The sequence below is a fragment of the Pedobacter nutrimenti genome (assembly GCF_032678445.1).
GTDB classification, from domain to species: domain Bacteria; phylum Bacteroidota; class Bacteroidia; order Sphingobacteriales; family Sphingobacteriaceae; genus Pedobacter; species Pedobacter nutrimenti_A.
In genome coordinates, this window is the sequence record NZ_JAVTSQ010000001.1 from 1 (window position 1) to 115343 (window position 115343).

At 42.7% G+C, this 115343-nt stretch carries 101 protein-coding genes and 1 riboswitch (1 of these 102 running past the window's edge); of the genes, 71 read left to right on the forward strand and 30 right to left on the reverse strand.

Features of this window, described 5'->3' with window-relative positions; all coding sequences use genetic code 11:
• Window positions 1-1123: TlpA disulfide reductase family protein (locus tag R2S08_RS00005; RefSeq protein WP_316833288.1), on the forward strand; the 1123-nt coding region annotated here is incomplete at its 5' end.
• Window positions 1124-1542: 419 nt separating this feature from the next.
• Here the strand turns inward: R2S08_RS00005 and dapB are convergent.
• On the reverse strand, window positions 1543-2352 hold the full coding sequence (gene dapB, locus R2S08_RS00010; RefSeq protein WP_316833289.1) for a 4-hydroxy-tetrahydrodipicolinate reductase: 810 nt from the start codon (window positions 2350-2352) through the stop codon (window positions 1543-1545).
• Between the two features lie 221 nt (window positions 2353-2573).
• Between dapB and R2S08_RS00015 the strand changes: the two genes are divergently transcribed.
• The 8 genes from R2S08_RS00015 (at window position 2574) to R2S08_RS00050 (ending at window position 11702) form a co-directional block, all read left to right on the forward strand.
• Window positions 2574-4553 (forward strand): sensor histidine kinase, encoded by a 1980-nt coding sequence (locus tag R2S08_RS00015; protein WP_316833290.1) that lies wholly within the window; start codon window positions 2574-2576, stop codon window positions 4551-4553.
• A gap of 313 nt (window positions 4554-4866) precedes the next feature.
• Window positions 4867-5520, forward strand: coding sequence for an alpha-ketoglutarate-dependent dioxygenase AlkB (locus R2S08_RS00020; RefSeq protein ID WP_316833291.1), 654 nt, complete (start codon window positions 4867-4869; stop codon window positions 5518-5520).
• A gap of 105 nt (window positions 5521-5625) precedes the next feature.
• The gene (locus R2S08_RS00025) at window positions 5626-6225 is read left to right on the forward strand and encodes a TetR/AcrR family transcriptional regulator (RefSeq protein ID WP_316833292.1); all 600 of its coding nucleotides are present in this window, start codon (window positions 5626-5628) and stop codon (window positions 6223-6225) included.
• A gap of 50 nt (window positions 6226-6275) precedes the next feature.
• Window positions 6276-6704 carry a DoxX family protein gene (locus R2S08_RS00030; RefSeq protein WP_316833293.1) on the forward strand — a complete coding sequence of 143 codons (429 nt, stop codon included), beginning with the start codon at window positions 6276-6278 and terminating at the stop codon, window positions 6702-6704.
• Between the two features lie 44 nt (window positions 6705-6748).
• Window positions 6749-7354, forward strand: coding sequence for a hypothetical protein (locus R2S08_RS00035; protein WP_316833294.1), 606 nt, complete (start codon window positions 6749-6751; stop codon window positions 7352-7354).
• 63 nt (window positions 7355-7417) lie between these two features.
• Complete coding sequence (locus tag R2S08_RS00040) at window positions 7418-9868, forward strand: PIG-L family deacetylase (RefSeq protein ID WP_316833295.1); 2451 nt, start codon at window positions 7418-7420, stop codon at window positions 9866-9868.
• Window positions 9868-9999, forward strand: a complete 132-nt coding sequence (locus R2S08_RS00045; RefSeq protein ID WP_316833296.1) for a hypothetical protein — start codon at window positions 9868-9870, stop codon at window positions 9997-9999. Before R2S08_RS00040 ends, R2S08_RS00045 begins: the two co-directional genes overlap by 1 nt.
• The gene (locus R2S08_RS00050) at window positions 9996-11702 is read left to right on the forward strand and encodes a sodium:solute symporter (RefSeq protein ID WP_316833297.1); all 1707 of its coding nucleotides are present in this window, start codon (window positions 9996-9998) and stop codon (window positions 11700-11702) included. Before R2S08_RS00045 ends, R2S08_RS00050 begins: the two co-directional genes overlap by 4 nt.
• Before the next feature lie 30 nt (window positions 11703-11732).
• Here the strand turns inward: R2S08_RS00050 and R2S08_RS00055 are convergent, their stop codons facing one another.
• A complete protein-coding gene (locus tag R2S08_RS00055; protein WP_316833298.1) occupies window positions 11733-12581 on the reverse strand; it encodes a DUF2911 domain-containing protein in 849 nt (282 codons plus the stop codon).
• Window positions 12582-13109: 528 nt separating this feature from the next.
• On the reverse strand, window positions 13110-13487 hold the full coding sequence (locus R2S08_RS00060; RefSeq protein ID WP_316833299.1) for a group III truncated hemoglobin: 378 nt from the start codon (window positions 13485-13487) through the stop codon (window positions 13110-13112).
• 175 nt (window positions 13488-13662) lie between these two features.
• On the opposite strand from R2S08_RS00060, the gene R2S08_RS00065 reads away from it, so the two are divergent.
• From R2S08_RS00065 to R2S08_RS00135, 15 genes are all read left to right on the forward strand, one after another.
• Window positions 13663-15057, forward strand: coding sequence for a TolC family protein (locus R2S08_RS00065; RefSeq protein ID WP_316833300.1), 1395 nt, complete (start codon window positions 13663-13665; stop codon window positions 15055-15057).
• 11 nt (window positions 15058-15068) lie between these two features.
• Window positions 15069-18347, forward strand: coding sequence for an efflux RND transporter permease subunit (locus R2S08_RS00070; protein ID WP_316833301.1), 3279 nt, complete (start codon window positions 15069-15071; stop codon window positions 18345-18347).
• A 26-nt stretch (window positions 18348-18373) separates the two neighbouring features.
• Window positions 18374-19474, forward strand: coding sequence for an efflux RND transporter periplasmic adaptor subunit (locus R2S08_RS00075; RefSeq protein WP_316833302.1), 1101 nt, complete (start codon window positions 18374-18376; stop codon window positions 19472-19474).
• A 29-nt stretch (window positions 19475-19503) separates the two neighbouring features.
• Complete coding sequence (locus R2S08_RS00080) at window positions 19504-20454, forward strand: helix-turn-helix transcriptional regulator (protein ID WP_316833303.1); 951 nt, start codon at window positions 19504-19506, stop codon at window positions 20452-20454.
• Window positions 20455-20578: 124 nt separating this feature from the next.
• On the forward strand, window positions 20579-21178 hold the full coding sequence (locus tag R2S08_RS00085; protein ID WP_316833304.1) for a TetR/AcrR family transcriptional regulator: 600 nt from the start codon (window positions 20579-20581) through the stop codon (window positions 21176-21178).
• A 135-nt stretch (window positions 21179-21313) separates the two neighbouring features.
• Complete coding sequence (locus R2S08_RS00090; protein WP_316833305.1) at window positions 21314-22450, forward strand: efflux RND transporter periplasmic adaptor subunit; 1137 nt, start codon at window positions 21314-21316, stop codon at window positions 22448-22450.
• A 24-nt stretch (window positions 22451-22474) separates the two neighbouring features.
• Window positions 22475-25687, forward strand: coding sequence for an efflux RND transporter permease subunit (locus R2S08_RS00095; RefSeq protein WP_316833306.1), 3213 nt, complete (start codon window positions 22475-22477; stop codon window positions 25685-25687).
• Window positions 25688-25698: 11 nt separating this feature from the next.
• Complete coding sequence (locus R2S08_RS00100) at window positions 25699-27114, forward strand: efflux transporter outer membrane subunit (protein ID WP_316833307.1); 1416 nt, start codon at window positions 25699-25701, stop codon at window positions 27112-27114.
• 266 nt (window positions 27115-27380) lie between these two features.
• Window positions 27381-28373 (forward strand): DUF6268 family outer membrane beta-barrel protein, encoded by a 993-nt coding sequence (locus tag R2S08_RS00105; RefSeq protein WP_316833308.1) that lies wholly within the window; start codon window positions 27381-27383, stop codon window positions 28371-28373.
• Between the two features lie 166 nt (window positions 28374-28539).
• Window positions 28540-29085, forward strand: coding sequence for an RNA polymerase sigma factor (locus R2S08_RS00110; RefSeq protein WP_316833309.1), 546 nt, complete (start codon window positions 28540-28542; stop codon window positions 29083-29085).
• A 109-nt stretch (window positions 29086-29194) separates the two neighbouring features.
• Complete coding sequence (locus R2S08_RS00115) at window positions 29195-30301, forward strand: FecR family protein (RefSeq protein ID WP_316833310.1); 1107 nt, start codon at window positions 29195-29197, stop codon at window positions 30299-30301.
• Window positions 30302-30483: 182 nt separating this feature from the next.
• Complete coding sequence (locus R2S08_RS00120) at window positions 30484-33669, forward strand: TonB-dependent receptor (protein ID WP_316833311.1); 3186 nt, start codon at window positions 30484-30486, stop codon at window positions 33667-33669.
• Window positions 33670-33684: 15 nt separating this feature from the next.
• On the forward strand, window positions 33685-35187 hold the full coding sequence (locus tag R2S08_RS00125) for a RagB/SusD family nutrient uptake outer membrane protein (protein WP_316833312.1): 1503 nt from the start codon (window positions 33685-33687) through the stop codon (window positions 35185-35187).
• Window positions 35188-35209: 22 nt separating this feature from the next.
• Complete coding sequence (locus R2S08_RS00130) at window positions 35210-36523, forward strand: DUF3472 domain-containing protein (protein ID WP_316833313.1); 1314 nt, start codon at window positions 35210-35212, stop codon at window positions 36521-36523.
• Window positions 36524-36533: 10 nt separating this feature from the next.
• Window positions 36534-37559 (forward strand): discoidin domain-containing protein, encoded by a 1026-nt coding sequence (locus tag R2S08_RS00135; RefSeq protein ID WP_316833314.1) that lies wholly within the window; start codon window positions 36534-36536, stop codon window positions 37557-37559.
• Window positions 37560-37625: 66 nt separating this feature from the next.
• Here R2S08_RS00135 and R2S08_RS00140 read toward each other — a convergent pair whose 3' ends face one another.
• Window positions 37626-38309 (reverse strand): lipid-binding SYLF domain-containing protein, encoded by a 684-nt coding sequence (locus R2S08_RS00140; RefSeq protein WP_108551099.1) that lies wholly within the window; start codon window positions 38307-38309, stop codon window positions 37626-37628.
• A gap of 285 nt (window positions 38310-38594) precedes the next feature.
• Window positions 38595-38659, forward strand: a riboswitch (Fluoride riboswitch).
• Here R2S08_RS00140 and R2S08_RS00145 point away from each other — a divergent pair.
• The 6 genes from R2S08_RS00145 (at window position 38643) to R2S08_RS00170 (ending at window position 43969) form a co-directional block, all read left to right on the forward strand.
• Window positions 38643-40103: a voltage-gated chloride channel family protein gene (locus R2S08_RS00145; protein WP_316833315.1), complete on the forward strand. Its 1461-nt coding sequence runs from the start codon at window positions 38643-38645 to the stop codon at window positions 40101-40103. It overlaps the preceding riboswitch by 17 nt.
• Before the next feature lie 115 nt (window positions 40104-40218).
• On the forward strand, window positions 40219-40782 hold the full coding sequence (locus R2S08_RS00150) for a sigma-70 family RNA polymerase sigma factor (RefSeq protein WP_316833317.1): 564 nt from the start codon (window positions 40219-40221) through the stop codon (window positions 40780-40782).
• A complete protein-coding gene (locus R2S08_RS00155; protein WP_316833318.1) occupies window positions 40763-41032 on the forward strand; it encodes a hypothetical protein in 270 nt (89 codons plus the stop codon). The genes R2S08_RS00150 and R2S08_RS00155 overlap by 20 nt, the downstream gene beginning before the upstream one ends.
• Window positions 41033-41112: 80 nt before the next feature.
• Window positions 41113-41799 (forward strand): ATP-dependent Clp protease proteolytic subunit, encoded by a 687-nt coding sequence (locus R2S08_RS00160; RefSeq protein ID WP_133777790.1) that lies wholly within the window; start codon window positions 41113-41115, stop codon window positions 41797-41799.
• Between the two features lie 101 nt (window positions 41800-41900).
• Entirely contained in the window at window positions 41901-42764 is an 864-nt protein-coding gene (locus R2S08_RS00165; RefSeq protein ID WP_316833319.1) for an ROK family protein, read from the forward strand.
• Entirely contained in the window at window positions 42764-43969 is a 1206-nt protein-coding gene (locus R2S08_RS00170; RefSeq protein WP_133777788.1) for an MFS transporter, read from the forward strand. The genes R2S08_RS00165 and R2S08_RS00170 overlap by 1 nt, the downstream gene beginning before the upstream one ends.
• A 125-nt stretch (window positions 43970-44094) precedes the next feature.
• Here the strand turns inward: R2S08_RS00170 and R2S08_RS00175 are convergent, their stop codons facing one another.
• Window positions 44095-44568 carry a hypothetical protein gene (locus R2S08_RS00175; RefSeq protein WP_133777787.1) on the reverse strand — a complete coding sequence of 158 codons (474 nt, stop codon included), beginning with the start codon at window positions 44566-44568 and terminating at the stop codon, window positions 44095-44097.
• A 43-nt stretch (window positions 44569-44611) separates the two neighbouring features.
• The gene (locus R2S08_RS00180; RefSeq protein WP_316833320.1) at window positions 44612-45010 is read right to left on the reverse strand and encodes a hypothetical protein; all 399 of its coding nucleotides are present in this window, start codon (window positions 45008-45010) and stop codon (window positions 44612-44614) included.
• A gap of 180 nt (window positions 45011-45190) precedes the next feature.
• On the opposite strand from R2S08_RS00180, the gene R2S08_RS00185 reads away from it, so the two are divergent.
• The 6 genes from R2S08_RS00185 to R2S08_RS00210 all read left to right on the forward strand — a co-directional run bounded on the left by R2S08_RS00185 (window position 45191) and on the right by R2S08_RS00210 (window position 50993).
• Window positions 45191-46519 (forward strand): cytochrome ubiquinol oxidase subunit I, encoded by a 1329-nt coding sequence (locus R2S08_RS00185; RefSeq protein WP_316833321.1) that lies wholly within the window; start codon window positions 45191-45193, stop codon window positions 46517-46519.
• A 3-nt stretch (window positions 46520-46522) separates the two neighbouring features.
• Window positions 46523-47542 (forward strand): cytochrome d ubiquinol oxidase subunit II, encoded by a 1020-nt coding sequence (locus R2S08_RS00190; protein WP_133777784.1) that lies wholly within the window; start codon window positions 46523-46525, stop codon window positions 47540-47542.
• 14 nt (window positions 47543-47556) lie between these two features.
• Window positions 47557-48171, forward strand: coding sequence for an HAD family hydrolase (locus R2S08_RS00195; protein WP_133777783.1), 615 nt, complete (start codon window positions 47557-47559; stop codon window positions 48169-48171).
• Window positions 48172-48205: 34 nt separating this feature from the next.
• Window positions 48206-49408, forward strand: coding sequence for a DUF763 domain-containing protein (locus R2S08_RS00200; protein ID WP_316833322.1), 1203 nt, complete (start codon window positions 48206-48208; stop codon window positions 49406-49408).
• 120 nt (window positions 49409-49528) lie between these two features.
• Window positions 49529-50293, forward strand: coding sequence for an AcvB/VirJ family lysyl-phosphatidylglycerol hydrolase (locus R2S08_RS00205; protein ID WP_166643921.1), 765 nt, complete (start codon window positions 49529-49531; stop codon window positions 50291-50293).
• Between the two features lie 13 nt (window positions 50294-50306).
• Complete coding sequence (locus tag R2S08_RS00210) at window positions 50307-50993, forward strand: alpha/beta fold hydrolase (protein WP_133777780.1); 687 nt, start codon at window positions 50307-50309, stop codon at window positions 50991-50993.
• Between the two features lie 11 nt (window positions 50994-51004).
• On the opposite strand, the gene R2S08_RS00215 is transcribed toward R2S08_RS00210, so the two are convergent.
• Window positions 51005-53596, reverse strand: a complete 2592-nt coding sequence (locus R2S08_RS00215; RefSeq protein WP_133777779.1) for a phosphatidylglycerol lysyltransferase domain-containing protein — start codon at window positions 53594-53596, stop codon at window positions 51005-51007.
• A 132-nt stretch (window positions 53597-53728) separates the two neighbouring features.
• On the opposite strand from R2S08_RS00215, the gene R2S08_RS00220 reads away from it, so the two are divergent.
• Both R2S08_RS00220 and R2S08_RS00225 read left to right on the forward strand, forming a co-directional pair.
• Complete coding sequence (locus R2S08_RS00220; protein ID WP_316833323.1) at window positions 53729-54682, forward strand: glycosyltransferase family 2 protein; 954 nt, start codon at window positions 53729-53731, stop codon at window positions 54680-54682.
• On the forward strand, window positions 54663-55436 hold the full coding sequence (locus tag R2S08_RS00225; protein ID WP_316833324.1) for a polysaccharide deacetylase family protein: 774 nt from the start codon (window positions 54663-54665) through the stop codon (window positions 55434-55436). The genes R2S08_RS00220 and R2S08_RS00225 overlap by 20 nt, the downstream gene beginning before the upstream one ends.
• Here R2S08_RS00225 and R2S08_RS00230 read toward each other — a convergent pair.
• A complete protein-coding gene (locus R2S08_RS00230; protein WP_133777776.1) occupies window positions 55411-55893 on the reverse strand; it encodes a GtrA family protein in 483 nt (160 codons plus the stop codon). The two genes, R2S08_RS00225 and R2S08_RS00230, sit on opposite strands and share 26 nt — an antisense overlap.
• A 27-nt stretch (window positions 55894-55920) precedes the next feature.
• Complete coding sequence (locus R2S08_RS00235) at window positions 55921-56979, reverse strand: ferredoxin--NADP reductase (protein ID WP_316833325.1); 1059 nt, start codon at window positions 56977-56979, stop codon at window positions 55921-55923.
• A gap of 139 nt (window positions 56980-57118) precedes the next feature.
• Between R2S08_RS00235 and R2S08_RS00240 the strand changes: the two genes are divergently transcribed.
• The 3 genes from R2S08_RS00240 to R2S08_RS00250 all read left to right on the forward strand — a co-directional run bounded on the left by R2S08_RS00240 (window position 57119) and on the right by R2S08_RS00250 (window position 61944).
• Complete coding sequence (locus R2S08_RS00240) at window positions 57119-59911, forward strand: outer membrane beta-barrel family protein (protein WP_316833326.1); 2793 nt, start codon at window positions 57119-57121, stop codon at window positions 59909-59911.
• A gap of 3 nt (window positions 59912-59914) precedes the next feature.
• Window positions 59915-60706: a GLPGLI family protein gene (locus tag R2S08_RS00245; protein ID WP_316833327.1), complete on the forward strand. Its 792-nt coding sequence runs from the start codon at window positions 59915-59917 to the stop codon at window positions 60704-60706.
• Between the two features lie 89 nt (window positions 60707-60795).
• Window positions 60796-61944 (forward strand): metallophosphoesterase family protein, encoded by a 1149-nt coding sequence (locus R2S08_RS00250; protein WP_316833328.1) that lies wholly within the window; start codon window positions 60796-60798, stop codon window positions 61942-61944.
• Here the strand turns inward: R2S08_RS00250 and R2S08_RS00255 are convergent.
• Window positions 61913-62197 carry a hypothetical protein gene (locus tag R2S08_RS00255; protein WP_133777771.1) on the reverse strand — a complete coding sequence of 95 codons (285 nt, stop codon included), beginning with the start codon at window positions 62195-62197 and terminating at the stop codon, window positions 61913-61915. The two genes, R2S08_RS00250 and R2S08_RS00255, sit on opposite strands and share 32 nt — an antisense overlap.
• A 79-nt stretch (window positions 62198-62276) precedes the next feature.
• Between R2S08_RS00255 and R2S08_RS00260 the strand changes: the two genes are divergently transcribed.
• Window positions 62277-62954 (forward strand): pseudouridine synthase, encoded by a 678-nt coding sequence (locus R2S08_RS00260; protein WP_316833329.1) that lies wholly within the window; start codon window positions 62277-62279, stop codon window positions 62952-62954.
• Window positions 62955-63136: 182 nt separating this feature from the next.
• Here R2S08_RS00260 and R2S08_RS00265 read toward each other — a convergent pair whose 3' ends face one another.
• A complete protein-coding gene (locus R2S08_RS00265) occupies window positions 63137-63517 on the reverse strand; it encodes a winged helix-turn-helix transcriptional regulator (RefSeq protein WP_133777769.1) in 381 nt (126 codons plus the stop codon).
• Between the two features lie 164 nt (window positions 63518-63681).
• Here R2S08_RS00265 and R2S08_RS00270 point away from each other — a divergent pair, with 164 nt between their 5' ends.
• Entirely contained in the window at window positions 63682-64677 is a 996-nt protein-coding gene (locus R2S08_RS00270) for an NADP-dependent oxidoreductase (protein WP_316833330.1), read from the forward strand.
• A gap of 156 nt (window positions 64678-64833) precedes the next feature.
• Here the strand turns inward: R2S08_RS00270 and R2S08_RS00275 are convergent, their stop codons facing one another.
• Window positions 64834-65385, reverse strand: a complete 552-nt coding sequence (locus R2S08_RS00275; RefSeq protein WP_316833331.1) for a hypothetical protein — start codon at window positions 65383-65385, stop codon at window positions 64834-64836.
• Between the two features lie 123 nt (window positions 65386-65508).
• Here R2S08_RS00275 and R2S08_RS00280 point away from each other — a divergent pair, with 123 nt between their 5' ends.
• A complete protein-coding gene (locus R2S08_RS00280; protein ID WP_316833332.1) occupies window positions 65509-65976 on the forward strand; it encodes a hypothetical protein in 468 nt (155 codons plus the stop codon).
• A gap of 6 nt (window positions 65977-65982) precedes the next feature.
• Here R2S08_RS00280 and R2S08_RS00285 read toward each other — a convergent pair whose 3' ends face one another.
• Window positions 65983-66852 (reverse strand): PAS domain-containing protein, encoded by an 870-nt coding sequence (locus R2S08_RS00285; protein WP_316833333.1) that lies wholly within the window; start codon window positions 66850-66852, stop codon window positions 65983-65985.
• 92 nt (window positions 66853-66944) lie between these two features.
• Window positions 66945-68726 carry a hypothetical protein gene (locus R2S08_RS00290; RefSeq protein ID WP_316833334.1) on the reverse strand — a complete coding sequence of 594 codons (1782 nt, stop codon included), beginning with the start codon at window positions 68724-68726 and terminating at the stop codon, window positions 66945-66947.
• A 132-nt stretch (window positions 68727-68858) separates the two neighbouring features.
• Between R2S08_RS00290 and R2S08_RS00295 the strand changes: the two genes are divergently transcribed.
• The 4 genes from R2S08_RS00295 to hemN all read left to right on the forward strand — a co-directional run bounded on the left by R2S08_RS00295 (window position 68859) and on the right by hemN (window position 73008).
• On the forward strand, window positions 68859-70043 hold the full coding sequence (locus R2S08_RS00295; protein WP_199075968.1) for a PAS domain-containing sensor histidine kinase: 1185 nt from the start codon (window positions 68859-68861) through the stop codon (window positions 70041-70043).
• Window positions 70044-71102, forward strand: coding sequence for a response regulator (locus R2S08_RS00300; protein WP_133777760.1), 1059 nt, complete (start codon window positions 70044-70046; stop codon window positions 71100-71102).
• Between the two features lie 81 nt (window positions 71103-71183).
• Window positions 71184-71654, forward strand: coding sequence for a lactate dehydrogenase (locus tag R2S08_RS00305; RefSeq protein ID WP_316833335.1), 471 nt, complete (start codon window positions 71184-71186; stop codon window positions 71652-71654).
• Complete coding sequence (gene hemN / locus R2S08_RS00310) at window positions 71644-73008, forward strand: oxygen-independent coproporphyrinogen III oxidase (protein ID WP_316833336.1); 1365 nt, start codon at window positions 71644-71646, stop codon at window positions 73006-73008. Before R2S08_RS00305 ends, hemN begins: the two co-directional genes overlap by 11 nt.
• A gap of 9 nt (window positions 73009-73017) precedes the next feature.
• On the opposite strand, the gene R2S08_RS00315 is transcribed toward hemN, so the two are convergent.
• The 8 genes from R2S08_RS00315 to R2S08_RS00350 form a co-directional block, all read right to left on the reverse strand.
• A complete protein-coding gene (locus R2S08_RS00315; RefSeq protein ID WP_316833337.1) occupies window positions 73018-73704 on the reverse strand; it encodes a sulfite exporter TauE/SafE family protein in 687 nt (228 codons plus the stop codon).
• A complete protein-coding gene (locus tag R2S08_RS00320) occupies window positions 73704-74132 on the reverse strand; it encodes a FixH family protein (RefSeq protein ID WP_316833338.1) in 429 nt (142 codons plus the stop codon). The genes R2S08_RS00315 and R2S08_RS00320 overlap by 1 nt, the downstream gene beginning before the upstream one ends.
• Window positions 74133-74135: 3 nt before the next feature.
• On the reverse strand, window positions 74136-75533 hold the full coding sequence (gene ccoG / locus R2S08_RS00325; RefSeq protein ID WP_316833339.1) for a cytochrome c oxidase accessory protein CcoG: 1398 nt from the start codon (window positions 75531-75533) through the stop codon (window positions 74136-74138).
• 2 nt (window positions 75534-75535) lie between these two features.
• On the reverse strand, window positions 75536-76339 hold the full coding sequence (locus R2S08_RS00330) for a cbb3-type cytochrome c oxidase N-terminal domain-containing protein (RefSeq protein WP_316833340.1): 804 nt from the start codon (window positions 76337-76339) through the stop codon (window positions 75536-75538).
• 1 nt (window position 76340) lies between these two features.
• A complete protein-coding gene (locus tag R2S08_RS00335) occupies window positions 76341-76508 on the reverse strand; it encodes a hypothetical protein (protein WP_166643920.1) in 168 nt (55 codons plus the stop codon).
• Window positions 76509-76519: 11 nt separating this feature from the next.
• On the reverse strand, window positions 76520-78631 hold the full coding sequence (gene ccoN / locus R2S08_RS00340) for a cytochrome-c oxidase, cbb3-type subunit I (RefSeq protein WP_410479507.1): 2112 nt from the start codon (window positions 78629-78631) through the stop codon (window positions 76520-76522).
• A 75-nt stretch (window positions 78632-78706) separates the two neighbouring features.
• The gene (gene ccoS / locus R2S08_RS00345; RefSeq protein ID WP_133777752.1) at window positions 78707-78889 is read right to left on the reverse strand and encodes a cbb3-type cytochrome oxidase assembly protein CcoS; all 183 of its coding nucleotides are present in this window, start codon (window positions 78887-78889) and stop codon (window positions 78707-78709) included.
• Complete coding sequence (locus R2S08_RS00350; protein WP_316833341.1) at window positions 78886-81285, reverse strand: heavy metal translocating P-type ATPase; 2400 nt, start codon at window positions 81283-81285, stop codon at window positions 78886-78888. Before R2S08_RS00350 ends, ccoS begins: the two co-directional genes overlap by 4 nt.
• 146 nt (window positions 81286-81431) lie before the next feature.
• On the opposite strand from R2S08_RS00350, the gene R2S08_RS00355 reads away from it, so the two are divergent.
• Window positions 81432-82070, forward strand: coding sequence for a phosphatase PAP2 family protein (locus tag R2S08_RS00355; RefSeq protein ID WP_316833342.1), 639 nt, complete (start codon window positions 81432-81434; stop codon window positions 82068-82070).
• Window positions 82071-82114: 44 nt separating this feature from the next.
• On the opposite strand, the gene R2S08_RS00360 is transcribed toward R2S08_RS00355, so the two are convergent.
• Window positions 82115-83161 carry an NAD(P)-dependent alcohol dehydrogenase gene (locus R2S08_RS00360; protein WP_316833343.1) on the reverse strand — a complete coding sequence of 349 codons (1047 nt, stop codon included), beginning with the start codon at window positions 83159-83161 and terminating at the stop codon, window positions 82115-82117.
• 167 nt (window positions 83162-83328) lie between these two features.
• On the opposite strand from R2S08_RS00360, the gene R2S08_RS00365 reads away from it, so the two are divergent.
• From R2S08_RS00365 to R2S08_RS00375, 3 genes are read left to right on the forward strand one after another with little or no spacing between them, the layout of a single operon-like run.
• Window positions 83329-83835 carry a GNAT family N-acetyltransferase gene (locus tag R2S08_RS00365; RefSeq protein WP_316833344.1) on the forward strand — a complete coding sequence of 169 codons (507 nt, stop codon included), beginning with the start codon at window positions 83329-83331 and terminating at the stop codon, window positions 83833-83835.
• Between the two features lie 5 nt (window positions 83836-83840).
• Window positions 83841-84320, forward strand: a complete 480-nt coding sequence (locus R2S08_RS00370) for a MarR family winged helix-turn-helix transcriptional regulator (protein WP_316833345.1) — start codon at window positions 83841-83843, stop codon at window positions 84318-84320.
• A gap of 31 nt (window positions 84321-84351) precedes the next feature.
• The gene (locus R2S08_RS00375; RefSeq protein ID WP_316833346.1) at window positions 84352-86787 is read left to right on the forward strand and encodes a mechanosensitive ion channel family protein; all 2436 of its coding nucleotides are present in this window, start codon (window positions 84352-84354) and stop codon (window positions 86785-86787) included.
• On the opposite strand, the gene R2S08_RS00380 is transcribed toward R2S08_RS00375, so the two are convergent.
• Complete coding sequence (locus R2S08_RS00380; RefSeq protein WP_316833347.1) at window positions 86788-87441, reverse strand: YceH family protein; 654 nt, start codon at window positions 87439-87441, stop codon at window positions 86788-86790.
• Between the two features lie 116 nt (window positions 87442-87557).
• Between R2S08_RS00380 and R2S08_RS00385 the strand changes: the two genes are divergently transcribed.
• The 8 genes from R2S08_RS00385 (at window position 87558) to R2S08_RS00420 (ending at window position 102646) form a co-directional block, all read left to right on the forward strand.
• Entirely contained in the window at window positions 87558-88898 is a 1341-nt protein-coding gene (locus tag R2S08_RS00385; protein WP_316833348.1) for a polysaccharide lyase 6 family protein, read from the forward strand.
• Between the two features lie 40 nt (window positions 88899-88938).
• Complete coding sequence (locus R2S08_RS00390) at window positions 88939-90543, forward strand: histidine kinase (RefSeq protein WP_316833349.1); 1605 nt, start codon at window positions 88939-88941, stop codon at window positions 90541-90543.
• 149 nt (window positions 90544-90692) lie between these two features.
• Window positions 90693-93332: a zinc-dependent metalloprotease gene (locus R2S08_RS00395; RefSeq protein ID WP_316833350.1), complete on the forward strand. Its 2640-nt coding sequence runs from the start codon at window positions 90693-90695 to the stop codon at window positions 93330-93332.
• Window positions 93333-93370: 38 nt separating this feature from the next.
• Window positions 93371-96733, forward strand: coding sequence for a SusC/RagA family TonB-linked outer membrane protein (locus tag R2S08_RS00400; RefSeq protein WP_316833351.1), 3363 nt, complete (start codon window positions 93371-93373; stop codon window positions 96731-96733).
• A 10-nt stretch (window positions 96734-96743) separates the two neighbouring features.
• Window positions 96744-98069, forward strand: coding sequence for a RagB/SusD family nutrient uptake outer membrane protein (locus R2S08_RS00405; protein ID WP_316833352.1), 1326 nt, complete (start codon window positions 96744-96746; stop codon window positions 98067-98069).
• A 92-nt stretch (window positions 98070-98161) separates the two neighbouring features.
• Entirely contained in the window at window positions 98162-98887 is a 726-nt protein-coding gene (locus R2S08_RS00410; RefSeq protein WP_316833353.1) for a LytTR family DNA-binding domain-containing protein, read from the forward strand.
• An 87-nt stretch (window positions 98888-98974) separates the two neighbouring features.
• The gene (locus R2S08_RS00415) at window positions 98975-101962 is read left to right on the forward strand and encodes a DUF2723 domain-containing protein (protein WP_316833354.1); all 2988 of its coding nucleotides are present in this window, start codon (window positions 98975-98977) and stop codon (window positions 101960-101962) included.
• A 66-nt stretch (window positions 101963-102028) separates the two neighbouring features.
• On the forward strand, window positions 102029-102646 hold the full coding sequence (locus tag R2S08_RS00420) for a hypothetical protein (RefSeq protein ID WP_316833355.1): 618 nt from the start codon (window positions 102029-102031) through the stop codon (window positions 102644-102646).
• A gap of 46 nt (window positions 102647-102692) precedes the next feature.
• Here the strand turns inward: R2S08_RS00420 and R2S08_RS00425 are convergent, their stop codons facing one another.
• Together R2S08_RS00425 and R2S08_RS00430 are read right to left on the reverse strand one after the other, a co-directional pair.
• Complete coding sequence (locus tag R2S08_RS00425) at window positions 102693-103019, reverse strand: DUF3276 family protein (protein ID WP_133777736.1); 327 nt, start codon at window positions 103017-103019, stop codon at window positions 102693-102695.
• Window positions 103020-103088: 69 nt separating this feature from the next.
• Window positions 103089-104879 carry an ABC transporter ATP-binding protein gene (locus R2S08_RS00430; RefSeq protein ID WP_316833356.1) on the reverse strand — a complete coding sequence of 597 codons (1791 nt, stop codon included), beginning with the start codon at window positions 104877-104879 and terminating at the stop codon, window positions 103089-103091.
• A 113-nt stretch (window positions 104880-104992) separates the two neighbouring features.
• Between R2S08_RS00430 and R2S08_RS00435 the strand changes: the two genes are divergently transcribed.
• The 4 genes from R2S08_RS00435 to yajC all read left to right on the forward strand — a co-directional run bounded on the left by R2S08_RS00435 (window position 104993) and on the right by yajC (window position 107872).
• Window positions 104993-106081, forward strand: coding sequence for a Glu/Leu/Phe/Val family dehydrogenase (locus R2S08_RS00435; protein ID WP_108553053.1), 1089 nt, complete (start codon window positions 104993-104995; stop codon window positions 106079-106081).
• Between the two features lie 99 nt (window positions 106082-106180).
• Window positions 106181-107074 carry a transcription antitermination factor NusB gene (gene nusB / locus R2S08_RS00440; protein WP_316833357.1) on the forward strand — a complete coding sequence of 298 codons (894 nt, stop codon included), beginning with the start codon at window positions 106181-106183 and terminating at the stop codon, window positions 107072-107074.
• A 4-nt stretch (window positions 107075-107078) separates the two neighbouring features.
• Window positions 107079-107528: a DUF1573 domain-containing protein gene (locus R2S08_RS00445; protein ID WP_316833358.1), complete on the forward strand. Its 450-nt coding sequence runs from the start codon at window positions 107079-107081 to the stop codon at window positions 107526-107528.
• A gap of 29 nt (window positions 107529-107557) precedes the next feature.
• Window positions 107558-107872: a preprotein translocase subunit YajC gene (gene yajC, locus R2S08_RS00450; protein WP_316833359.1), complete on the forward strand. Its 315-nt coding sequence runs from the start codon at window positions 107558-107560 to the stop codon at window positions 107870-107872.
• A 352-nt stretch (window positions 107873-108224) separates the two neighbouring features.
• On the opposite strand, the gene R2S08_RS00455 is transcribed toward yajC, so the two are convergent.
• On the reverse strand, window positions 108225-108494 hold the full coding sequence (locus tag R2S08_RS00455) for a GIY-YIG nuclease family protein (protein ID WP_316833360.1): 270 nt from the start codon (window positions 108492-108494) through the stop codon (window positions 108225-108227).
• 183 nt (window positions 108495-108677) lie between these two features.
• Here R2S08_RS00455 and R2S08_RS00460 point away from each other — a divergent pair, with 183 nt between their 5' ends.
• The 5 genes from R2S08_RS00460 to R2S08_RS00480 are packed head-to-tail and all read left to right on the forward strand — an operon-like array spanning window position 108678 to window position 111780.
• A complete protein-coding gene (locus tag R2S08_RS00460) occupies window positions 108678-109625 on the forward strand; it encodes a YbbR-like domain-containing protein (RefSeq protein ID WP_316833361.1) in 948 nt (315 codons plus the stop codon).
• The gene (gene coaE, locus R2S08_RS00465) at window positions 109625-110221 is read left to right on the forward strand and encodes a dephospho-CoA kinase (RefSeq protein ID WP_316833362.1); all 597 of its coding nucleotides are present in this window, start codon (window positions 109625-109627) and stop codon (window positions 110219-110221) included. Before R2S08_RS00460 ends, coaE begins: the two co-directional genes overlap by 1 nt.
• Window positions 110222-111163, forward strand: a complete 942-nt coding sequence (locus tag R2S08_RS00470; protein WP_316833363.1) for an exonuclease — start codon at window positions 110222-110224, stop codon at window positions 111161-111163.
• Entirely contained in the window at window positions 111164-111325 is a 162-nt protein-coding gene (locus R2S08_RS00475) for a DUF5522 domain-containing protein (protein WP_166643919.1), read from the forward strand. It begins immediately after the preceding gene.
• Between the two features lie 5 nt (window positions 111326-111330).
• Window positions 111331-111780 (forward strand): MarR family transcriptional regulator, encoded by a 450-nt coding sequence (locus tag R2S08_RS00480; protein WP_316833364.1) that lies wholly within the window; start codon window positions 111331-111333, stop codon window positions 111778-111780.
• Here R2S08_RS00480 and R2S08_RS00485 read toward each other — a convergent pair.
• Genes R2S08_RS00485 through R2S08_RS00495 form a run of 3 tightly spaced genes read right to left on the reverse strand, consistent with a single transcriptional unit; the run spans window position 111777 to window position 113788 of the window.
• The gene (locus R2S08_RS00485; protein ID WP_316833365.1) at window positions 111777-112496 is read right to left on the reverse strand and encodes a ZIP family metal transporter; all 720 of its coding nucleotides are present in this window, start codon (window positions 112494-112496) and stop codon (window positions 111777-111779) included. The two genes, R2S08_RS00480 and R2S08_RS00485, sit on opposite strands and share 4 nt — an antisense overlap.
• On the reverse strand, window positions 112497-113060 hold the full coding sequence (locus tag R2S08_RS00490) for a phosphatase PAP2 family protein (protein ID WP_316833366.1): 564 nt from the start codon (window positions 113058-113060) through the stop codon (window positions 112497-112499). It abuts the gene before it with no gap.
• Window positions 113057-113788 carry a class I SAM-dependent methyltransferase gene (locus R2S08_RS00495; RefSeq protein ID WP_316833367.1) on the reverse strand — a complete coding sequence of 244 codons (732 nt, stop codon included), beginning with the start codon at window positions 113786-113788 and terminating at the stop codon, window positions 113057-113059. Before R2S08_RS00495 ends, R2S08_RS00490 begins: the two co-directional genes overlap by 4 nt.
• 108 nt (window positions 113789-113896) lie before the next feature.
• On the opposite strand from R2S08_RS00495, the gene glmM reads away from it, so the two are divergent.
• Entirely contained in the window at window positions 113897-115285 is a 1389-nt protein-coding gene (gene glmM, locus R2S08_RS00500; RefSeq protein WP_316833368.1) for a phosphoglucosamine mutase, read from the forward strand.
• Between the two features lie 6 nt (window positions 115286-115291).
• On the forward strand, window positions 115292-115343 hold the start of the coding sequence (locus R2S08_RS00505) for a cysteine desulfurase family protein (protein WP_316833369.1). The gene runs 1097 nt beyond the window's last position; 52 of the gene's 1149 nt are visible here — the first part of the coding sequence; the start codon lies at window positions 115292-115294; its stop codon lies beyond the right edge, outside the window.

Consider the following 115343-nt stretch of genomic DNA (forward strand, 5'->3'; position numbering starts at 1 on the left):
AAATTTTAATATTTATACGATTATGAAACAAAAAATTATCCTTTTAAGCCTCATGGGGCTTGGTTTATGTGCAGGTGCACAACAAAAAAAGAAAGCTGTAGTGCCGAAAGTGGGTTATACAGTTGATGGGTATATTGAAGGTTTAAAGACGCCCTATATTTATCTGTCTGTAGGAGGAAAAAGAGACTCTGTACCGGTAAAAGACGGAAAATTCACCTACAAAGGGCGTGTCGATGAGCCTTCTGGAGCCTACCTTACCGACCAGGCTAGTTTTGGGGAGATGTTCTATGTAGAAAATGCACCTGTCACAATCCGTGGAAAGGTGACAGAACTGAATGATTTTAAAGTGACCGGAGGCAAGACTCAGCAGGAAGAAAATGCCTTGAAAGCAAGTACAAAGTCTGTGAATACCAAAACCAGTCAATTGTACAAAGATTATGATGTTGCAGAGAAGGCGAAGGATTCTGCTGCGGTTGAACGCATAGAAAAGGAATTGAAACAGCTGGATGCCGAAGAACATCAATTGATTAAGACATTTTTGAGCAGTCACCCAAAAAGTTATGTGAGCCTTAACAAGATCAAAGGAATGGGCTACAGTGTAGATTACTCGGAAATTGAGCAATTGTTTCAATCGCTTGATGCCGGTTTAAGGAACTCTGCAGCTGGTAAAAAAGTAGAGGCCACGATAGCTGTCTTAAAGCGTGGGGGAAATGGACAGAAAATGATCGATTTTACGCAGAATGACCTTTCAGGAAAACCAGTGAATTTCTCTTCATTCAAGGGTAAATATGTATTGGTTGATTTCTGGGCTTCCTGGTGCGGTCCCTGCAGGGCTGAAAATCCGAACGTACTGAAGGCTTATCAGAAATTTTCTCCCAAAGGCTTTACAGTTCTTGGGGTATCTCTAGATGATAGTGCCGAGAAGTGGAAAAAAGCTGTAGAGGATGATAAGATGCCCTGGACACAAGTTTCTGATCTGAAAGGCTGGAAAAATGAAGTGTCTACCTATTACGGCATCCAGGGGATACCTTCTAATTACCTTGTCGATCCAAACGGCGTTATCGTTGCCAGGAATCTCAGAGGAGTTGCATTGGAACGTAAACTTCAGGAAGTGCTTAAGTAAAGTTTGAGGTATTTCTGAATGATGACCTGACCAGTTGTTTAAAATGAAAAAGAATAAGGTTTCCGCTCGAATGCTGCTTAAGCTTAGGCGGGCTGAAAAGGCCCGCAAACCTTAAAAGGCATTCTCTGCGAAAATCTTATTCTTTTTCTGCTGGGTGCTTACCTGTATGATGCCATCTGTATTCTGCACGATTTGTATGCATCATCCCGACATGACATTAAACATACATCGAAAACCTGTAAATAAACACCCTGCAACAAACCATCAACCAAGTATCTGCGCCATGCCCGGATAACCACCCCGGCTATGCACCATACTCAGAAAATTTTGGATACTCCGAGCGGCCTGACGTGTTCGAGCCCTTCAGCGAGAATATGTAGCCGCAGAGGAGCTATCCGAAATTTTCATAAAGTGCGACCTTACATGATACTGTCCAGCCCTCTTTTCAAACCTTTAAACGACCCAACCTCACGGATTGCCAGCAATGCCCCGTCCACATAAGGCGCCGCACTGCTTCCCGCCTCGTGTTTTATCGTAAGTTTCTCATCTGGTTTCCCGAAAATAGCCTCCAGTGAAATCACATAACCCGGCAACCTTACCGCATGAACCTGTGTGCCATTAATCGTTGCTCCCCTGGTTTCTTTAATCCCTTTCGTATCCTCAACAGCAATCGTATGGGCAGGCTTTCCAACCTGCGAAAGCTTATAAGCCAATTCTAATGCACTTCCACTGGGCGAATCCGGTTTTTGATCACTCGCGTAATCAATGATTTCCCATTGAGGCATATACTTAGCCGCCATTTGCGCAAACTTGTTCAGTAAAACCACACTAATAGCAAAATTTCCAACTGCAAGAACAGACTGCTGCGTTTGATTTGCAACCGCCTCGATTTCTTCGTAATCCTGGTCAGACAGTCCGGAGGTTCCAACCACCACGTTCACCTGATGTTTAAGCGCAATCACGATCTGATGCCTGGCAGCATCTGCTTTAGTATAATCCACCAAAACATCATAAGCAACCTTTAACGAGTCTTCAATAGTGCCGAAAACAGGTATAGATTCCCCACCCGGAAAATCCAGTAGGTCACGAAGCTCTTTATTTGCACCGGAACGGGAAATTCCACAAACCAGTTCCAGGTCTTCCGTTAAAACAATACCCCTGCAAAGGGCAGAGCCCGCCCAGCCGGTTGCTCCTGCAACACAAACCCGGATTTTTCTTTTTGTAGCCATATTTTGAAGATATAATTTGAAATCAAATCAGCAAAGTTTAAGCCATCAAACAACGCAGGTTCAAAGAAATCGATAGCCGGAGAGAATATGACACAGCAGTTTCTAGATATTTAATTCCTCTGCAACCGAACTGTGCAGGGGAGTTAAAAAATAATTCTGCATTACATATGATTTAAAGTACAGGGAAAATCCTTAAATTAGGTCAATAAGTTCTGTATTCTATGAGGTACCTGCTGGTGCATATTTTATTTTTCATTGCGCTCCCGCTCCTGGCTTCGCCACAAGTGCTTGATTTGCAAAGTTCCGGATACCATAACATCGGCCGGAAGCTGAGCTATCTTGAGGATAAGCCAGCTAAGATGAGCCTTCAGGAGATTAAAGCAATGGACAATGCCGGCAAATTCCGACGGTCCAAAAATGAGATTCTGGATCTGGGGACCAGTACTTCGGCTTTCTGGATTAAATTCAATTACAAAAACATTCCCGAGCGCAATAGTTTTCTGGTCATTGATGTTCCGAATATCGAAGATATTGATCTTTATACCACTTTACCCGGTGGTAAAACAGAACACCTGCATGGGGGGAGTTTGTATCCTTCAAGCGAAGACGTGATTTCGGGTAAGAATTTTGTGTTCAGTTTGCCCGATCCGGATACTGGTTCTGTTGTACAGACCGTCTATATGCGGGTAAAGTCTAACAATATGATGCTGCTGGCCCTGAAAATAGGTACAGCAGAAACCTTATTGAAGGGCTTCAATTCGAAGACACGCTTTGAACTGTTCTATATCGGGGTATTGCTCACCCTGATGTTGTTTAATCTTTTTCTTTATTTTGGTCTTAAGGATAAAATGTACCTGTATTATGCGCTCTATGTTGCTGGCATATTTGGTTACATGATTTTATATATCCGGGGTTATAGCTATGTTTTTGGAAATTCAACAAGAATATTTCTCAATCTTTATCCGCACTTGTTTGCCAGTCTGGCTTGTATATCGGTGATTTATTTCTCTAAAGAATTTCTAAGTGCGAAATCCAGACTGAAAGGATATTTATGGATATTCAACGCCTTAATTATTGGCTGGCTAGTCATTTTAGCTATTGGCCTATTTGGCGGTAAGCTGATGATCTCCAGGTCTGTAAATGTACTTTTTCTCAGCACTGGTTTACTTTTATGGCTGGTCGGGTTTAAGGCCTTCCTTAATGGGCACAGGCCGGCCATTTATTTCTTGCTGGCCTGGTCTTTTATCTGTATTGCCTTGGTTTACTTGTTTCTGGCCCGACTGGAACTGCTTCCTTATCACGATTGGTCTTTCGAAGTGGGCCCTATGGGCTTTACTTTCGAGCTGCTTTTCCTGGCTTTTGGTCTTGCCGATCATTATAACACGCTGCGCCGTGATAAGATTGCTGCCCAAAAGGAGAATATGGAGCTGATTATCTCAGAACAGGCCAGGCTGGAAGTTGTGGTTAAACAGCGAACAGAGCGGTATCTGGAGGCTGTAAGGACTCTGGAAGCTTCCAACGCGGTTAAGGACAAATTGTTCTCTATCATCGCCCATGACTTGCGCAGTCCTTTTAACAGTTTAAAAAGCATCTTTTTTTTAACGGATATGGACCTGCTGGAACTGAATGAGCTGAAGATGCTCCTCAACAGCAGCAAGGAGAACATAGACCAGATCTATCACACGTTGGATAACCTGCTCTACTGGGCCAAAAGTCAAATGGAATCGGTGAGCAGTGATCCGGTATCTTTCGATCTGAAAGAAATGGCCGAAGGATTGATGCTGGTGTACGGACCACTGGCAAAGAGTAAGAGACTGGAACTGGTCCTGCAGACCGATAGTGCCTGCCCGGTTTTCGCCGATGAAAACCAAGTTCAACTGGTTTTAAGGAACCTGATGGATAATGCGATTAAATTTACTCCGATTGGACAACAGGTCACATTGGTTCTGAGCAACGGTGAAGACGGAGTCTATGTCACAGTAGACAATGTCACGGCGGGTGTTTCGGAACTTCAGCTGGAGAATTTGTTGCGAGAAAACAATCATCTTTCTACCCGCGGAACAGCAAAGGAGAGTGGCGTAGGACTTGGTTTGCTTTTGGCTAGAGAGTACATTTCTGCAAATAAGGGCGTTCTAAAAGTCAGGGTAGAAGGACATCATGTTATTTTTTACTTTAGTTTACCTGCATTGGTTGAAAAGTAGTTTCGGTGTGAAAATTGGCAGGGCTTGTCTGGTGTTTCCAGCAAATTGCAGAACATTGCGGCTAAGCAAAATTGCAATCCAGCCAGATGCAAAATATATTCCGAAAGGCCGGGATGCATGAAATCCGGTTAAACATGAAATCCAGCTAGGCGTGAAATCCAAAAAAAAGGACAGGACTGCAGAGAATGCCTTTTAAGGTTTGCGGGCTTTTTCAGCCCGCCTAAGCTTAAGCAGCATTCGAGCAGCCTGTCCTTTTTTTTCAAACTAAGCACCATGCATATTCTTCAGATCAGGCACCATATCCGGCATCCACATGAAATCCGGAATAAAGCACGTAACTTTGAAGACTCAACAGCTCAATATGGATCCTTTCGTTTACGGCGAACATGTCAACGTACTTACTCATCCTTCAGAAGTGCTTTTCTTCCCGGATTTCTTCCCAAAAGATAACAGCGACAACTATTTAGACACTTTAACAAAGGAAGTTCAATGGAAGCAGGAACCCATTAAAATGTTCGGAAAAACAGTGATGCAACCCCGGCTAACCGCTTTTTATGGAGGACCAGAAATTACCTATACCTACTCCGGCCTAACCATGCAAGCCACGATGTGGACAGCGGCACTAAAAGAGATCAAGCAAAAAGTAGAAGAGAAATGCAATGCCCCTTTTAACGCCTGCCTGCTCAATTACTACCGAGATGAAAAAGACAGCATGGGCTGGCACAGAGACAATGAAAGAGAACTTGGCGAATACCCGGTCATTGCATCAGTCAGTTTTGGAGCCCAGCGTATCTTCCAGTTCCGTAATTACAAAGAAAAGCTCCCCGTCATCTCCGTTGAACTCGAGCACGGCAGCCTCTTGCTGATGCGCGGCGATACCCAAAGGATCTGGGAACACCGCTTACCAAAACTCGCCCGCCCGGCAGCACCGAGGATCAATTTAACCTTTAGATATATCCATATTTAGGCCATGAACCGCTTTTTGTTAAGTTAAAGTCAGATTGCAGCAGATCATTTCTTTTCTCTGATGAATAGATGTATTTTTGCTAACACTGTTAACTAAATGATAAGTATGGGAATCGCAGAACGTAAACTACGTCACAAAGAAAGTATCCGGATAGGAATTCTGGAAGCCGCCTGGCAGCTGGTGATCACGGACGGCTGGCAATCCCTATCTATCCGGAAAATTGCAGATGCCATAGAATACAGCATTCCTGTTATCTATAACCATTTTGAAAACAAAGAAGCCATTCTGCTCGAATTTACCAAAGAAGGCTTTGAAAAGCTGGCCGAAACCCTGAGGGAAGTCAAAGCAATACATACAAGCCCGGCACAACAGCTCGCCGCAATGGGCGATGCCTACTGGGACTTCGCCTTCGAAAATAAAGAATATTACCAGCTCATGTTCGGCCTGGGCATTCCCGCCTGTGATACTGTCAAAAAAGTTCCCGAAGTGCAGGAAATGACCGCGCTGATGATATCTACCATAAAAGAAGCCATTGCTGGCAGCAAAAATCCAGAAGCAGATTACTTTCTGAAATTCCACACCTATTGGTCTATTCTGCATGGATTGGTATCCATACAAATGATTGAAAGTGGAAAACCAGACGTCACCAAAAAGATGATTGTACAAGATGCTATGGCCGGATTTACCAAGGCCCTTGTTGATTAAGCACAAAAAATAATATATTTACAACTCATACCTTTAAAACAAACTGAAGAATGAGAAGAATCTTTAACACCAACTACAACCACCAAAGTCTTGATTTTGCACTTTTACTCCTGAGAATAGGTATTGCCGCCTTTATGCTAACCCATGGCCTGAGTAAAATAAATCCAGTACTTAGCGGTGCTCCAATTCAGTTTGGAGACCCTTTGGGGCTGGGTGAAAAACTCTCTTTCTTCCTCACCGTTTTTGCAGAAGTAGGCTGTTCTGTGTTGTTGCTGTTTGGTCTGGCTACACGCCTGGCTGTAATTCCATTAATTGTTACCATGGTGGTTGCCATTTTCATTATACATGCACCCGATGCATTTGAAAAGAAAGAACTTGCCTGGCACTACCTGATCGTTTATGTATTCCTGTTGTTTTCAGGCGCAGGCAGATACAGCGTAGATGCCCTGATTGGTAAAAAACCAGGCAGAAGACGTTAATTTATCCAAACATATCATTTCTAAAATTTAGCCGTTATAGCATTATGAAGAAACTCGCATTATTTTGCCTGATGGCAATCACTATATCTATATCCGGATGTGGCCTTAACAAACAAGCCCAGCAGATCAAGGCACTTGAAAAATGCACCTACAGGATCGTATCCGCAGACCAGATCTCCATTGCAGGAACAGACATTAAAAGCCTGATCAACGATCAGAACATTAATATTGGCAGTTTACCCGGTCTGGCGCTGGGCCTTTTGAGACGGGACATCCCCTTAAGGGCTAAATTGAACCTTGAGATTACCAACCCAACTTCCAGCGATGCTTCCATCAATGAATTTGAATACAAGATCCTGATCAACCAGGAAGAGATCTCCAACGGGTTTGTAAATCAAAGTGTAGATGTAAACTCCGGACAATCGACTGTAGTTCCGGTAAATATGACCGCCAATATCTATCCTTTTATCTCCAACAGTAAGACTATGGAAAGCATCACCGGCTTTTTAAAAGCCAGGAATGGAGGACCGGAAAAAAAGGGTATTGTTACCTTAAAGATCAGACCAAGCATCAAAGTTGCAGGAGCGATCATCAAGTATCCTGGATTCATTACCATAGACAAAGAAATCAGCAGTAAAATTCTCTTGTAAAATATTTGAGGGGAGCCCTAAGTTTCATTGGTATTGATTAATTTCGGAAATTAACTGATTCATATGAAACTTAGGGCTTCTTTATTGCTGTTCATTTTTGCAACCCCGTTTTTTCTTAAAGCACAAACCTCCACTCAACTCCCTGCGGGCGAGATCAAGCAAGGCCTCGAAGCCCTGAATGTGGTAGGCAGTGTTTTATATATTGCCGCACACCCCGATGATGAAAACACCCGCCTGCTGGCTTACCTGGCCAAAGGCCGCAAATTGAGGACCGGCTATTTATCCCTCACCAGGGGAGACGGAGGGCAGAACCTGATCGGAAATGAACAAGCCGATTTGCTTGGGCTGATCCGTACACAGGAACTGCTGGCTGCAAGACGCACCGACGGCGCAGAACAGTTTTTTACCAGGGCCAATGATTTCGGCTTCTCAAAGAACCCGGAAGAAAGTTTCAAAATATGGGGCAAACAGCAAATCCTTGGCGATGTGGTCTGGGTGATCCGTAAATTCAGACCGGATGTGATCATTACCCGCTTCCCTGAAGATGGAAGAGCCGGACATGGGCACCATTCTGCTTCCGCTATTCTTGCCCGGGAAGCCTTTATTGCTGCTGCCGATCCAAAACAATTTCCAGAACAGCTTAAATATGTAAAAATCTGGCAGGCCAAACGCCTGGTTTGGAACACCTTCAATTTTGGAGGCAACAATACCACTTCTGATGACCAGCTTAAAATAGATGTAGGCAGCTTTAATCCATTGCTGGGCAAAGGCTATGGAGAAATTGCGGCCGAAAGCCGGTCCAACCACAAGAGCCAGGGCTTCGGCTCCGCTAAACAGCGCGGCCCGGCCCTGGAGTATTTTAGCCCGGTAGCTGGTGATGCAGCTAAACAGGACCTGTTTGAGGGCATAGACCAAACCTGGGCACGTGTTAAAGACGGGCAGGAGATCAGCCGCCTGATTCAGGAAACCAATGCGGCTTACCAGCTTACAGATCCTTCCAAATCCGTACCAGCCCTGGTCAGGATCCTTACCGCTGCCGAAAAATTATCAGACGACTATTGGAAAACAGAAAAGATAAAAAAGATCAAAGAACTCCTGGTTGCTGCCTCCGGGCTTTGGTTTGAAAGCTATGCTAAGCAAGCTCAATATGCCTTAAAAGAACCCATTCCAGTATATTCGCAGATCCTCATCCGTCCGGGAAATTCCATCGTACTTTCCGAGGTGTCGGATTTAGTGGCTCCGCCTCCGGCAGCCCAGAGCAACGAGATCATTAATATACAGAGCAAAATTTCTGCAGATCAGCTATCGCAACCCTATTGGCTGGCGGAGAAACACGCCATTGGCACCTATACCATTAACGATCCCTTACTGATTGGCTATCCTGAAAACCCCAACCTGCCAAAGATCACCTTCAGTTTTAATATCGAAGGAAAAATCATCAGCTTCGACCGGCCGGTAGTCTATAAATATACCGACCCGGTAAAAGGAGAAATTTATCAGCCTTTGGTCATTGCCCCTCCGGTTACCGCTACACTGGCAGAAAAAGCCTATGTGTTTAACGGCAACCAGCCCCGGAATTTTTCTGTACAACTCAACAGCTTTAAAGATGGGAGCCAGGGCACCCTGATTCCAGTGGTTCCCGGAGGATGGAAAGTATCGCCAGAAAAGATCGACTTCAACCTGGCTGCAAAAGGAGATCAGGAACTGGTTAATTTCACGGTTACCCCGGCAGGATCGACCGGAAGCGGTACACTCTCTTTAAAAATACAAACTGGCGGGCAAACTTTTAACCGGGGCCTGCATGTCATCAATTACGATCATATTCCCGTACAAACCTTATTCCCTTTAGCCGAGGCCCGGGTAGAACAGGTAGACCTGAAGATCTCCGGTAAAAAGATTGGCTATATTGCTGGCGCTGGCGACCTGATCCCTCAGTCCTTAAAACAGATTGGCTATGAAGTGACCGTCCTCTCTGATCACGAAGTACTCAATACCGATCTTTCCGGCTTTGACGCCATCATTACCGGAGTACGGTTGTACAACATCAATGAACAGGTAAAAGCCATGCAGCCCAAACTGATGAAATATGTAGAGGCAGGAGGGACCCTGATGATCCAGTACAATGTAAACAGCCCTTTGAAGATCAACGAACTGGGGCCATACCCTTTTAAACTGACAAGAGACCGGGTTACCGAAGAAGATGCTAAAGTCACTTTCCTGGCACCGGAACACCAGGTACTCAACTACCCAAATAAAATCACCGCCAAAGATTTTGACGGCTGGGTGCAGGAGCGGGGTATTTATTTTGCTACAGATATCGATCCTAAATATACTGCAGTACTGTCTATGAACGACGCCGGAGAAAAACCCTCTAACGGATCTCTGCTGGTGGCCAGCTATGGTAAAGGCAAATACGTCTATTCCGGTCTGGTCTTTTACCGTGAACTCCCTGCAGGTGTACCAGGAGCATACCGGTTGCTGGTCAATTTAATTTCAAACCAAAACACCAAGTAATGAAGGATCCCCAAAAAGACCCCGAACTGCCGCCTTTTGTAAAAAGCTGGCAGCAGTTTTACCGGTTGCTGATCCTCTGGTTAGGAGTGCTGATCCTTTTGTTTTACCTTTTTACAAAATACTTTGAATGAGTAACCTCGACTGGGCAGTATTGATCTGTACCTTATTGGCCATTGTGGTTTATGGGGTGTACAAGAGCCGGGGTGCTCAAAACATCCAGGGCTATCTGCTGGGCAACCAGAGTATGCCCTGGTACAGTGTTTGCCTTTCGGTGATGGCCACACAGGCCAGTGCCATCACTTTTCTGTCTGCGCCCGGCCTGGCTTACTCTACCGGAATGAGCTTTGTACAATTCTATTTCGGTTTGCCCCTGGCGATGATTGTCTTGTGCATTACCTTTGTGCCTATATTTCATCGCTTAAAGGTCTATACTGCCTACGAGTACCTGGAACAGCGTTTTGATCTAAACACCCGGGCCTTAACCGCCTTTCTCTTTCTCATTCAGCGGGGCTTGTCTACAGGAATTACCATCTATGCCCCCTCCATCATACTCTCCACGATACTGAACATCAATACGACCTATACCACTATATTTATCGGTGGCCTGGTCATCTTTTATACCGTTTACGGAGGAACAAAGGCTGTTTCCTATACGCAAATGCTGCAAATGACCATCATTTTCTGTGGTCTTTTCGCTGCGGGTGTGGTGGTGGTACATCTGTTGCCTTCCAGCGTAGGCCTAGGTAAAGCCATCAGCATTGCCGGTAAAATGGGGCGGACCAATGCCATCGATTTTAAATTTGACTGGAATAACCCCTATACCGTCTGGAGCGGCCTGATTGGTGGTTTTTTTCTGCAGCTCTCTTACTTTGGTACCGATCAAAGCCAGGTGGGCCGGTATCTTACCGGTTCTTCTGTAGGGCAGAGCCGTATGGGCTTGCTGATGAACGGTCTGGTCAAAATCCCGATGCAGTTCCTGATCCTGCTGATCGGGGTACTGGTCTTCGCCTTTTATCAATACAACCGCCCCCCTGTATTCTTTAATAGTTTTGAACTGAATAAGCTGCAAAACAGCAGCTATCAACCAGAACTGAAGCAAATTGAGGCAGAATATACCGATATTTTTAACAAAAAGCAGCAGCAGTTGCAGCAATTGGAAACCGCTCTCGATCAGAAAGATCAGGCCCGGATAGACCAGCAGCGGATCGTTTTGAAGGAAGCCGATGAACAGGCCAAAAATGTTCGCAAAAAGGCCACAGACCTGATGCTGAAAAATGACCCTAAGGCCGATATCAATGACAACAATTATATCTTTCTAAGCTTTGTAACCAAATACCTTCCAAAAGGCTTAATTGGTTTGCTCATCGCGATTATTTTTCTGGCTTCTATGGGGTCTACGGCCAGCGCTTTAAATTCCCTTGCTTCTACAAGTGTGATTGATATCTATAAAAGACTGATCAACAAACAGGCAACCGACCAGCAATACCTCAATGCTTCCAGATGGGCAACTATTTTATGGGGTGGTGTATGTATTCTGATGGCTTTGTATGCCAGTAAAATTGGTAACCTGATCGAAGCGGTGAACATTCTGGGATCTTACATTTATGGAACAATCCTCGGAGTGTTTTTAGTGGCCTTTTATCTGAAAAAGGTGGATGGAAGAGCGGTTTTTATAGCGGCCATCCTGACCGAAATAGCGGTTTGTGTTTGTGGGTACTACAAGGTGGTGGCTTATTTATGGCTCAATGTCATCGGCTGTTTGCTGGTGGTGGTTATCAGTCTTCTTCTTCAGCAGATACTTAAACCTGTACAACATAAAAAAGGGCAGCCCTGACGGCCGCCCTTTTCAAAGAAGATAGAAAAACTATTTCTTAGCTTCAGCCAATAATGCCGAATTCAATCTTACATATTCTTCATTATTGGCCTCTTTTGCCAGTTTAAGGCCCGCTTCTGCACTTGCAGCTGCACCTTTTTTATCACCCATTTTTAACTGTACACGGCCTTTCCATAACCTGATCCACGGACCTTTTTGATCTGCAGCTTCTGCGGCGTTCATCCATTCCAGGGCCTTGTTCAGGTCTTTGCCATTTTCATAGTAATATTGTGCAGCAGCGAAATAAGGTTTTTTCTCCCCTTTCATTGCCTCGTCAATGCTCGCCATTACTTTAGTATCCACATCAGTGGTCAGGTTCACGCTCACCGAAGTATTTTCCCACTGTAATTGTAACTGCGCCTTGGTTGGATATACGTTGGCCAGCTGTATAGTAAAGGTTTCTACTTTATCTTTTAAAACTGCTGGTTTTACCTTAACCCTCAGTAAGTCTTCAGACTCTTTATATTCGTAAGCGCCCCATTGTTTAGACATTTTATTGAGGATTACCGTCCACTCGTCCTTACCTGGAATAGTAAAAAGTTCATAATCGCCGGCAGGAACCGGTTTACCTTCAAAAGTAACATCATCTGTAAATTTTATGACTGTAGCGCTGTTTGCACCGGTGCGCCATACATTACCATACAACTCCAGACCGCCAAAGATCTTTCTGCCTTTCACATTCGGGCGGGAGTAACTGATGGTTATTTTGCCTAAACCAAAATCTTGTGTGATGGTTTGTCCACTGCTGGCCTGTGGAATTTTTACACCTTGTGCCTTAAGTTCAGCATTCAGGGATACTGCAAGAAGCACAAGAAGGGATGCTTTTAAGGTTGTTTTCATTTTGTTTTTTTACTAAAATACGGTTAAGCTTTTGAATTCAATAGGATGTTTTGTAATTATAGCCGAAAATTCTGTACATCTGCTTCAAGACTAACGATATCAGGCGGCTGAAAAAGCCGCAGATCTCTGAGGTCTTTCCGCAGCGTACGAGAATTTTCGGTAGCAAGGTGCAGAGGGCGGGAGACCAGGCTGGGCGGATAAAGAACACTTCGTTTCTTTTTTAATCTTTCTGTTTTTTATGTGTTTGGTTTGTATTTAGTTGAATACTACGAGGTGAATAGTTCCAGGTAAATAAGAATTATCTCTATAACAAATAAGAAAAAAACAGAGACTGAACAGGTATTTTATTCCTGGTTGATCCCTGTTTAGTCCCTGTTTGGTCCCTGTTTAATCCCTGTTTTTAATAAACCAATTAGTAACCTGTTCCAGGCATGAATGTATGCAGATGTATGCTTGTTCTTCCATCTTAATTTGTTGGTTTTGAATCTTAGTTATGGGGGGAGTGATCAACCGGGGGATTTACCGGAGCTATGGCTGTGCGCTCCTGGAAATTTTAATTTGCATCATTTGGGCAATAGAGGATGCCCGTTTTAAAGCCTCATCCGTTCTTTCTCCTTTAAAATGGGTTTTAAGTACATCTTCCCAAAGCACCAGCCAGCGCTGGAAATGTTCTGGTTTTAAAGGGATGAACTGATTCAGTTGGATATGTTTAAGCATGGGGTTTCCACTGTAAGTATGCACATCAAATAAAATGGTTTCCCAAAAGCAGACCATAACCGGAATATGCTCTGTTAAGGAAAAATCGGCGGCTTTGAAAACCGGACCGATCACCTCATCTTCCAGCGCCTTATTGTAAAATGCATTCACCAGTAACTCTAGGTCCTCTTTTTTCTCAATATCCTTCATAGCAGTAAAAGTAAGTATAAGAAATAGGGCATTTAAATACCGTATGGGCATAATTGTAATAGAAAAGTAAAGTATGCGCTCCTGTCCAAATTATTTGATTCAAATAATTATTGATTTGAAGCACATACTTTGAATTTATGCCTTCGGAATAAATTTGCAGTGTAAAATACACACTATGCTTAGCGTAAAATCATTTGTTTTATTTCTATTTTATTTCCTTTTTATTGGCGCGGGGATTTTAAATGCACAAACCCTGAGTTTAAAGGAGGCGGTAAACACCGCACTGACCAATTATGATCTGCTGAAAGCCAAAGGTAATTATGTCCACGCCTCTGAAGAATCTGTAAAGCAAAGTAAAAGAGATTATTTGCCAAACCTAAGTTTGTCTGCACAGAATGACTATGGAACGATCAATGGTCAGAATGGACCATCCTATGGTTTGGGTGGCTTAGCAGTTGCCTCTTCCGGCCCCGCATTAGACAAACAAAACTGGAATGCTGCTTTTGGTTCACTTTACCTGGCCAATGTCAATTGGGATTTTTTTACTTTCGGACGCATTAAAGAAAAGATCAAAGTTGCCCAGACAGTATTGAACCGGGATAAAAAGGATCTGGAGCAGGAGCGGTTTCAGCAGGAAATCAGGGTCTCTGCAGCTTATTTAAATTTGCTGGCGGCCCAGCGCTTAACCTTATCGCAGAAGAGAAACCTGGAACGGGCACTGGTGTTTCAAAATACGGCTGTGTTGCGTGCTAAGAACGGCTTAATTGCTGGTGTAGATTCTTCTCTGGCCAAGGCAGAAGTGTCCAATGCCCGGATCTCTTTAACCAAGGCTAAAGATCTGGAACAGGAGCAGGCCAATAAGCTGGGTGTTCAGATGGGAGTCACTGCAGTTAACTTTACTATAGATACGGCTTCCATTACCCGGATTCCGGTGCAATATGGAGCAGATACACTGATCAAGGGTAATCACCCGATTTTAAACTACTATAAAAACAGAGTAGACGTGAGCAATGAACAAACAAATTATTATAAAAGATCCTATTATCCTACCTTTTCTCTTTTTGGTGTGATGCAGGGCAGGGGTTCTGGCTTCAGTTCTGCTTATGCACAGAACCAGACGGCATTTACCCAAAGTTATGCCGATGGGGTGAATCCCACTCGTGGTAACTACCTTTTTGGTGTTGGGATGGTCTGGAACCTGACCTCTATAGCTCGTACTCAGCCACAGGTTAGAGCACAGGAGTACATTTCCAGAGGTCTTCAGGACGAGTATGAGCTGGTGAACAAACAACTGCAGGCGCAACTGGCCTTGTCAGATACCAAACTGAAAAACGCGATAGACAATTATAAGGAGGCACCCATCCAGGTCAAGGCGGCCTCAGATGCTTATCTGCAAAAAAGTACTTTATATAAAAATGGTCTCACCACAATGGTGGATTTAACCCAGGCCTTATATACCCTGAACCGGGCAGAAACCGACCGCGACATTGCATACAACAATGTATGGCAGGCACTGCTCCTTAAATCTGCCGCACTGGGCAATTATGATCTTTTTATAAACGAATTCTAATCTATACATCAATGAATCTAATACGTTTCGCACTTAGAAAACCAATATCCATCCTGGTATTGGTTGCCGGACTCTTCTTCTTTGGGATTGGTGCCATCAGCGACATCAAGGTGGATATCCTGCCAAAGATGAACTTACCGGTGATCTATATTGCGCACCCTTTTGGGGGCTATACCCCAACGCAAATGGAGGCTTATTTTGGTAAGCAGTATATCAATATTCTGCTTTTTGCCAATGGGATCAAGACCATTGAAACCAAAAACGTACAGGGTTTAATGCTGATGAAGCTCACCTATTACGAAGGGACGAATATGGCACAGGCGGCCTCGGAACTCAGTGCGCTCTCCAACAGGGCACAGGCCATTTTTCCGCCAGGTTCACAGCCGCCCTTTATCATTCGTTTTGATGCCTCCTCCTTACCTGTTGGACAATTGGTGCTGAGCAGTCCGATCCGTTCCAATAACGAGTTGCAGGATATGGCCAATATTTATGTCCGTTCTTCTTTTACGGCCATCCCTGGTTTACTGGCACCAGCACCTTTTGGTGGAAGTCCGCGTACAATAGAGATTAACGTAGACCCGAATTTAATGCGTTCACACAACCTGACCGTGGATCAGGTGGTTGAAGCCATCCGGGTTAACAACCAGACTGCGCCTTCCGGAAACGTGAGGATTGGCAATAAGAATTACATTACACCCACCAATTATACCATTCAGAAAATCAAGGATTTTGAAAATATCCCTTTGTTTAAAGGCGGGGTACAGAACTTATACTTGAAAGATGTGGCGGTGGTTAAAGATGGAGCAGATGCTACCGCGGGCTATGCCTTGATCAACGGTAAACGTTCGGTATACATTAGTATTGCAAAATCGGGTGATGCATCTACCTGGGATGTGGTAAAAAACCTGAAAAAGAACCTTCCTTTAATCCAGAATACACTGCCTGAAGATGTTAAGTTGTCTTATGAATTTGATCAGAGCGTATATGTGATCAATGCGGTAAAAAGTTTGATCAGTGAGGGGGCCATCGGAGCGATTCTGACTGGTTTAATGGTGTTGTTGTTCCTGGGTGATAAACGTGCGGCACTGATCGTTATTTTAACCATTCCAACCTCTATTATAGCGGGGGTATTGTTCCTTAAGCTCTTTGGCCAAACGATCAATATTATGTCGCTGAGTGGTCTGGCACTGGCAATTGGTATTTTGGTGGATGAGTCTACAGTAACGATAGAGAACATACACCAGCACTTTGATATGGGAAAACCCAAAGCATTGGCCATCTGGGATGCCTGTAAAGAGATCGCTTTTCCGAAATTACTCATCTTGTTGTGTATTCTGGCGGTGTTTGCACCGGCTTTTACCATGAGCGGAATTCCGGGCGCTTTATTCTTGCCTCTGGCTATGGCCATCGGTTTTTCTATGGTGGTTTCTTTCTTTTTATCTCAAACTTTTGTACCCATCATGGCCAACTGGCTGATGGTTGCACATCCGCATAAAGTAACCAAACATCCAAAAGGTGTAACGGAAGATGAAGCTGTTTTTCTGTCTACAGGTTTAACGCCTGAATCGGAGAAAGACACGCTAAATCAGAAAAAGCTTTTGGTGGAACGGGAAGACTTTAACAAAGATGGAAAGATCAGTTTGTTTGAGCGGTTCAGGAACCGGTTTATGCGTTTCTTAAACCGTTTGATGCCACACCGTAAACCTGTGGTGATCCTGTATCTGATATTGATTACCGGTCTGGCGGTGCTGTTGCTGAGTACAATAGGTAGGGATGTGCTTCCAAAGGTAAACTCCAGTCAATTCCAGTTGCGGATGAAAGCGCCAGACGGTACCCGTTTGGAGCGGACAGAAGAGAAAGCACAATTGATCCTTGGCGAACTGAAGAAAATGGTAGGGCCGGAACATATTGCCATTACTTCGGTATATGTTGGCCAGCACCCGGCTTTGTTCTCGGTGAACCCGATCTATTTATTTATGGCTGGTCCTCATGAGGCCGTTTTCCAGATTGGTTTGAAAGATTACCATACGGATATGGAGGAATTTAAGGATAAATTACGGGAGCGGATCAAAAAGCTTTCACCTGAACTTAAGCTTTCTTTTGAGCCGATAGAGCTGACGGATAAAGTATTGAGTCAGGGTTCTCCTACGCCGGTAGAGGTCAGGATTGCCGGTAAGAACAAAAAGGTCAATGAAGTTTATGCCAATAAGATCATGGCCGAATTGAAGAAGATCAGCTATCTGAGGGATGTACAGATTGCACAGCCCATCAAATATCCTTCTATGAACATCAATATAGACCGCGTAAGGGCGGCACAACTGGGGGTCGATCTGAATGATATCTCTAAATCTCTGGTGGCTTCTACGTCATCTTCCCGTTATACAGACAAGAACGTTTGGATGGACGAGAAGATCGGACTGACCTATAATGTGCAGGTACAGGTGCCTTTTAACCAGATGAATTCCAAAGATGATATCGGGGAAATTCCTCTGTTGAGAAATGCAACCCGGCCGGTACTTTCGGATGTGGCAACCATCACCCCGGATACGACCTATGGAGAAAATGACAACGTTGGCGCAACGCCTTTTCTTTCGGTAACGGCCAATCTGAACAAAAAAGATCTGGGTTCTGCAACTAAAGATATTGAGAAAGCCATTAAGGCTGTAGGAGAACTTCCACGTGGTTTGATGATTCAGCCGGTAGGTTTAACCCAGGTTCTGAAAGATACCCTAAGCAGTTTGCAGTCTGGTTTACTAGTGGCCATTGTGGTGATCTTTTTAATGTTGTCGGCCAACTTCCAGTCGTTTAAAGTACCACTGGTGATTTTGGCTACTGTACCTGCGGTGGTATTAGGCGCTCTGCTGTTGTTAACGGTAACAGGCTCTACATTGAATTTGCAGTCCTATATGGGGATCATTATGTCGGTCGGGGTGTCCATTGCCAATGCGGTCTTGCTGATCACCAATGCGGAGCATTTAAGGAAGCACAATGGCAATGCGCTGGAATCGGCAAAAGAGGCTGCGGCTTTAAGGCTGCGGCCGATCATCATGACCAGTGTGGCCATGGTGGCGGGTATGCTTCCAATGGCTATAGGACATGGAGAGGGTGGAGATCAGGTGTCTCCGCTGGGAAGAGCGGTAATTGGCGGATTGGTCGCTTCTACTTTTGCTGTACTAGTGATCCTGCCACTGGTATTTGCCTGGGTACAGGGTAAAGTATCTACGCAGTCCATTTCACTGGATCCGGAAGATGAAGAAAGCAAGCATTACATTAAAGGTTTAGTAGATTAATGGTAAGATATTTAAATTTGATACAAATGAAAACAAAGATATTTCAGGGTACACTGGTTGCAGGCGGCCTGGCCCTTGTTACAATATTGCATGGCTGTACGGCTTCAGCGAAGAAAGAAGAGGTAAAAACAGAGAAAGCAGCTCCTGTGGCTACTTTTAAACTGGAAAAGGAGAAATTGTCTACAGCACTTCGTCTGCCAGGCGAACTGACCGCGTATCAACAGGTAGATCTGTATGCCAAAGTGAGCAGTTTTGTAAAGACATTAAAGGCAGATATCGGTTCGCAGGTTACCCAGGGGCAACTGCTCATGACCCTGGAAGCGCCGGAAATGACTTCTCAGATTGCTGCTGCACAATCTAAGCTTAAAGCTCAGGAAGCAGTTTATACAGCCAGCAAGGCGAACTATGACCGTTTGTTTGAAACCAGCAAAACACCGGGTACCATTTCCAAGAATGATCTGGATCAGGCCATGGCCAGAAAGAATTCAGATTATGCGCAGTTTGAAGCGGCGAAAGCAGCTTTAAAAGAAGTAGGTGCAATTCAGAACTATCTGGAGATCCGCGCGCCGTTTAGCGGGATCATTACGGCAAGAAATGTGAATTTAGGTGCTTATGTTGGCCCTTCAGGAAAAGGATCGGAGTTCCCATTGTTTACTTTGCAGGAGCAAAAGAAACTCCGTTTAGCCATTTCTATTCCGGAGGTGTATACAGGTTATCTTAAAGACGGGCACCAGGTTACTTTTACGGTTAAATCACTTCCAAGCCAGACTTTTACGGCTGATGTGAAGCGTTTAGCAGGAGCTCTGGATCTGCGTTTACGTTCTGAAAAGGTAGAAATGGATGTGCTCAACAACGATAAAAAGCTGTTGCCAGGTATGGTGGCCGAGGTCAGTATCCCGCTTCCGGCCAATGCCAGTACTTTTACTGTTCCTAAAAAAGCATTGCTCGACACCAGTGAAGGTCTCTTTGTGATCAAAGTGGTGAATGGCAAGACGGAAAAAATTGCCGTTAAGAAAGGCCGTGAAACCGATAACAAGATAGAGGTTTTTGGAAATCTGAATGCAGGTGATGAATTTGTGACAGAACCGAGCGAAGAAATGCGTGACGGAACTGTAATAAAGTCTTAACTTTATATTAGTTTTTTTATCATCGTCATATGCCGGCCAGAAACCAGGAATTTTATAATGTATTGAAAAGCGAAACGCTGCAGGATTTTTACGACAGGCTTAAAATTAACCGGCCTGAAGTTGTGGTGCCAAGTTTGGGAATGGTGAACGACATTGGCCATTTTAATGTGTTTAAAAGGTCGGTTTATTGTTCTGTCAATCCATCACCTTATAACCGGAGAGATTTTTACAAGATCTCTCTGATCATTGGTTGTGGTATACTTCATTTTCCAAATGAACGTATAGAGGTAAAAGGACGCGCGCTCTTGTTTACAAATCCGAATATACCCTATTCCTGGGAGGGAACCTCTGAAACACAGGGCGGGTATTTTTGTCTTTTTACGGAGAACTTTATGCGTAAAAAAAATGAGAGCCTGAAAGAGTCCCTGTTGTGGAGGATTCATGGCTGTCCGCTGATCCGGATAGATGAACATCAGGAGGGTATATTTATGGAGCTCTTTTTAAAGATCATGGAGGAGATGAATGGGGAATATGTACATAAATATGACCTGATCCGTAACTATGTGAACCTGATTGTTCATGAGGCGATCAAAGTACAGCCTGCATCTACAGATATTAAACACAGTAATGCTTCAGTGCGTCTGGCTTCGCTCTTTATGGAGTTGCTGGAAAGGCAATTCCCGATTGGTTCTACAGATCATATACTGGAACTGAAAACCGCGCATGATTTTGCGGCTAAACTGGCGGTTCATGTAAACCATTTGAACCATGCCGTTAAGGAGGTAACCGGGAAAACAACCTCTGAGCATATTTCTAAAAGAATAGCGAACGAAGCTGTGGCCCTGTTGAAACATACAGAATGGAATGTTTCGCAGATTGCCTATTGTCTGGGATTTGAGTACCCTGCTAATTTTAATATCTTTTTTAGAAGGCAAATGCAGGGAACGCCTAAATCTTTTAGGCAAGTTTTTACAGAATAAGTGTGTTTAAAGGCGTTTAAAGCCATTTTATTTCATTTTGACAAATGAATGATAGATTCTTATTTAAGAAGTATCTACATTTGCTTAACGGTGTTAAATTATTTACACCTCTATATAATTAATCATGGGAAGCAAAGAAAGAATCCAGCGTTTAAAAGAAGAGACCAGGAATAACATCCTGGATGCTGCGCTTCAGATTGCCCAGGAAGAAGGGTGGCAGGCTTTGAGCATGCGCAAAATTGCGGATGCTATTGAGTATACTGCGCCGATCATTTATGAATATTTTGCAAACAAAGAAGGCATTCTTTTAGAGCTGACCAGCAGGGGTTATATTCTGCTGGGTGCAAAAGTAGAAGCAGCCAGAAACGCACATGAACATCCAGCCGATCAAATGGAGGCGATGTGGATTGCTTACTGGGATTTCGCTTTTGAACACAAGGAATTTTACCAGATCATGTATGGAGTGGAAATGATTTGTTGTGAGGTTAAAAAAGCATTGCCGGAGGCAGAGCGGGTAAGCCGTATGTATGATGATGTGATCAGACAACTCATTACGAAGGTGGAACCTGATGAAGACCTGATTTGCAGAAAATATTATACGTTCTGGTCTATTGTGCATGGCCTGATCTCGATCAATCTGGTTCAGAAAGGAACCAATGAAGAGATGAACCAGCATATTTTAAGAGATGCGTTGAAAGGCATCATCCGGTTCATAAACGATTAATCCTTTTTTTTGCCTGGTCATCTAACGCTGTTAAATCACTTATATCCGTTATAAATCTACATAATAATAAATATCATGAAATATCCCCCCATCTCCGCCCTATTATCTAACACTGTTAAATCGTCTAATAACGTTATGAAACCAATACTACTACTCTCTGTTTTATTTTTAATGGCTTGTTCAAGTAAGAATCCTCAGGTAGCTGCACCGCCGCCGCCTGCCTTACCTGTGGCCGCTGTTGTTTCCGGAACGGAAACAACCTTCCAGGAATACCCTGCTTCTATTGAAGGTACGGTAAATGTTGAAGTTCGCCCTCAGGTGAGCGGTACACTGGATAAAGTATTTGTGGATGAAGGTGCATTTGTAAGTGCAGGACAGTCCATCTTTAAAATCAATGAACTGCCTTTCCGCGCAGCTTTAAACAATGCACTTGCAGCCCAGCATTCTGCAGAAGCGGCAGTGATTAATGCCCAGTTGGAGGTAGAGCGTTTAACGCCACTGGTACAGAATAAAGTGATCTCTGAATTTCAGTTAAAATCTGCTAAAGCGACTGCACTAGCTGCCAAAGCGAACGTAGAGCAGGCTAAAGCCAATGTTTCTACCGCCTCTATTAATCTGAGCTATACCTTAATTAAAGCTCCTGTAAGCGGTTATATTGGAAGGCTGCTTAAAAAACGTGGTAGTCTGGTTGGTCCGACAGATGTGGAAGCTTTAACTCAACTGTCTGATGTACATGATGTGCATGTGTATTTTTCTCTGGGTGAAAAGGACTTTGTGAACTTTAAGGAACAATATCCTGGCCAGACACTGAAAGATAAACTGAAACAATTGCCTGCGGTTACTTTGCTGCTTGCCGACAATACCGAATACGCCAAACCTGGTAAGATCGATGTGATTGACGGTCAGTTTGACAAGAATACCGGTGCCATTACCATCAGAGCGAGTTTTCCAAATCCGGAAGGTCTGATCAGATCTGGTAACACCGGAAAGATCCGCTTGAGCCTGCAGCACAACGATGCATTGATTATTCCTCAGTCTGCTACTATTGATATGCAGGATAAAGTATTTGTATTTACTGTGGGTGACAGCAGTAAGGTGAAAAAACAAGCTATTACTATTGTTGGTAAAGCTGGCGAAAATTATTTGGTTAAAGACGGCGTAAAAGCTGGCGACCAGATTGTATTAAGCGGCATTGATAAATTACAGGAAGGCATGGCTATCCAGCCTCAAAAGGCAGCAGATAAAGTAGCTGTTGCAAGAATAAAAAATTAATATAAAACTTAAAGTTTAAAAGTCATGTTTCAAAAATTTATAGAAAGGCCGGTACTTTCAACAGTGATCTCCATATTATTGGTGATCGTTGGTATACTTGCCTTAACAAAGCTGCCCTTAGAGCGCTTTCCTAATATCGCACCTCCGTCGGTATTGGTAACTGCTGTATACCCGGGTGCAAATGCCGAAACGATTTTACGTTCGGTAACTCCGTCATTGGAAGAGGCAATTAATGGTGTGGAGGACATGACATACATGACCTCTACTGCAAGTAATGACGGTACATTGGGTATTACGGTTTACTTTAAACAAGGTACGAACCCCGATCAGGCCGCTGTTAACGTGCAAAATCGTGTTTCACAAGCAACGAGTCAATTGCCTGCAGAGGTTGTACAATATGGTATAACGACTACTAAACAGCAAAATAGCTTTATTGGTGCGATAGGTATTTACTCAGAGGATCCAAAAAAATACGATGCAGTTTTTGTAAATAACTATGCTCAGATCAATATAATCCCCGAAATCAAACGTATCTCGGGTGTAGGTTCTGCCAGTGTATTTGGTGGTATTAAAGACTATTCAATGCGTATTTGGTTAAATCCAAGTCAGTTGGCAACCTACAAAATTACACCTAATGAAGTCATCAGTGCTATTCAGGACAAAAACCTGGAAGCTGCGCCAGGCAGGGTTGGAGAACGAAGTAATGAGGCATACGAATATGTAATTAAATATAAAGGCAAGCTTACGAAACCGGAGGAATATCAGAATATTGCTATCCGTTCAAATTCAGATGGTTCTATATTACGTTTAAAAGATGTTGCACGTGTTGAACTCGGAGCTTATAGTTATAGTAGTGTAAACCGCTTAAACGGACACGATGGAATTACGATTGGTATCATACAATTATCAGGGTCAAATGCCAACGAAATCCAGATTTCCATTGATAAACTAATGGAAAAACTTTCAAAGGATTTTCCTAAGGGAATTAAATATAATCAGTTTTATCGAACTAAAACCGATCTTGATGAATCCATCAACCAGGTGGAGCATACCTTAGTGGAAGCCTTTATACTGGTATTTATTGTAGTATTTATATTCCTTCAGGATTTCAGGTCAACCCTGATCCCGGCTATAGCAGTTCCGGTTGCTATTATTGGTACTTTCTTCTTCATGAATCTCTTCGGATTCTCTGTCAATCTTTTAACGCTGTTCGCCCTTGTATTGGCTATTGGTATTGTGGTGGATGATGCGATTGTGGTGGTGGAGGCGGTGCATGCCAAAATGGAAGATGACCCCACGCTTACTCCCAAAGCGGCAACTACCCAGGCCATGCATGAAATTACCGGGGCAATTATATCTATTACACTGGTCATGTCGGCGGTATTTTTACCGGTTAGTTTTATGACTGGCTCGACAGGTATATTTTACAAACAGTTTGCATTAACAATGGCTATAGCCATCATTATATCAGCTGTTAATGCCTTAACTTTAAGTCCTGCCCTGGCTGCCTTATTTTTAAAGAATAAACATACAGCAGATGGTCACCAGGTGCCTAAGAAAGGTTTTGTTGAGAAGTTTTATGCGGGCTTTAATGGTGGGTTTAATTACATGACCAAGAGATATATTGGCGGCTTAAAAATCCTTATCCGTAATAAATGGATTAGCATGGCTGGGCTTGCATTAATAGTTGCTGTAACAGTTTTCCTGGTCAGCAGAACAAAAACAGGTTTTATTCCTACAGAGGATCAGGGTTTTGTGGCTATTGCTGTTGCCAGTCCATCAGGAACTTCATTAAGCAATACCAACAAAATATTAAAACAAGCTGAAAAAGAGTTGAGCGATATGCCATCAGCAAGATTTGTGATGTCGCTGGCAGGTTATAACTTTTTAACGGCATCTAACAGCCCATCTGCTGGTCAGATCTTTTTATTGTTAAAACCAAATGACCAAAGAGGGGCGGTAAAAAATATCGATGAAATACAAAATATAGTAAGGGCCAAAATGGCGGCCATATCTGCCGGTACCTTCTTTGTATTCAGTTTCCCGACCGTTCCAGGATTTAGTAACGTTGAGGCCATGAATGTGACGTTACAGGATAAAACCAATGGCAGGTTGGATAAATTTAGTGGTGTAGCTAATAACTTTATAGCAAAGTTAATGGCGAAACCGGCAATTGCTTATGCCTTTACTTCTTATAAAGCAGACTATCCTCAGTTACAGTTGGATGTTGATGACCAAAAGGCTGATCAGTTGGGTGTAAATGTTAAAGACATTTTACAAACCATGCAGGCTTATTTTGGTACTGCACAGGCATCAGACTTTAACCGCTTTGGTAAATACTATCGTGTGGTGGTTCAGGCTGATATTGCCGACAGGACCGATCCTACAAGTATTGATCGTGTATTTGTTAAAAACAAAGCGGGAGAAAGCGTGCCCATCAATACGCTTGTTAAATTAACCCGTGTTTATGGTTCAGAAACGGCTTCGCGTTATAATCTGTTTAACTCTATCGAGGTAAACGCTATTCCTAAACCAGGTTACAGCTCCGGTGATGCAATTAAGGCTATACAGGAAACGGCGAAGGAACAATTGCCAACCGGGTTTGCTTATGAATTCTCTGGGCAAACACGTGAGGAAATTTCTTCAGGAGGACAATCAACTGTGATATTTTTACTTTGTCTGGTGTTTGTATATTTCTTGTTATCAGCACAATACGAAAGTTATATCCTGCCGTTGGCGGTAATACTTTCCATCCCTACAGGTGTATTTGGCGTGTTTGTGGTATTGGGTTTAACGGGTATCGAAAATAACATTTATGTACAGGTAGCGCTGATTATGCTTATTGGACTCTTGGCTAAAAACGCCATACTTATTGTTGAGTTTGCCGTCCAAAGGCGTAAGGCCGGACTTGGTTTGGTGGAAGCGGCTATAGAAGCAGCGAGATTAAGGATAAGACCGATCATTATGACATCATTGGCTTTTGTGTTCGGTTTATTCCCAATGAGTATTGCCACTGGTCCTTCAGCACAAGGTAACCACTCCATCAGTATCGGCGCAGCAGGTGGTATGGTGTCGGGTGTTGTGCTTGGATTATTCATTATCCCTGTATTGTTTGTGATCTTCCAGCATTTGCAGGAGCGGTTCACCGGCTTGCCAGTAGCGGTATTGAACCGTAAAGACCAGGATGAAAATGGAACTGTAAGGGAAACAGAAAAGCTGGAATTGCATAATAATTAACAATTAGAAAAATGAAACGATATATAAATCCATATGCTTTTTTATTACTGGTCGTCTTTTTAAGCGCCTGTAAAGTATCAAAGGATATCCAGGTACCTAAATCAGCTACCCCTGAGGCTTTCAGGGGAGTTGCTTTAACAGCAGATACTTCCAGTATTGGTGCTGTTCCTTTGAAGCAGTTTATTGCAGAAGCAGAGCTGCGTAAACTGATTGATACTGCTTTGCTGCGGAACTATGACCTGCAGATTGCTGTGAAGAATATTGAGGCCTCAGAGCTGCTGTTTAAACAGTCGAAACTGGGCAATATCCCTTCGCTTAATTTGCAGATTACAGGAAGTTCCAACCGACCTTCAGACAATAGTCTGAATGGTTTAAGTACCAGCCAGTTTTTGGGAACCAGCCATATTGAAGATTATAATGCCAATCTGGGATTAAGCTGGGAAGCAGATATATGGGGAAAGATCAGGAGCCAAAAGCAAGGTGCTTTTGCGACCTATCTGCAAAGCAGGGAAGCTAAGAAGGCGGTACAAACCCGTTTGGTTGCTAATGTAGCTCAGGGTTACTACAATTTGCTCATGATGGATGCCCAATTGCAGGTGGCTAAAAAGAACCTGGCTTTAAATGACAGTACACTTCGGATCATTCATATGCAGTTTGATGCTGGTCAGGTGACATCTCTGGCCATTCAGCAGGCAGAAGCACAACAGACAGTAGCGGCGCAGCTGGTTCCGCAACTGGAGCAAAGCGTAGGTGTACAGGAAAATGCATTACGTATTTTAACCGGTCAGCTGCCTTCAGCTGTAGAGCGTCAGGCTAATTTGGACCAAATGGTAGTGCCTGAATCTTTATCTGCGGGTATACCTTCGGATATGGTGAGCCGCAGACCTGATGTGAAAACATCGGAACTGGCTTTGGCAATAGCAAATGCAAAAGTTGGCGTAACTAAAGCCAGTATGTACCCTTCTCTGAGCATTACGGCCAGTGGTGGCTTGAATTCTTTTAAAGCGAGTAACTGGTTTAATGTACCGGCTTCTTTATTTGGTTTGGTTACAGGTGGTATTACGCAGCCGATCTTTCAGCGTAAAGAATTGAAAACCCAGTTTGAGGTGGCCAAGGTAGATCGGGAGAAAGCGGTACTGCAGTTCAGACAGTCTGTATTGAATGCAGTTGGTGAGGTATCTGATGAACTGATCAAACAGGAAAAACTGAAACAACAATATACGATTGCCAGCAGCCGGGTGCAGACTTTGCAGAAAGCGGTAAAGAATGCGAACTTGTTGTTTAGAAATGGCATGGCCAATTATCTGGAGGTGATTACTGCGCAGGGAAATTTGTTGCAGAGTGAGTTGGATATGGCTACGCTTAAGGCGGCAAGATTGAATTCTATGATTGAGCTGTACCGTTCACTGGGGGGAGGCTGGAATTAGAGGGGAAAAATGTTTTGAATAAAATGACTGCATATTCTCGCTGAAGGAGCTCGAAGACGCTAGGTCATTTTATTCAAAAACATTTTTTTGGGAGGTCATCCGGTAGGGTGGCTTTTCTTTTTTTGTGTTCGTTTCGCTGGTGGTTTTGTCCGTTTGGGATCTTTTTTGCTTTTCTTCCCATGTGTTGGAACGCATCTTTAGATCCTATATGATATGGAGATATTTATGCGGTTAAAACAAGTTCTAGTTTTTTTGTGAGTGGTTTGATGTCGGTAACGCTGGTTTATGGGCAGGCATCTGTGAAAAAGGGAAGTGAGGCGATTGGTTCATCAAAACTTACAGATTCTTTAAAGATGGTTGCTTTGAGGGAAATTGCTTTGCGATATCCTCTGTTGCGTCAGGGAGGAATTTCTACGGAGTTTGCGGGCAAGCAGGATTTGAAGTCTGATCTGTATGGCAACAGGGTTCTGGAAAGTAAAGTTCAGATTTCAAGGATCAGGACCTACGTTAACATTCCTGTAGCAGAGATTGGAAAAAATCTCATTTCCTCTTCTCTGGGACTGGTGCAGCAAAAAATATCTCTTAGTGATATCAATGGTGAGTCAAGTGTGGTTCAGGGAGCGAAAATGGTGATTAAAGAGAATACCTTTAATTTCAGGCTTGGGGTAACCAGGGCAAGTACTTTGTTTGATAAGCCTGTGGTTTATAGCGTAAGTGCCCTTGCGATTACGAATGAGCATTTTTCTTATATCCGGATGAACTATATGGGGCTTGCTGCACTTACCCTTAAGAGAACCGCTGACCGGTCTTCGTCTGTTGGGGTGGTCGTTGTTGTGGGTCCTTCGGCTCCTTTGCCTGTATTGCCATATTATAATGCCTGGCGTAAATTCAGTAACAGTTTGGAATTGTTTGTAGATCTGCCTTCCAGAATTAGTATCAGGAAACAGTTGTCTGAAAAATCTTTTCTTTCTTTTGGAACGGAAATGACCGGAACGCTCGCTTTTCTGAATCTGAATGTACCAGCACTGCCTCAGCAGAATATCTTCACCACGCTTGATCTTAAAACTCGTCCGTCTTATGAATACAGGTTGTCAAAGTATGTGGTTTTAGGGGCCAGTGGTGGCTTGCTTAGTCCATTACAGTCGAGGGTATTTGAGAAGAGTGCGCCGAGTAAAGATTATTTTATAGAGAATAGGCTTAAGGCTGCGCCTTATGTGAACTTTAGTATTTCTGTTTTGCCATTTTTTAAAGCGTTGTAGTCATTTCTTTTTGAAATTCCGGTAATTTTTTCTTCAAGTAGCTAAGCCCCGTAGCTGCACAGCCTTTTTGGTGAAATTTAACCCTGAATTATGTTTTACTGAAAATTAAAATCTGTATATATGCATAATGGTTACTTAGTGGTGGCATTTCAAGATTTGGCTATAGATGGAAAGCAAAACAGATTGTAAAATGCAGTGGAACGGCATAAAGGAGGGGGATATCAGTTCCCTTTTCCGGCTTTATGAACTGCTTTTTACTCATTTGCTGAATTTTGGAATCAAATACTCAGCTGATGTGGACTTATCGAGGGATTTGGTGAATGAAATGTTTATGGAAATATGGGATAAACATCAAACTCTTCCGGAAGTGGAGAATGTTCAGTCTTATTTGCTGAGTTATATCAAAAGAAAGGTAGCCCGGCATTATTATCATGACGAATTGCGACAAAAAGCAATTCATGCACAACAGGATGAATTACATGAACTTTCCTACGAAGAGTTCATCGTGAATATCCAGTCAGAGCAACATCTGCGTTCCAGACTGAAAACTGCACTTCAAAAATTAACCCCTAAGCAGAAGGAACTCGTTCAGCTCAAATTTTTTGAAGACCTCTCTTATGTTGAAATTGCAGAGCGTGCTTCTCTTACGGTTAAAACGGCTTATAATACGATTTATGATGCTTTGAAGATCTTAAAAAAGGAGATGAAATAAGCTTGTGTTGTTTTAAGATAAAGGCTGTGTTAAATTAATTTTATTTTTTTTGAAATTTTCTTAGGAAAAAATCCGGATTGCTGCACTATTAGATTAAACAGGCAAAACAATGGATTATAACCAATATACATCTGTAGATTTTCTTACTGATGAAAGCTTTCTGAGCTATTGTGCCGGCAATGATGAAGAACATGTCAGATTTTGGCAAAATTATACAATAGAACATCCTGAAAAAGAACAGGAGCTGAGTGAAGCTATGGTTATGTATCAGCAGCTGAGCGGCAATAAACGGCCTGTTGAAACAGAACTTGCCAATTTTAAGCAATTGATACAGACCAGACTTAATGTTTTGGAACAGCCAGTTCCCGAACTCAGTGAAAGTTATGTAAGCGGCAACGGTCAATTTAAAATGTATAAGATGGCCGCTCTTGTGATGCTCGTGGTATTGATCAGTGGCTTTTTTGTATGGAAGAAATCCAATCTCTCTAATTCTTTAAATGCAGAGCAGGGAACGCAGCTAAGTAAAAATATTTTTCAGACAGAGAAGGCCCAGAGAAAGAAGATCACGTTTGAAGATGGAACAACAGTTTCATTAAATGCAGATACGAAGATCAGCTTAAGAAAAGGCTATAATAAAAATACACGCGAGGTTGATCTCATTGGAGAAGCCTTTTTCGAGGTGGAACATAATCCTGCAGTGCCTTTTATTGTACATACAGCTAAATTGGATGTTAAAGTGCTTGGGACGAAATTTAATGTAAGTGCTTACCCGGATGAGCGCCGTACAGAGGCTTCTTTGATTATGGGAAGCATACAGGCCAGCCTGAATGACAAAAGCCACCGTCATTTTATTTTGAAGCCAAGTGAAAAGATTACGGTGGAGGCAAATCAAATGCCTACCGCTAAAGAGGTGCTTGCAAAAGACGTTCCTAAAGTTTTGGTGAGCAATGTGCATTTGACCAACAGGAATGTTGTGGTAGAAACCGCCTGGGTGAATAACGGCCTGGAAATCAATAATGAAACTTTTATAGAGCTTCAGCAGAAACTGGAACGCGAGTATGGGGTTACCCTGGCCTTCAAAGATGACGAAGTGAAAAAATATAAATTTACCGCAACCCTTAAAAATGAACCGATAAACGAAGTATTAAAAGCAATGCAAACCGTAAACTATTTTAATTATAAGATCAAAGGAAATACTGTTCAGCTTTCAAAATAAAAACCGGTTCGGTGCTCCAACACCCAACCGGTAATTATTGATAGTTAACATTTTAGAGGAGGCTACTTTTGAGCGGCAGGTCTCCTCTGTTTTTGGCTGTGAAACCAATTTTCAAATATATGACAAATAAACTATTACTCAAATGGGGACTTAACCGGCCCGTTCTAAAACTAATTTTGTATATGAAGTTAACTTTTACCATTGTTTTACTTCTCTGTATGCAGGTTTCTGCCAAAGTTCTTTCCCAGGAAAAGATCAGCATTACAGTGCAGAACGAAAAGATTGATAAGATCTTGAAAATGATAGAGAAGCAAAGCCGATATCATTTTATATACAGTACAAATTATCTGAATACAGACAGAAAGGTGAATCTGGATGTTGCTGATGCGGATCTCAAGGTTGTGCTGGAGAAATTATTTACAAATGAGGTATTGAAGTATACGGTTACGAGTAAAGGACTGGTGATGCTTTCTACACAAGGGGAAAATGCAAACGATATTATTGTAAAAGGAAAAATTACGGATAAGGCGGGTGCAGTTCCTGGTGCTACGATTAGTTTAAAGTCGGACAGGGGAGTTGGGACTTCCTCAGACGCTTCAGGAAATTTCTCTCTTAAGGTACCTAATGATGGTGTTTTGGTGGTTCGTTCTGTTGGTTATTTAACCAAGGAAGTTCCGGTTTCAGGAAGAACGGTGATTAATGTCCAGCTGGAGGAAGAAAATAGTAATTTGAATGAGGTGGTGGTTGTGGGGTATTCTTCGAAAAAACAGAGCGAATTGTCGAGTTCTGTAACAGTATTGAATGCAGAACAGTTGAAAGGTGTGGCTTCGAATGATGTGATGAGCATGATCCAGGGAAAGGCACCAGGCGTTACAGTATCTTCGGCATCCGGGGATCCAACTGAAGCACCGAAAGTTTTGGTTAGAGGAGTGAGCAGTATTAACGGTGGTACTGCACCTTTGGTTGTTGTAGATGGAAATATTGTAGGTGCATATGGGGCCTCTAACGCAACCTATAGCCCGGCAGATGTGGAATCGGTGACGATTCTAAAAGATGCGGCCGCAACTGGTCTGTATGGTTCCAGAGCAGGAAGTGGGGTGATCATCATTACGACCAAGACAGGTAAAGCAGGTGAGACCAAAATTGACATCAGCTCTACTGTAGGTTTTAATAAGCCTAACATGGGAAATTTTAAGCTGATGAATACTCAGCAGTTGTATGATTATCAGAAGACTTTCACCAATCCCAATCCGGCAGTTCTGAATACGAATACGAATTGGTGGGATTTGGCTACCCAGACCGGTTTGACACAGAATTATGTGCTTTCAGCCTCCGGGGGTACAGAGAAATCTAAATTTTATATCTCCGGTAATTATTATAAAGAAGAGGGTACAGTGGTGAAAAACGACAAGACCGCTTACAGCCTTCGTGCAAACCTTTCTTCTCAACTTACCCAGCGCTTAAAGTTAAGTGTGCTCTTGAATACCATTTATACCAAGGACAATTATCAAACCAGTAGCACTCTGCGTGATGCTTATTTGAATTTACCTTTTGATCCGGCTTACAATGCCGACGGAACACCGACTGACGGAAGAACAACAGCTAATTGGCTGGGAAGGGACAAGGAAAATTTTCTTCAATCCATCCAATATAACTTTGCCAATGGAAGAAGTTTAAATGTAAACGGGGATGTGAACCTGGACTATACCATAACTAAACACCTGAGTTTTGCTTCCTATAACCGGGCCAATTTCTTTAATGATTTTTATGTAACCTATAATGATAAAAGAACTAAACAAGGAGGAGCAAATTCTGGAGAATTATATAATAATACTTCTTATACCAACAGATTACTTTCTTCAAATCGCTTAAAATATGAAAACAGTTTTGGACAACATAATTTAAGCATTTTGGCCGTTGGGGAAGCAGAAAAATCGCATTTTGATGATGCCAGCCTGAGCGGAAAAAACCTGCCTCCGGGCCGTCCGGTGATGTCTACTGCTACCGACATTATTGATAACCCTGGAGGAGGGAACAATGATGTGAATTTTAGTAAATACCTTTCGCAGGCTGAATATAACTATGCCGGAAAATATTTTGGAGTCGCTTCCTTTGTCCATGAAAATTCATCGCGCTTTGGCCGTGATAAAAGTGGGGGCAATTTCTACCAATTAGGTGCTTCCTGGATTTTATCAAATGAAGACTTCCTTAAAAATATGGGGCCGTTGAACTTCTTGAAATTCCGGGCAAGTTATGGTACCACAGGGAATGCTGAAATTGGTGACTATCCTTCATTGGGATTATATGTCATAGATGCATCCGCGAGTTATGGTGGAACGCCGGGTGCAAAACCCTCACAAAGAGCCAATCCAAACCTGACCTGGGAGAAACAGAAAACCACCAATATTGGCGTTGATTTTGGTTTGTTTAAGCGCATTGATATCACGGTGGATGTGTATGATAAACGATCCGATGCTTTATTGTTCCAGATTCCGTTGCCAAGTACGAGCGGATATAGTTACTATTTTGATAACGTAGGTGCCCTAAAGAATAGAGGTATTGAGTTCAGCATTAATTCCAGGAACCTGACCGGCCAGTTTAAGTGGGAGACCAGTTATAATATGGCCTTTAATCAAAACCGGATATTAGACTTAAATGAGGGTAAAGATGCAATAGCACCCGATGCCAGTAAGCCAGGAGCTATTGGCCATGATATTTATGATTGGAAAATGCCGATCTGGGCAGGTGTAGATCCGAATAATGGAGACCCGTTATGGGAAAAGATCATCACTGATGCTGATGGTAAACAATATACGGCCTTGACCAATACCTACAGTCAGGCCACCAGGCAATATACAGGGACTTCCGCTTCCCCTAAATTTACCGGCGGTATTACCAATACCTTTTCTTACAAGGGAGTTTCTTTAAGTGCCTTTTTCAATTTTGTGTATGGTAACGAAGTATATAACGCCAGCCGTGCCCTTTTTGACAGTGACGGTTTGTATGAGAGTTATAATGCGATGGTCCTGAAATCCGGATGGAGCAGATGGGAAAAGGTAGGCGATATCGCTACGCACCCAAAACCTGTTCTGGGTGGTAACCATGATTCTAACCAGAGTTCTTCCAGATACCTGGAAGATGGAAGTTACATCCGTTTGCGGAATGTGACGCTGGGTTATGATATACCAACACAATGGTTGTCAAAGTTAAAAATCAAAAATGCCAAGGTCTTTGTGAGCGGAGATAACTTATGGACAGGTACAAAATTCTCGGGTGTTGATCCGGAGGTAGATTTTAGTGATGCTGCGGGCAACTTCAAATATCCCATCAGCAGGAAAATATTATTTGGTATCAACATCGGTTTATAAAAATTGGAGGACACAATGAAATTAAAATATATAAAACTATTTATGCTTTCGGTAACTGTGGTTGTGGCCATGAGTGCCTGTAAAAAGGAAGTAAAGCCTTCTACGGCTATTGATGATCAGTCTGCACTGACCAATGCAGGAGATATAGAAACTGCAACTATTGGAACTTATGCGGTATTAAGAGATGCTACCTATATCAGGAGTGCACATTTTCTGACGGAATACCAGGGTGATAACGTGGCTCAGGGACAACCTTCCTCAGATGATCTTTCCCGTTGTTATCGTTACACACATATTCCGACCGGAACACATGGTGCAAATTTCTGGAAACAGGCCTATTTTGTAACGGTTGCGGCCAACAAGATCATTGCGGCTATTCCTGATGCGTCTGCTGCAGATTTGCGTCAGCTTAAGGGGGAGAACCTTTTTTTAAGGGCAATGATGGAATTCAACCTGGTAAGAGTATTTGGACGTCCTTACATACAGGGAAATGGGGCAAATCCGGGTGTGCCTGTTTTAAAAGAAGGTGTTACGGATGATACGCCTGCAAGGAAGAGTGTGAAAGAAGTTTATGATGCTGTTTTGGCAGATCTCCTGAAGGCTGCAGATCTGATGACGGTGAGCAAATCGGATATTTTTGCTTCCAAAGAAGTGGCTTATGCCTTGTTGTCCAGGGTTTATCTGAATATGGGAGATAATGCCAATTCCATAAAATATGCTAATCTCGTGATTGCATCAGGAAGGTATAAATTGCTGCAGGGCAGTGATTATCAGAACTATTTTACAGTGACACCGGAGGCTAATGCAGAGACTATTTTTGCGGTTCGTTACATGAAAACGGAAGACCAGGGTTTTGGAGCGATTGGCTCCATGTACTACAGCGGAACACCTGGAAGTTTAAGTACGCCGGGTTCTCAGGGGAGTACAGGCTATGGCGAGATCTATGCTTCTCAACAGTATGTTGCGGAGCTGGATAAAAATCCGGCTGATCTTAGACATAGCTTTATTGCACCTTATAAGATAAATGGTGTATTGCAGTATAATCCTAAATTATCTCCTGCGGCTCCAATGTATTATGTCACCAAATATAGTCTTCAGGAAGGGGTTGTAAATTTAAGTTCTCCTGTATACCTGCGTTTTGCAGAAATGTACCTGAATAGGGCAGAAGCCAATGCGAAATTGGGTAATGCACAGGCGGCTTTGGATGATGTAAACCTGATTCGTACGCGTGCAGGTATCCCCGTCTTGACTTTGGCTGGAATAGCAGGGGCTGGAAAATCGGCTTTGGATGTGGTCTTGGAGGAGCGCCGGCTAGAATTTGCTTTTGAAGGACAGCGGGCTTATGACCTGTTCAGGAACAACAGACCTATGGTGAGGAATTATCCGGGCACACATGCTTTAAACAATACGCCAAATACCATCATTACCCAAACGATCCAGCCAACGGACGCCCGGGTGATCTTTTTTGTTCCTCAATATGAGATTGACAACAATAAGAACCTGACCCAGAATCCTTAAGCACCTATTTAAGAAATCAATTATGAGAAAAATATATTTATTGCTCCTGATGAGCAGCGTTTTTTGCCTGAATGCTTGCAAGAAGGGGCCTCAGCAAACTGCAGAGAATACGTATAAAGAATGGCCGGTTGTCTTGGAAACCGGCACTGCTGTACCACTTGAGGGAAATGCTTTCATTACTCAGCCTGTAAATGGAGGCACAGAGCAGATTGTTGCTGGTGGTTTGAACAAATGGAACAATGTGGGAAGTGTGATCAGTACCTATTTTAAATTGGGTCAGCCGGGTAAGCTAAACCTGGCGATTCAGGCTTCGGTAATAACCGGGTCCTCTACGATTAAAGTATCTGTTGACGGAAAATCTTTTAATGTTACATTGAAGGGAGCAACGGCTACTGTTTATCCGGTGGCTTCTATTGATGTGGCTGCTGCGGGTTATGTAAAAGTAGACCTTCAGGGGCTTAGTAAAGAGGGGAGTACTTTTGCAGAGGTTTCCAATATTATGATTGGTGGATCTGCAACGACCTCAGGATTGAAATATGCCAGTGTGAGTACAGATAATCAGTTTTATTGGTCGCGTCGCGGGCCTTCTGTGCATTTGAATTATACAGCACCTTCAGGGAATATTGAATGGTTATATAATGAAGTTACTGTTCCTCAGGGGCAGGATAATATCGGATCTTATTATATGTCTAACGGTTTCAATGGTGGTTATTTTGGTATGCAGGTTAAATCTGCTACAGAACGCTGGATGTTGTTCTCTGTTTGGGATGCTGATAATGGGGATAAAACGGTGCTGACCAGTAAGGGTGCAGGTGTAACTGATGGTAATTTTGGTGGCGAGGGAACCGGAGGACAGTCTTATATGGTCTATAAATGGATTACCGGAAATACCTATAAATTTTTAACCCAGATTAAGCCAGATGGAAATGGTAATACGTTGTATTCTTCCTGGTTTTTTGCTCCTGAATTGAACGCATGGAAATTTATGGCCACATTTAAGCGCCCTTCTACTTCAACTTATGTAGGAGGAATTAATTCATTCCTGGAGAATTTTGCGGTCGAAAACGGTTATATGGGAAGAAAAGCACTGTATAACAATATGTGGGTACGGAATACTTCGGGTGTTTGGACTGAGATCAGTACCGCTAAATTTACAACGGACCCGACCGGCGCTACCGAACAACGCATGGATTTCAAAGGAGGTGTTGAAAATGGTCAGTTCTTTTTACAGAACGGTGCTTTCTTCAATGACTTTGTAGCTGACAATACCAATTTGAGCAGAACGCCTACAGGTCAGCAGCCTACAGTAAACCTAAGTACTTTACCACTTAACTAATGCAAATCAGATGAAACCTATAAAATTTTATATCGTCCTGTTGTTTGCAGGAATGATAACTATAAGTGCTTGTAAGAAAGATAAAAGTGCAGAGTTGACTTCTAATATGGAAGAAACCCGCCTGGACCGGTCTAAATGGACCATCACCGCTTCGAGTGAACAATTAACTGGAGAAAATACTGGGCTGGCAACAGCGGTACTGGACGGGGATATCAATACCATCTGGCATTCTAATTATACAGGTGGCCAAACGGCTTATCCGCATTGGCTGTTAATTGATATGAAAAAGAACATTGTGATTACCAAGGTTCTTCTAACGGCTAGACAGAACAGTGCGAAAGGCTTTACCAAGTTCAGGCTGGAAGGAAGTACAGACGGTACTACTTTTACGAGTTTTGGCGAGTTTACCTTCGATCCTGCGGTTACAGCTGAGCAAAGTTTTCCTATCGCTCCGGCCAGGAATATCCGTTATGTGAGATTAACGGCACTGGAAAAGGCTGCTACGCAAACGGGCAGTGTAACCTTTCTGGCAGAGTTTAACATGACCGGTTTACAGGAAAGGGTACCCATTACAGATATAGCCCTGGATAAAACAGGTTGGACGGCAACGGCATCAAGCGAAGTGAATTTCCCTGGTGATGAAACCAACCTTGCTGCTTTCCTTGTAGATCCGATTTCTGTAAAAAGCCCTACCGCACCTGATGTGCCTTCTTTCTGGCAGGTAGATTACGATCAGCTTCATCCTTATCCGCACTGGGCTATAATTGATATGAAGAAGGCCTATGCCCTCACTTATATCGGATTAAATGCGCATACAGATCCAAAACAGGGTTTTACGAAATTCTCCATATCCGGCAGTACCGATGGGACCAACTTTACCCAGCTGGGCGATGACAGGGGCTTTAATCCTGGTACAACTGCAGAGCAGAGATACGCGGTTGCTCCAGGTTCTGCCATTCGTTATGTGAAGATAACTTTACTGGAAGGCACGCCTTATCCGTGTCTTGCGAACTTTGAGGCCTATGTGAAATTGTAGGTTTTGTTAAATAAAAAAGGGGCGTCTGGAATTTTTTCCAGACGCCCCTTTTTTATTTAACAAATTTTATTTCATGGCGGATAAAGTCGATTTCAATTCTTTAACCACTTCAGCATCGCTGTTTGCTGCTTTAAAAATGGTATGAGAAGATAGTGCTTTTCCGTAGAAGGCTTTATTTGCTTTTGCGTCGATATCCAATGAGGCACCGTTCAGAGAAATTCCTGCAAAAAGGCCTTTACTGCGGGAATAGGAGTATACTTCTGCATCCAGTTTATAGTCTGTATTTGCTGTGGTATTTCTGCCTACAGGACCTGCTGCAATGGAGAGGTCTCCTCCTAGGGTGAAACTGCTTTTATTGATGTCTGTAAGGCTGTTGCTGTGTTTAAAGATCAAGACCAGATCAACTGCCTGAAAACCGATTTGTGCACCAATGCTTCCACCGGTCAGGGTAATGAAAACCGGGTTGCTCCAGCTACCGTCTGCTTTTTTTACCATTGCAATTCCTTTACCTCGTTTTCCTCCAACTACAAAGCCTGCGTTAATCATTTTGGGTACAATGATAATACCTTGTGTAACGGCGATCAGGTCTGAAGGAATGGATTCTTTCATTTTTGCAAAATCGGAAAGTACAGTAGTTGCCTTTTCTATCTTTTGTTCTTCTTTTTCCTGGGCAGATGCGGCATAAGAGAAGAAAAAGCTAAGGCAAAGTAGGAGCGCTGCTTTGAATTTTAAAGAATGTATCGTTTTCATTTGTGTTTATTTAATACTAGTACGTGGAGAGGTTGCAATTATTGTTCCACCTTTTAAATTAAGTTTTGAGGAGGTGAATTTTTTGGAAAATTCTGTACAGCTGCTTCAAGACTAACGATATCAGGCGGGCTGAAGGGCCCGCAGATCTCTGAGGTCTTTGCGCAGCGTACGAGAATTTTCCTTAGCAAATTGCAGAGGGGAGGGTGTCCGGGCATCCTCTTTCACGAAATCCATCCTGTAAAATCGCCATTTGTTTTTTTAAACTTTATGATTAAGTTTGCATAGTAATGAAATGGAAATGGTGTCTTCCATTTAAAATAACCGCCGCGGCTGATGACTCCTACAAAATTAGATCAAGCAAATGATTTGTTTGAGGAGAAAAATATTGTAGGTAAGATCATGATCAATACGAGCAAAATAGCACTAAAAGAACACACTTCAATTTTAAGATATCTGGTTAGATGGACACTGTTTATAGTGCCCACAGCGATAGCCATTGGCAGCGTTGTCGCATTTTTCCTGTGGTTGCTGACTGAAGCCATTCATTTTCGGTTCCATCATCCCTGGCTTTTATTCTTGCTTCCACTTGCTGGTCTGCTGATCTATTTCATCTATCAGTCTGTTGGGAAATCTTCCGAGAAAGGCAACAACCTGATTATGGAACAAATCCATATAGAAGGAGGAGGGGTGCCTAAACAAATGGCGCCGGTTATCCTTCTGACGACGGTCATCACCCATCTTTTTGGGGGTTCTGCAGGCAGGGAAGGAACGGCTGTACAAATAGGCGGGAGTATTGCGGCTATGTTTGGGGGCTGGTTTAAATTAGAAGGGATTGATATGCGTATGATCCTGACTGCAGGTGTTGCGGCTGGTTTTGGCGCTGTGTTTGGAACACCACTTGCCGGGGCTATTTTCGCAATGGAAGTTTTAACGATAGGACGCATCAAATACGATTCTTTATTGCCTGCATTAATTGCTGCAGTGGTTGGAGATCTGACCGTTTCTGCCTGGCATGTGTCTCATGTTCATTATCATATCGATGCGATACCCCAAACGGTCTATTTTCTCTCAGATTATTTTCATATGGACATTATGCTGCTGGGCAAGGTGATCCTTTCTTCAGCAGCTTTCGGACTGGCCAGTTTCCTGTTTGCAGGTATGGTACAGGAAGTGAAGTCAATTTGTTTGAAGTTGTTTAAAAAGAATTGGATGATCCCTGTGTTTGGTGGTCTGGTGATTATCGGCTTTACCTTTTTGATTGGGAAACCAGATTATTTAAGTTTAGGTGTGGACCCCGAATATGCAGGTGCTGTAACTATTCCTTCGGCTTTCCACGCTGGTGGAGCAGACACCTGGAGCTGGCTATGGAAAACCATTTATACTGCCATAACCCTGGGAACGGGTTTTAAAGGTGGAGAAGTGACTCCGCTCTTTTATATTGGTGCTGCTTTAGGGAATACGCTTGCGGTTTTGCTGGATGCGCCGGTAAGCCTTTTTGCCGCTTTGGGTTTTATTGCCGTGTTTGCGGGTTCTACCAACACCCCCATTGCCTGTACTTTTATGGGCATTGAGTTGTTTGGTGGCCAGTACGCTTTGTTGTTTGCAGTGGCCTGTTTTACGGCTTATTTTTTTAGTGGCCATTCGGGAATTTACAGCGCACAGCGAATCGCTGTCCCTAAGATATTTGGCGAGTATTTTTCTGACGAGAGCTCTCTATCTGAAGCCAGTAAAAGGAGAGGCTATTTGCATCAAAAGTTAAAGAAATATAGTTCCGTGTTCTCAAAAAAGGAGTAATGATGTCGTACTGGTGGTAAGAGTGTCAAAAAAAAACATTTAATTTGGGTGATACTCGTATGGTAATTTGCACTTAGTATAAAAGGCAATTCAGTTTACTGAAAATTAAAGCAAGATGGTAAGTACAGCAATTCAAGAAAATCAGAATAAAGACCAGGGGCAGGACCGCGAAATGCTCTTAATGAAACTGTATCAGCAGGCTTTTCCACTGGCGACCCGTTACATAAGCAGGATGGGTGGTTCTTTCGAAGAAGCTAAAGATATTTTCCAGGATGCATTGGTGATTTATTATGAGCAGGTCGTTGTAGCTGAAGCTGTACCCAGGCAGAATGCCAGAGCTTATTTACTGGGTATTTCTAAACATTTGTGGAATAAGCGTTTTAAAGAGAAATCACGAGACATCTCTTTAGATGCGGCTGACAGGCTGGATATTGAACCCGACCCTGAATATCAGGAGGTATCTGCTTCCAGATTACTGAGGTTATTGCATACCGCCGGCCAGAAATGTATGGAATTGCTGAGTGCTTTTTATTACGAAAAGCTTCCGATGGAGGAGCTGGCGAAAAGATATGGTTTTTCAGGACCACGATCGGCTACAGTTCAGAAGTTTAAATGCCTGGAAAAAGTTAAACATACGGTAAAGGAAAAATCTCTGCGTTATGAAGACATCATGGAATGAATTGAGGCTCACAGAAGATTACCTTTTGTCGAGATTGCCTGGTCAGGAGCGTGTGCTGTTTGAGGCTAGACTTATCCTGGAGCCGGAACTAAAGAATGACGTTTACTGGCAGCAAAAGACCTGTGAACTGGTTAGCACATATGGGAGGCAGCAACTGAGGAAAGAGGTCGAACAGGTGCATCAGCAATTGTTTACAGCTCCCGAACACACTTCCTTTGCAAGGAGGATCCGAAGCTTTTTTAACAGGTAAATTAACTTAAATCTTATCATTTAACCCTCGAGGTCTTGTTTTAAAGGGCCAGGGAATCGCTATAACTAAATTTTTATATCATGAATACGAACGAATTCAGAAAGTATGCGGTGAAACACCGTCGTTTAAATGGTGCTTACGTGGACCATTTTATTTCAAGGACCAATAGCCATATTGCGCAGCATCCGGTGGCAATGACACCCTATATCATGGAGGAAAGGCAGTTGAACGTAGCCCAGATGGATGTGTTTTCCCGTTTGATGATGGACCGGATTATTTTTTTGGGAGAGGCTGTTGACGAAAGGATTGCCAATGTGATCCAGGCCCAGTTGCTTTTCCTGCAATCTGCAGATCCAAAAAGGGATATACAGTTATACATCAATTCGCCGGGGGGATCGGTGTATGCCGGTTTCGGAATTTATGACACCATGCAGTATATTTCGCCTGATGTAGCTACGATTTGTACAGGGATCGCTTTGTCTATGGGGTCTGTATTGCTTTGTGCAGGTGCCGCAGGAAAAAGATCTGCGCTAAAGCATTCCAGGGTGATGATCCACCAAACCTCAGGCGGTGCTCAGGGTACAGCAGAGGATATGGACATCAGCATTAAACAAGTATTGAAGGTACAGACAGATCTTTACCAGATCCTGGCGGCGCATAGCGGGCAAAGCTTTGACCGGATCAATGAGGCTTCGCGCAGGGATTACTGGATGACGGCAGAAGAGGCAAGGGATTTTGGGATGGTTGACGAAGTACTGAAAGCGTAATCGGTTCAAAATATTTCCTGTTTAATAAAAGTTTAGGGATTCAGATTGAGATTTATTTACTTTTTCATGTATAATTGCAATCTGATTTTAAATAGTTGAATATGGAAAGAATTGTAATGGGTATTGATATAGGAGGATCTCATATTACTGCTGCACTTATAGACCTTGACCAGAAACAGATCATAGAAGGCACGTGGGTGAGGGACCGCATCAATGGTCAGGCACCAACGGAAGAAGTTATTGAGGCCTGGTCAAAAAGTATACATAAAGTAGCAGATGCATATTCCGGATCTTATACTAATCTCCATATTGCAATGCCAGGTCCTTTTGCATACAAAAAAGGAGTAAGCCTGATTAAGAACCAGGACAAATACAGGTCCTTATATGGTAAAAATATTAAAGATATGCTGGCCGAAAAGCTGGAAATCAGTCCTTCAGCGATTAACTTTATGAACGACGCAGCCTGTTTTCTGCAGGGGGAAGTTTTTAGCGGAAGTATGAACGGTTATGACCATGCGATTGGTATTACTTTGGGTACCGGACTGGGTACTGCGCATTATGTGAATGGACAAGCCAAGGATGCTGATTTTTGGAAAATGCCTTTTAACAAGGGGATTGCTGAGGATTATATCTCTACCCGCTGGTTTATCAAACGTTATTTTGAATTGAGCGGAGAAGTGATTAAAGATGTAAGGGAACTGGTCGAACTGCATGCAGGAAAACCTGAATTTAAAGAGATTTTTGCTGAATTTAGCCAGAACCTGGCGAGTTTCTTATATAAGTTTATCCGCAAGAAGATGCCTTTGGCTTCTGTGATCGGTGGAAATATTGCCAATGCTGAACAATACTTCCTGGATGATACCCGCAGAAACCTGGCAGAAATGATGGGCTATAGTTTTCCGGTCAGAAAATCCTTGTTAAACGAAAAAGCGACTTTATTGGGTGCGGCATCTGCAACTTTTTAATGATCCGGCAGGTTATTTCTTCTTATAAAGAGTCTTTTACCGGCTTGAGCAGGGAAACCTGGCTGTTGAGTATAGTGATGCTGGTTAACCGCAGCAGTTATATGGCAGTGCCCTTTATGAGTTTGTATGTAACCCAGTACCTGCACCGGCCAACTTCTGATGCCGGGCTGATCATTACGATCTTTGGTGTGGGTTCTATTCTGGGAGCTACCGCTGGCGGGAAATTTACGGATATGTTTGGCTTTCGGGCAGTTCAGATTTTTAGTACCATTATTGGTGGGGCCTTTTTTATCTTTTTTTCTACCATCAGACATTTTGAAACCCTGTGTTTTTTAACCCTGGTGATCAGTTTTTTTTCTGATGCTTTCAGGCCTGCCAACTTTGCAGCGATAGCATCTTATGCCAGCCCGGGAAAGGAAACACGGTCATATTCCCTAAACAGACTGGCCACCAACCTGGGCTGGGCTGTTGGGAGCAGTTTAGGAGGAATTATTGCTTCTTTTAACTATCAGCTGCTGTTTATTGTAGACGGTGTAGTGAGTATTTTATCTGGTGTGGCTATTTTTGCTTTTCTCCCTGTGGTAAAAGGTTATCGAAAGGCGGTTCAGGAGAAAATTAAGGATGTAGTGGTACGTAAGCCCTGGGAAGATGCCTTGTTTGTGAAATTTATCTTGTTGACCACGCTCTTCTTTACCTGCTTCTTTTTGATGTTCAGGGTGGTGCCTTTATTCTTTAAAGAAGTCTGGCATATGAACGAGGCGCTGATTGGTGTGATCCTGGGTTCCAACGGAATTATTATTGCCCTGGTAGAAATGGTCATGATTAGTAAAATCGAAAATAAGCGCTCACCGATTTATTATATTGTTGCGGGTGTATTGCTGACCAGTGCTGCCTTTGCTTTGTTTATGATCCCCAAATCCCTTCCGGTAACCCTGGCTATGGTTTCTATGCTGTTTTTTACCTTTGGTGAAATGCTGGCATTGCCCTTTATCAATACTTTTGTGATTCACCGGAGTAATGAATTTAACCGTGGACAGTATGCAGCAGGATATACGCTGAGTTCTTCTTTTGCTCAGGTGATCGGGCCAACTTCCGGGTTTTTTCTAGCCGAAAAAATGGGATATAATGTATTGTGGGCAACAATGGCCGGATTGCTGATCTTATGTGCCTTTGGTTACAGCCGGCTGGTGTTGAGCAGGATTTAAATAGAAATTTTCCTGTAAAAGGAAAACGGGGATGTTCCGTCCGAAACACCCCCGTTTAAATTAACGCTCTCAGATATATAGACGCTTGTTTTTTCTATTTATTATAGGGGAGCAAAAAAAATATTTTAAACCGGATCATTGCGTTCCTTGCGCAGGAAAAAATAGTCACCTATATGGTCCAGATACTGTTGAAAGGCAGGCGAGGCTTGAATATTCTGCGGCGTCTTTTTGAATTGTTCAGGTGTGATAAATTCCCAGCTGAGGTGGTGCTGCTCCTGCACAGAATGGATCTGAATGGGGAAATGCATCACATGTTGTTCCAGAAAAGCTTTTTTGCTGGCCGCCCAGGCTGCCATATCTCCCAGGTTGCGGGGCCAGGTATAGAGTTTATGGGCCTCCCGGGAATGAACCCCATCATAAATAAAACTGGATTGTTTTAAGATCAGATCACTGATGCGCAAGGTTTCTACAGTGCCATGGTATTGGGCGTTATCTTCTGCAATGACCAGTGCTTTTGCTGTAAAATAGGCAGCACCACCATCTTTTGGGTCGTGTTGCTGCAGGTCATCTATAAATACGAGTTTACTTTTTTTGTACAAAATGATGCTTTTTAAAACTAGTCGTTACAAAAATTGTACCGTATTAACTTTCGGTTTCCTCCTCTTTCATGGCCTGTTCTTCTTTTTTAATCAGCGTTTTTTCTTTTTTAAGATCTATACGGATCATATTGTACAAGCTCATATAAATATTGGCCATCCAGACCATGGAAAAGCCTGCGATTACGTAGCCTCTCCAATCGTCCAGGTAGAGATGAAAGCCTGTCATCACCAACATCAGGACTGTGACGTAATGACTGAAACAATATTCACAGGTGAACACATAAAAGAACTTTCTGGCCATCAGGGTCTTTTTCTCTTTGGAGCATTGGATGCAGTATTCGCGGGGTTCTCTGAAGATTTCTTCGTGTGTAACGGTCCAGGCCACACAGGCTACAGGAATGGCCAGTAAAAAAAGCGTATAAACTTGGTGCAGCTGAAACATGAAGGTATTACAAAGAAAAGAACAAATTGTTTTTGGCAAATATATCGCCCCTGCAGCCTCAGGGAATAAAATTACAATTAAACAGCAATTATTTCTTCGACTTCCTTTGTGCCTTGGTAATAACCCTTAATTTTGCCGGTATGCCATGGTTGTGGCACCACCTATTTAATTCCTGTTCCTATGGATGATTTTTTAGCAGCTCGTCTCCAGATGGCCTTTTCCCTAGGCTTTCACATTGTCTTTGCCTGTATCGGAATGGTTATGCCTTTTTTTATGACGGTAGCCCATTTTATCTGGCTTAAAACCAAAAAAACAGTTTACAGGGACGTAACCCAAGCCTGGAGTAAGGGGGTAGCTATCTTTTTTGCTACAGGGGCGGTTTCGGGTACAGTGCTGTCCTTTGAGCTCGGCCTTTTGTGGCCCAAGTTTATGGAACATGCCGGACCTATTTTTGGGATGCCTTTTTCGCTGGAAGGAACAGCTTTTTTTATTGAAGCGATTGCTTTGGGATTTTATTTATATGGTTGGAATAAGGTGAATCGCTGGTTCCATTGGGCAACCGGAGTGGTGGTCGGGGTAAGTGGATTGGTTTCAGGAATACTGGTGGTTGCTGCCAATTCCTGGATGAACAGCCCCTCTGGTTTTGATTATATCAATGGAGAATATTTAAATATTGACCCTATAAAAGCGATGTTTAATGAGGCCTGGTTTTCCCAATCTCTGCATATGTGTATTGCAGCTTTTGTTTCTACAGGTTTTGCAGTAGCGGGTATACATGCTTTGATGATTTTAAGAGGGAGTAATGTGCTTTTTCACAGTAAGGCATTTAAAATTGCAGCGGTCTTTGCTACAATTGCGGCTTGTCTGCAGCCCATCAGTGGAGATATTTCGGCAAAAGATGTGGCGGGAAGGCAGCCGGCCAAACTTGCAGCAATGGAGGCTCATTTTCATACAGAAAAGGCTGCGCCATTAATTATTGGAGGGATTCCGGATACGGCGGCTAAAGACGTTAAATATGCCATAAAAATACCAGGCTTACTGAGTTTTATGGCACACGGTGATTTTAATGCAGAAGTGACGGGTTTAGATAAGATTCCAGTCCAGGATCAGCCGCCTGTAGCGGTAACACATTATGCCTTTCAGATCATGGTTGGACTGGGAATGGCGATGCTTGGCCTGGCGGTCTTGTATTTTATCGCCTTGTGGAAGAAAAAGCAGTGGCTGGATCAAAAATGGTTGCTTAAATTGTTTGTAGTGGCTACACCATTGGGCTTTCTGGCGCTTGAGGCTGGATGGACGGTTACAGAAGTTGGCAGGCAACCCTGGATCATCAATGGGGTGATGCGTACAGCAGATGCTGTAACACCTATGCCTGGCATCCGCTATTCCTTTTATCTGTTTACAGCAGTTTATATTTCATTGTCTGTGATCGTTACTTTTTTATTGTACCGTCAGATCAGGATGGTTGGTAAATTGTACGATTCAGGGGCTCAGCATCAAAATGATTAGGTTATGGTATATGTAGTTATTGCTTTTTTATGGACAGCGATCCTTTTGTATGTATTGCTTGGGGGAGCAGATTTTGGTGCGGGGATCATTGAATTGTTTACCTCCAAACCCAACAGGGCGAGGGCGAGAAAGACGATGTATGAGGCCATAGGCCCGATATGGGAAGCCAATCACATGTGGCTGATCATTGCCATTGTTATCTTGTTTGTCGGTTTTCCTAAAATCTACACTACGGTTTCGGTTTATTTACATATTCCGTTAGTCTGTATGCTTTTGGGGATTATTGCCAGGGGAACAGCTTTTGTATTCCGGAATTATGATGCGGTAAAAGACAACATGCAAAAGGTTTACACCTCTATTTTTATTTACTCCAGTCTGGTCACACCATTTTTCCTGGGTATCATTGCTGCAAGTTCTGTATCCGGGCAAATTGACTTGCAGGCTGGTGATTTCCTTTCTGCGTATGTGTGGAGCTGGCTGAGCTGGTTTTCTGTCTCGGTGGGTTTATTTACGGTGAGTATTTGCGGCTACCTGGCAGCTATCTTTATTATCGGGCAAACCGATAATGAGGCAGATAGGGCATTATTCATCAGGAAGGCGAAAAGATGTGTGTTTGTCGTGATGTTTGCAGGGGCTCTGGTTTTTATTGCAGCTTATGCAGAGCATATTCCCCTTGGGGAATGGATTTTCGGTCATCCACTGGGTATTATTGCCATTACTACGGCCAGTATCTCGCTGATCATTATGTGGTTTACAATTGAAAAGGATAGGCCTGCAGTACTTCGTCTGCTGGCGGGTTTCCAGGTTACGATGATCCTGTTTGCAGCCACTTATACGCACTTTCCAAATATCGTATTGCTAAAGCATGGAGAAGAATTGTCTTTGTTGGCCCACCAGGGGCAGGCAAAAACAATTGATTCTCTGGCTTATGCTTTGTTGATCGGTAGTCTATTTATTCTTCCGGCACTTTTTTACCTGATCTATGTGTTTCAGAAAAAGAAGCCGGGTTTAACTGAACATTAATCTTTATTTTATTTATGGAGCAATCCAATTTTGAAAAACTCTCCAATCTTACACAAGGCGATTACCAGGCCTTTTTATACGATTGTGATGGCACGTTAACGGATAATATGCCTATGCACACCAAATCATATGTAGAGGTAGCTGCAGAACAGGGCGTAGTTTTTGACCCGGGAATTATTGATGAGCTCGCGGGCTGGCCTATCCTGCAGGTGGTAGAAGAGATCAACCGCCGTTACCAATCTTCCCTGGTGCCGGAGGATTTTAAGACTCGTAAGGCACAAATTTATAATACACGCTATCTTGATCACATACAACCTATTGATTACGTTGTGGCACATCTAAGGGCTAATGCCGGGCGTGTAAGAATAGGGGTGGTATCTGGCGGAGACAAGTTGACCATTTCCCGGACGTTGGAGATCCTTGGTTTAAACGACCTGGTTGAAGTGCTGGTCTGTTCTGGTGATACAGAAAGGGGGAAACCTTATCCTGATCCCTTCCTTAAGGCTGCAGAATTATTGGGTGTGGCACCAGATAAATGCCTGGTTTTTGAAGATGGCGTTCCAGGAGTGGAGGCTGCAAAAGCAGCAGGTATGCACTGGGTACGGATTGATCAGTTCAAATTCGGGTAGTTATTTCAGATATTTATTGCTAATTTTGTTAGTAATGAAGAGATCGGGAACAGCAGATTTACCCTTGCATGGTGGTTTTGTACCTTTATGGCTGGCGGAGCGTATGGGCAGATTGGGTTTTGCCATCACAGAGGCCATTATCACAGAGTACGGTACTGCAGAAGTTTTGCGCAGACTGAGCGATCCTTTCTGGTTTCAAAGCTTTGGAGCCGTAATGGGAATGGACTGGCATTCTTCTGGTATTACCACTTCGGTGATGGGCGCTTTAAAAAGAGCGGTGAACCCCTACGCAAAAGAACTTGGACTTTATATCTGTGGTGGAAAAGGAAAATATTCAAGGCAGACGCCACAGGAACTGCTCCATTACTGCGACCGCACAGGTCTGGACGGGCCAGCACTCGTTCGTTGCAGCAAGCTCAGCGCCAAGGTGGATAATACTGCTGTACAGGATGGTTTTCAATTGTACCTGCACAGCTTTGTAATCAATACAGAGGGTTTGTGGACAGTAGTTCAGCAGGGAATGAGTAATGAAAGCAGCACGGCCAGACGGTATCACTGGCATTCTTCTGCGGTGAAGTCTTTTGTAGATGAACCGCATACCGGAATTTGCGGGGTAAACCAGGGTCAGATCCTGAATATGGTGGCTGCCGGAGCAAAGCCTTCGCGGGCCTCTATGATGTCTATGTCTGCTGAGCATCCTGAACGTATGCTGAAGGAGATCCGGCATCTGATCCTGCCCGGGCATCACGAAGTCAGGGCAGACGATGTGGATTTGAAAAGACTTGGGGCCATGCTTTGGCTGAGTCATGAAAAAAAGCCTGCAGATTTTGAAGAATTATTGCTTCTGGAGGGAATGGGTCCCAGAACCCTGCAGTCTATGGCATTGGTAAGTGAAGTGATCTATGGCACACCTTCCCGTTTTGACGATCCTGCTCGTTTTTCTTTTGCCCATGGCGGTAAGGATGGTCATCCTTTTCCGGTTCCGGTAAAGGTTTTTGATGAAACGATCAGTGTATTGAGTAAAGCGGTTCAGAAAGCTAAGATAGGACAATCGGATAAGCTGGATGCTATCCGTAAGCTTGGGGAGCTTTCCAGGGCGGCAGAGAAAGATTTTACCCCAAATCAGAATTTTGATGCCCTTATTGAAAAGGAGCGCAGGGATTCCTGGAAATATGGAGGCCGAACCGTATCTGGTTATGCGCAGCCTCCAAAACCTGTACAGCTGAGCTTATTCTGAGGATTTTACCTTTGTGTTTTCTTTTTGTTACAAGGAATTACAGATGAATGTAAAATAATTGGATACTTTTAAGCGGTTGGTGTGTTTTTTGCATGCGAGCGTTGATATGAAATGTATAAAATGAAGCTCTGGTTGCTGCTGACAGGACTCTTTATTGCGCTCACCTTTTCCGGCTGCGGTTTGCTGGTCCGCAATCGTATGACGAATCATCATGGTATTGAGCAAAATGACTATAATCTGCCGGTTATCGTGTACCCAACGGCCAATATTTTTTCTAAGAGAATTTTATTCCTGTTTTCAGGAGATGGTGGCTGGCTTGAATTTGAGGATCGGCTGGCTACAGAATATACCAAGAAGGGTTTCTATGTGATCGGATTCAATTCCCGTAGTTATTTCTGGTCGCAGAAGACTCCGCAGGAAACTGCAGATGATGTCTTTTTACTGATTGATAAGTACAATGCACTATACAAGACCAATCGGATCTTTTTATGCGGTTTTTCTTTTGGAGCAGATGTCGTGCCTTTTATTTACAACGGTTTACCCGAAAGAATCCGGGATAAAATTGTTGCCGTACAATTGCTGAGTCCCTTTTCTTCTTCTGATTTTAAGGTGCATACTTCTGATCTGCTGAATATTGGGGGAGACAACAGGCTCTATAAAGTAGCACCCGAAGTACAGAAAATAGATGTTCCGGTATATTGCTTTTATGGTAAAGCAGAAGAGGTTAAACCACTCAGTGAACTCAAAATGTCTAATTTTAAACTGAGCATTGTACCCGGTGCCCACCGTTACGATGAAAGTGCTTATGCAAAAATTGTGGCTTCTCTCAGACCAAAAAGATTCCTCGGCCGTCAGTTGAGTTTAATATCTTTGGGGAAAATTTAACCAGAGCCTCTGTATGAGATCCAGAATATATTTCCTTTTCCTGTTGACTTTTTTTGCTGGCAGCCTTAAAGCACAAAAAAGAGTAAGCCTTTCTTCCTTTCCGTTGCATACCATTCAAAAAAATGACAACAAGACATTGGTTGTATACCTGAGTGGTGATGGGGGCTGGAATAAATTTTCTCAAAGCTTAACCCGGGAATTGTCGGAAGCTGGTTATGCGGTGCTGGCCTTGGATACCAGGAAATACTTTTGGGACCAGAAAAGTCCTGCGCAGTTTGGTGGGGATATGGAAGGCATTATAGAGCATTATCTCCAGACCTGGAACAAATCATCGTTTGTGGTGGTCGGTTATTCTTTCGGGGCAGATGTGGGTGCCTTTTTACCCTCTAATTTTTCTGCATCTGCTAACCAGAAATTAAAGTCATTGGTGTTGCTTTCCCCCGGCTTTTCTACCGGTTTTGTAACCAAGATATCCAATATGTTAGGCTTTGGAGGCACAGATAAAGATAAATATAAAGTGCTTCCTGAACTGAAAAAAAGCCCTGTGCCAGTCTATTGTATTTTTGGAAAACAAGAGGGGAGCGACTTCTACGAAGCGATTAAGCCAATAGAAAAAATTCATAAGATCCTGGTACCCGGATCACACCGTTACGATGACGATGTGACTCAGCTTGCGAAGTTTATTGCGCAGGGTTTTTAGACCCTGTCGCTTTATTGATCGCCCTCCGATACTTTCTTTAATGCCCTTGGTACCTGGAGCAGATGGTAGTTATGGCTAAAGATCAGGTATTTTTTTTCCCAGGAAGGGAAGAATTTCTCTTTATATTTTCTCAAGCCTTTAAACTGTCCAAAAACCTTGAGGTTTTCGTAAGCATATTTTATGGTTTTTTGTGTTACGTTTACATCTTCCATTCCTGAAAGCGGAGCAAGTCCCATGTTTGCAGAGGTATAGCCCTGTTCCTTTAGATACAGGAAGGTTTTGGCCAGCAACATGTCCAGTACACCATTTGGTGCATCGCTGATTTTCCGGATCAGGTCATAAGTGGCTTCGCCTGGTGCATAATCTGGGATTAGATTTAAGAAAGCATAGACCTTTTCTTCCTGGTCTTCAATGGTCAGGATGGTTTGTTCTTTCAGGATGCTGGCATCAAATACGCCCTGAGTAAAGGCCACTTCTTTCTGGTTGAGTTCTTCCATCCAGTTGTCAGATACTTTTTCCAGTTTCTGAAGCAAACCTTCTTTAATAGGGGCCTCGTATACTTTCAACTGGAAACCTTCGGAGGTCAGGCGGTTTACAGCACTTCTGGTGGTTTTCATTTTACCGCCATCCATGGTAAATGTAGTTAAGTTAAGGATGGCTTCTTCCCCAATCGGAATAGACTTTCTGCCCAGCTTGTGGTAAAAGCCAAGGGATTTCTCTGGTACCCTGTAATAGGCGCTGATGAAGCCATTCTCTTTACAGAAAATCTCGAATTTATGAACCATTTCCAGTTTGCCTTCCTCATTCTCGGCTACAGGATCTTCCAGCACAATGGCAAAATGCTGCGTAATTTTAAAACTGATAAAGGCGGTCTTGTCTTCGTTGAAGAAGAGGTATTTATCCGGATAGGTCTTGAAATAATCCAGTGCAGAACAGCCATATTTCTTAAGGAGTTCATTGGCCTGGTCAAAATCTGCATCACTGTTGTAGGGTTTGGAAAAGTAAGGTTTCAGAATGCTGAAAACGAAGAACAGGATCAGGCAGGCTCCAGCAAAATAAATGGAGTCTTCAAAATGTTCTCCGAAATGAGTGCGGGGTACCAGTGCTTTATCATCTACCAGGAAGAGCAGTTTTAACACTGCTTTTACCGCTTCAATGAATTTAAAATCTATTCCGAAATGTTTCTTGTCTATGAAATAGAAACCCAGTACACCATAGGCCAATACCGCTACAACGGCATAAATGAGTACAAAATAGTTGAAAGAGATGAAGTTAGGATGGGGCCGGAGCTTGTAATTGCTGCGGGTGTACCATAAGGAAGAACCAGCCACAAAGGCCAGTATGGCTTCTTCAAAATCTGCTGCTTTGATCAAATGTCCGAAGAAAGAAAAGGCGGTAATGAACAGGGCAATATACCAGGCTCTTTTGGAGCCTTGCAGCAGGAAGATACTGAGCATGACCAGGGCAAGTCCAAAGACAAGAACCAGGGCATTACTGGTCACAATCACATCTTCAGGAAGTATATTCTTGACCAGCCGTAAACGTGCAGGAATGGCTGGAGTAATAGAAGAAATGATGTTTACTATACCCAATACAAGAATGATCACCGCGGGCAATACACGCAAGATGAGGTTGTCTTTCTTGGTGATAAAGCTGATGATCCCGGCAATTAAAGGCAGCCAGAACTCAAAGAAACGGAACAAAAGGGTAATGGTTGCAGCGGCTACAATAGGGAATCCAAATTGCTGCAGTATAAAGGTCAGGGATACTTCAATGGTTCCTAATCCTCTTAAAAAAGGTGAAGCAATGAGCAGGATCACCATAACCATATAGCCTATAATCGCAGCAGGCCAGCTGGCGTTAAGACCCAGGGCAAGCATGGAGATATAGAGATGGACAATACCAATAATCTCTATACCAATGGAAACCAGTAAGGTGAGCCAGAATTGTTTGCGGCTAACCTTTTGATCGATCATATCATCGAGGATTGTGGTTAGTGAAGGTCTTACTTTGGAAAGCCACCGGTAAGCAATGCCCTTTTTAGCAATCGAGTAGATCAGCAGGATAAGTGCACCGGTGAGCAGCAGCAGGAAAACAAAACTCAACAGTTCTGCGAGCCCAAGTTTGGTGAACAGAAGGGCAATACCCAGAACAGGAACGCCCACTAAAACCACAGAAAGAATGCTGCAGAAGCCAAATACAGTTGAAGCTAAATGGATCTGGGATTTTGAAATACCTCCTTTTTCCAGGTCTTTGGTAAAAAAGACAAGGGAAGAAAAACCGCCAGCAGGTAAAAATATGCTGACCAGGTTTCGCTTTAAGAACAGGATGACGGCAGTTTTTATGGAAACCTTTTTGTTGAGGGCTTTAAAGCTGTGCACATACATTTGCGCCTGCGCCAGGATGTATATAATGGTGAGCACAATGCCCAGTGTAATATATAATGGATTGCTGTTGCTGAGCTGTTCGTGGATCTTAATGACTTCTATATGCTCTTCTCTAATGAAGAAAATAGCCATTGCAAGCATGAAAATTGCAACGAAGAATTGCCAGAAGAATTTGTTATATATCAGCTTCGATATAAAGTTTTTCGCGTTATGCATTCTGCAATTTTAGAAAAATTAACAGAATATATAACATTAAATCTTTGTAAGTGGTTTGCTAAATTTTATAATGTGCTGTGTAGTTGCAATTTTATTTGCAATTTTGTGTCCTCTTATTTCGTAAAGAACTCCATGCAAAAAACAATCTCCATTGTCATTCCTGCCTATAATGAAGAGGATAACCTATTGGTTATCGTTGAAAGATTAGAACGTATTTTAGAAGGGAGAGGCTATGCATTTGAGATTATTCTGGTAGATGATGGGAGTAAAGATAAAACCCTATCTGTGATTAAGGCTATGGCTCAAACCAAGCCGAATATCTTTTATATTGAATTTTCGAGAAATTTTGGACATCAACCTGCGCTTAAGGCCGGACTCGACCATGCGCATGGGGATTGTGTGATTTCCCTGGATGCAGACCTGCAGCATCCGCCGGAACTGATCATCCAAATGCTGGATAAATGGGAGGAAGGTTACGAAGTGGTGTATACCAGAAGACATGAAGATAAATCCTTACCCTATAAAAAAAGGGTTACTTCTTCCTTGTATTATAAATTGCTGAATATACTTTCCGATATAGAAATTGAATCTGGTACAGCCGATTTCAGGTTGATGGACAGGAAAGTGGTGAGCGTTTTTAAAGAGTTCCAGGAAAATGAACCTTTCATAAGAGGATTGGTGAAATGGATGGGCTATAAACAATTTGCCCTGGATTATGTGCCTAGCAAGAGGTTCTCTGGCAACAGCAAGTATAATTTAAAAAAAATGCTCCGTTTTGCAACCCATGGAGTTACCTCTTTCAGCATTAAGCCGCTTTATACTGCCGTATATTTGGGTTTTATATTTTCTTTTTTGTCCCTGCTGTATATCCCTTATGTAATTCATGCTTTCTATATCGGAAAGGAAGTAAACGGCTGGGCTTCGATCATCATGACCATCGTGTTTTTTGGAGGATTGCAGCTGATCATACTGGGCATCATTGGTATTTATATTGGTAAAATGTTCCTGCAAAGTAAAAATCGTCCTAATTATATTATCCGTTCAAGTAATTTAAGTTTGAAAGAAAATGGTGTTGTTGAGTTTTGATATAGAAGAATTTGATATGGCTTTTGAGTATGGTAAATCCATCTCTTTTGAAGACCAGATCGAGATTTCCATTCAGGGCAGCCACAGTATTCTCGATCTGCTGAAGAAAAACCGGCTAAAGGCTACCTTTTTCTGTACGGCAACATTTGGACAGCATGCGCCTGGAATTCTGGAGAGAATACTGGAGGAAGGGCATGAATTGGCTTCCCACGGGTATTATCATTCTGATTTTAAACCGGAACATTTACTGGCCTCTAAAATTGAACTGGAGCGCTTATCTGGCGTACGTATAGAAGGTTACCGCATGGCCAGAATGATGCCTGTAGATGAAAAGGAGATCAAAAATGCAGGATATGTATATAACAGCTCTATCAATCCGACCTGGCTTCCGGGAAGATATAATAACCTGCATGTATCCAGGACGTATTTTCAGGACAGCGGTGTGTTACAATTGCCGGCATCAGTGAGCCCGCTGCTGCGTTTTCCTTTGTTCTGGCTTTCCTTTCACAATTTGCCCTTGAGCTGGTACCAGTACCTTTCGAAAAAGACCTATGAGAAAGATGGCTATCTGAACGTATATTTTCATCCCTGGGAATTTACAGACCTGAAAGACAAGGCACGTTTTGGTTTCCCTGGTTATGTGAGCAAAAACTCCGGTACCCAAATGATAGACCGCATGGACAAGTTTATGCAATGGATCAATAAAAAGGGCTATCCCAGTGCTACAATTAAAGACTTCGTTTCTTCGTTGTAAAGGTTACATAAGTTTGAAAGAAATAGCTGAACAGCGACAGAATTACAATAATAAGTGCTTGTGAGGGCGTTGCCCAAAAGCCCAGATACCCTACAAAAAAATGAAGCAGGGCATAATCAAAGTAAATGCTCATGGCCGTTACCGAGGCATACCTGAAGAGTTGTACCCGGCTGTGCAGGTCCGACTGCTGGAAAACAATATATTTATTGAGTAGAAATCCAACAGGAAAACTGACAGATAAGGCCATCACATAGGCTGCAATATACCTGGTAATGAAATATGGACCTATAGCCATCACTTCCTGGTTGAAGATAAAATTGTAACTCAGGAAGAAGATAAGCAGATTCAATGCTGCATTGCTTCCACCCGAAACCGCATACCGGAAGGTTTGAAGCGGAATATACTTCGAAAAGGGCGGATAGAAAAAATCAATCAGTCTGAGGATCCTGCGTTTCATTTACGCAAAGATAACCAAAAGCCCGGCTTAGCCAATAACGATTCTGGTATTGTTGGCTGTAGGATGACCAGTGCAGATGAGCACACGTCCCTGCTCGATCTCCTGATCGGTAAGTACTTCGTTGTAATCCATTCTTACACCACCTTCTGTACAAGTAGAGGTGCAGGTACTGCACATCCCGGCTCCGCAGCTGTATGGTAAACTGATGTGGTTTTCCAATGCAACTTCCAAAATCCTTTTGTAATATGGGACATCCAGTCTATAGGTTTTATCGCGGTAGTCTATAATGACAGAGTAGGTATTGGTATCCTTTATTTCTTTTTCTGTCAGATCATCATCGTCTGCCTCATCTTCGGGAATAAAATAAGTCTCTCTTTTGATCTGTTCCTGGCTATAACCGAGTGCCCTTAGGGTAATGCGGCAAAGTACCATATAATTGATCGGTCCGCAGGTATAGAACAGGGCATCATTTCTGTCGCAGCTCAGGTGTTCTTTTACGATTTGCTCGATCCGTACATTGTTAAGCCTGGCCATCAACAGGTTTTTGGATTCGCTGAAAAGCCATTCGATCTTAAAGCGCTCCGGATAGTTTTCCTGCCATTGTTTTAGTTCCTCATAAAATAGGGTATCGCGAACAGATTTATTGCTGTACACCAATACCATTTTAGAATGTTCCTCTGTGAGTAATGCAGTTTTGAGAATAGAATATATTGGGGTAATACCTACACCTGCAGCGAAAAGAAACACTGTTCTGCAGGCTTCTTTTTCAGGGGCATAAGTAAAAATCCCATTGGGTTCCATGGCATCCAGAACATCACCTACACCCACTTTATGGTGCAGAAATTTAGAGATTTCCCCATTTTCAACCAGTTTTACGGCGATGGTAAGCGGTTCATTTAAAGCTGGTGAACTGCACATAGAATAGGAACGCCTGACTTCTTTCCCGTTCAGATGAAAAGAAAAGACCAAGAACTGCCCGCTTTGGTAATGGATTTTTTCGCCGTCTACCGGCTCGAATTGGATCACTACATTTTCTGCTGCGTGGCGTTCGTGGCTTATAATTCGGAGCTTTCTTGTAGGGGTCATTGTTATAATAATTCGGGGCTGTATGTAACGATCAGATCAATTTAGGGTCAAAGTAACAAAAATCAACAAAAAGTTAAAGAATGTTAATATTTCCTGCTTCAGAAAAATTCGTTTTAACTTTATGCGTTCTGCCATTTATATGAAAAAAATTATACTCTCATTATTCCTCTTTCTTCTGGGTTCATTTGGTCTGTATGCGCAAAATGGTTATGCGATAAAGGGCTTCGTTGTGGATACCGCTTACACGGCCAGACTGGTCAATTCGAGCGTTTCGGTATGGAATGCCAAAGATTCTACCCTGGTTAAATATAGCAGGGTGGGCAGTAATGGCTCATTTTCTGTACCGGCTTTAAGGCCGGGAAACTTTATTTTACTGGTCACTTATCCCGGCTATGCCGATTATTGGGAAAAGTTCAGCCTGGATTCTGTGAAGAAGGAAAAAGATTTTGGTAAGGTCAACCTGTTGCTGAAAGCTAATCTTTTGTCGGCTGTAGAGATTAAAGGGGCAGTTAATGCGGTGAAAATGAATGGCGATACGACGGAGTTTAATGCTGACAGTTATATCATTCAGCCCAATTCTAAAGTGGAGGCTCTGCTGAAACAGCTGCCCGGTGTTCAGGTATCTAAGGATGGTAAAATTACGGCCCAGGGAAAGGCTGTGGACAAAGTACTGGTAGATGGTGAAGAATTTTTTGGGGATGATCCTACGCTGGTGACCAAAAATATCCGTGGAGACATGGTGGATAAAGTGCAGTTGTACGATAGAAAAAGTGAACAGGCTTCCTTTACAGGGATTGATGATGGCCAACGGGCAAAAACCATTAACCTTAAACTGAAGGAAGGGAAGAAGAACGGTGCCTTTGGAAAGGTGAATGCGGGTTTGGCTACGGATAAAATGTACGAAGGGCAGGCCACCTATAACCGGTTTCGGGGGAAAAGGAAATTTGGACTTTATGGCAATATGGCCAATACAGGAAACCAGATGGGGATGTCCAGTTTTGATATGAGTTCTTTAGATGATATGGATTTTTCCGGTGGCGGTGGCGGGATGGTCACAATGGTCGGTGGTATGGGAGAGGATCTGGATACTTTTGACGGAGGTTATGGCGGGCAGGGAATTCCTTTGTCCAGGGCAGGCGGTTTGCATTATGACAACAAATGGAATAGTGGAAAAGAATCTGTGAATGGGAATTATAAGGTGAACAATATGAATGTGGAAGGGACGCGCAATGTGCAGACCCAAAACAACTATGCCGACCGGATTACCAAAAGTAATTCAGATGAAGCCTATACCAATTCTTCTTTTGGCCAGAAACTAGACGGCAAGTATGCCATTAAACTGGATTCTATGACCAATTTAAAAGTTTCTTTCGGGGCATCACTCAAGCACAGTGAAACCCAGAATATTTTCTCTGAGTCCACTTTCAGGGAAGATGACACGAAATTAAATGCTTCTGACAGGAATTTGGACAACAAGACCAATGGGAAAGCTTTTCGTACCAGTGTTTTGTGGACCAGGAAGTTCCAGAAAAAAGGAAGGACCCTGTCTTTTAATGTGAGTGAAAATATTACTCAAAACCATGCCAATGGATTTCTAAAATCCCAGAACCGGTTTTACGATAAGAAGGGCGTGCTCTTGCCAGACAGTACAGAAAATACAGATCAGTATAAGACCAATAAAAGTAACAGCGCTGTTTTCAATTCCAATTTAGCCTATTCTGAACCGATTACTGCCAGCTTTGCAGCTCAGGTGAATTATGGTCTGAATGTAAACAACAGTTCCCAGGACAGAAGATCTTATAATGCATCGACGCCAGGCGAGTACACGGTATTGGATAGTTTGTTTAGCAACAACTATAAGCTGGACCAGCTCACCAATACGGCAGGTCTGATGTTCAACTACAGAAAGGAGAAATCTGTGCTGAATTTCGGGACCAGGTTGGTGGCGGTTAAGTTTGAACAGAAAAATGTGTTTACAGACGAAAGCATTAAAAGAAATTTTGTGAACTGGAGCCCGCAACTGAATTACCAGTATATGATGTCTCCCCAAAAAAGCTTGCGTTTTAGTTATGGTGGGCAGACCAGTCAGCCAGGTATAGACCAGATCCAGCCGGTGAGAGTGAATACGGATCCTTTGAACATCACCATTGGAAATCCTAACCTTAAACCCTCATTCAACAATAATTTCAGTATAGGTTATAACTCTTTTAAATTGCTTTCTTCCCAGGCCCTGATGGTTAACGGGAGTTACTCTTTTACGATGAACCCAATCATGGTCAATACAGTGAGGGATGAAACAACAGGGAAATCTATTTATCAGGCCGTTAACCTAACGGAGAAGAACAATACCAATTATGGATTGAACATCGGTTTTGGGAGCGCCGTCAAAGCGCTGGATATGAATGCAAATGTAAACCTGTCAGCCAATGGAAGTACCAATTATAGTTTCTTAAACAGTGAATTGAACCAGACCAAATCCTATGGTTTTTCGGCAAACCTGAACCTGATGAAGGCTAAAGAAAGTAAGTATAATTTTAACCTGGATTTTTCGCCAAATTACAACATCAGTCAGTCTTCGCTTCAGAAGCAATTTAATGATAATGGATGGGGCTTTAGTTCCAGGCCTTCGATGACCCTGTACCTACCGGGTAAGATAGAGCTCAGTTCTGATGGAGAGTATGAATTCAGAGCAAAAACTAAGTCTTTTGATGAGAATTTTTCACGTTTCATCTGGAATGCGTCTATTAGCCGGAAATTCCTGAAAGACCAGAGCTTGTACCTGACCATTTCGGCAAAGGATATTCTGAACCAGAATAATGGTTTTAACCGGAGTGCCAGTGAGAATTCGATTGTGCAGACCAATTATACCATGATCAGAAGATATGTGATCTGCAGTTTGAGCTGGGATTTTAATAAAATGGGAGGAGCCTAAATCATGAAAAAAATAGAACTGATTAAGATATTGCTGGGCTGTTGCCTGATGCTGAGCTGTCTTCCTTTATTTGCGCAAAATGTGCGCTTTACGGAACAGGGTGTCATCGAGTATGAAAAAAGGGTGAATACGCATGCAGTGATGAAACGTATGATGGGTGGAGGAGCCCGGGAGGACGGCTTTATGGAAGAAGCTATGGATGGGATGAAGAAAAAAATGCCGCAATTCAATGTCTTTAAAAGCAGTCTGAGTTTTAGGGATCAGAAAACACTTTTTGTACCTGAAGTAAAGAAAGAGGACCCATCGGATATGTTTGGAATGGGACTTATGGGAAAACAGAATAACATTATTTATTCGGATTTTTCATCTGCTTCGTCTATCAGCCAGAGAAATGTACTGGACGAAGTTTTTTTGGTGAAAGACAGCTTGCGCAGAATGGTCTGGAAGATTACTGAAGAAACCCGCGACATTGCAGGTTATAGTTGCCGGAGAGCGAACGGATTGATGCTGGACTCCATCTATGTGGTGGCTTTCTATACAGACAAAATTCCGGTATCGGGTGGTCCGGAGTCTTTTTCCGGTCTTCCGGGAATGATCCTTGGAGTGGCTCTGCCCCATGAGAACCTTACCTGGTTTGCTACAAAGGTTACAGATACACCGGTAAATCCACAGGTGGTTGTTCCTCCGGTGAAGGGCAAGGCGATGGATGGTCCGGCTTTTAAGGCTTATTTAACTTCGTCCTTTAAACAATGGGGCAGTTCTGCCAATGCATTTTTAAAGAGCCTGATTCTCTAAGGGAAGTAAACTCTTTGTAAATTTTGATGTATTCATTTGTTAATGTTAGCTTAATATGGGTCCTTTAGCTTTGTTTAAGCATAAAGCCTATGTATTCAGCGAGAAACCCTAAGGTAACCGGGCCGGTTTTTAAAAAGGGCCAGCCTGATGATTCCTATAAATTTCAATATCCGCCTTTACCTTCCGGAGTGTATCCTTATCATTTGAACTTTCCCCGGTCTGCTCATGCAGATCAGCGCCTGGTTTTTAATATGGTGGGAGATACGGGTGGATTAAAATCGCCTGATTTCCAGCGGCAGATTGCAGAGCAGATGGGGCTTCAGTACAAGTTAGAGGAGCATCCTCCGGAGTTTTTATACCATTTGGGCGATGTGGTTTACCATTTTGGAGAGCGCGAACAATATGAGACGCAGTTCTTCAAACCTTACAGCCATTATCCAGGGCCCATTTACGCCATTGCAGGAAACCACGATGCAGATGTAAATCCAGATAATCCTGAGCCTTACCAGAGCCTGGATGCTTTTTATGAGGTATTCTGCAATACCAGTCCGAAAACGGTTTATTTTTCGGGCGGGGCAGCCAGGAAGAGTCAGATACAACCCAATGTGTACTGGACCCTGAATACTGAACTGGCTACGATTATTGGCCTGTATAGCAATGTGCCTAAATTTGGCTGCATCACTTCCGAACAGAGACACTGGTTCATTAAAGAATTAAAAAGGGCTGCAGCTATGTCTGGCAAAGCCCTGATTGTTTGTTTGCACCATGCACCTTATTCGGCAGATACGAACCATGGCTCAAGCGCAGCGATGATCCGGCTGCTGGAATCTGCTTTTGAAGAGGCAGGCGTATATCCTGATGTGGTTTTCAGTGGGCATGTGCACAATTACCAGCGTTTTCTAAAGCATTATAAGGAAAAAAGTGTTCCTTTCATCGTGGCGGGTTCCGGGGGATTTGATGAATTGCATGTCCTGGCCGAAGTGACAGATCCGCAGTTTACCCAGGAGGATTCACTTTTGAAAGATGTGGAGTTGAAGGCCTATTGTGAAGGCCATCACGGTTTTATTAAAGTAGCCATAGAGAAAGAGGAAGAGCATTTCACCCTGACTTGTGAATATTATACTTTAGCGCATAATGAAAACGATGCGGCGCAGCCTGCCAGACTTTATGACCGGTTTACAATTGACCTGAAGGGAGAGGATCATTTCAGCTGTCCAGAACTTGAAGGTCAAGTTTAGTCATTTCTTTTAGGATCAGCGTATTGATTTCACTGCTCACATCGTTGGCAATGTACCAGCGCATTTGTGTTTTTGCATTGTAGACCAGGTAGATCACCACATCTTCAAAAATAGGGTCTACATATTCCAGGTGCCGCAAGCTGAAATGCTGAAGTTCGGCTGCTTTTTCAAGCAGTTTTTGGTTCAGGATTTTAAATACTGACCGGTTTTCATCGTTCTCTTTAACGGGAGTGGTTTGTATGGTAATGATCAAGGTATACGGCTTAAATCTTATTTGATGTAAAGATAGGCAAATGATTGTTGTGCAAATGTTATCTTCGCCAAAAATTAGTATGTTAGAAATTGTTTATCAGGACGATCATTTAATAGCCATTAATAAGCCACATGGTTTATTGGTGCACCGGTCTTCTATTGCCAGCGATGCAAAGGAGTTTGCGTTGCAAATGCTGCGGGACCAGGTGGGACGTTTTGTGAGTCCTGTGCATCGCCTGGATAGAAAAACGGGTGGTTTGCTGTTGTTTGCGTTTGATAAAGAGGTGGAGATTGCGATGCATAAGCAGTTTCAGGAAGGTGGCGTGGTGAAAAAGTATCTGGCGATTTTGAGGGGATATGCACCGGATCAGATGGATATTGATTATCCGCTGGTGAAAGAGAATGGGATGGTTCAGGAGGCTTTTACTTCTTTTGTGACATTAAAACGGGCGGAATTACCGGTGCCTTTTGGTCAACATGAAACTTCCAGGTATTCTTTAGTGGAGGCTGCACCAACAACGGGAAGGATGCATCAGTTGAGGAAGCATTTTGCGCATATCTTTTATCCGATTATCGGGGATAGGAAGCATGGCTGTAATAAGCAGAACCGGTTTTTTAAGGAGCAATGGGATATGACAACGATGTTGCTGCATGCTTCGGAGCTGCGTTTTTTGCATCCGGTTACCGGCGAGCAGATTGCTTTGAAGGCGGAACCGCAGGAGGAGTTTAAAAAGGTTATGCGTTTAATGGGTTTTTAGGGAGGTGAATTTTTGAAAATTTTTCACCTATTCATTCGGGGCTAACGATATCAGGTGCGCTGAAGAAGCGCACAGATCTCTGAGGCCGCCTCATGAACAGGTGAAAAATTTTCTGAGCAAATTGCAGAGGGGAGGTGGTCCGGGTAGGGTGCAGAGGGTGTTATTGTCGGGGGCAGAGGGTGTTATTTGGAGGGAAGGTTATTTGCAGAGGAGGTTATTTTTTTGGCTGGAGTGGGTTCGTGCCATTCGGAGAGGTCTACAAGTATGGGGAGCAGGGATGTTCCTTTTTTTGTGAGGTGGTAGTTTACTCTTACAGGGACTTCGGGGATGATTTCTTTGGTGATCAGTGTGTCTTTTTCGAGTTCTTTCAATTGTTTGCCCAGGGTTTGATCGGAGATGGTGGATAATGCGTTTTTTAAAAGGCTGAACCGGTTGGTGCCTTCTGAAATATGGATGATGATGAGGGCTTTCCATCGGCCTGAAATGATGTCCAGAGCACCATTGATCCTGCAGGAATCGAGCAGGAAGGCTTTGTTTAGTGAATTGGAGGTTTCTTTTTTCATGGGTTCTTTTTCTCTTTGCTGCCTTTTGTTGGCGGCTCACTTTTTTTAGAGCTACTCCTTTTTTTGAGGGTTATTGATGCTCTTTTGAGCTAGGGTTACCTTTGTCAAACCTAAATAAAAAATTTTAAAGGGGTTTTGGTACTGGATCTATAGAATGTAAAAAAATGAAAGCAATTGTATTGAATGGTTTTGGAGATGTGTCGAATTTTACCTTTGATGAGGTGGATAGGCCTTCTTTCCAGGAAGATCAGTTATTGATCAGGATAAAGGCAACGGCTTTTAATCCGATTGACTATCAGATGAGGTTGGGCTGGAGGGAGAGCCGTTTAATGACTTCTCCAATATTGGGCAGGGAATTCTCCGGTGTGGTGGAGGCTATAGGTAAAGCTGTTACTGGTTTTTCTGTTGGAGATGAGGTGATTGCCGCATCCGGAAGCAGAGGATCTAATGGTACATACGCGGAGTATATTGCAGTGACCTCAAAGGTGGTGGCTCATAAGCCTGTCGGCTTGAGTTTTGAAGCAGCTGCGGCCATTCCGTCTTCGGGTTTGACGGCTTTTCAGGCTTTTCGCAGGATGGGGATGAAAGCTTCGGACAGTGTTTTTATCGCTGGAGGTTCCGGGGCTGTTGGCCGGTTCTTGATTAAATTGCTTTTTGCAGATGGTGTCCGGAAGCTGGTGTCTACCGCGGGTAGCGAGCAGAGTGCGGGGGTTTTACAGGCTATGGGTTTGGAAGCTTCTTGTATTTTGGATTATCGGTCTGACAGGCTTGCGGAGCAGCTCTTGGCGGTAAATAAGGGGGAGTTTGATTTTGTAGTGGACCTGGCTGGAGGTCAGATTACGGAAACAGCAGCGGAGGTTTTGAAAACCAATGGTACTTATGTGGATATTACATTTCTGGGGACGCAAAGAAGCCGAGAGATCTTGTTTGATCGGGGTGATGTGGTTTTGAATATTTCTAATTATGCCTATATGTTGAAGAATGAATTGGGGGGCTATGGGGAGGCTTTACAGGAGATTTCGGACCGGATTTCTTCGGGTGGGATTGCTGCGCCTGAGGTACATGTTGTTGGAGGGTTGGGGGTGGGGACTGTTCAGGAGGCGCACAGGTTGATGGAGAGTGGTGCATTGAACGGGAAGAAGCTCGTGATGAGGGTGTAGAGAGGTGAATTTTTGAAAAGTTTATCCTTTTGCTTCGGGGCTGACGATATCAGGTGCGCTGAAGAAGCGCACAGATCTCTGAGGCCGCCTCATCAAAAGGATAAATTTTTTTAAGCATAATGCAAAGGCGGGGCGGTCCGGGCAGGGCTTACTGGTTTACTCAAAATCTATCCACTTTTTTTCAAAGTAAACCGTTGTGGATTGATTGGTCTTGTCAACTGCCTTTGCTTTTACGAAATTTCCTTTGGTCGATACGTACTTTAAAGTTAGGGAGTCCATTCTGATTTCGTAGTAAGCACCAAGTTTACATCCGAATGGGTTATTTTGAACATCATCTGTAAAAATGGAGAATAATATCAGGCGTTCTGATGTAACGTCAGGAGCTGCGTAACCAAAAAAGCGGTGATCTTTCCTCATATAAGCTGTTAAATTGATGGTGCTGTCACCGCCATGCAAATAAACGTAAGCCTTTGTGACGTCATCGCCAGAAGCGATAACACTTGCATTGTTTGTTTTTTCAATGCTGTCAAGTCTGGACGTAAATTCTTTTTTTGATGCTGGCTTTAGCACTGGTTTTGGTGCAGGCTTGCTCGTATCAGCAACTACAATGTTCGGTGTGTCTCTATGCTTTTGGTTGGTATTCGAATCTTTGTGTATGCAGGCTGAAAGCAGCAAAGTTAATATGGGTATATATATATTATTTTTCATCTGTATGAATTGGGGCATTTCCTTTATAAAGCAATAATCGGAAATTCCGGGGATAGGAAAGCTTACTTATTAACTGTTTTATCTTAAATTCAATGTTATATTGAAGAAACATCTATTAGGCTAATGGAATTAAAGGATATTATAACAGATTCTGGAAAAATAGCTGCTTTTATTGAAAGCGATTTTGTCGAGATGCAACGTCCAGACAACCTTACATTAATGGTCAATAGCCATTATTTGTCGATGTTAAATTTTAATATGGAGTTGAAAAGGAATAAGATTTATACCTTATTTGATACCTCTATACGAAATTTAAATGCTTTTAGAAGCGTACCAGGATATGGTTTGTACTTAAAGGTTCCATTCAGTAAGAATTTGCTAAATACCCTTATTTCATTATTCGGTGTGCCAGATAATGCGACAATTCAACATATAGATGAATTAGATTTTGATTCCTTGTTTTGGTTTAGAAATAGAACCTATGAAATTGTACTTAAGCCGAGTCATGATTGCACAAATGATGCTATTCTACTACTTACAACCCTGGATTACGATGCGCTTATCAATCGGGATCCTATTTACCCAGCTTGAATATAGTTATTCTTCGAGTTCTTTAGTCTGATTGTTCATCTTGATTACAGCCTCATTCAATTCGCAAACAGAAGTTTCGAGGTGTTCAAGGATAGGGATCAGGTTTTCGTGATCGTCCAGGGATGGCCGGATCAGTTTAACCAGGGCAGTGAGGTTGGCCAAAGGTCTTCTGATCTCATGGGAGTTCAGCCAGGCAATTTCTTTAAGTTTCTGGTTTTTTAAGAGCAGGCGTTCCCCGTATTTTTTTGTGGTATCGATATCCTGAAGTGCTCCAATCATTCTTAAAGGGTTTTGATCCTGATCAAAAATGATGTAACCCCGGTCAGAAACATATTTGTACGTACCATCAAAACACTGATAGCGGTATTCTGACTGCCAGGCTGTTCTTTTATTGGCAAGTGCCTGCTCAAAAGAGGCCCATACTCTTGGACGGTCGTCGGGATGGATTCTGTTCATACTCCACTCCGCTTTTACCGGAGTGCTGTCCACTTTATAACCGAAAGTTTCATAATACCCGTTCATCCATTTCAGGGCATCATGAACAATATCATAGTCCCAGATCACATCATTGGTTGCCCGTGTTACGGTTTCATAAAGATTTAGCTGGTCATTCAGCTTCTTTTCATTGGCCAGCAGTTCGGTTTTGTGTTTGCGTTCGGTTATGAACCTTTTCCCGTAATAGTAATTGAGTGAAAACAACACCAGAACAGAAGTTGCAATAAGGAATATCAGATTCTTGAAAAAATGCAAGCCCTGGAGATTAACGGAGGGGTATTGATTGTCAATCCAGTTGATGACGACTGCACCTGCCAGGAGCCAGAGACTGCCCAGCAGGAAATACAAGAGTGCAATTTTTAATAAAGGGTACTTTTTCACAGTAGAGAAGGATGTTTATTGTAAAAATAAACTTTTATCGGTAGTAATTGTAAAATATTGACTGTGAAACTTCGGATGTGTTTTCTAACTAATTAAAGAGAAAGTTGTAGCAATGCCTTTTCGGCTTCTTCAAGCTGGTGTTGAATTTCCTGTACTGTAGACTTGGTCTGGAGTTTTAAATTGGGCACCAGGTTTCTGTAATAAGTTATACCTTCCTGCAACTGGGCAGAAAATTTGCTGAAATAACGGGCTTTTTTATCGCTCAACAACTCCAGATGAGCGGAGATGTCTTTCTTCAGATAATCAATATAAAGGTTGAGCTCATTGATGAATAGATTTGGCCTTTTCGCCGTTGCAAGCAGGTTCTCGCGTCCGTAAATATGACCGATCATTTCTGAAAGGCTGTACTTTCCTGAGAAATAGGCCAGATTAGGACCCGGGCAAATGCTTACCGCTTTACTTTCTCTTGGTTTCAGTAAGCCATCTTTTATATAGGCAGAAGCACAGAGTCCTTCACACAAGCATACTTTTTCTGTAATGGTTTCGTATTGCCTGCGGTATTCTTTTTCCTCAAGCTCCATGCTTTTCAGTTGTTCAATCTTCAGGTACTGGTATTCTCTTGAAGCGGTACAAATGGGCTGTGCAGTGAATTCTGTATTGGTGCAGAGGTATTTTTTCTTGCAGGGACTGCCAGGCCTTCCTTTTTCAATACGCTGAAGCCTCAGTTCCTCTGCGGTGCTTTTACGGAAATTATTAAACAATACACCCAGGGGGGAGGAATTACTCAGGTAGTAATCTTTTTCTTCTGCAGTAACCAATGCTTCCAGGGTATCCTGATCTACATTGGTGGCTTCAGGCACAAGTAGGAAAGGACTTCCCCAGCCGGCAGCATCAAGCTGATAATAGCTGAGCAGGAATTCATGCTCTTCAGCTGTCCCTATTCCGCCTTGCACCGTGATCCGCTGTTCGGGCAGCTCATGGACCCGGATGCCTTTTTTCTGCAGAGCTTCTGTATAGATTTCCCAAAGTTCATTGGCCAGAGCCCTGCGGTTCTGTTTGAATTCCTCCAGGATCGGCCCCATCAGCAAACCATCAGTGGCAAAGGCATGTCCGCCACAGTTGAGGCCAGATTCTACCCTGAATTCAGAGATCCAAAGGCCTTTTTTTGCCAATATTTTGGCTTGTAAATAAGCCGAACGATAATCACTGACCTTCAGGATGATCTTTTTATTGAATTGACCATGTACTGGATACAGCTCGGAGCATTTTTCCATATAGGCATACAGGCGAGGATTTAATCCAGCAGATATAATGACTGAAGAATGCAGCCGGCTGTTGGCAAAACCACGCATGGCGGCAATGGCATCTGTAAAATCATCACCCGCATATTCCTGCTCTGCATTGTAATTGGCTTTATCTACTTTAGACATAATGTTCACATCAATGGAACCCGGTCTGATCTGTTGTTTAAGCTCCTGTTCCAGATGGGATTTTAACGGGCCATCTTCCATCTTTTTTAAAGAGGTATACTGAATTTTGAGTGGCGAGTATTCCGGTAACCACTCAAAATAAGTAGAAAGTAGAGTTCCTTTAGAAAAATCCTGTTGTCTGATCTCGTCAAATTGTTGGGTAACTAATTGTTCCAGCAGGTTCAGATAGGCGGTAATCCTTTTGGCCCTGGAGTCGGTTTCATTTGGCCCTATAAAGTGGTAGGGCAATTGATTGCAGTCCGAATGGTACTTTCTCATGCGTTCTGTAAGTTCGTCATCTACAATGGAAACAACGGAAGATATGCCATATTTAGCTACTTTTAAAGGGGTATCTATAGAGTAGCCCAGGCCAAGAACGGGAATGTGGAAAGTATGTGTTGTCATATTCATTTATCGGATTGATGTGGCAAAGTACCAGACAATTTTTAGCTTAAAATATGATGGGGATCATGTTTTAGTTTTGATCGTAATCAAAATCAGGGGCATAAAAATTGATATATTTGTAAAAAAAGGTTTATGGAAAAAGCAAGGCTCTTAAATGCGATCATAGAAACAGCGATTGATGGAATTATTACAATTGATCAGCATGGAATAATTGAAAGCTTAAATCCTGCGGCCTTAAAATTATTTGGTTATGGTTTAGACGAAGTGGTTGGGCACAACATCAAAATGTTGATGCCTGAACCTGATAAAGGGGCGCACGATGGTTACCTGGACCGGTATGAACATACTGGAGAGAAAAGGATCATTGGAATAGGACGTGAAGTGAGGGGATTACGCAAAAACGGATCCACCTTTCCATTCCGGCTGGCAGTAAGTGAAGTACAGTATAAAGAACGCAAAATATATACGGGCTTTATCCATGATCTTTCTAAGGAGAAAGAAGCTGAAGAGCGTTTGCGCGAATATGCAGCAGAACTGGAAGAGCTGGTGGAAGAGCGGACCAAATCTTTAAAGAAAACGGTGGTGGCTTTGAGGGAAGCCAAAGAGGAGGTGAGTCTTTCCCTGGAAAAAGAGAAAGAGCTGAACCAGATGAAGAGCCGTTTTGTATCCATGGCTTCTCATGAATTCCGTACACCGCTCAGTTCTGTACAACTCTCCGCTTCCCTGATCGAAAAGTATGCCCAGCCTTTTCAGAATAAACATATTGAAAAGCATGTCAGTAAAATTAAAAATGCGGTGGGTAACCTGACCACCATACTCAATGATTTTCTGTCTTTGGAAAGATTGGAAGCCGGTGGGGTAGAACCTACTTTCAGCTCATTTGACCTGGTTAAACTTGCAGAGGAGATTACCGAAGAGATGCAGATGATTGCAAAACAGGATCAAAATATTATTTACCAGCATACCGGACTGGAAAGCATGGTGATGCTGGACCAGAACCTGCTGAAGAATTGTATGATCAACCTGATCGGAAACGCCATAAAATATTCAGGAGAAAATACTTTTATTGAGTTCAATACAGAGATCAATGAAAATCAGTGCATTGTAACGATAAAAGATAATGGTATTGGTATTCCTGAATCTGATCAGATTCATCTCTTTCAGCCTTTTTTCAGGGCAAACAATACCGGTAATATTCCTGGAACCGGACTTGGATTGAATATTGTACTACGTTATGTTACCTTGATGAGGGGAGAAGTACAATTTAATAGTATAATTAACAAAGAGACAACATTTATACTTTCTTTTAATAAATAGATGGGGAAAACAAAGATTCTGGTTATAGAAGATAACAATGATATACGGGAAAGTGTAGGAGAGATCTTAGATCTTGCCGGCTATGAAGTACTGGAAGCCAACCATGGAAAGACCGGGGTCGATCTGGCTATACAACATCTTCCTGATCTGATCCTTTGCGACATCATGATGCCCGAACTGGATGGCTACGGTGTGCTGTATATGCTCAGTAAGAACCCCAATACTTCTGCTATACCTTTTATTTTTCTTACGGCCAAGGCAGAACGTCTGGACATGAGAAAAGGAATGGAAATGGGCGCCGACGATTACCTCACTAAACCTTTCGATGATATCGAGTTGCTCAATGCCATTGAAAGCAGATTGAATAAGAGAAATAAGCAACAAGCCTTTTATAGTAAATCCCTTGATCAGATCAGTGGTCTGATCAGTGATAAATCTGGATTGGGAGAATTGAATAAGCTGATTGCCCAGCGCAAGGTAAGGCACATAAAAAAGAAACAGGTCATTTATTATGAGGGGGATTCTGTTCAGGGGATTTATCTGGTGATCACAGGAAAGGTGAAAACCATTAAATTGACTGAAGACGGACGGCAGCTGATGACTGGTATTTACGGGGAAGACCAATATTTTGGAATTCCTTCTTTATTGATGCATGAACCTTATGCCGAGAATGCGGAGGCGATGGAAGATACCACCATTTGTTTGTTGCCTAAAGATATGATGGAGGAACTGCTGAACCAGTACCCGGATATCGGACGTCAGTTCATTAAGATATTATCTAATAATTTATTGGATAAAGAAGAACAGCTGATGCAACTGGCTTACCACTCTGTACGCAAAAGGTTGTCGGAAGTATTGATCCGTCTGTCCAAACAGGAACAGTCTGACGACCCGCTTTTGCTAAAGGTTTCGAGAGATAATCTGGCTGCGCTTGCCGGCATGGCCACAGAGACCGTGAGTCGTATTCTGAGTGATTTTAAAGATGAACTGATCATAGAACGTAAGGGTAGCCAGATCCAGATCCTGGACCTCAAAAGGCTCCGTCAAATGAAAAACTGATGAATATCATGTTAATGGTTGATTAAACTCATTCTAATCGAAGGCTTCTGCGCTTAATTTTGATGTTATAAAATATTAAGCATGAGAGCAGTAGCCTATAGTATTAAATCTTCTGAAAAAGAACCTCTTGCGATCGCTAATCGCAAAAAGCACGACATTACTTTAATTTCGAATGCGTTAAGTGAAGATACCGTTGTCTATGCAGAAGGTAAAGAGGCTGTGATCGTATTTGTGGATGACGAGGTATCGGAGAAAGTGATCAACCGCCTTGCCGACCTGGGCATTAAATATATTGCCACACGTTCCACTTCTGTTGAACATATTGACAAACAGGCCGCGGTAAGCCGGAACATCCGGATTGCCAATGTCCCGGCTTCAATTCTTAAAGAGGGCTCTCAGGAGGCTTTGTCTATGGCCCTGGCCGCAGAAACCATACTGAACCTGGACAAATGGCAGCATAAAAAATGTTTAGGTTCTGCCTGTATTTGCTCCCGGGCCTGCGATCAGCATACGGAATGGTTTGACCCTAAGGAGGATGACCATGAAAAGTAAGCTGCTTGCGGATAAGTACAATGTGGCTGTGCCTCGTTATACGAGTTACCCTACTGTTCCTTACTGGGAGGCGGAAAGTTTTAACACTGACCGATGGCGAGAGGCAGTACAAACCTCATTTAGAGAAAGCAATACTGCCGAAGGCATCAGTTTGTATATTCATTTACCTTTTTGCGAAAGCCTGTGTACGTATTGCGGATGTAATACCAGGATTACGCGTAATCATAAAGTGGAAGTACCTTATATTGAAGCCGTCTTGAAAGAATGGGCTTTGTACCTTAAATGTTTTGATGGTAAGCCGGTGATCCGGGAATTACACCTGGGCGGCGGTACACCCACCTTTTTTAGTCCTGAACATTTGAAAATACTGATCAATGGCCTTCTGGAGTATGCTTCCGTACACGAACGGGCAGAATTTAGTTTTGAGGCCCATCCCGGAAACACCACCAAAGCCCATTTAAATACTTTATATCGGCTCGGCTTTAAACGCCTGAGTCTGGGTATCCAGGATTTTGATCCTAAAGTACAACTGATGATCAACCGTATACAAAGCTATCAGGACGTGGAACGGGCAACTGTTGAGGCCAGAAGTGCTGGCTACAGATCTGTCAATTATGACCTGATCTACGGCTTGCCATTCCAAAGCCTGGAAGGTCTTGTAGATACTATGGACTCCGTATTAAAGCTGCGGCCAGACCGCATTGCCTTTTACAGTTATGCGCATGTGCCTTGGGTAAGGCCTGGGCAAAGAAGATATACAGAACAGGATCTGCCTTCTGCAGATCTTAAAAGTAAACTCTATGAAACCGGCAGGGAAATGTTGAAGGCAGGGGGCTATACAGAGATTGGTATGGATCATTTTACCCTGCAAACCGACAGTTTGTTTACTGCAGAAAAGAATGGAAGGCTTCACCGTAATTTTATGGGTTATACTGATCAGTACAGCCGTTTGATGATTGGTCTTGGAGTTTCGTCTATTAGTGATACCTGGACCGGCTTTGCACAAAATGTAAAAAAAGTAGAAGATTACCTGGAATTGGTGAACAGTGGAGAAATTCCAGTGTTTAAGGGCCATATGCTGAGTGCAGAAGATTTGGTGCTCCGCCAGCATATTCTAAATATCATGTGTAAAGGAGCTACTTCATGGTCTTCTGCAGAATTGCAACATGTATCCTTATGGGAAGGACTGCAGCGTATGCAGGAACTGGAAGCAGATGGTCTGGTCGAAATTGCAGAACAATCTCTTCGGGTAACCCCATTGGGCAAAAGATTTCTCAGAAACATATGTATGACGCTGGATGCCAGACTCTGGAGGAATCAGTCTGCAACACAATTGTTCAGTATGGCCGTTTAGTTAGTTGCCTTAACGACAGTCTGCAACCCTGCCGCCGGGTTTGGAGGGGCTTAGATAGGGGATGTTCAGGTTCATCCCCCTTAAAATGAACCAGATGCCCAGGCAGATCATCAGGTATGGAATGGTTTTATTGATGCGGTTCCTGACCATTGCACTGGTCCATCCCACACCAATAGTAACCAGTAACATCAAAGGGGCGGTGCCCAATCCAAACCAGAACATATAACTTACTGCCGATGGAATACCTGGCGTATTCACTGCTCCGGCCAGTGCCAGGTACACAAATCCACAGGGTAGTAGCCCGTTGATCATTCCAATGATCAAATGATTGGCTTTGTGTTTTAAGGCGTAACCGAACAGCTTATGGAAAGGTTTTAAAAGGAAGGATGACCCATTGGTGGGTGCTGAGAATTTAAAGATCCTGGTGCAGGCGGCAACAAGAATGAGCAATCCACTGAGGATACTGATGCCTTGCTGCATGCCTGAGAGCCAGATTTGTTGGCCAATCGCTCCAATGAAGACACCTAATATACAATAGGAGATGATCCGGCCAGTTTGGTAAAGTAATTTGTCGAGTACAAGGTACATACGACCGGACTTCAAAGACGGAACTGCAAAGGCCAGTGGGCCGCACATGCCCACGCAATGTACGCTGCCCAGTAATCCAATCATAAAAGCCAGGTGGTTATCGCTCATTACAACATCACCTCCTTTTCATACAGATAAGATTTTCCATCGTTTTTCCATTCCATTTTAAGTTTCCATAAGCCACTGGCCTTTTGGCCTACGGGGATACGAAACTGGTTTCTGGAATCTGTTTTCAGCTCCAGCTTCTGGTCCAGTTTTTTGTCTGCTGTACGGATCAGTTGCACTTCACCCGCTGCGGCTTGTTTAAAGCTAATAACAAGGGTATCTGTTGTTCTTTCCACAACAGGTTCTGCATGTTCCTTTTTTACGTTCTCTTTCTTTAAGTAGTCCTGGTCGTAATGAATACCTTTCTCATAGTAGTCATTATCCACCAGTGCATCACTTTTGCTCCGGATCATTTTTATGCCCAGTACAATAATGAAAGTCATAAAGACGGCCAGGCCGATCACTAATTTTGTTCCCCAGTTCCATTTCATAGTCTAATCATTTGGTGGTGCGATAAAAGTGGTTTGAAAGCGGTCTATAACTTTTCCTCCCGAAAGAAGCTTAAATCCAATCTCTGTTTTATATTGCTTGATGCTGTTTTGAGGGAGGATGATAAAGAAGGTCAGTTTTGTACTGCCTCCGTATTTGAGCTGATCCTCCTTTTGTATGAATTGTATCTTCGCTGCCGGATCTTCCGGTATAATTTCAAATTTAAGGTCTTTGCTGGTTTTGTTGACCAGCTCGGCGTTATACAGGTTACTCACGGTATGGTCCTGGTCGCGGATCTGGTACAGTGTTCCGCTGGCCCTCAAAATGGTCGCTTTTACATCACTCCTGCTGAGGAGCAGGTAACTGAGCAAACTCATTAAAATCAACAGGACGGCACTGTAGCCGTAAATCCTTTTGCTGAGTTTAAACGGTTGTTTCAGTTTGATCTCTTCTTCAGATTTAAAACCGATCAGCCGCAGTGGCCGGTCAATTTTTTCCATCACCATATCGCAGGCATCTATACAGGCGGTACAATTGATACACTCCAGCTGGGTACCATTCCGGATGTCTATCCCGGTTGGACAAACGTGTACACAAAGCTTGCAGTCTATGCAATCGCCCCGGAGGTTTTCTTCTCCTTTAATGCGCTTTCCTCTTGGTTCACCTCTTTCATAATCGTAGGCTACAATGATACTTTGGTTGTCGAGCAGTACGCCCTGTAAACGGCCATAAGGACAAGCTACTGTACAAACCAGTTCCCGCATCCTGGAAAAGACCAGGTAAAACACAAAGGTGAAAATACAGATAGAAATAAAGCCGCTTAAGTGTTGTTGTACCGGCTCGGTCATGATCCTGATGAGCGCATCTGAACCAATCAGATAGGCCAGGAAAATATTGGCAATAAAAAAGGAGACCACCAGGAAAGCCGTGTGTTTAACGGTTTTTCTGACCACTTTTTCAGTGGTCAGTGGTCCATCATCCAGTTTTTTTTGCTTGATATGGTCGCCTTCAATCCAGTTCTCTATCCGGCGGAAAACCATTTCCATGAAAATGGTTTGCGGGCAGGCCCAGCCACAGAATACCCTGCCAAACACGACGGTAAAGAGCACAATAAAGACCATAAAAGTCAGCAGGCCCAGTACAAACAGGTAGAAGTCTTGGGGCCAGAAGATGATCCCGAAGAATACAAACTTCCTTTCCAGCACATTCAGTAGCACCAGTTGTTCTCCATTAACTTTAAGGAACGGCGCGGCAAAAAGCAGTGCCAGGAAAAAGGAACTGACAGCTGAACGGTATTTATACAGGCTTCCCTTTACAATACGGGGATAAATCCATTTGCGTTTCTTTCCGTCGTCTGTTATGGTAGAGATCTGGTTTCTGAACTGGTCTGGGCTCTGTGACATGGTTATTTTTGTTTTTCACCCTGAGGTGCTTTTGCCCCGGCAGGATGACTTCCCTGAAGGGATAAGATGTAATTGGTCAGATCTGCAATTTGTTGTGTGCTCAGTGATTTCTCCCAGGCGATCATTCCTTTTTCTGGTACACCATATTTAATGGTCTTAAAGATGTCTTTCACGGTTCCGCCATGCAGCCAGTACTCATCGGTCAGGTTAGGGCCCACAATACCCTGGGCATGTTCCCCATGGCAGGGGGTGCACCTGTTTTTGAACAGGGAAGCACCCTCATTGATCACAGCGGGATCTTTACTTTGTTCAATGTTGTTCTCATTCACTGCATTTTTGGCATTTCCAGGTTTCGCCAGGAAAGCTTCTTTGTCCAGTACTGCCTGTTCCAGTTCTGTATTGTATTCCTGTTCCTGGTTTTGGCCCCAGCCCAGTACTTCATAATTGAACAAATAGATCACTGCAAAGATGATGGTTCCATAGAAGAGTACCATAAACCAGGCCGGTGTTGGATTATTGAGCTCTGCAATACCGTCAAATTCATGCTCCATAACCAGGTCTTTTTCCTCAGATATGGGTCTTAAACCCATTAATTTGCTCAGCAGGGAAGGCTGCGCCTTTTTCAGGGCCAGCGCTTGTTCTTCGGCCAGGGTCCTTTGTGCTTTTTCCTCCGGACTAAGAAAAGGAGTAGGGTCAACAGATTCTTTGATGTAGAACTTGATCACTTTAAGCATCAGGACGGAAACACCCAGTACCATGATGGCGGTGAGGCCCATGGCGATCACCAATATGTCTGAATAACTCATATTATAAATCTTCTTCGTTTAACGGGAGTTCACTCATGTATTTCACTTCATCCTTTTTCATCATATAAAGTACAATGCCTACGATAATGAAAAAGAGCACAAATATTCCCAGTGAACTGATCAGGTATACCTGCTTGTCGTCTACCTGTTCTAAAAATTGTTTAAACATAGCTGTATCGTTTATTTTGCTTTAATGTCCATACCCAAACGTTGCAGGTAGGCAATAATGGCGATGATCTCTTTATCACTTTTTACTTTTACGTTGTTCTTGTTCAGATCGGCAGCAATATCTCTGGCTTGTTTGTCCAGATCTTTATTGGCCTGGTGTTCATATCCCGGCTCATAAGGTACACCCAGGGTACGCATGGCATTGATCTTGGCAATGGTGGTGGTGGTATCCAGTTTCTGGGTAATCAGCCATTCATAAGGTGGCATAATACTTCCTGGCGACATGGTTTGCGGGTCGAGTAAGTGGTTGTAGTGCCAGGAGTCGGAGTACTTTCCACCAACACGCTGCAAGTCCGGTCCGGTTCTTTTAGATCCCCACAGGAAAGGGTGATCATAAACAAATTCACCTGCTTTGCTGTATTCTCCATATCTTTCAGTTTCTGAACGGAACGGACGGATCATCTGAGAGTGGCAGTTCACACAACCTTCACGGATGTAAACATCTCTTCCCTGCAATTCTAACGGACTGTAAGGTTTTACACTCGCAATGGTTGGAATGTTGGACTTGATGGTGAAAGTAGGCATCATCTCGATCATACCTCCAATCAGGATCACAATTAAAGACAGCACCATGAAAATCATCGGTTTGCGTTCCAGGAAACGGTGTAGTTTTTTATCGGAACCCTGTGGTACATATTCTTTGGCAAGTGCTTGTGCTTCGGCAGGTTCGTTGGCCAGTAATTTTCCTGCTCTTGCAGTTTTAATGATGTTATAGGTCATTACGATGACGCCGCAAAGGTACATGGCACCACCCAGGGCCCTTAACATATACATTGGAATGATCTGAATCACAGTTTCCAGGAAGTTAGGGTATTTCAGTACACCCTCTTCTGTAAACTCTTTCCACATCAGGCCTTGTGTAAACCCGGCAAAATAAAGCGGTACCGCATAAAATATAATGCCCAGTGTACCTATCCAAAAGTGAAAAGAAGCCAGCTTTTTAGAATACAATTCTGTTTTGTAAATGCGCGGAATCAGCCAGTATAGAATTCCAAAAGTCAGGAAGCCGTTCCAGCCAAGCGCCCCTACGTGTACGTGCGCAACGATCCAGTCGGTATAGTGTGCGATGGCATTGATCTGCTTAAGGGCAAGCATAGGGCCTTCAAAGGTGGCCATACCATAAGCAGTGATCCCAACCACCATGAATTTTAAGGTTGGATCTTCACGTACTTTATCCCAGGCACCTCTCAAGGTCAGCAATCCGTTGATCATCCCGCCCCAGCTTGGCGCAATCAGCATCACAGAGAAAGCAACACCCAAGGACTGCGCCCATCCCGGAAGGGAAGTATATAGTAAATGGTGTGGACCCGCCCAGATGTAGATAAAGATCAGTGACCAGAAGTGAAGGATACTCAGCTTATAGGAATATACCGGACGCTGAGCCATTTTGGGCAGGAAATAATACATCATACCCAGGTAAGGTGTGGTGAGGAAGAATGCAACTGCATTATGGCCATACCACCATTGTACCAGGGCATCCTGTACACCAGCATATAAGTAATAGCTTTTAAAAGCGGAAACCGGAAGTTCAAATGAATTGACAATATGCAGTACTGCAATGGTAACGAAAGTGGCAATGTAGAACCAAATGGCCACATACATATGTTTTTCCCGGCGTTTAATGATGGTTCCAAACATATTGATCCCAAAGATCACCCAGATGATGGTAATGGCAATGTCTATAGGCCATTCCAGCTCTGCATATTCATGAGAAGTGGTCAGTCCCAAAGGAAGTGTAATAACTGCAGAGACAATGATGAGCTGCCAGCCCCAAAAGTGGATTTTGCTTAAAATATCGCTGAACATCCTCGCCTTCAGCAAACGCTGGAGCGAGTAGTAGACACCCATAAAGATGGCATTTCCAACAAAGGCAAAAATTACTGCATTGGTGTGCAGTGGCCTGATGCGGCCAAAGGTGGTGTACTGGTTACCCATGTTCAAGGCAGGTTTAAAAAGCTGCATGGCGATGAGCAAACCAACCGTCATGCCGATAATTCCCCATACAATGGTGGCGATGGCAAAGTTTCTGACGATCTTGTTGTCGTAGTAAAATTTCTCAGTCATAATAAATGATGATGGTTGTTTATTGAGGGTAAAATTAGCGCTGTGCGCGTGCCTGGAGAATGATACAAACTTCGGCTAAAGGTGATCTTCATCACTTTTTTGATCTACTTTTCCTGTCGCTTCTTCGTCGAACAGCATGCGTATCGACGGCGTATACGTATCATCATTTTGCCCGGTCTTACTGGCCCAGAAAAAGGCGAGGAGAAAAATCAGTGCCAGCAGGATACTGATACCGATCAGCATATAGATCATGTTCATAACAAGTGATTTTTACGGGCGTATAACCTTGCAGCTATACTGGTGAAAGAAATAATGGTTATGGTACTTGCAGGCATCAATATTGCAGCAATCAGGGGCGAGAGCGTACCTTGTACCGCAAAGAATAAACCCAGCGCATTATAGGCCAGAGAGATTCCAAAGCTCATATGGATTACTCTAACGGCATCTTTTGCCTGACGGATAAAGTTCGGGATCCGGCTAAAACTACTTCCATCCAGGATGGCATCGCAGCCTGGGGTAAAATTATTAATGTTGTCTGTGACCGCCACCCCCAGGTCACTTTGCTTTAAAGCACCCGCATCATTCAGGCCATCTCCAAACATGAGTACTTTATGTCCTTTGTTCTGCAGCGTTTTGATATAATCCAGTTTGTTTTGTGGCGATTGCCTGAAATGCATGTGCTGAATGCTGGGGAAAAAAGGGATGAGACTCTTGCGGTCATGTTCCTGATCTCCGGAGAGTAAATGAAGATCGGCATGCCGGCCCAGGCTGAGCACCAGATCTTTAAATCCATTGCGCCATTGCTGGCTCGATAAAAAATAGCCCAGGTACCGATCCGCTATCATGACATGTACAGCACTTCCCTGAAGCTGGGGAATAGGTTCAATGCCGAGAAAAGCAGTACTGCCCAGACGAATGAGTTGTCCATCTATGCGTCCACTAATTCCGCGGCCTACTTTTTCCTGATAATCTAGCGCAGTAAATTGTTTAGGAAGGGATATCCATTTGACCAGTTCACGGCTTAGAGGATGGCCGGAATTGCGGGCAAGGTCACTTATCCATTGCTTTTGTATAGCTGTTATTTTTCCGTTGAAACTGAAATTTGCAGCTTCAGGATTGGTTATTGTGCCTGTTTTGTCGAAGACAAAAGTATCAATACGGGCCAGTTCTTCTATAACGGCTGTATTCTTTAAATAGAATTTATTTTTGTCAAATATACTCAATACGGCAGCCAGCGTAAAAGGAGAGCTGAGGGCCAGTGCACAGGGACAAGCGATGATCAGTACCGCTGTAAAAGAGGCCAGTGCTTTGGATGGATCTTCTTTAAAGAGCCAGAACAAACCTGAGCCAATCGCAACAGCCAGTAATGCCACACTAAAATATTTGCTGGCCGTGCCGCTAAAAGTTTTGATCCGGTCTTTATCTGCAGTAAAGGTTTCATTATTCCACAAACGGGTCAGGTAACTTTGAGATACCGGTTTGATCACCTCCAGCTCAATGGCACCATCGAGTTGTCTTCCTCCGGCATAGACAACTTCGCCCAGTACTTTTTCTACAGGTATGGATTCTCCGGTTACAAAACTGAAATCAAGCTTTGCTGTTCCGTTTAATAAAATAGCATCTGCAGGGATAATTTCATTGCTTCGGATCAGGATGCGGTCTCCCTGTTTTAGTTTATTAAGGGGAAGAGGACGCTCCTTATTGTCTTTCAGCAGAGTTACCGCCACCGGAAAGTAAGAACGGTAATCTCTCTCAAAGGAAAGGTGATGATAGGTGTGTTTCTGCATCCATCTGCCCACCAATAAAAAGAAGACCAGGCCACAAAGGGTATCGGCAAAACCTGCCCCACTGCGGCTAAAGATTTCGGCAGCAGAACGAAGAAACATGACAGCAATACCAAGGGCCAGTGGAAAATCGAGGTTGAGTACACCGTTCTTTAAATTGATCCATGCTGAAGAAAAGTAGTCACGGCCACAGTAAAACACTACCGGTAAGCAGAAGGCCAGATTTAACCATCCAAAGAAATCTTTAAATTGCTGTTCCAGGCCAGACAAACCAAAATATTCTGGAAAGCTCAGTAGCATGGTATTTCCAAAGCAAAAGCCGGCAACGGCAATTTTTCTGATCAGCTGACGGTCTGAAACATCATATTGTTGCTTTTTGACCACATCCTGCAAACTGATCAGCGGTTCATAACCAATACGGGATAAGGTTTCGGCCAGCTCCCTCAAGCTTAAGGCTTTATTTTTAAATGTAATGACAACCTGTTTCTTCAAAAAGTCAATCCTGGACTGTATAATGGCAGGATTGATCTTATAGAGATTTTCCAGCAGCCAGATGCAGGAACTGCAATGGATGGCCGGAATATAAAATGTAATAACAGTAGTCTCATCGTCTTGATAGTCAATTAGGTCTGCAGTAATAGTCGGCTCGTCAAGGTATTCCAAACGGGGAGTCTGCGTCTTCTGGGTTTGTCCGGGCACATCGTTGTAGGCATAGTAACTGTCCAGGTTATGACTGGAAAGGATCTGATAGACGCCTTGGCAACCCAAACAACAAAACTGTTTATCGGCTAAAATATAAGGAGAGAAAGGAAGGTCTTCACCGCAGTGGTAGCAGCGGGTTTCTACTGTTAAAGTTTTGATCTTTGACATAGCCATGTATTTGTTACAAAAGTGCATGAAGGCACTGAGCAGTAAAATGACACGGCTTTGTCTAAAAAGTGATCTCCGTCACTTTTTAGATTATTATTTTGTTCAGATATAAGATGTAAATTTGCCGCACCTTTGAGAAAGAATGCATGCGCCTGATCGATAAACAGAATTTCAATTACCTGATGATTTTTATAGCACTGAGCTTTATTATACTGACCGTATTTATTGCCCTGGCTCCATTGTCTTCAGTAGATATTGAATGTTCTGAATTTGTCCAGGGGTTTCACAGCAATACACTGGATGGGCCAATGCGTTTTGTGAGCTGGTTCGGGGAGATGCCTTATTCCCTGTTTACGGTATTGGTTACTGCCTTGTTGTTTTTTATTTTTAAATATAAGCGAGAAGCTTTGTTTACACTGACAACGCTTTTGGCAGGTGCAGCAAGTACCCTCATTAAATTTGTTGCCGGAAGACCCAGGCCGGCCGAACCTTTTGTCCATGTTTTAGAGAAAACCCGGCAATTGAGCTTTCCAAGCGGACATGTTAATTTTTACGTGGTGTTTTTTGGATTCTTGGTGGTTCTGATGCTTCATGTAAAAACATTACCCGCATTCGTTCGATTAACTGTTGGCGGATTTTCTGCATTGCTACTATTACTAGTGCCTTTTTCGAGGGTTTATCTGGGCGCTCATTGGTTTACCGATGTTGTGGGTGGTGTATTATTGGGCAGTTTGCTGCTCTATGCCAATAGTTATTTTTACCTGGAGACCTCCAAAAAAAAATAAACCGCCGTGGCTTTACGGCGATTTATTAATATCCTTTTACCAAATTAATTTAAAGAAGCCATATCTATAACGAAACGGTAGTGGACGTCGCCGGCAAGTGTTCGCTCATAAGCTTCATTGATCTGGTCAATATTGATCATCTCCACATCAGAAGTGATGTTGTGTTCGGCACAGTAATCCAGCATTTCCTGGGTTTCTTTTATACCTCCAACCAAGGAACCGACCAGACTGCGTCTGCCGCCAATGAGGTGAAAGGCAGCAACGTCTGAAGGGGTTGGCGGAACACCCAACAGCACCATAACACCATTGGTACGGAGCAAGGCTAGGTACTCATTGTAATCATGTTCTGCCGAAACGGTATCAATAATAAAATCGAAACTGTTGCCAAGTCTTTTCATGTTTTCTTTATCTGTGGTCAGCTCGAAGTGGTGTGCACCGAGTTCCTCGGCATCCTTTTCTTTGCTTTTAGATCTGCTCAGTACAGTGACTTCGGCACCCATGGAAGCAGCGATTTTAACCGCCATATGGCCAAGCCCGCCTAAGCCGACTACAGCTAGTTTATCCCCTTTTTTAACATTCCAGTGTTTCAATGGCGAATAGGTTGTAATTCCTGCGCACAGCAGCGGGGCCACTTTTTCCAGGGGGAGTTTATCTGATACACTCAATACAAATTTCTCAGTAACAACGATATGGCTGGAATAGCCTCCGTAGGTAATCGTCTTTTTATCCTGTAAGAGAGAATTATAGGTTTGTGAATGCCCATTCTCACAGTATTGTTCATTGTCTTCCGCGCAGTTTCTGCAATGACCGCAGGAATCTACAAAACAGCCAACACCTACCGTGTCGCCCACTTTGAATTTGCTTACTTTACTGCCTGTCCGGGTAACCTTGCCAACAATCTCATGCCCGGGCACTACAGGGTACATGGTACCTCCCCATTCATTCCTGGCGGTATGGATGTCCGAATGGCATACACCGCAATATAAGATCTTGATCTCTATGTCATGATCACCGGGTTCGCGGCGGTCTAACTGGTAAGGTTCCAGAGGCTTGTCAGCACTTTTTGCTGCATAAGATTTTACTGCATTCATAGCTTTTGAATTATTTGTTATAACAGGGATAAAACAAATCAAGCCGGTAGTTGTTCGGGGTATTTTTACGAATCTTAAAAGATTTTATGCAATTTTTTTTTCTTTCCAAATGGTAAATATTTTAATATATGTAGTCTACTACATATATTTGTATATAACCTATATTTATGGAACAGCTTTTTGAAATAAAATCATTGAACAATACCTATTGTAACCAGATTCTTGACCTTATTCTTCCCATCCAGCAAATTGAATTTCAGGTTCCTGTTACGCTTGAAGGGCAGCCTGATCTGCTGGATATTGAGACCAATTATATCAAACCGGGCGGAAACTTCTGGGGAGCATTGACGCATGAAGACCAATTGATTGGTTCTATTGCCCTAATGTCTGTGGGACATCAGACAGGCGTGATCAGAAAGATGTTTGTGAAAAAAGAATTCCGGGGAAAAGAACTTGGCATTGCACAACGTTTACTTGATATTCTGATTCAGGAGTGTAAAGCCGGGCAGATCACTTCTATTTACCTTGGTACTATAGATGTATTGAAGGCTGCACACCGGTTTTATGAGAAAAATGGCTTTGTCTGTATACCAGTTACAGATTTGCCGGATTACTTTCCCAGAATGATGGCTGATAATGTATTTTATCGTTTATATTTGGACGCCAACAAATAAATTTTATGAATGTAATTGATGAATCCGGGATACTGGCCATAGCCACCAGGTTACAGAGACTGAGTGATCAGATCCGTAAAGATGGCTTCCAGGTCTATAAAGCACATGGAATTGATTTCGAACCCAAATGGTTTCCGGTCATGTATACCCTGTTTCATAAACCTGTATTGAGTGTAGTAGAAATTGCGAATGAAATTGGTTATACGCACCCTTCTACCATCAGTTTATTGAAAGAACTGGAAAAGGAGAAACTGATCCGTTCTAAAAAGGATAAGATCGACGAACGTAAAAGACTGCTCCAGCTTACGGAGAAAGGCCAGATACTGGTTGGGAAAATGCAGCCGGTCTGGGATGTGCTGAAAATAGCAACTGCTGAAATGATCGATACAGAAAATAACCTGATGAGGGCGATAGAAGAAGTTGAAGGTCAGCTAAAGGAAAAAAGTTTTTTTGACCGGGCGGCTGCGCAAATGAAGCGGGTATAATTTCTTATATTGAGCATAAGAAAGAACAACAATGCCTAAGATATTTCTCCCACTTCTGATCCTCTTATGTGGTCTGTTAGGTACAGGTCAACTTCATGCCCAATCGGGCAAGAAGAAAAAAATAATGGCAGATACCAGCATCACTGCTAAAGGGGATACTTCTTTAAACACTTTTATTGACCGGGTAGAATATTATACCAACGCCTTCAACCAAATGAATGCAGTCTTGACTAAGGGCTTTGATACCACTGCGATCAGTCAGGATCTTCCGAATATAGATCTTACAGTTAAGTATATACAAAAAGGGACTAAGGTTGAAGACCGTTCCAATACCCTTAGGTTTTTATACTCTCTGAGAGATATCTTAACCAGGCTGGAGGATAAGCTGAATCTTTATCAAAAAACACTCAGTGGCTATAACGATAAACTGGTTACCATTCAGAACGGGCTGATCCAGGTTAAACAGGATCAGTTTCTTAAAATAGCACCTACAGATAGCATTTTGAATGCGGAGTACCAGGAACAGATGAAAGGGCTGAACCTGAAATGGGCCAGGATTGATGTACTCAATAAACAGGACATGCGGAGGATTGGTGTTTTGCAAAGCCTGGTGGTGGCCAATTATATCCAGGTGACCAATTACAAGGAAAGAATCAATCTTGAGCTGCGCAATTTTGGGATGCGCGCTTTTTCAAAAGAGTATCCCTATTTATGGCAATCGAGCGGAAAGGACTACACGAAAAGTTTTAGTGATGCCTGGGACACCACCGTAAAAACGAGTATACAACTGTTGAATTACTATTTTGTGACCAACTGGGGGATCCATATATTCGGATTGCTGATTTTTATTTCCTTTTACAGCTGGACTTTACTCTCTGTCCGGAAGATCCGGCTGCTGAAATCCGGACCCGAAAGTATTTTGAACCAGGCCCATTATATTCCGGAAAAACCACTTTTATCAGCTCTTCTCATTTCCTTGTTCATCACTTTTTTCCTGTATGACCATCCGCCGGTGGTATTTATGGAAATCATTATGCTGGTATTGATTATAGCGACAGGTTTGCTGGTGAGAAAGACATGGCCAAAACAGTTGTTCAGATTCTGGATCATTGTTCTTTGTTTAACATTGGTTGCGGGTCTGAGCAACTTATTTTTACTGGTGTCCTACACAGACCGGATCATCGTTTTTTTACTGGGCATAGCGGGAGCTGGAGCAGGCTGGCAATTTTTACAGATCCTGAAGAATTCAAAGAATTCCTATCCGGAAAAATCCGTGTTATTTGTAAAGGTTTTTGTTGCTGTTTTGTTGTTCTCTGTCTTTTGCAATATTATAGGGCGTTTTAGTCTGGCAAAGATGTTCCTTGTCGCCTCTGTGCTTGGAATCTGGCAGGCCATGAGCCTGGTTATTTTTGTCCGTGTACTGATGGAGGCCGTATTCCTGCAACTGGAAGCCAGTAAGGAAAACAGTGGAATGCCAACCTATTTCGACTTCGCGCTCCTGCAGCAGCGCTTTAAAAGTGTACTGAATATCATCGCGATTCTGTTGTGGCTGATCCTGCTGGCCGGGAATTTGAATATTCTGGATGCTTTATATGATTTTGCGGTCAACCTGCTTACACAAACACGAAAGATTGGCGGCAACGAATTTACTTATGGCAGTATTGTGGTCTTTGTACTGGTGATCTGGGCAGCTACAGTAGTGAGCAAGGCTGTAAGTTACTTTTTCGAATTTGCAGATTATCATTCCACCTCTACAAGCAAGAAGAACAAACTGAGTTCTTCTATTTTACTCATCAAACTCGCTATATTTTCTGTAGGCTTTTTGCTGGCCATTACAGCTTCGGGCATCCCTATGGAGAAAATTACCATTATTTTAGGTGCCCTCAGTGTAGGTATTGGATTTGGTCTGCAAACTATCGTGAACAATCTCGTTTCCGGAATTATCCTGGCGGTGGAAAAGCCGGTAGAGGTTGGAGATGTGATTGAAATAGGAACGAAATCTGGTACAGTGAAAGAAATGGGCATCCGAGCCAGTAAAATTGCCACGGCAGATGGTTCGGAAATTATTGTACCTAATGGGGACCTGCTTTCCCAGCACCTCACGAACTGGACCCTCAGCAATAAACACAGGAGGGTGGAGCTCATCATTGGTGTAGCTTATGGGAGTGACCTTAAGGTAGTTAAAGATCTTTTTCATCAGATCATTGACAACCGGGAAGATATTATGCAGGATCCAAAACCTATGGTGCTGATCCACTACCTGAACTCCAGTTCTGTAGATTTCAGAATTTTGTTCTGGGTAGAAGACATCAGCAACTGGGTAAATCTGAAGAGTCAGGTACTGAGTGATGTATATGAAGTATTTTACAGGGAAGGAATTTCTCTTCCCTTCCCTCAGTCTGATGTCTATATACATTATCCCGACCAGCCGACGGTCCAGCTCCCTAAAGAAGATAAAAAAGATTAGTTATTTATCCATCAGCAGATTTACAAGTTCTTTCAATTCCTCCAGTTCCTGTTCCAGTTTAACTACCCGTTCTTCCAGTTCTTCATAACTTCTGTGCTCTACAGTGGTTGACAGGTTTTCTGTTTCCTGAGGCTCAGCTTCAGCTTCACCACCAAACAACTGCATAAAGCGGGCTTCCTTTTGTCCCGGTCTTTTAGACAACTGTTTAACATAGGGAGGTTCGTCGGCCGAAAGTTTTTGAAGGATCTCCTGTATTTCTTCAATCGTTTCAAACTCATACATTCTTCCGGAATTCGTATTGATCTCTCCCGGAGTTAAAGGTCCTCTGAGCAAGAGCAGGCAGAGTATAGTCAATTCTGCAGGCAACAGTGGGTAAACGATGGCCAGGTTATGTTTGTACTTAATGCTCCGGCTTCCTGCTCCGGTAGCTGTGCCAACCAGACCTTTTATTTTTAAAGCATTGAGGGTAAGGGTAACGGTTTCTTCATCGTAATTCACAACCGGATTTCTGGATGTTTTCTGGTTGCAGGCAATAGTGATGGAATTGATGGTCATCGGATAATAATCCGGAGTGGTTTTACTTTTTTCAATCAGTACACCGAGAATCCTTTGTTCAATGGCGGTCAGGATCAGCAGAGGTTTCGTTTCTTCCATGCAAGTAAAGATAAAAATAATCCTTTTTGATGCTAATAAATCTTAATGAATTGCTGATCGATAAGAACCCAGTCGATACGCAAAGCTGTAATTTGGCAGAACCAAATATATAATCAATGAGACAATTGAACTTCAGTCGGCACTGCAAACAAGTCGTATTTACGTTGCTTGCTTTAACCTGCACATCAACCGTTTTTGCAGAAACCATTCTCGTTTCTTCTGTTGCTGAATTGCAAAGCGCTATAGACAAGGCAAAACCAGGAACGGAGATCCGGGTAAAGGATGGACAGTATATCACTGAAACGGATATTCTGATCAGGGCACAAGGTACTGCAAAGCAACCTGTACTCCTCACTGCAGAACATGCAGGAGCCGTAGAAATATCGGGCAGGGGAGGTTTTAGCCTCCTGGATCCAGCTAAGTATGTCACCATTAGCGGCTTTAAATTTACCCACCAGGCTTCAAAAGCGAAATCAGGAACAGGAACAAGCTTTTGCCGCTGGACACATAACATTTTTGAAAATACAGGTAATGGTGAAGACCTCACACTGGCAGGAAATGATCAGGAAGTAGATTATAATACCTTTCAGAATAAGGCCAGCATGGGCCGTTTTATCGCTGTGAGAGGTCGTGATAGCCAAATCGCCCAGCGACTGCATATTCATCACAACTATTTTAATAATTTTTCGCAGCAAACCGGTAACGGGGCAGAGGCACTTCAATTTGGTTTGAGTGGTTTCAGTATGTCGACCAGCAACAGTATTGTAGAATATAATGTATTTGAAAGATGTGCCGGAGAAAATGAACTGATTTCAGTTAAAGCCTCTGGTTTGGTGCTGCGTTACAATACCATCAGAGATTGTCCGGCCCAGTTTACCTTACGTCATGGCAATAAGAACGCCGTATACGGCAATTATTTTACCCGTACCCCTGGGCTCCGGATATTTGGCGACGATCAAACCGTTTATGGTAATTATTTTGAAGACTGTAAACCTGCAATTACGATTGGAAACGGAGATGGAGAAGTGGCCGATGGCAGTAAACTAACCGTTCACGATCGGCCAGACCGGATCCTGATTGCTTTTAATACGCTGATCGGCAATCCGGAGAACATCATTTTGCCCAACCGGAAAGATGGAATGGGTGCAACTTTGGTTACTGTAGCCTATAATGTGATCCAAGGAGGAGGCCAGGCCGCCATGATTGCAGGGCCACTTGCTGGTGCAACATGGGAAGGGAACAGGATCTTTAAAACCCGAAGCGCTGGAGATATGCCTGCAAGTGGCTATGTGGACAAAGACCCTGAACTGGTGAGAACAGCGAATGGTACATATGATTTTAAAAAAGGAACAAGCCTCGCAGATCAGTTTGCAGCACGTTTCCCAGTTGTAAGTACAATGGCCCCTGTTCCGGTACTGACTGCAAAAGAAGTGGGCGCTGCTGCTGGTCAACGCTGAGAAATATAGGCAGCCTTCTGGAATATAATTACCTTTGGGGATGAATTCTATTCCAAAAAACCGGAAACACCTGATCATTTTAGGGATCGTTGTGTTTTTGTGCCTTTCTGCAATAGCCTTGTTTATGAACAGCAGAATCAAACCTCGTATTGATCAGATCAGCAGGAGTATTGCAGGATATGCCTATGAGCAAAAGGCAACGAATGTGAATTATGAATTTAACAAGCTGATCAGTGGACTTCCTGCCGGAACAAGAATAGCAACCGGTTTAAAAGACGGACCCGACTTCCTTAAAAGCTCTGGTACCATCTATTCGGTGATCATGAATGATACGGCTGTAAGCCATGCCTGGTCTGCCGTATTGACCAAAAAAGACACCTCCTTTCATACTTTTGGAAGAGGCAGACATGATGGAAATGCAAAAACAAAAGCCTATGCAGCACAATGGGTAAAAAAGGCATTTTCTCTTCAAAAACAAACAACGCAATCTGCAGGCACATTGTTCAGCGTAAGCGATTCGCTGCATTGGCTGGTGGCTTCTGCCTGCCGGCTCAAAGACTCCAGTCTGGTGGTGATCGGACTCGATATTAACCTGAAAAAATTTCAGAACTATTTGTGGAATGTGAATGATAAGAGTAAAGCTTATGCCATTATTTTTAATGAGCAAGGGTATTGTATCTCACACCCCGAAATTAAGTTTATTGGTCAGCGCCTGCTGGATCCTAAAAAAACAAGTCTTGCTGAAAAGGTATTGGATGATAGTGCGACCATCAAAGAAACCATTTTTTCCAATTATCTTGCCGTTCCGGTGATCAGGTCCTATTCTCCGCTCAGAATTGGACCAATGAACTGGATTATGGCTATCGATACGCCCGTTTTTGTTGTAGATGATGAAGTCAATGATATTGAACGAAATGTGATCGGAATGGGTATTCTTTCTGTGTTGATCATTGTCGGAGTTGTGGCCTATCTTCAGAAAAAGTGGCAAGATGAATTTATAGGCCGGGAACAAGCCGAAGCCAACAGAAAAACCCTGCTGCTCGAACGTCAGGAGCTTCAGGTGGTGACGGAAAAGCAGGAAAAGGAAAATGCCCTTCTGCAGCTGAAGGTTTTAAAAGACAAGGTCAATCCGCATTTCCTCTTCAATTCCATGGGCTCACTGAATGCCCTGATCGACCGGGATCCAAAACTGGCCAGGGAGTTTATTGTAAGGTTGTCTAAAGTGTACCGTTACCTGCTCGATAGTTATCCAAATGGGCAGACCAGTGTTAAAGAAGAACTGAACTTTGCCAGCCAGTACTGGTTTTTACTGAACATTCGGTTCGGTGAAGCCATGCTTCCCTTAGAAGTCGATGTAAAAGAGGAACACCTGAAGAAGAACCTGCCCTTTATGAGCCTGCAGATTGCCCTGGAAAATGCCGTGAAACACAATATCGTGTCTAAACAAAACCCACTGGAAATCAAAATCAAAAGTGAAGGAGAGGAGATCGTTGTGGTCAATAATTACCAACCCAGAAGTCATGTGGACGACTCTGGTAAACAAGGCATTTCCTATCTAATCAGCACCTATCAGCATTTTGGAGGGCCGGTTCTAAGACATGGAATTTATGGTCCCGAGTACCGGTGTTATTTTCCTTTACTTTAATCTTCATAGAAATTTAACCTGCCGGACACAATTTATTCACTCCGGCTATTTGCGGTTTCACTGCCAAATCTCACTGATTCACTCCTGCTGCTTTTATAATCTATAAAATATAGGTCATTTTTAAAGGGTAATTAAGCAGAGACTAAAGAATGATAAGACCTTTACTACTAAGTACAACACTTACGGTAGCCCTTTTGTTTTCGGTTCCCGGACAAGCACAGCAAAAAAAGAAAACCCAGAAGATAGATCTAAAGAAAAAACAACCTGCAGATTCCTTAAAAAAGAAGGTTGATCAGGACACTGTTAAAAAAGGAAATCTAAAAGACTATAAGACTTTACTTAAAAAAGCTAAGACTACTGATGGTATTTTTAAAGTACATCAGGTAGAAACAGACTATTATTTTGAGATCCCTTTGAAAATGATGGGAAAAGACTTTTTACTGGTCAACAAAATCTCTTCTGTGCCTTTGGCCGTTAATGAGGCAGGGGTAAATAAGGGAATGAATTACGAAAATAAGGTCATTCGTTTTTATCAAAATAAACTGGCAAAGACGATATGGGTAAAAACCATTGTGCCACAGGTTGAATCTCCGGAAGGCGATGCGATCAGCCAATCTGTAAAAGATAATTTTATAGGCTCGGTTATAGAAAACTTTAAGATCGAAGCGTATACTCCAGATTCGTCTGCTGTAGTCATCAAAGTGAATAAAGTATTTGATGGAACAGAGAAGAGCTTTAACGACGTATTCAATAACCTGAATTTTGGCACCAGCCCTAAAACGGCTTTATCTGCTATAGAGCATATCAAAAGTTTCCCTCAGAATATTGTTGTGCGTTCTTTATTAAGTACGTCTGTAACCGAAGGTCAGAGTACCATCGCTGTCAGCCTGGCGGTGACCACAAATTTATTACTGCTGCCTGAAAAGCCAATGAAACCCCGTTTTGCAGACAACCGGGTTGGCTTTTTCAGTACACCAAGATGGTATTTTTCAGACAGTCAGCAAAAAATGGAAACCAGAGAGCTGATCACCAAATGGAAACTGGAACCCAGGCCAGAAGACCGTGCCCGTTATCTGAAAGGTGAACTGGTGGAACCGGAAAAGCCAATCGTATTTTATATTGACCCTTCTACACCTAAGCAGTGGAGACCTTATATTATAGACGGTATCCACGACTGGCAAAAAGCATTTGAAGCCGCAGGTTTCAAAAATGCCATCCAGGCCAAACTGGTTACAGATACCGCCGATTTCGATGGTGATGACGTCCGTTACTCCGTGGTCACCTACGCTGCATCTCCAAAATCCAATGCCATGGGGCCGGCAGTCGTGGATCCCAGATCAGGAGAGATCCTGGAATCAGATGTGATCTGGTGGCATAATGTAATGACCTCTCTGCAATACTGGATGAGGATCCAGACCGGAATTATAGATACGGGTGCAAGGAAGAATAATTTTAGTGTAGAGCAAATGGGGCATGCCATCCGTTTTGTGTCTTCACACGAAATTGGACATACTTTAGGCTTGAAGCATAATATGGGTGCATCATTTGCCTATCCGGTAGATTCCCTGCGCTCTCCGGCTTATACCTCAAGAATGGGAGGGACAGCACCATCTATTATGGATTATGCCAGGTTTAACTATGTCGCGCAGCCGGAAGATCATGTAACCAATATTACCCCGCAAATCGGAGTATATGATAAATATGCTATTGCCTGGGGCTACCGCTGGCTAGACAATACAGATCCGCGCGAGGACCTGAAAATACAAAAACAGTGGATTGCCAAACATCAGCATGATCCTTTGTACCACTACGGTGAACAACAGGAAGGTCTGAATGTTGTAGACCCAAGAGCCCAGTCGGAAGATATTGGTGATAATGCGATGAAGGCCGGAGAATACGGTCTGAAGAATCTGCAGCGTCTGGTTCCCCAGATCAGAAACTGGGCCGCAGAACCTGGAGACAACTATTACCAGGCGGGTAAATTATATATGGCAGCCATTTGGCAGTGGAATACCTATACAGACCATGTAATTTCTAATATCGGTGGTTATTACCTCGAAAATCCAGTAGAGGGAGATGGTAAAAAAGCTTATACACCAGTACCAAAGGAAACGCAGATGGAAGCCATGAGCTTTTTAAAGAAGCAATTGTTTAGCCTTCCACAGTGGCTTTTTAATCCTGAATTGTTGTCGAGCACCTTTGCGGTTAAAGACACGCCTTATGGGCCTTTTGAATATGGACCATACAACCTGAAACGCGAGCAACAGTACAGTTTGATGTATGGCCTGGTGAACGACGAGCGTTTGCTCAGGATGTTGGAAATGGAAACTATACATGGAGAAAAAAACGTGTATACAGTTTCTGAATTACTGAAAGAGATCCGCGAAACGGTATTTCGACCGACCATTAAAGGAAGCAGTTTATCTCTGGATGAGCGTATGGTAGAACAGAATTATGTAGATGTATTGCTTGTTGGTACAGATAAGTTAATGGAAAAGGTCAACAAGAAAGCCCTGCAACCGGTAACTGCCCTAAGCAACAACCTCCCTGAATTATGCGACCTGACACCACGTGCTTTTAAAGAGGAGAAAGCCACGACCGGGGCAGACCTGAGAACAGTATACGTAAGTTCTATGGTGCGTACATCTGATGTTGCACCGGCTAAAAGAGGAGAGCTGATCAAAATTTTACATCTGCTTGAGAAAGCTAAAAAAAGTGGTAATGAGGAGACCAGAAGCCATTATTTGGACCTGATTTTAAGGATTCGTCAAAGCCTGAGAATGAATTAAACTGAATCAATAAACTATAAACCAATAAATTTGCACAAATGAATAAACTTTTACTAATGTTTTTCCTGTTTGCGATTGGCCTTAAAAGCTTTGCCCAGGAACAAACCACCATCACAGGAACGGTGCTGTCAGAGGAAGACGGACGGCCTATTCCAGGTGCATCGGTGTTCGTAGACAAATCCGGAATCGGTGAACAGTCCAGCCCAGGAGTAATCCAGAATTCAGTGATTGGCGCAGTGACCAATACCGATGGACATTTTACTTTAAAGGTTCCCGCAGGAACCACTTATTTGAAAGTGAGCTATCTGGGCTACAATTCGGTTTTGGTCAACATCAAAAATAAAACCAATATTACCGTGTCTTTGACCAATGACAATAACGTACTGAACGAGGTAATCGTGAATGGTTATACAGACATTGCAAAACGCAAGAACACGACCTCTGTAGCTAAGTTAGACTATGACAACATCCGTCAAAGTGGTGTTTCTGGTATTGATCAGATGTTGCAGGGACAGGTTGCGGGTGTATCGGTGACCAATTTAAGCGGAGGACCTTCTTCAGCGCCTAAGATCCGTATCCGCGGAACGGTTTCGTTGAACGGAACACAAGATCCTTTGTGGGTTTTGGATGGTTTGCCTTTGGAGGGTACAGATTTACCGAAGAACATCCAGGATAAAGAAAATATCGATCAGCTGCGCAATTTGCCAATTTCAGGTTTAAATCCAGACGATATTGCGGACATCACCATTTTGAAAGATGCAGCCGCTACAGCCATCTATGGAGCAAGGGCAGCCAATGGCGTCATCGTGATCACCACTAAAAAAGGCAAGAAAGGCCCAATGGCAATTAACTTCAGTGCGAATACATTTATTGACCAGAGACCTGATTTTAGTAAGCTGAATTTAATGAATGCTACTGAAAAAGTGGATTTTGAACTTGGACTGGCTTCCAGGTCAGATTTGACCTACAGGGATAATCTGGGTGCGGTATCCAGAATTCTGAATAAATCAGGAGAACTGAATGCCTATAGAAATGGTGGCTTTTCGGCACTTAATCCTTCCACCCAACAACAAATCAATGCTTTGCGCAACACCAATACAGATTGGGGAAAGGAATTATATCAGGCTGCAGCTAACCAGCAGTATACGCTGGGGCTATCCGGAGGAACGGAGCAGGCCAGCTATTATTTTTCAGGCGGCTATTATAATGAGAAAGGTTCAACCATAGGAACAGGCCTCAAAAGATACAATACCACTTTAAAAACAGACTTTATCGTTTCTCCAAAATTGAAATTCGGAGCCTCTTTATTCGGTTCGGTGACCAATCAGAATAACTATCTGACAGAATCGGACTCGTTTACAAGTCCATCAAGATATGTTAGAAATGTAAATCCTTATTTAACACCAAGAGATGCAAGTGGTGCTTATATTTATGACCCGGATATCCAGGGTACAGCAAATTTAAGCGGTGATGTATTTGTGCCTTTCAATATTTTAGAAGAGCGCGAGAATACCCGTTATAAATTAAACAATAAGAGTTTTAAAGGTATTTTTGATGTCAATTATAAGATTCTGAAAGAATTGAACTTCCGTTCTGAAATGGGACTGCAGTTTGAAGAAAATGGTTCGGAAAAATATGGTAGTGCAGATACTTACTATGTGCGTAAATACCGTGAAAAGTCAAGGTTTTACAATTCTGCCACCAAGAAATATGAATATTTTCTTCCTGCAGGAGGTGTGATCCAAAACCAGAATACTTCTTTCTTCCAGTACAACTGGAAAAACATCTTTGAGTTCAATAAAGTGATCAACGAAAAGCATGAAATAGAGGCTTTGGCTGGTGCAGAATTTCGCCGCACTAAAAACCAAATGATCATGACCCGAGGATTTGGTTATAACGACAGAACGCTTACCACCCAGGACATCGTATACCCGAACTCTGGTTTTGCAACCGGTGAGTCAAATCCTTTCAGAAACTATCAGAAAACATGGCTTGAGAATGCTTATGCCTCTTTTTATGGCACGCTTTCTTATACTTATGACAGAAAATATACGGTGTATGGAAGTATCCGTTATGATGGATCTGACCTTTTTGGTGTAGACCCTAAATACAGATATTTACCTATCTATTCCGTATCGGGTGCATGGAATGCCAGAGAAGAAGAGTTTGTAAAAGACATCAAGTGGATTTCTAATCTGCGTTTCAGGTCATCTTACGGTATCCAGGGAAATATTGATAAAAATACCTCTCCGGAAATTGTAGGCGTGTATGACAATACGAATATTTTACCAGGTGGAAACGAAACAACCATTAATGTAACCAATCCGCCAAACCAGAAATTGCGCTGGGAAAAAACGGCAACCTTTAATGCTGCGGTAGATTTGGGTATATTTAATAATGCAGTCCAATTTACATTCGAATATTATAACCGTGTCAGCAAAGACCTGATTGGTATCCAGGAATTATCTTTGGAGAATGGCTTTGATAATACGAACAGCAACTGGGCCCAGGTAAATAACAGAGGATTGGAACTGAGCATTTCTACACGGAACATCAGCACTAAAAACTTCAACTGGTCTACAGACTTTAATATTGCCCATAACAAAAGCAAGGTTGTACGTGAAAAAGTAAGCTTGCAGTCGTTTGCGCCTTCAAAAGAAGGTTATCCATTAAATGCCCTCTTTGTACTTAAAACAAATGGTTTGGATGCGAATGGAATTCCTCAGTTTGTACAGAACGGAAAAACAGTTTCTTTAGAGAACTTCTATAAACTGTTCGATCCATATGCCGACTTTTTCCCAGGACAGCTTACACAAAGTAATTTGAGTAACAAGGAGTATCAAAATCTGTTTACTTATGCTGGTGATAAGGATCCTAAATATACAGGAGGTCTTGTAAACCGTTTCCGTTACCAGAATTTTGATCTTTCGATATCAGCGATTTTTAATATAGATCAAATGGTACTGGCTAATCCTACTTATAATCCTGCAGCTTTAGACCGTGGTCAGAACTATAGCCGTGATGTGTTAAACGCATGGAGCCCGACCAATACAGGGTCTCGCTTGCCAGCAATTATAGGCAGTGATACCGGTGACGGCAGCAGATGGATGGCTTACAGCTGGTTAAATGGGGGTGATCAGGTCAACTCTTTCAACAACCTGGACATATGGGCAAAGAAAATGAGTTATGTAAGGATCAACAGCATCCGTTTAGGTTATACACTGCCCTCAAAAATTTCAGGTAAAATTAAAGCAAACAGCTTGCGCATCAGTGTAGAAGGACGCAATATGCTGGTATTCGGATCTGATTACAAAGGATACTTCGATCCTGAAACTTATGGCAATATCTATGCCCAGCCTATTACAAAAAGCATATCTATTGGTTTAAACGCAACTTTTTAATTTAGATCAGATGAAGAAATTAATTATACTCAGCATAGTTGCTCTGTCATTGAGCATCAGCAGCTGCAAAAAATATTTAGATATTACACCAGTAGGAAAAGTGATCCCCACAACAGTCTCCGACTTCCGGGCACTGTTAACCTCTGGCTATTCCACTTTCCCAAGACATAAAGCTCTACTGGCTGTTCGCACAGACGAATTTCTGCTGGATGAAGACAGCCAGGATTTTCCAACATTGAAGGATATTTACAGCTGGAATGATGCAAATCCGGATGGGCTTACAGCTCCATTGCCATATATGGATTTTTACAAAACTATCTTTTGTGCAAATGAAGTGATTCAGGATGTAGAAGTCAAAGCAGGCATTTCTGCTGAAACAGCACAGTTAAAGGGAGAGGCTTACCTTTTAAGAGCATATGCACATTTTGAGCTGCTCAATATGTATGCTAAAACGTATAATAAAACGACCGCTGGCACGGATAAAGGCGTTCCCATTGCAACGACCATAGATCTGGAACAGAAATTTCCGCAGGCAAGTGTAGAAGCTGTTTATACGCAGATTTTTTCAGATTTAACTGTAGGTCAGCAATTGCTGAATGTAGACAAATGGGAAGCAGGAAAGAACTATCGTTTCAGCAAAAGAGCTGCACAGGCTCTTGCAGCCAGGATCTACGAATTCAGAGGAGAATGGGATAAGGCACTAACAGCAGCACAAAATGTTTTACAGGCCAACAATACACTTGAAGACTTGAATGTTAGCGGAAGTTTGCTTCCAAACAACTACCAGTCTAAAGAAAACATCATGTCACTTGAAGATGTAATGGATGCAAGAACTTCTAATATTGGTATTGTTTCCGCTCATTTGATCGGAATTTACGATCAAACCAATGATTTGCGTTTTTCAGCTTACTTTGGTAAATCAGGTGGTCATTACGTTTCTCAAAAAGGAAACTCAAATGCCTTGAAAATTACCTTCAGAAATGGAGAGATGTACCTGATTGTAGCAGAGGCAGCATTACAAACGGGTAACAAAGACCTTGCCCTGCAACAATTACTGGCCTTAAAAGCCAAACGTTTAAAACCAGCTTATTTCCAGACAGAGAAAACCCGGATATCCGCACTTTCATCTGCAGATTTACTGAAAGAGGTGTATGCAGAACGTGAACGCGAACTCGCCCTGGAAGGTCATAGATGGTATGACTTAAAACGTTATGGGCAACCAGAACTCAAACATACCGTAAGCGGTGTAGAATATACCCTGCAAAAAAATGATCCGAGATATACGCTAAGATTTCCAAAGGGCGCTTTGGCTAATAATCCAGACTTACAACAATAGATATATTAGGTTAGGTGAATAATCTGTTGGCTCCGGTTTCTTTTGAGACCGGAGTTTTTTTGTAAATTTACAGCTGGTATTTCGAAACAACCATGACTGTACTGATTATAGAAGATGAAGAACTGGCAGCACAGGAGCTGAAAAGCATGCTGCTTGAATTCGACCCGGGAATAGAAGTACTGGCTATGATCGAAACCGTTGCAGGAGCTGTTCAATGGCTCAAAAACCATAGGGCAGACCTGATCTTTATGGATATCCATCTGGGAGACGGAGAAAGTTTTCAGATCTTTCAACAAGTACAGATCCAAAGTCCGGTTGTATTCACCACCGCCTACGACCAATATACTTTAAAAGCTTTTAAACATCAGGGTGTAGATTATCTGCTGAAGCCCTTTGATAAGGAAGATGTTGTTCAGGCCATTAAAAAAGTACAAGGACTGCAGCAACAAGGCGCAGTTCCCGCAGTGGTTTATCCAAGAACACGCTTTATGGTCAAAATGGGGACCCGTCTTAAAGCCGTCCAAGCCTATGAAATCGCCTACTTTATGGCAGATGATAAGTATTTGTTCCTGGTCACCCGCGATCAGCAAAGTTATATTATAGAAGAAACGATCACCAGCCTGGAACCGCAGTTGTCTACCGCCGACTTTTTCCGGATCAACCGGAAATTCATTATTCATATAGATTCCATTAAAGAAATGTATAAGGTTTCCAGAAACCGGGTTAGGGTTGTCCTGGATCCGGAACCGGAGCACAATCCACAAGTATTGGTTACAGAAGAACGTGCAGAGGCCTTTAAGGCTTGGCTGAACTTGTAGTATTTTAACATTCTTTAACACTAATTAACAACTCATACATAGTGATATAGCTAATTTTGATAAACTGCCAAATTAAAATTAGAGCTCATGAAACATTACCAACGCATCAACAATCTCCTCGGATTTATTCTATTCTCTGTTGCCCTTATGGTTTACTGGTTAACCATGGAACCCACAGTCAGCTTCTGGGATTGTGGAGAATTTCTCTCTGCCTCCAATAAGCTGCAGGTAGGGCATCAGCCTGGAGCACCTTTGTTTTTGATGATAGGTAAAATGTTCTCGCTACTGGCACTCGGACATACCGGAAGAATTGCTTACTGGACCAATTTCCTTTCCGTAGTGGCCAGCGCTGCAACCATTATGTTCTTATTCTGGACCATTACAGCTCTGGCTTCAAAGGTGTTTGTAAAGAAACAAAGCCAGACAGAAATGTGGGCTATTCTGGCCGCAGGAGCTATAGGTGCACTGGCTTACACTTTTTCAGATACCTTTTGGTTTTCTGCAGTAGAGTCGGAAGTGTATGCCCTTTCGATTCTGTTCACGGCCATTACGTTCTGGGCCATTCTGAAATGGGAAAGGGAATTGGATGATCGTTGGCTGGTGTTTATTGCTTTTATGATCGGGCTCTCTATCGGTGTACATTTGCTCAGCTTGCTAACCATACCTGCCGTTGTGTTGATCTATTATTTTAAAAAGACAAGTCAGCCAAATTGGAAGGGTTTACTGAAAGCTTTTGCAATCGGATGCGTACTGGTGGGAATCGTACAGTTCTTTTTAATCCAGTACCTGGTGTTGCTGGCCGCCAAATTCGATTTGTTCTTTGTCAATCAGCTGGGCACAGCTTTTGGTGCAGGAGCCTTATTTTTTCTGCTTCTTGTTGCGGCGTCGCTGATTGCCGGAATTCTGTATACTGTAAAAACAAAGAAATATCAGTTAAACCTGGGTTTGATCTGCCTGACCTGTTTATTGATAGGTTATAGTTCTTACTTTCTGATCATTATAAGGGCCAACGCAAAGACCAGTTTGAACCTGAGCAATCCAGACAATGCCTTTGGCTTATATGATTACCTTGGCCGTACCAGTTATGGTGAAACCCCCTTGGTCTATGGACAAACCTTTGATGCCAAAGTCACCGATAATACAATTAACGGAAAAACCTACAGAAGGGGGCCTGCTAAATACGAAGTGTCTGGCAATAATTATAAAACCACTTACGACAAGAATCAACTCTTTCCCCGGATGTACAGTAGCCGGGCGGACCATGTACAATTTTATCGTCAATGGCTCAATATGGGAGAAGATGAGCATCCTTCCTTTTTACAAAACTTAAGCTTTTTTTCCAGCTATCAGGTTGGTTTCATGTACTGGCGCTATTTCTTATGGAATTTTGCCGGGAAACAGAACGATATGCAGAGCCAGGGAGAAATACAGAACGGCAACTGGATTACAGGAATCAATGCACTGGATAAAGTCCGGCTCGGTAATCAGGCTCATTTGCCTGCTTCTGTTGCAGAGAATAAAGGCCATAATGTGTTTTACGGATTGCCGCTCCTGTTGGGTGTTATCGGTATGATCTGGTTGTACAGGAAGAGCAAATCTATGAGCGTAGTACTTGCTGCGTTGTTTTTCTTTACAGGCCTGGCGATCATTCTGTACCTGAACCAGGATCCTATGCAGGTGAGAGAAAGAGATTATGCCTATGTAGGTTCTTTTTATGCCTTTGCCATTTGGATCGGACTTGGCGTGTTGGGTATCCGGGAATTTCTAAGCAGATGGGCTGCCCCAAAATGGAGCCTGGCTATTGCGGCTGGCTTATGTCTGGTTGTTCCCTACCTGATGGGGACTGCTGGCTGGGATGATCATGACCGCTCAGGAAAGACTACTGCCCTGGACTGGGCAAAGAACTATTTGAATTCCTGCGCCAAGGATGCCATTTTATTTACCACGGCCGACAATGATACTTTCCCCTTATGGTATGCCCAGGAGGTGGAAGGTTTCAGAACGGATGTCAGGGTGGTTAATATCCAGTATTTATCAGATCCGGCCTATATTACCCAAATGAAAAAACAACTTCGCCAATCGGCACCATTGCCGATCACTATGAACGAAGATCAGTATAAAGCAGGGTTGAGGGATGTATTTCCATATGTGGACTATGGTTTGAAAGATAGTATAGAGCTCTCTGATCTTTTTGCGGTAATGACTTCCGATCAGAAAGCTGACCAGGTGGAAATGAATGATGGCAGTTATGCCAATTTTGTTCCGTCAAGGAAATTAAAACTCAGCATCAACAAAACAGCTTTGCTGGAATCCAATATCATCAGGAAGGAAGACAGTGATAAGCTGACAGATGTGATGGAATGGGATTTTAAAAAGAACTATGCAACCAAACCAGATCTGGCCATCTTTGATATTCTGGTACACAACAACTGGAAGCGGCCAGTGTATTTTGAAAGCTCGGTGTCTAACGATACTTATATGGGCCTGGATAAATACCTTTATCTGGAAGGCTATGCCTATCGTCTTTTACCGTTTAAAACAGATAAAAAAGACAAAGAAGAACGGACCAATGCTTCAGTGATGTACAGCAATGTGATGAATAAAATGGAGTTTTCCGGATTTAAGAAAGCAGCTTATATGGATCCTGAAAGCAGGAGGGTATTGGATCAAACCTGGAGATTGCACAATACGCTGGCCGGAAATCTCCTGGCAGAAGGGAAAAAGACAGAAGCACACCAGCTGATGGTCAGAAGTCTTGATGAACTTCCGGTGAAAAATTATTCCATCAGAGACAGTATCCTCAGGCTGGGTACCATCACGAATCTATATGATCAGCAGGACCTGGCCCGGGCCGGCAAACTGACTACGGAAACAGCCAACTTCCTTGCCGGTGAACTTCATTACATGGTGTCTTTAGAACCTAAATTTCAGGAAGCTTACCTGGAAGATGCCCGCCTTGGCTTTTCTGTATTGCAGGAACTTGGGAAACTAACAGAACAATATGGTCAGCTGGAACAGCATAAGAAGATTATGGAGCAGCTTTCCATGCTGCAAAGGGTATCTTCAGGCGTATAGGGATAAACCCTCTTTAATGGCTTTGCCCGGTTTTGTTATTTGAGTTAAAGTATATAGCTTTATTCAATGATGAAGGAAGAGCAACCTAATGAAGAAGATGTATTGCTGGGCGTGGTGTCTCATGTGCTGAGTTTTACATTGGGTGAGTTTTGCAAGTACGGCTATCTGCTGGCTTTTGAAAAGGACCTGTCCGATTTAAAAGGTTTGGTAGATGCCGCTTCAATGTACGAGAATGACTATGAAGTTCTGGAAGGGGTAAAAGATCCGGCTGTTCAACTCTTGCTACAGTCTTCGGACAAGGTTTTTAATTGCATTAAAACCTACCTGATGATCAATTCTCTGGACGAATTTGAAGTCATGACGAATGAAGAGTTTAATCAGCATGCATCCAATAACTACCATTTTTATGTAGACCAGCCTTTGGGCCAATCCTATCCAGAGTTGATGGAGGAAACCTGCCATCTGTATTTCTCATTGATGCATATGATCTATCATACCTGCTGTCAGCTGGATCTTGGACAGATTGATTTACCTGATGAATTATTTGATGATTTTTATACGGGATTTCTGGATGTTATTGATGGCTGCGGGACAGCCACTGAAAACAAGAACATTAAATTACTCTACGATCTGCTCTTCGAACTGAATCAGGATATGAAACGAATGGAAGAACTGCGCCAGTAACAAAAAAAAAGCCCCTGGTTTACAGGGGCTTTTTATATGATATAATTTAGAAAGAAAAATCATCAATGCCCTTGGCACCGTTTCCTTCTTGATTTTCAGAATATTCGTAACGTTTTTCTATAACTTCCTGATGATTTTTGATATAATCTACAGTCTCATTTAGTCCTTCCGCAAACTTTTCAAAATCCTCTTTGTATAAAAAGATCTTATGCTTTACAAATACGCCGTCCTCCAGTCTTTTTTTACTTTCGGTTAAGGTTAAGTAATAATCGCCTGAACGTGTCGCTTTTACATCGAAAAAATAAGTTCTTTTACCTGCCCTTACTTTCTTAGAAAAAACCTCTTCTCTCTCTTTGTTGTCAAATTCTCCCATGGTTGGTACTGATCTTGGTTTTTGGTTCGGGTAAATATAAAGCAATAATTATTAAACTTCAAAATAGAATTAAAGAGATTTATTTTCTTCTTCCAATAATTGATGTTGATACATCTCCCTGTAGGCCCCATTTAGGTCTAACAGAGACTCGTGTGTACCCTGCTCGATGATTCTTCCTGCATCCATAACGATGATCTTGTCTGCATTTTTTATGGTAGAAATGCGGTGTGCAATTAAAATACTGGTCTTTCCTTTCATAATCCGCCCCAGGTTACGGAGTATTTCTTCTTCAGTTTTGGTATCTACTGCAGAAAGGCAATCGTCAAAGATCAAAATTTTAGGCTCTTTGATCAATGCACGTGCAATGGATACCCGCTGTTTTTGTCCGCCCGAAAGCGTGATGCCTCTTTCGCCCAGCATGGTCTCAAATTTCAGATCAAAGTCAATGATATTGTGGTATACTGCTGCACTTCTTGCCGCATTTTCTACTTCCTCATCGGTCACCTGGTCCAACCCGAATGCAATATTGTTTTTAATCGTATCAGAAAAAAGGAACACCTCCTGCGGAACAAAACCGACCTGATTGCGGTAGGGGCCTAACTGCAGGTTCTTCAGATTTTGTCCGTTGAGCAGTATTTCTCCGGAGTCTACATCATACATGCGCATGATCAGATTGGCAAGGGTAGATTTACCCGACCCGGTTCGGCCTATGACGGCAACGAACTGACCTTTTTCTATTTCGAAACTGACCTTTTCCAGGGCCTTGATACCTGTGTCCGGATAGGTGAAACTGACCTCGTTAAAACGGATACTACCATCAAAAGGTGCCGGGTCTACTTTGCCCGAAACAATATCGGGATGCAGTTCCAAAAATTCGTTGATCCTTTTCTGAGAGGCCGCTGCACGTTGGATCAGCGTGGTTACCCATCCCAGCATTGTCACCGGAAAAGTAAGCTGATTGACGTAAACGATAAACTCGGCAATGTTTCCCGCGGTGATGGAGCCATTGATCACTTGTTTACCACCTATATATACGGTCAGGATGGTGCTCAGTCCAACCAATAAGAGCATTGTCGGGTAAAAGAAAGCCTGTACCCTGACCAGGCTCATGGAGTTTTGCTTATAGCCTTCGCTTTCCTGGGCAAAAATAGCCTTGGTATGGTTTTCCCGCACATAAGACTTGATGACCCGTATGCCCGAGAAACGTTCCTGAACAAAGCTGGAAAGTCTTGACAGTTGTTCCTGGATTTGTTCACTCTTTTTATTGATCTGGGTATTGACAAAATAAATCGTTACCACCAGTACAGGCAAAGGAAGCAGACAAAAGGTGGCCAGTTCGGCATTGACCATATACATGGAAGTAATGATCAGTAAACATTGAACAGCTGTATTGAGCGCATACATAATGGCCGGCCCAACATACATTCTTACCCGGTTCACATCTTCAGTAGCCCTGTTCATCAAATCTCCGGTGTTGTTGCGGCGGTAAAAACCCAGACTTAACTTTTGGTAGTGGGCATAGATTTCGTTCTTCATGTCAAACTCTATATGTCTTGACATGAGGATCAGCGTTTGCCGCATAAAGAACAGAAACAGACCCCTGATCAGATACAGGAAAAGTACCAGTGCGCCAAAATAAAATAAGCTGTAACTGAAAATATCATAGATAATAGATTGCCTTTCGAAACCGGAAAAAAGGTTGTATACCTGGATGTTTTCGGTGATCAGGTTGAAGGCATGACCAATAACCTGTGCCGGGATGACGCCAAAGATGTTTGATATAATGACAAAGAAAACACCCGGAACAATCCACCACTTATATTTATAGAAGTACTTATTTAAAAAACGAAGGTGTTTCATGAGCAGGTAAAGTTAGACAAAGGCAGGTAATTTTTTTAAAGACTTTCGTTAAAACTAGGTAAAATAATGTTTTTTTATGCTAGTTTTGCGACATATCTGATAATTATAAGCGTATGTCTGATAACAGCTCTGTGGTAACTTCTATTTTGGATCAATTAAGTGCATTAGGTCATAAGAAAGTTGTTTTTTGTAACGACCCCGATACCGGCTTAAAAGCCATTATTGCCATACATGATACCACACTGGGACCTGCATTGGGCGGAACACGCATGTGGAATTACAATTCTGAATCAGAAGCACTGGAAGATGTCCTGAGATTATCCAGAGGTATGACCTATAAATCTGCCATTACCGGATTGAACCTTGGCGGGGGAAAAGCCGTAATCATCGGAGATTCCAGAAAAGGCAAATCAGAAGCCATGATGCGTAGTTACGGACGTTTCATCAAAAACCTGAACGGCGAATTCATTACTGCGGAAGATGTGGGTACAACCACAAAGGATATGGAATATATCCGTATGGAAACCAGCCACGTTACAGGTGTCCCTGAATCGATTGGTGGTGCAGGAGATCCGTCACCTTATACCGCAAAAGGCGTTTATCTGGGAATTAAGGCCTGCGTGAAAGAGGTTTTTGGAACAGATATGCTGGCTGGAAGATCTGTTGTAGTTCAGGGTATAGGAAATGTAGGTGAGCATCTGGTCGAATTGTTGAGGAATGATAACGTAGAAGTTTTTATCAGTGATATCAATGAAGAACGCTTACAGTATGTAGCCAGGAAGTATAAAGCCAAACCCGTTGAAGCAGATAAGATCTTTGCGCTTGATGCTGATATTTATGCACCTTGCGCATTAGGGGCAACCGTTAATGACAAAACCATTGCCAAAATGAAATTTGCCATCATTGCAGGTTCAGCAAACAACCAGCTGGCCGATGAAACCAAACATGGTGCACTCTTGCTGGAAAAGAATATTCTGTTTGCGCCAGATTATCTGATCAATGCGGGCGGTTTGATCAATTGCTATTCTGAACTGACCGGCTTTGGCAGAAAAAGAACGATCCAGCTCACCGAAAATATTTATGATGCAACACGCAACGTGATCCGTTTATCAAAAAAAGACAATATTCCTACCATTATAGCTGCAAACCGCATTGCCGAACAAAGAATGGCAGACATTAAGAAAATCAAATCATCATTTTAATACACACATAAACAGGTAAATTTACCACTCGTTCTTACATTCATGTTAAACAGAAGGCACCTAAGAATTAAAGCTTTGCAAAACATATTTGCATGGCAAATGTCAGATAAGAAAGATCTGATCTCATCAAAGAAAGCATTGATGAAAAGTATTGACGACGTCTACGAAATGTACGTCCGCATGCTTGCCCTTATATCTGAAATCACAGAGTATACTGCTGTTGATGCCATTGAAAGGTCTAATAAACACTTTCCGACGGAAGAGGATCTGAATCCCAATCAGAAACTGCTGCACAATGCATTTATCGTTTTATTACAGAAGAATCCTGAATTTCAGGCGGCTGTTAATAAATACCAGATCAACTGGAATGCAGAACCGGATTTCATTAAAACCATTTATAACAAACTGAAAAGTACACCTGAATATGTGGCTTATCTGGCAGGTGATAATGAAGGATTGGAGGAATCCAAAGAGATCATTAAGTTTATCTTTAGAAAGATCATTCTTAAAAATCAAAACATCATTCAGGCTTTTGAAGATAAATTTATCAACTGGTCTGTAGATAAAGAGGTGATGCAAGGTATGGTGGCTAAAACACTGAAGAATTTCACTTCTGAGGATCCGTTTGCAAATAAACTAACCCCGATTAGCCAGGACTGGCCGGAAGACAGTAAGTTTGTACAGGATCTGTTTGCTTATACTTTAAAGAATTACGATAAATATCAGGAGCTGATTGCTGAAAGAACTAAAAACTGGGAGTCTGAGCGTATCGCATTGATGGATACGATTCTGATGAAAATGGCGATTTGCGAATTGCTTAACTTCCCATCTATTCCGGTTAAAGTGACCATTAACGAGTATCTGGATTTATCAAAAGATTACAGTACACCGAAAAGTAACTCATTTATTAACGGTATCTTGGATAAAATTTTGGGCGATTTAAAACGCACGAATAGCATTAAGAAAATTGGACGGGGATTAATAGACGAATAATCACATGAAACACTTATTTGTATTGGGCATTGCCGGTGTATTGCTGGCTTCCTGCCATCAGGGAACGGCTAAACAAGATGTAAAAGCCGGCAGTTTAACAGACACGACATCGAGTGCAGCAAAACCTGCTTCTCCAGATGCTGCGATCCTTTCTTTTGAAAAGGAAAGCTATGATTTCGGAAAAATCAAACAAGGAGAAAAAGTACATTACGACTTCAAATTTAAAAATACGGGAAAAAGCCCGCTGATCATTTCCAATGCAACAGCGACTTGCGGATGTACCATTCCTGAGTCACCTACTGAACCGATTAAACCTGGTGAAGAAAGTGTGATCAAAGTGGTTTTTAACAGTGCGGGTAAAATGGGGATGCAGGACAAAGTGGTTACCATTACGTCTAATGGCAATCCGAATACCAATCAGGTGCATTTAACTGGAGAAGTGACTCAACCTTAATATTTTATTAAAAAAACAAAAAAGACAATATGACTACAGGAATAGTAATTTTACAAGCAGGCGGAAATGGAATGTTGGGTACTTTAATCCCAATGGTTCTTATCATGGTGGTATTTTATTTCTTCATGATCAGGCCGCAGGTTAAAAAGGCAAAAGACCATAAGAAATTGGTTGAGGATTTGAAAAAGGGAGATAAAATTGTAACTACTGCCGGTATTCACGGCAAAATTGTAGATATGAACGAGACTACTTTCCTGATCGAAGTTGAAGGTGGTACTAAAATCAGATTTGATAAAACTGCGATTTCATTAGATGCGACTAAGGCTACTTTGCCTAAAGCCTAATTGAAGTTATCCAATTGAAATATTTAAGCCGCTTTACGCGGCTTTTTTTATGGACCTGATTTTTGTGTTTGCTTGCATTACCAGTATTTCGCATAGACAACAGCCACCTCGTCATGCTGACCTGGAGCGCAGCGGAAAGCTACGGAGTAAATTCATTTCAGCATCTCGGAAGAGAAAGTCAGAGAATATCGTTGTATTACCTGTATTTCGCATGGACAAAAAAGGGATATGAATATTTCAGGCTGCACCAGCTTAGGCAGCCTGAAGGGGCTGCAAACCTGCTAAGGCCTGAAATATTCATATCCCTTTTTTGTTTGCAGGGCGGCTATAGCATGGAGATAATATTTGTCGTCTATGGTTCAAGACCTTCAGACAAATCATTCCATTCAGGATTTGCACTATTGATCAAGCTGATCTTCCAGACCCTCTTCCAATTCTTCATCTGTTTTTCCTTAGCAATAGCTTCTTCAATTGAACTGTGCTGTTCGAAATAAACTAGCTTATTGCAATTATAATTCGCCGTAAAGGAATTAGGAAAGTATTTCTCTTTATGCTCTTTTATCCTAAAGTACAAGTCCGATGTTACCCCGATATACAACACAGAATTAATTTTGTTAGTCAAATGTATACGCAACCCCCTCTATCCATAGTTATGATCTTTGATGAAGCGGTTAATGTAACATTTGTTTGAAAAAATGTCATCATGCAGCCAATAATGGAACATCGATCTGACGCGGATGGCGGAATTGTTTCCCTGATTAATAGGTAATCCTTTACATTATTGTATTTTTGTTTACTTTACAGTATGCCGATCATAAAATTAACAAAAATAGAACGAAAGCGATTTCTGACCCTTGTGGTCTGTTTGCTGCTGGCCCTGGGTGGGTGGCTGTTCCTTGCGTTAAATAATAAATACGTTTATACGGCAAAAACAGTACTGATCTACACCAATGTGCCGCAGAAAAAGGCATTTCATCCCCTGCAGTCGGATACGGTAGACCTGCAGGTGGAAGGTACTGGCTGGCAACTGTTGTTTGCCCGGCTCAGGATCAATCCTCAATCCATTTCTATCAGTCTGGACAAGCTGAATAACCGGAATTTTGTACTGTTTTCAGAACAGCTGTTCAACATCAACAGGCAGCTGGAAACCTCTCAGAAGATCATTTCTGTAAAGCCGGATACGTTATACTTCGATTTTTCGAAAAGAACTGTTAAAAAGGTACCGGTAAAACTGGTTTCTAAACTGGAGTTCAGGGAGCAATTTGGGATTTCTGACGATACGGAACTCAATCCTGCCTATGTAACGGTGTCCGGACCGGAGAAGGACCTGGAAGAGATCAGCTCCTGGAAAACCGATACACTTAACCTGAAAGGGGTTCAGAACTCCGTAAGTACAAGAGTTCCTATGAAACAAAGCAGCTATAAAAATGTGAGCATTTTTCCTGCCAGCGTTGAAGTGAAGATACCTGTAGATGAGTTTACGGAAAAAACCATAGACGTGCCTGTAAAGGTCATCAACAACAAACAGTATTTGAATGTTAAGTTGTTCCCTAAAAAAATAAGACTGACTTTTCTCGTCGCTTTATCTTCCTATCAGCAGGTCAATGAAGATTTTATTGATGCAGTAGTAGATCTGGATGAATGGAGGTTAGAAGGGCATCATAAATTGAGGGTAAAGTTGTCCCGGTTTCCTGATTATTGTAAAGTGATTAAAATTGAGCCCGCCAAATTGGATTTTATAATAGAAAAATAATGTTAAAGATTGGTATTACAGGAGGAATTGGAAGTGGTAAGACCACCATCTGTCATATTTTTGAAACACTTGGTGCATCGGTTTTCTATGCAGATGATGTAGCCAAGCAGATCATGGTTACCGATCCTGTTCTGGTTGCGGGCGTTAAAGAAACTTTTGGAGAAGAAAGTTACCAGCAAAATGGCGTACTGAATAATAAATACATTGCAGGCATCGTGTTTAATGATGCTGCACAACTGGCTAAACTGAATGCATTGGTACATCCGGCCGTATTCAGAGTCTTTGATATCTGGGTAGCACAGGTGCCTGAAACTTGTCCTTATATCTTAAAAGAGGCTGCTCTGCTGTTTGAAAGCGGTTCCTACCAGATGTGTGATAAAAACATTCTGGTCACCGCACCAGTAGAAGTCAGAATGGCCAGGGTAATGGCACGAGATCAGGTTACCCAGGCACAGGTGAAGGCCAGGATGGATAAACAATATACAGATGAACAGAAACTGAAGATGGCAGATTTTTTCATTATAAATGATGAAAGCAGCTCTGTTATAGAACAGGTGCTGAGCCTGCACCACCAGTTTCTGCAGATAAAGGATTAAATGATAGCAGAGGATTTTTTAGTACAAACGAAAATCGGTTTGTACTGTGTTTACGGGGATTTTTATTTAGATCCAAAAGAACCGGTTCGCCTTGCAGTGATTTCCCATGCCCATGGAGACCATGCCGTACCAGGTAATGCAAAAGTATACTGTGGCAGGGCCACCTCTTTGTTTATGAAGCACAGGTATCGGGAAGAGGCCGCAGGCGAATTCTATATCAAGGCCTATCACGAAGCTTTTGAGATCAATGGAGTGCTGCTTCAATTTATTCCTGCCGGACATATTCTGGGCTCAGCGCAGATCCTGATGGAATACCAGGGAACCAGGTACCTGTATACAGGAGATTTTAAACTGCAAAAAGACCCGACCTGCGAACCTTTTGAATTTGTGGGGGCAGATGTACTGATTACAGAAACGACTTTTGCAAACCCGGAGACACAGCATCCCGATCCGGAAGAAGAGATTAAAAAACTCAACTCAACCGATCTGAATATTATGCTGGGCGCTTATGTCCTTGGAAAAAGTCAAAGACTACTGGAATTGATGAATCAGTATTGTAAAGGGAAAAAGATATTGGTGCACCATAGTATCCTTCCGTTCATCAAAATCTATGAACAGGAGGGGAGGTCTCTGGGCACCTACGAGATTTTTGATAAACGGATATTGAAGGCCAATGTAAAAAATGTTGTTTACCTGGTACCTCCAATGGTTTTCAATAGTAATGTGAAGACACTCAATGTCATTAAAGTGTTTGCAACAGGGTGGAAAGACCTGCAGAAAATGAACCAGATGCAGTTATACCTTTCAGATCATGCAGACTGGAAAGACATTTTATACACCATCAGCCAGGTCAAACCCACAGAAGTTTGGACCACCCACGGCAGTGGTCACCAGTTAAAATTTCACTACCAGGAAAGTTTGGTCGTTAAATTGCTTAATTAAATGGAAGAAGGCGTAGATTTCTATTTCAATGAGGAGGGGCTTATGGTATTTACTGAAGCCTACCACCTCAAAAGAGGACACTGCTGTAAAAATAAATGCAGACATTGCCCCTGGAAATATGGAAAGAAAAAAGGCAGTTCTCCAGATAAGAAAGAAAAATAGTGCACATGGAATTGCAGAAAGAAATTAAGACATCCCGGTTTGAAAGTGTTTTCCAGCAAGCCGTAGTCAACGTATTTTATACCTATAGCTGGTGTACCGAGCAGATGAAACAAATCGTTGTACCTTATGAAATCACCACCCAGCAATTTAATGTGCTGCGAATCTTAAGAGGACAACATCCCAGACCCTCTACCATTAACCTGATCAAATCGAGGATGATGGATAAAATGTCTGATGCCTCCCGGATTGTAGACCGGCTGGTACAGAAAGGACTTGTAGAAAAGGAAATTAATTCAACCGATAAAAGAGCTGTAGACATCCGAATCAGCAAAAAAGGGCTGACACTTTTAAAAAGAATGGACGAAGAGGTGAACCTGTCGGCTATGGTTTCTTCCAACCTCACCGAAGAGGAAGCTTTACAATTGAACCTGCTCCTGGATAAGTTGCGGGGTTAATGCCCGGAACTGTAAAAGCCAACCAGGGCAATGCTGATGCCCAGCAATACGGCCACCATTTTGCGCTTGCTGACTTTATGGTCTACACTTGATTCAAATAGGATGGTTGTGGAGATGTGCAGGAAGATTCCGATCACAATACCCATCATCTTATTGAAATAAGCTTCTACACCGCCTATGGTGCCATTGCTTAGTCCTATACTTACATAAAATCCAAGCGGAGCCATTAATGCGAAAATAATGATGTAAAAAAGGATCTTTCCGGCTTTGTAGTGGTTTTGCATCAGGATGCTGGCCAGTGCAAAAGCAGCAGGGATATGGTGCAGGGCAATCCCAAAGATCAACTCATTGTGGTGGTCTTTGGCCAGTGGCATACCCTCTAAAAAAGCATGAAGGCATAAACTGATCATAATTCCGTAAGGGAAAATATGATTTTCGTTGTGTTTGTGAATATGTCCATGTTCCACACCCTCTGAAAATTGCTCCAGGAATACCTGCAGCAAAAAGCCGATCAGTATAAAGATCCCAATCTCATGGGCATCCGCACCACTGTAGGCATCGGGAATGAGGTGTAAAACAGTGATGGCAAAAAGGTAAGCCCCACTGAAAGAAAGGATCAGCTTAAGCAATTGTGATTTGTCACTTTTAACCAGGAAAATTGCTGCTCCGCCAAAAAAGGCACAAAAGAATAGTATAAATAATTTCCAGATCTCCATTTATATACGATTTTGCAGTTTTTTATAGATAATAGAGGTGAGCAGGCCAACTAAGGTACCCAGAACAGCACCGGCCAGTGTATCTATAGGGTAATGTACGCCAACATAGATTTGCGCGAAGGATATAATAAATGCCCAGGCCAGACCTATAGGTAATATCGGTTTCCAGCGGTCATAAAAAACAAGGATCAAAAATACCGCTATCCCAAAATGATTGGTGGCATGGGCAGAAGGAAAGCTGTAGCCACTTCCGCAGGGCACGCGGTGAATGAGTTCAGCAGAGAGTACAATGTCATTGCAAGGCCGTGGACGGGCTACAAAAGGTTTGATACATCTGGATGAAAAAGCATCACCAATAGCAAAGGTAAGCAAGATCATACCTATGATGAGGAATCCTTTCTTTTTATACTCCTTGATGCAGAAAATGATAATGAACAAATACAATGGTGCCCAAAAGAACCGGTTGCGCATCAAAGGCATCAGCCAGTCAAAGAAGCCATTGGAAAGGCCTCTGTTGATCCGCAGAAAAAGATCATGGTCAAATTGCAGGAGTGTTTCTATCATGCTTTTTTGCAGACTAAAATTAATCGGTCTGATTGTGTTTCATGGTATTCACCCAGAGAATAGTCTCCAAATTTCGCAACGATCTGCAGGCCGCTTTTCAGGAACATCCTTTCAAAATCCTCCAGTGTAAAGGCTTGAACCCTTTCTTCAAAGGCAAAAGCTTTTCCTCGGTGTTCGAAATTAATATGCTTGATGATTTTACCCTCAGAAACAAACTTATGCAGATGGAATTCTATGCCCTCCAGCGTTTTAGTTTCCTGGCGGGTCAGGTTTTTAATGATCTTTACCGTGTTGAAATAATCGATCACCAGGGTGCCATCTGGTTTTAAACCTTTTCTGAAGGATTTTAAAGCATTGACATGGTCTTTCTCTGTTTCGAAATAACCAAAACTGGTAAACAAGTTTAACGCAATGTCAAAATAATTGATAAATGACAAGCGGCGCATATCATGTACAAAGAAATGCAGGTTCTTCTGCTCAAATTGCTGTGCATAACGTATACTTTGCTCAGAAAGATCTATCCCGGTTACGTCGTAGCCCTTTTTATTCAGATAAATGGCATGCCGACCTCTTCCGCAAGCAATATCCAGGATCCTGGAATCGGCAGACGGTTTCAGATAGGCAGAAAGATTATCGATTAAAAATTCTGCTTCCTCATCGTTGCGCTGACTGTAAAGTATATGATAATAAGGAGAATTGAACCAATATTGAAACCATTTGCGCTGCATAGAGCTTTGTTTAAAATTTTTATTACTCCGCAAATATAGTATAATACCCATTTACTACCCTCGCTACTTAAATTTTTCTTATTTTTGGGTCAATAAAAAACCGAAAAATTGACACTGATAAAATCTATTTCTGGAATAAGAGGAACCATCGGCGGAATTGCCGGAAACGGGTTAACTCCAATTGATGTTGTAAAATTCACGGCAGCCTATGGCTCCTGGGTCATTGCGAAAACCAATAATAAAAAGATTGTGCTTGGACGCGACGCCCGTATATCTGGTGAAATGGTCAATAACCTGGTGATCGGAACCTTACAGGGGTTGGGCATCGAAGTTATAGACCTTGGACTGAGCACTACCCCAACGGTAGAAGTTGCTGTACCCCTGGAAAAAGCAGGTGGTGGTATTATCTTGACAGCCAGCCATAATCCAAAACAGTGGAATGCCTTAAAACTGCTCAACGGTAAAGGCGAATTTATCAGTGATGCTGACGGAAAAGAGGTGCTTGACCTGGCGGAGCGTGCTGATTTTGACTTTGCAGATGTTAATGATTTAGGTAAAGTTGTTGTTAACGATACTTACCTGCAAAAACATATAGATGCCATCCTGGCCCTGCCACTGGTGGATGTAGAGGCTATTAAAGCCGCAAATTTTAAAATTGCAATTGACTGTGTGAATTCTACAGGAGGGATCTTTGTACCTGCCCTGTTAAAAGCACTCGGTGTAAAAACTATTTATGAGTTGTTCTGCGAACCTAACGGTGAATTTCCGCACAATCCGGAACCGCTTCCGGAGAATCTGACGGAAATAGCAAAGGTAGTGCAAAGCAAAAATGCAGACCTGGGGATCGTTGTAGATCCGGATGTAGACCGTTTGTGCTTTGTTTGCGAAGACGGTTCCATGTTCGGAGAAGAATATACACTGGTTGCCGTAGCAGATTATGTGTTAAAGCATACACCAGGAAATACAGTATCCAACCTTTCTTCTACCCGTGCACTGAGAGATGTTACGGAGAAAGCGGGAGGGACTTACAATGCAGCAGCAGTAGGAGAGGTAAATGTGGTGAACAAAATGAAAGAGACCAATGCGATTATTGGCGGAGAAGGTAATGGCGGGATCATTTATCCTGAATTACATTATGGAAGAGATGCCCTGGTGGGAATCGCTTTGTTCCTGACGCATCTGGCCAACTTCGGAAAATCCATTTCTTTACTGAGAAGCAGCTATCCGAATTATCATATTTCTAAAAATAAGATTACGCTTACGCCTGAAATGGATATTGACGCTTTATTGCTCAAGGTGCAGGATAAGTATAAAAACCAGCCAAGCAGTACTATTGATGGTTTGAAAATTGAGTTTGACAATGAATGGGTACACCTGAGAAGGTCAAACACAGAACCGATCATCCGGATTTACAGCGAAGCCCAGAACGAGACTGTTGCAGAAGGACTGGCTTCAAAAATCATCTCGGATATCAAAGAAATCTTAAAATTGAACTAAAAACAAATGAACAGAATCTATTTAGATAATGCCGCTACAACTCCTCTGGATAAAGAGG

Excerpts from the sequence above, each read along its gene's own strand:
- R2S08_RS00360 (WP_316833343.1), bottom strand. The coding sequence starts at position 83,161 with ATGAATGCAGTAAAATCTTATGCAGCAAAAAGTGCTGACAAGCCTCTG.
- R2S08_RS00490 (WP_316833366.1), bottom strand. The coding sequence starts at position 113,060 with ATGATAGAAACACTCCTGCAATTTGACCATGATCTTTTTCTGCGGATC.
- R2S08_RS00270 (WP_316833330.1), top strand. The coding sequence starts at position 63,682 with ATGAAAGCAATTGTATTGAATGGTTTTGGAGATGTGTCGAATTTTACC.
- R2S08_RS00265 (WP_133777769.1), bottom strand. The coding sequence starts at position 63,517 with ATGAAAAAAGAAACCTCCAATTCACTAAACAAAGCCTTCCTGCTCGAT.
- R2S08_RS00030 (WP_316833293.1), top strand. The coding sequence starts at position 6,276 with ATGAGAAGAATCTTTAACACCAACTACAACCACCAAAGTCTTGATTTT.
- R2S08_RS00425 (WP_133777736.1), bottom strand. The coding sequence starts at position 103,019 with ATGGGAGAATTTGACAACAAAGAGAGAGAAGAGGTTTTTTCTAAGAAA.
- R2S08_RS00190 (WP_133777784.1), top strand. The coding sequence starts at position 46,523 with ATGGTATATGTAGTTATTGCTTTTTTATGGACAGCGATCCTTTTGTAT.
- R2S08_RS00195 (WP_133777783.1), top strand. The coding sequence starts at position 47,557 with ATGGAGCAATCCAATTTTGAAAAACTCTCCAATCTTACACAAGGCGAT.
- nusB (WP_316833357.1), top strand. The coding sequence starts at position 106,181 with ATGTCAGATAAGAAAGATCTGATCTCATCAAAGAAAGCATTGATGAAA.
- R2S08_RS00460 (WP_316833361.1), top strand. The coding sequence starts at position 108,678 with ATGCCGATCATAAAATTAACAAAAATAGAACGAAAGCGATTTCTGACC.
- R2S08_RS00020 (WP_316833291.1), top strand. The coding sequence starts at position 4,867 with ATGAAATCCGGAATAAAGCACGTAACTTTGAAGACTCAACAGCTCAAT.
- R2S08_RS00245 (WP_316833327.1), top strand. The coding sequence starts at position 59,915 with ATGAAAAAAATAGAACTGATTAAGATATTGCTGGGCTGTTGCCTGATG.
- R2S08_RS00060 (WP_316833299.1), bottom strand. The coding sequence starts at position 13,487 with ATGAAGGATATTGAGAAAAAAGAGGACCTAGAGTTACTGGTGAATGCA.
- R2S08_RS00100 (WP_316833307.1), top strand. The coding sequence starts at position 25,699 with ATGAAACGATATATAAATCCATATGCTTTTTTATTACTGGTCGTCTTT.
- R2S08_RS00055 (WP_316833298.1), bottom strand. The coding sequence starts at position 12,581 with ATGAAAACAACCTTAAAAGCATCCCTTCTTGTGCTTCTTGCAGTATCC.
- R2S08_RS00370 (WP_316833345.1), top strand. The coding sequence starts at position 83,841 with ATGAATGTAATTGATGAATCCGGGATACTGGCCATAGCCACCAGGTTA.
- R2S08_RS00140 (WP_108551099.1), bottom strand. The coding sequence starts at position 38,309 with ATGAAAACGATACATTCTTTAAAATTCAAAGCAGCGCTCCTACTTTGC.
- R2S08_RS00235 (WP_316833325.1), bottom strand. The coding sequence starts at position 56,979 with ATGACCCCTACAAGAAAGCTCCGAATTATAAGCCACGAACGCCACGCA.
- R2S08_RS00420 (WP_316833355.1), top strand. The coding sequence starts at position 102,029 with ATGATGAAGGAAGAGCAACCTAATGAAGAAGATGTATTGCTGGGCGTG.
- R2S08_RS00380 (WP_316833347.1), bottom strand. The coding sequence starts at position 87,441 with ATGGAAGAAACGAAACCTCTGCTGATCCTGACCGCCATTGAACAAAGG.
- R2S08_RS00155 (WP_316833318.1), top strand. The coding sequence starts at position 40,763 with ATGAAGACATCATGGAATGAATTGAGGCTCACAGAAGATTACCTTTTG.
- R2S08_RS00170 (WP_133777788.1), top strand. The coding sequence starts at position 42,764 with ATGATCCGGCAGGTTATTTCTTCTTATAAAGAGTCTTTTACCGGCTTG.
- R2S08_RS00145 (WP_316833315.1), top strand. The coding sequence starts at position 38,643 with ATGACTCCTACAAAATTAGATCAAGCAAATGATTTGTTTGAGGAGAAA.
- R2S08_RS00295 (WP_199075968.1), top strand. The coding sequence starts at position 68,859 with ATGGAAAAAGCAAGGCTCTTAAATGCGATCATAGAAACAGCGATTGAT.
- R2S08_RS00200 (WP_316833322.1), top strand. The coding sequence starts at position 48,206 with ATGAAGAGATCGGGAACAGCAGATTTACCCTTGCATGGTGGTTTTGTA.
- R2S08_RS00405 (WP_316833352.1), top strand. The coding sequence starts at position 96,744 with ATGAAGAAATTAATTATACTCAGCATAGTTGCTCTGTCATTGAGCATC.
- R2S08_RS00090 (WP_316833305.1), top strand. The coding sequence starts at position 21,314 with ATGAAACCAATACTACTACTCTCTGTTTTATTTTTAATGGCTTGTTCA.
- R2S08_RS00410 (WP_316833353.1), top strand. The coding sequence starts at position 98,162 with ATGACTGTACTGATTATAGAAGATGAAGAACTGGCAGCACAGGAGCTG.
- R2S08_RS00355 (WP_316833342.1), top strand. The coding sequence starts at position 81,432 with ATGCGCCTGATCGATAAACAGAATTTCAATTACCTGATGATTTTTATA.
- R2S08_RS00280 (WP_316833332.1), top strand. The coding sequence starts at position 65,509 with ATGGAATTAAAGGATATTATAACAGATTCTGGAAAAATAGCTGCTTTT.
- R2S08_RS00430 (WP_316833356.1), bottom strand. The coding sequence starts at position 104,879 with ATGAAACACCTTCGTTTTTTAAATAAGTACTTCTATAAATATAAGTGG.
- R2S08_RS00230 (WP_133777776.1), bottom strand. The coding sequence starts at position 55,893 with ATGAAACGCAGGATCCTCAGACTGATTGATTTTTTCTATCCGCCCTTT.
- R2S08_RS00165 (WP_316833319.1), top strand. The coding sequence starts at position 41,901 with ATGGAAAGAATTGTAATGGGTATTGATATAGGAGGATCTCATATTACT.
- R2S08_RS00015 (WP_316833290.1), top strand. The coding sequence starts at position 2,574 with ATGAGGTACCTGCTGGTGCATATTTTATTTTTCATTGCGCTCCCGCTC.
- R2S08_RS00070 (WP_316833301.1), top strand. The coding sequence starts at position 15,069 with ATGAATCTAATACGTTTCGCACTTAGAAAACCAATATCCATCCTGGTA.
- R2S08_RS00365 (WP_316833344.1), top strand. The coding sequence starts at position 83,329 with ATGGAACAGCTTTTTGAAATAAAATCATTGAACAATACCTATTGTAAC.
- R2S08_RS00045 (WP_316833296.1), top strand. The coding sequence starts at position 9,868 with ATGAAGGATCCCCAAAAAGACCCCGAACTGCCGCCTTTTGTAAAAAGC.
- ccoS (WP_133777752.1), bottom strand. The coding sequence starts at position 78,889 with ATGAACATGATCTATATGCTGATCGGTATCAGTATCCTGCTGGCACTG.
- R2S08_RS00025 (WP_316833292.1), top strand. The coding sequence starts at position 5,626 with ATGGGAATCGCAGAACGTAAACTACGTCACAAAGAAAGTATCCGGATA.
- R2S08_RS00475 (WP_166643919.1), top strand. The coding sequence starts at position 111,164 with ATGGAAGAAGGCGTAGATTTCTATTTCAATGAGGAGGGGCTTATGGTA.
- R2S08_RS00130 (WP_316833313.1), top strand. The coding sequence starts at position 35,210 with ATGAGAAAAATATATTTATTGCTCCTGATGAGCAGCGTTTTTTGCCTG.
- R2S08_RS00400 (WP_316833351.1), top strand. The coding sequence starts at position 93,371 with ATGAATAAACTTTTACTAATGTTTTTCCTGTTTGCGATTGGCCTTAAA.
- R2S08_RS00125 (WP_316833312.1), top strand. The coding sequence starts at position 33,685 with ATGAAATTAAAATATATAAAACTATTTATGCTTTCGGTAACTGTGGTT.
- R2S08_RS00065 (WP_316833300.1), top strand. The coding sequence starts at position 13,663 with ATGCTTAGCGTAAAATCATTTGTTTTATTTCTATTTTATTTCCTTTTT.
- ccoN (WP_410479507.1), bottom strand. The coding sequence starts at position 78,631 with ATGACTGAGAAATTTTACTACGACAACAAGATCGTCAGAAACTTTGCC.
- R2S08_RS00415 (WP_316833354.1), top strand. The coding sequence starts at position 98,975 with ATGAAACATTACCAACGCATCAACAATCTCCTCGGATTTATTCTATTC.
- R2S08_RS00180 (WP_316833320.1), bottom strand. The coding sequence starts at position 45,010 with ATGTTTCAGCTGCACCAAGTTTATACGCTTTTTTTACTGGCCATTCCT.
- R2S08_RS00300 (WP_133777760.1), top strand. The coding sequence starts at position 70,044 with ATGGGGAAAACAAAGATTCTGGTTATAGAAGATAACAATGATATACGG.
- R2S08_RS00470 (WP_316833363.1), top strand. The coding sequence starts at position 110,222 with ATGATAGCAGAGGATTTTTTAGTACAAACGAAAATCGGTTTGTACTGT.
- R2S08_RS00115 (WP_316833310.1), top strand. The coding sequence starts at position 29,195 with ATGGATTATAACCAATATACATCTGTAGATTTTCTTACTGATGAAAGC.
- R2S08_RS00085 (WP_316833304.1), top strand. The coding sequence starts at position 20,579 with ATGGGAAGCAAAGAAAGAATCCAGCGTTTAAAAGAAGAGACCAGGAAT.
- R2S08_RS00120 (WP_316833311.1), top strand. The coding sequence starts at position 30,484 with ATGAAGTTAACTTTTACCATTGTTTTACTTCTCTGTATGCAGGTTTCT.
- R2S08_RS00485 (WP_316833365.1), bottom strand. The coding sequence starts at position 112,496 with ATGGAGATCTGGAAATTATTTATACTATTCTTTTGTGCCTTTTTTGGC.
- R2S08_RS00305 (WP_316833335.1), top strand. The coding sequence starts at position 71,184 with ATGAGAGCAGTAGCCTATAGTATTAAATCTTCTGAAAAAGAACCTCTT.
- R2S08_RS00260 (WP_316833329.1), top strand. The coding sequence starts at position 62,277 with ATGTTAGAAATTGTTTATCAGGACGATCATTTAATAGCCATTAATAAG.
- R2S08_RS00075 (WP_316833302.1), top strand. The coding sequence starts at position 18,374 with ATGAAAACAAAGATATTTCAGGGTACACTGGTTGCAGGCGGCCTGGCC.
- R2S08_RS00035 (WP_316833294.1), top strand. The coding sequence starts at position 6,749 with ATGAAGAAACTCGCATTATTTTGCCTGATGGCAATCACTATATCTATA.
- R2S08_RS00135 (WP_316833314.1), top strand. The coding sequence starts at position 36,534 with ATGAAACCTATAAAATTTTATATCGTCCTGTTGTTTGCAGGAATGATA.
- R2S08_RS00040 (WP_316833295.1), top strand. The coding sequence starts at position 7,418 with ATGAAACTTAGGGCTTCTTTATTGCTGTTCATTTTTGCAACCCCGTTT.
- R2S08_RS00480 (WP_316833364.1), top strand. The coding sequence starts at position 111,331 with ATGGAATTGCAGAAAGAAATTAAGACATCCCGGTTTGAAAGTGTTTTC.
- R2S08_RS00185 (WP_316833321.1), top strand. The coding sequence starts at position 45,191 with ATGGATGATTTTTTAGCAGCTCGTCTCCAGATGGCCTTTTCCCTAGGC.
- hemN (WP_316833336.1), top strand. The coding sequence starts at position 71,644 with ATGAAAAGTAAGCTGCTTGCGGATAAGTACAATGTGGCTGTGCCTCGT.
- R2S08_RS00385 (WP_316833348.1), top strand. The coding sequence starts at position 87,558 with ATGAGACAATTGAACTTCAGTCGGCACTGCAAACAAGTCGTATTTACG.
- R2S08_RS00205 (WP_166643921.1), top strand. The coding sequence starts at position 49,529 with ATGAAGCTCTGGTTGCTGCTGACAGGACTCTTTATTGCGCTCACCTTT.
- R2S08_RS00320 (WP_316833338.1), bottom strand. The coding sequence starts at position 74,132 with ATGAAATGGAACTGGGGAACAAAATTAGTGATCGGCCTGGCCGTCTTT.
- R2S08_RS00240 (WP_316833326.1), top strand. The coding sequence starts at position 57,119 with ATGAAAAAAATTATACTCTCATTATTCCTCTTTCTTCTGGGTTCATTT.
- R2S08_RS00330 (WP_316833340.1), bottom strand. The coding sequence starts at position 76,339 with ATGAGTTATTCAGACATATTGGTGATCGCCATGGGCCTCACCGCCATC.
- R2S08_RS00395 (WP_316833350.1), top strand. The coding sequence starts at position 90,693 with ATGATAAGACCTTTACTACTAAGTACAACACTTACGGTAGCCCTTTTG.
- R2S08_RS00495 (WP_316833367.1), bottom strand. The coding sequence starts at position 113,788 with ATGCAGCGCAAATGGTTTCAATATTGGTTCAATTCTCCTTATTATCAT.
- R2S08_RS00215 (WP_133777779.1), bottom strand. The coding sequence starts at position 53,596 with ATGCATAACGCGAAAAACTTTATATCGAAGCTGATATATAACAAATTC.
- R2S08_RS00250 (WP_316833328.1), top strand. The coding sequence starts at position 60,796 with ATGTATTCAGCGAGAAACCCTAAGGTAACCGGGCCGGTTTTTAAAAAG.
- R2S08_RS00350 (WP_316833341.1), bottom strand. The coding sequence starts at position 81,285 with ATGTCAAAGATCAAAACTTTAACAGTAGAAACCCGCTGCTACCACTGC.
- R2S08_RS00220 (WP_316833323.1), top strand. The coding sequence starts at position 53,729 with ATGCAAAAAACAATCTCCATTGTCATTCCTGCCTATAATGAAGAGGAT.
- R2S08_RS00225 (WP_316833324.1), top strand. The coding sequence starts at position 54,663 with ATGGTGTTGTTGAGTTTTGATATAGAAGAATTTGATATGGCTTTTGAG.
- R2S08_RS00275 (WP_316833331.1), bottom strand. The coding sequence starts at position 65,385 with ATGAAAAATAATATATATATACCCATATTAACTTTGCTGCTTTCAGCC.
- R2S08_RS00210 (WP_133777780.1), top strand. The coding sequence starts at position 50,307 with ATGAGATCCAGAATATATTTCCTTTTCCTGTTGACTTTTTTTGCTGGC.
- R2S08_RS00160 (WP_133777790.1), top strand. The coding sequence starts at position 41,113 with ATGAATACGAACGAATTCAGAAAGTATGCGGTGAAACACCGTCGTTTA.
- R2S08_RS00050 (WP_316833297.1), top strand. The coding sequence starts at position 9,996 with ATGAGTAACCTCGACTGGGCAGTATTGATCTGTACCTTATTGGCCATT.
- dapB (WP_316833289.1), bottom strand. The coding sequence starts at position 2,352 with ATGGCTACAAAAAGAAAAATCCGGGTTTGTGTTGCAGGAGCAACCGGC.
- R2S08_RS00110 (WP_316833309.1), top strand. The coding sequence starts at position 28,540 with ATGGAAAGCAAAACAGATTGTAAAATGCAGTGGAACGGCATAAAGGAG.
- R2S08_RS00290 (WP_316833334.1), bottom strand. The coding sequence starts at position 68,726 with ATGACAACACATACTTTCCACATTCCCGTTCTTGGCCTGGGCTACTCT.
- R2S08_RS00445 (WP_316833358.1), top strand. The coding sequence starts at position 107,079 with ATGAAACACTTATTTGTATTGGGCATTGCCGGTGTATTGCTGGCTTCC.
- yajC (WP_316833359.1), top strand. The coding sequence starts at position 107,558 with ATGACTACAGGAATAGTAATTTTACAAGCAGGCGGAAATGGAATGTTG.
- R2S08_RS00150 (WP_316833317.1), top strand. The coding sequence starts at position 40,219 with ATGGTAAGTACAGCAATTCAAGAAAATCAGAATAAAGACCAGGGGCAG.
- R2S08_RS00095 (WP_316833306.1), top strand. The coding sequence starts at position 22,475 with ATGTTTCAAAAATTTATAGAAAGGCCGGTACTTTCAACAGTGATCTCC.
- R2S08_RS00105 (WP_316833308.1), top strand. The coding sequence starts at position 27,381 with ATGTCGGTAACGCTGGTTTATGGGCAGGCATCTGTGAAAAAGGGAAGT.
- ccoG (WP_316833339.1), bottom strand. The coding sequence starts at position 75,533 with ATGTCACAGAGCCCAGACCAGTTCAGAAACCAGATCTCTACCATAACA.
- coaE (WP_316833362.1), top strand. The coding sequence starts at position 109,625 with ATGTTAAAGATTGGTATTACAGGAGGAATTGGAAGTGGTAAGACCACC.
- R2S08_RS00390 (WP_316833349.1), top strand. The coding sequence starts at position 88,939 with ATGAATTCTATTCCAAAAAACCGGAAACACCTGATCATTTTAGGGATC.
- R2S08_RS00315 (WP_316833337.1), bottom strand. The coding sequence starts at position 73,704 with ATGAGCGATAACCACCTGGCTTTTATGATTGGATTACTGGGCAGCGTA.
- R2S08_RS00335 (WP_166643920.1), bottom strand. The coding sequence starts at position 76,508 with ATGTTTAAACAATTTTTAGAACAGGTAGACGACAAGCAGGTATACCTG.
- R2S08_RS00080 (WP_316833303.1), top strand. The coding sequence starts at position 19,504 with ATGCCGGCCAGAAACCAGGAATTTTATAATGTATTGAAAAGCGAAACG.
- R2S08_RS00375 (WP_316833346.1), top strand. The coding sequence starts at position 84,352 with ATGCCTAAGATATTTCTCCCACTTCTGATCCTCTTATGTGGTCTGTTA.
- R2S08_RS00435 (WP_108553053.1), top strand. The coding sequence starts at position 104,993 with ATGTCTGATAACAGCTCTGTGGTAACTTCTATTTTGGATCAATTAAGT.